Origin of the sequence: Bradyrhizobium sp. in8p8 (genome assembly GCF_000426845.1) — a bacterium.
In the GTDB taxonomy this organism is placed as follows: Bacteria; Pseudomonadota; Alphaproteobacteria; order Rhizobiales; family Xanthobacteraceae; genus Bradyrhizobium; species Bradyrhizobium japonicum_C.
In genome coordinates, this window is record NZ_AUGD01000002.1 from 841,181 (window position 1) to 948,881 (window position 107,701).

Here is a 107,701-nt window from a genome sequence, read left to right on the forward strand (position 1 = left end):
TTCCTCGATCGCCTGGAGAGCTGGGGCGTGCGCGCCGACACGTTGATGCTCACCGGCTATCCGGAGCTCCAGCGCAGTCCCCGCCGCTCGCGCACGGCCGTCAACTAACCGACTTACGCCGCCTCCACCGGGACGCGGGCGCCGATACGCGCGATCGCATCGCGCAGCACCTCGAGACCAGCGCCGGGCTTCACCCCCTGCTCGGCCAGATGACGACGGAAGGCTCGCGCGCCCGGCACGGCATGGAATGCGCCGACGAAATGCCGCGTGATCGCGTGCAGCCGCGTGCCGCGCGCGAGCTGCTGATCGATATAGGGCATCATCGCCTCGAGCGCTTCCTGCATGGACGCGTGGGGCGCCGTCTCGCCGAAGATCTCGCCATCGACTGACAGCAGCCGCCATGGCTCCTGATATGCGGCGCGCCCAAGCATCACGCCATCGACATGGTCGAGATGTCCTTTCGCCTCTTCGAGGCAAGAGATGCCGCCGTTGATGATGACAGGCACATTGGGCATCGCGCGCTTGAGACGATAGACGCGATCGTAGTCGAGCGGGGGAATGTCGCGGTTTTCTTTCGGAGACAATCCGTTGAGCCAGGCCTTGCGGGCATGCACGATCAGCGTGTCGCAGCCGGAGGCGACCACCGCATGTGCGAGTGCATCGAGCGCGGCTTCCGGGTCCTGATCGTCGATTCCGATACGGCACTTCACCGTGACCGGAATGGCGACGGTGCGCTTCATTGCAGCGACGCATCTCGCCACCAGCTCCGGCTCTGCCATCAGGCAGGCACCGAAGCGGCCATCCTTCACGCGATCGGATGGGCAGCCGACATTGAGATTGATCTCGTCGTAGCCGAAGGCCTCGCCGATCCGAGCAGCTTCGGCAAGGTCACGCGGATCCGAGCCGCCGAGCTGAAGCGCCACCGGATGCTCGCACGGATCGAACCCGAGCAGCCGCTTGCCGTCGCCATGAATGACGGCCCCGGTGGTAAGCATCTCCGTATAGAGCAGCGCCCGCCGGCTTAGGTGACGGTGGAACACCCGGCAATGCCGGTCGGTCCAATCCATCATCGGGGCCACAGAAAAGCGATAGTGTTGATATTCCAATTACTTATCCTATTGCCTCAGCGGGCCAGAACAGGAACTAGCGCGGACGTATGCACTCTAACTAGCCAGAATTGCACACGCTTGTACCGCATTTGATCTCCCGGTGCACACGTAGCGCACACGAAATCGGGGTGGAGTGCACACGCAATGCCGGCCTTTACAAAACTCGAATCGGGGAGCTGGCGCGTTCAGGTCAGGAGGAAGAACGAGTATGTCGCAAACGCGTTCGTTTGAGCTGCTGCCGGTTTGATGGACACCGGGTTAAGCTAATCCCACCTTGCGCTCGAACTCAACCGGGCTGAGACAGCTGATGGTCGAGTGCCTGCGGGTGGCGTTGTAGAATCTTTCGATGTAGTCGAACACATCGGCTCGTGCCTCGTCTCTGGTCCTGTAGGTTTTGCTTTCCGTCCGTTCGGTCTTGAGCGAGGAGAAGAAGCTTTCCATCGCCGCGTTGTCCCAGACGTTGCCGGAGCGGCTCATGCTGCAAACGATGCCGTGGTCGGCCATCAGTCGCTGGAACTGATCGCTCGTATACTGACTGCTTGATCGGAATGATGCAGCAGCGCATCCGGCTTGCCGCGGCGCCAGACAGCCATCAACAAGGCGTCCGTCACGAGTTGTGCCGTCATGGCGGCACTCATCGACCAGCCCACCACCTGGCGCGAGAACAGGTCGATCACCGCCGCCACATAGAGCCAGCCCTCGGCCGTCCAGAGATAAGTGAAGTCGGCGATCCACTTCTGGTTCGGCCGCTCGGCGACAAACCGCCGGTCCAGCAGGTTCGCTGGCATGCTCTCGAGTTGCCGATCGCCACTGTCCTTCGGCAAGCGCCGGCGCCGCGGCCGCGCTCGCAAGCCTTGCAAGCGCATCAGCCGCTCGATGCGGTGCAGGCCACAGTCAGCCCCGTCGGCGAGCACGTCACGCCACACCCGGCGCGCGCCATAGGTGCGGTCACTCGCCAGGAAACTGGCCTTGACCTTACCGCCAAGCTCTTTGTCACTGCGGGATCTGGCGCTGGGAGAGCGGTTCAGCCAAGCATGGAAGCCCGACCGCGACACTCCCAGTGCTTCGCATAGCCATGCCACCGGCCAGACCGCCCGGTGCTTCGCGATGAAGACGAACTTCATGTCGCTTCCTTAGCGAAGAAGGCTGCGGCCTTAGGTCTGCACGCTGGGAGACGCCCACCGGCAAGGCCTTCGGGCTGCTCTACCTCGGCTCCAGCGCCAAGCTTGCTTTCGTCGAGACGATCCTTCGAGACCGCGCCGACGGCCGTAACGGCGACTGCGTCATTGAGGAAAGTGAGATCGAAAAGCGCTCCATCGCGACCATCAGTCCCGCCGTACCCCTCACGTTGGTGCATCACACCGGCGACGGCCCTATAAAAATGGGCGTCCCGTCCGACGTGGCCGGCGCACGTGACCAGTCGATGGCTCAGCACTTGTCAGTACGTGCAGTCGCGAGACACCGTGAGGGTAGCTCTGCAGAAGGTGAAGATGAGGCGGCCATAGAGCGCGCCCAAGCTCAGCCCTGAAGTGGCCAAGCGGTACGAATTGCCGAGAGCACGGGCAATTTCGAGCCAGCACGTGACCTCGTTGTGCACGGGCGTCATATGGATTCCGGCCAATGGCAGCATCAGGAGTTGAATGCCGATCTCGCTCATGACAGCATGGCTCCGGCGCGCGGGAGCGGCATGAATTGCGCAAGATAGGCGCTGCGCCATTGATAGGGCGTATCGCCGACGAACCGCTTGAACACAGTCGTGAAGTGTGCCTGGGTCTGGAATCCTACGGTCAATGCGGTGTCGACTAGGGAGACGTCCCCCTGCTTCAGCAGCTCCTGGGCGCGCTCGATCCGGCACTTCAACAGATATTCGTGAGGCCGCATGCCGACCGCTGCCCGGAACTGCGCGGCAAAGTGCATCCGGCTCAGCCCGGCAACGGCTGCGAGGTGCTCAAGCGTGATCTTCGCGCCCAGGTTTTCGTCGACATATTGCATTACGCGCTTGAGGCGCCATTTCTGCAACGATCGCACGGTACGACGCGCACGGCCCTCTCGCTCTTCGACATCGGGCTCGGCCTCCCTGCGTTGGGTCACTGCCTGCGCGCTGGCGCGGTGGGTCAGAATGGCAAGGCGCAATGCGTCGGCCAGGATGGCGGAATGCGGATGGTGCAGTGCCTCCGTCGCTGCAAGCGCATCCGAAAGCTGCCGCAGCACGGGATCGATTAAGTCCCTTGGACGGCTCTCGGACCTCTGTGCATCCGGCGCCTCGATAGCGAGGGCGACATCGAGATGACCCCGAGGCAGCGTCGTTCCCTCGCAGCCGGCCTGATCGCAATATCCCGAAGGCCGACTTCTGCCGCCGAGGCTTGAGATATCGATCGAGCCGATCGCATGATCCTTGGTGGTAAGCGGCCGTGACAGCTGTAGCGACATCGTCGAATCTCCTTTTCCCCATTTCGACTCGGCGAAGCCTGACCGGCTTGTCCGAACGTCATGGCAGCAGAGTAATTCGACGGGCCCCGCGCTCCATTCTACGGGCGGGTGAACCGGTAGGTTCTCGGGTTGATCGCATCATACCTAGGTATGATCACGCCCTCGTCGTTGGGTCGGATGGCGGCGGGATAGTGCCCGCATGACGACTCGACTGGCCGCACTGCTTGATACAAGTGCGGTAAGTTGACGCGCTTCGCTTGGCAGATTCGCGTAGAATCACTTTTTCCTGCGGAATTGCTGCCCCTCATCGGCCGCGCGGCGCTCGGCCGATAAGGCCGGTCTTCCAAGAGAGCACGAAAATCGCGCAGTGGGATGTTGTCGGCGCGATCAAATCGCGGCATCAACGCCGCTGGAATGATGCGAACGAAACTGGCGACGATGACGACTCCTGACCGGGCCACGCATTCGTCCACGAGCCGTGTGGGCCTGCGGTTCTGGTCAGCCTTCCTTGCCCTCGCGGTCTTCCTCGTCGATGTGCTGACGCCGCTCGAGGGCGCGATCGCCGTTCTCTACGTTGTTGCGATCCTGCTCGCAGCGAGAACGAACAGGCGGAACGACATCCTCGTCGCGGCGTGTGGCTGCGCGATGCTGACGATAGCGGCGTATCTCCTCTCGCACGATCTGCACCACATCGCCTCGCCGGCCCTTCGCGCCGTGGTGAGCCTCGCAGCCATCGCCATCACCACACTGCTCGCGCTGCAGAATCATGCCGCGACCAATCGCCTGGCGGCACAGGCGCGCCTGCTCAATCTCTCGCATGACATGATCTTCGTCCGCGATCACGCCGGCGTGATCAGCTTCTGGAATAAGGCCGCGGAGCAGACCTATGGCTGGCCGGCGGAAGATGCGCTCGGGCGGTCCGCCGACGAGTTGCTGCAGACCACCTATCCCGATAGGCGAGAGACCATCGAGCGTGTTCTGCTCGAGACCGGACGCTGGGAAGGCAGAGTGAAGCAGCGCACGAGGGCCGGCGCCACACTCACGGTCGATGCGCGCTGGGCCTTGCAGCACGACCATCTCGGCAAACCGGTCGGCGTGCTCGAAACGCACACCGATGTCACGGATCGCGTGGCGGCGCACAGCGCGCTGGTGCAGAGCGAGCAGCGATACCGCCGGATGTTCAACGCAAGCCGGATCGGCGTCGTGGAGGAGGACTGGACAGACGTACGGGCCACGCTGGGAGCGCTGGACACCGGCGGCGCCGAATTGCGCGACCATCTGGCACGACATCCCGATGTCGTCCGCTCCGCCCGCAGGCTTGCCAGGATCATCGACGTCAATCCGGCCATGCAGAGGATGGCGGGCGCCGACGGCGCTTCGGCCTTCATCGCGAATGTGGACAAGCTCCTCAGCGAGAACGACCGCAGCTTCGTCGGCGCATTGCTGGCCTTCACGGAAGGAGAGCCCTTCTACGAAGGCGAGACCGAGATCGTCAGGCTGGACGGCCGCAAGGTTCCCGTGCTGTTCACGATCAGCTTTCCGGCCGATCCGGATGGAGATCGCAACGTGCTCGCTTTCGTCATCGATATCACCGAGCGCAGACAGGCGCAGGATGCGCTGCTCGCCGCACAGGCCGATCTCGCGCATGCGGCGCGCGTCGCCACCTTGGGCGAGATCAGCGCCTCCATCGCCCACGAGGTGAACCAGCCGCTGGCAGCAATCGTCACCAGCGGCGAAGCCGGCCTGCGGTGGCTCCGACGGGACGTGCCGGACCTGAGGGAAGTCGCCACCACAATGGGCCACGTTGTCGCCCAGGGCCGGCGAGCCAGCGAGATCGTGGCTCGGATCCGCAGTTTCCTGAAGAAGGCACCGCCCCAGCAGGACGAGTTGCAGATTGACGAGATTATCGAGGAGGCAACCGCTCTGGTAGCCCGCGAGTTCGCGAAAGACGACGTCGCCCTCGCCATGGAGATGGAACCCGGCTTGCCGCCGATCCGCGGCGATCGGATCCAGCTTCAGCAGGTTCTCGTCAATCTGCTGATCAATGCCGCCCAGGCCATGTCCAGCCAATCCGGTTCCCGCCTCGTCACGTTGCGCACCGGCACCGTCGATGGCGAGAGCCTCGCAATCACGGTGCAGGACAGCGGCCCCGGCATCAGCCCAAACGACCTGCCGCGCCTGTTCGATCCGTTCTTTACGACGAAGCACGGCGGAATGGGCATGGGGCTTGCGATCTGCCGAACGACGGCGGAAGCTCATGGCGGCCAGTTGTCGGCAGAGAGCATCCCTGGCTCGGGAGCGACTTTCCGCCTGACGTTGCCGTTCAGCAAACACCACGCCTCACCATGACACGACCAAGCCAAGCGCATCCGCCGGCCACCTCCTCCAGTTCAGTCGTCATCATCGTTGATGACGACGCAGGCATTCGCGCCTCGCTCGACAGCCTATTCCGGTCGGTTGGCCTCGAAACACGCCTGTTCGGCTCGCCGGCCGAACTGCTCGGCGGCACGCTGCCTGACGGCCCGGGCTGCATCGTGCTGGACGTCAGGCTTCCTGGCGTGAGCGGGCTAGACCTCCAGGGCCAGTTGACCCGCCAGGGCATCAATTATCCCATCGTCTTCATGACGGGCCATGGCGACATTCCAATGTCGGTGCGTGCGATGAAGGCCGGCGCGGTCGACTTCCTCTCCAAGCCTTTTCGCGATCAGGATATGCTCGACGCCGTGACGACAGCGCTCGAGCGCGACGCGCAGCACCGCGCCGAAGCCGCGGCGAAGGAGGATATCCGAGCTCAATACGAGACCTTGACGGCACGCGAACGCGAAGTGATGGGCCATGTTACCGCCGGGTTGATGAACAAGCAGGTCGCTGGCCTGATCGGGCTCAGCGAGATCACGGTCAAGATCCATCGCGGCAACGTCATGCGCAAGATGGGCGCTAAGTCGCTGGCCGACCTCGTTCGCAAGGCCGAGGCGCTCGGACTTTCCCAGACCCGCAGGACTACGGACCAAACCTGAGTATAGTTTCAACAAGGGCGACCAACGGTGCATAAGGGGCCATCAGCCGCGCAACGGGAGATGTCCTCCTTGCGGAACACCGCGGCCAGGATGTGTGCCAAATGGCCAAGACCCCAGTGATTGCGATCGTGGACGACGACGAAGGCGTTCGCACGTCCCTCGCAAGCCTGGTGCGTTCGCTCGGCTATGAGGCGCACGCCTATGAGTCCGGGGTCGATTTCCTGCGACAACCACCGGGAAACGATCCGGAATGCATGATCGCCGACGTCCAGATGCCGGTCATGACGGGCGACGAGATGCAGGCTAAGCTGGTTGCCTCCGGCCGCCGTTTCCCGATCATCTTCATGACGGCATTTCCGAGCGAGACGGTGCGCCAGCGCGTGATGGCGGCGGGCGCGCACTGCTACATCGGCAAGCCCTCGAGCGGCGACGAAATCATCCGCTGCCTCGAAGAGGCGCTGGCAGGCGCCGGACCACAATAGTTTCCCCGTTCATGAACTCGCCGCCGCATTACTGATCCTGAATCGAGGCCATGCAAACCCCATGACACTTAGGCCATTGATCTTTCTGCTCCAATCAACGGCCATGCGATCTCCGGCCCCACCGCTGCATTCGCAAAATTTAACACGGTTTAAGCAACTCTAACGAGCCTTGTGACCCGTCCAGACGTATCGTTCGAGCATGGACCAACAAGGTTCAGCTGCGGTGACGCCGCAAGTTGGATCAAGGACGGGACGAACGATGTTCACCGATGTGCAAGCGGCGGGCGCCCGGCTGACGTATCAACCCAGCCCTCGCGAACAGGTTTTGCCCCAGGGGCAACGCGCAGTTCCCAACGAGCGAAGATGGCGCCAGCCTGAGCAGCCCACCGGCAATGGGCGTGACGACATCATGATCTCGCGGTGGACCTCCACGCAGGCGGCGGTGGGGCGGGAGGAAGCAACGACGCCAACAGACCGGTACTTCTTCGCCATCGCTCTGAAGACGACCCGTCTCAAGCTGACCAGAGGCGCTCAAACCATATTCGACGGCATCATGCCCGCGGGCACGCTCTATGTCGGCGCACCGTCAAAGTCGCTTTGCGCACATTTCCATGCGTCATGCGATTTTCTGCACTTCCACGTTCCGGCAAAATGTCTGCCGTTATCGCCGACGGGAGAGCACCCGGTCACTCCCGAGGAGTTGAACGACATGGTTCTACTGCGCGACCCGTTCGCCGCGCAACTCGCAAAGGCGCTGACCGAACACGGCCATCCGGTCGACCGCGACTTCGCGCGTTGCATCGCCCAGACTTTGGCAATGCATGTGGCCCGGCGCGAAGCGCCGCGCACGAAGGTCAACGCTCTGCCGAAATGGCGTCTGCGCCGCATCGAGGACTATGTCAGGACGCATTTCGACCAATGCATCAGCCCGTCGGACCTGGCTGGAGTCGCCGGACTATCGCGGATGCACTTCGCCGCGCAGTTTCGGGCCGCGACCGGGTACCGACCGCGTGAATATCTGCTGCATCAGCGCGTCGAGCAGGCGAAATCCCTGCTGCTGAACTCCGAGACCTCCCTGGCCCAGGTGGCGCTGGCGGTCGGCTTCTGCACGCAGGCGCACTTCTCCACCGTCTTCAAGCGCATTACGGGCAACACTCCGGCACGCTGGCGGTGCTCGAGCCGGAACGCCCAGGCCTCATCCGCGCCGGCTGGCGACGATCCAGCTTCGGGGCGCAAGGCCGTACCTCACCTTCTGCCGTATGCGCTTTCGTGAATGATGCGAAATGAGAAACAAACCTTGTTTCGTGAAATACTTCTCCCGCCCGATCGGCGACGCTGGAGATGTTAGTGACTGAGAGCCCAAGTCACGGCTCGCGCCTCTCCTCCCAGGCCTACGAGCATTAGGGCCGTCCTCTCGCACAAGGAGGACGGCCCCTCTTTTTTGGCAGCCCACGCGCCTATTCGAGGCTGGAGGCAATTGAAGGGCATTTCTCATCGGTGAGCCAACGCGCAGCCAGATGCGTACACCCACAACACTCCTGAAATCATCCAGCGCATGCGCCGGCGGATCGGGCCGGATGCCCCTGACCATCGCGCTCAACGCGTGTCCTGGCCCACGCCCCAGAAACGCCGTGGCGCGGGCCGCCAGACAGGCCTGCAGCCAGCTCTCCCATTGCGCGGTTTGTGAGATCTGCGCAGCGAGCTTGTCGAGACCTGTCTCGGCGGAGACGATGGGAGCGCCGTCGATGCCACTCAGCACACGCGCGCCGCCGCCCGGCGGGAATGCCGCGGATGCCGATCGCAGGATATCGCGAAACTCGGCCAACGCTTCGGCGAGCCGTCGCGTGCGGAGGCAACCTCGACAGGCAGATCCTTGGCCGATGCATCTCCATTGCGGCCGCGGTGCCCGCAGCGACTGCGCGAAAAGTCAGGGCACGAAGACCAGCCGTCGCCGACGCGGGTGGACGCATCCATGGCTTCCGCCCGGCGCGCCACGATATCCAGCCGGGCCGCGACCTCGCCGACACTCTAGCCGGCGACATGACGCTATTCGGAATCGCCTCGTCGAGCGCGACTGCAGCATCCAGCGCCTGCAAGGTGCGTATGATTTGGCCGCGCAGTTGCGAACCCCCGAATAACCAAGGTCCAGCTTCTTCGCGGCCTGGGGCCGGTCGTTCCGGTCGGATTCATGGAAATTTCAAATGAGGCAGTCAGGCCGGCGGGAGTGCTGTCTCTCCCGCCGTCCCTCCCTTCGCCGGCCGTGCGTCAGGACCGGCAAAACGCGTCGTGGTCAGCGCGCGGCCTGCTGATCGATGCTGCGCGCAGCGCGGGTGATCACGGCCGCCACTTCCTTCGGATGCGATTCGTAGACCGAGTGGCTGGCGCCCGGGATCACCGTGGTGTGGCTCTTGGCGCGGTCATAGTACCAGCGCTCGAGATCGGGATTGATGATCTGGTCGCTGCCGGCAACGATGCCCCAGCTCGGCGTGGTCTTCCATGCCGCCGCCGTCAGCGGCGTGCTGAACACCTGTGCGGCGGCCGGGACCTGCGAACGTGCGACGAACTCGGCGCGATCACGCGGCAGATCGGGCGCGAACAGCTTCGGGAATTGCACGGGATCGAGATAGGTGAACTCGTCGGGCGTGATCTTGATGACACCCTCGGTCTTTCCGAGCACGCTCGGCGTCTTCTTGCCCAGCGCAGATTCGTCCTCGCCGACGTCGGGGGCGTGCGCGGCGACGTAGACGAGGCCGACGACGCTCGGATGAACACCCGCTTCGGTGATGATCGAGCCGCCATAGCTGTGGCCGACGAGAAGCGTCGGGCCGTTTTGAAGGTCGAGAATCCGCTTCGTCGCCTTGACGTCATCGGCAAACGACGTTTCCGGCTCCTGGACCATGGTGACATGGAAACCTTCCTTGGTGAGGATCTCGTAAACCGGCTTCCAGCCGGACGCGTCCACCCAGGCGCCGTGCACCAGGACGATGTTCTTTAGCGGCTCCGCACGCGCCGTGTCGACGGTCGCGAACAGCGAAAGGGTGACGGCGAAGGCGAGGCTGGCGCGATGAGGTTTCATTCCGGGATCCCTCCGTGTTGGAATGGCGCGAAAGTACGCCGAGACCGCCCCCGCGGTATTTCCGCAATTAACTTTCCTTGCCACTTCGCACGCCCGGACATGCCGTTTGGTCCAATGCTTTCTCGCGATTCCGGAGAAGACGACCTAGCTAATTGCGCATCCAGCATGCACAGGACCGCATCAATGACATCCACCGCAAAACGCCAGCCTGCACTCCTCATTCTGCTGTGCGCGGCGTCGCCAGCCGTCGCGGGTACCTGCGCGAACGAGATCGCTCGCACCCAGGTGCAGCTGGATCGGGTCATCGAAAAGGACGCCGGCTCCTACGGCTGGCAGCCGGAGAGCCTCAGCGCATTGCGCGGCCATCAGCCAACGCCCCGCTCCCTTGCCGAAGCAGAGAGCGGCGACGGCTTCGATTTCACGGCTGCGTTGGATTCGCTTGATCGCGCTCGCGCCGCCGATCACGTCGGTGACATGCGCGCGTGCCGCCGGGAACTGGCACGCGCGCGGTCCATTCTGAGATAACAGAAGTAGAAGTCACGACCGACGCCAGCGCGTGCTGATGCCAATGCAGTGGGCGCCTAGTCGTATGACAGAGGACGCAAGCAAACTCTCGTCGTCTTCGTGCAGGCCGGGAGCGGGACGTGCGTTCTAGAAATACCGGACCTACCACGGCTTTCTAATGTTCGACGGCATTCAGGCCGGAGCGATCGTCCATGCGGAATCAGCATTCACCAACCCATATCGTCACGATAAGTTCGAATTCACACCGGCGCACCTCGATGCATCCGGGCATGACGCTTGCAGCCGGCATGCTTTGGCTGATCTCTACTGCGGCCGTCGCTCAAACGATGGTGCCCGGAATACAACCTTCTCCCGGCATGCTCGCGACATCGCCGCTCAATCCGCAATCCACCCGGCCCGTAGGCATCCCGCTGGGATCGACCGAGATTGCAACGCCCGGCACCTCGCCGCTCAATCCTGCGCAAGGCATGTCGAACTGTCCGACATCGGCAAACTCCGCCTCGCCTGGCGCATTGTTCGATGGCGGCGGACTGTCCGGCAACTCATCGAGCGCATGCGCTGGCAGCGCGGCGGCTCCGCCGCTTTCGTCCTCGCCAATGACCGTCGGACGCGTCGGGATACCGTTGGGGGCCACCGAGCTCGGCGGTGCCGGAATCAGTCCCTCCGTTCCGGTGCCGAACCCCGTCCCTGCCGATGGCGCGATGTCGATCAACGGCACGCCGTTGATCGGCGGCGCGGGCAATCCCTGACCTCATCGAGGATCATTGTCGTGAAACGCTCTTTCACCGTCGCGCTCATCGTTCTCGCCGCAATCGGAGCCGGAGCAGGCTTATGGTTCTTCGCGGACCGCAAGCCGGTCGTCGCAGCCGCGCCTGTGCCGGTGCCCGCTGCCGTGCCCGTGGTCGCCACCACGGTCAGAGGAAAGGACGTGCCGATCTACTTGCGCGGCATCGGCACGGTTATCGCGTACAACACCGACGTCGTGCGCAGCCAGATCCAGGGCCAAATCGTCAAGATCGCTTTCACTGAGGGGCAAGCCGTGAAGGCCGGCGACTTGCTCGCCCAGATTGACCCTCGCCCCTATAAGGCCCAGATCGAGCAGCTGACCGCAAATCGCGATAGGGACCAGGCGCAGCTCGCGAATGCCGAGGCCAATCTCTCCCGCTACAATCAGCTTGGCGACAAGGGCTATGCGACGCCGCAATTGATTGATACCCAGACGGCGCAGGTTGCCCAGCTCAAGGCGGCGGTGAAAGCCGACCAGGCGCAGATCGATCAGGCCAACGTCCAGCTCAGCTACACGCGCCTGACCTCGGCCATCCCCGGCATCACCGGCGTCCGCCAGATTGACGTCGGCAACGTGATTCATCCGACCGATCCCAATGGCCTCGTCGTCGTCGCTCAGATCGAGCCGATCTCGCTGCTCTTCACCTTGCCGCAGACGGACCTGCCTTCGATTCAGGAGCACGCCGCCAAGGGAACGCTGAAGGTCATCGCCTACAGCCAGGACAACAAGATGAAGCTGGACGAAGGCAGGCTGCTGCTGGTCAACAACGAGATCGCGGGAACGACGGGCACCGTCCAGCTCAAGGCGGAATTTCCCAACCACGAGCACCGGTTGTGGCCGGGGCAGCTCGTCAACGCGCGTCTGCTGCTGGAGATGCGGAAAGATGCGTTGACAGTGGCCGGCTCGGCGGTCCAGCAGGGTCCTCACGGCAGCTATGTCTATGTCGTGTCTGCCGACCAGACCGTGACCTTGCGTCCGGTCCACGTTGCGCAGATCAGCGATGGCCAAGCACTGATCGATCAGGGACTAGAATCAGGTGACGTCGTTGTGGTCGACGGTCAATACCGGCTCACGGAAGGAAGTCACGTCCACGAGCTGCACGGCAAGGCCGCGCGAGAGGCCGACCTGCAAAGCGCCGTGCAGGATGCCATCCCATGAATATCTCTGCGCCGTTCATCCTGCGGCCGATTGCAACAGCCCTGCTGATGGCGGGCCTGCTGTTGCTCGGGCTTGCGGCCTATCCCTTGCTGCCGGTCGGCGCGCTCCCCAACGTCAATTACCCCACCATCCAGATCTCCGCGCAATTGCCCGGCGCAGACCCGGGAACCATCGCGTCATCGCTGGCCACGCCGCTCGAACAGCAGCTCAGCCAGATCCCAGGCATCACCCAGCTCACCTCGTCCAGCGCGCTCGGCGTAGCGCAGTTGACGGTGCAGTTCGAACTGTCGCGCACGGTGGACAGCGCCGCCGTCGACGTGCTCGCCGCGATCAACGCCGCCAGTCCCTTCCTCCCGCCGAACATCCCCTACCCCCCTACGATTCGGAAAGTAAATCCCGCGGAAACGCCGATCATGCTGATCGCGCTGACCTCGGACTCGCTGCCGCTGACCACGGTGGACGCCTATGCCGAGAACATCCTGCTGCCCAAGATCTCGCAGGTCCCGGGCGTGGGTCTCGTGGGAATTGGTGGCCAGCAGAAGCCCGCGATCCGCATCCGGGTCAATCCACAGGCCCTTGCCGCCCGCGGCATCGGCCTCGAAGATGTCCGCAACGTCATCGCCGGCGCCAATGTCGATCTGCCTAAGGGTACGCTCAACAGCCCGCGCGTGACTTACACGCTCAACACCAACGATCAGCTGCTGAAGCCTTCGACCTATGAGGATCTCATCATCGCCTATCGCAACGGATCTCCGGTGCGGCTGCGCGACGTTGGCACGGCTATCGAAGCGCCCGAAAACGATCTCCTGGCAGGCTGGTATGGCAAGGACCCCGCCATCATTCTGGCCGTCCAGCGCGTTCCCGGCGCCAACGTCATCGAAACCGTCGACCGCGTCAAGGCGCTGCTGCCGCAACTGCAAGCCTCCGTTCCGCCTGCGATCAAAGTGACGATCGCAGCCGACCGCACCGCCACGATCCGCGCCGCAGTCTCGGACGTGCAGTTCACGCTGATGCTCACCGTCGCCTTGGTGGTGATGGTCATATTCCTCTTCCTTCGGAATTTCTGGGCCACCGTCATCCCGGCTATCACGGTTCCCCTGGCGCTGATCGGAACGTTCGCAGTCCTCTACGTCCTCGGTTATAGCCTCGACAATCTGTCGCTGATGGCGCTGTCGATTGCGGTCGGATTCGTTGTCGATGACGCCGTGGTAGTGATCGAGAACATCGTTCGTCATCTCGAGCAGGGCATGACGCCGATGGACGCGGCCCTCAAGGGCTCCAGCGAGATCGGCTTCACGATCGCCTCGATCACCTTCTCACTCATCGCGGTGTTTATCCCGCTATTCCTGATGGGCGGCTATGTCGGCAAGCTGTTCCAAGAATTCGCCATCACGATCACCGCCTCGCTGTTGCTATCGCTGATCATCTCGCTCACGCTCACGCCGATGATGTGCGCGCGCCTCCTAAAGGACAGTTCGCGCAAGAAGCACGGCCGACTTTACCTCCTTTTCGAACGCGGCTTCGACGCCCTGCTTGCACTCTATACGCGCGGCCTGCGCATCGTGCTACGCCATCGCTTCCTGACGCTGCTCGTGATGCTCTCGACGATTGCGCTGACCGGCTTTCTCTACGTCATCATCCCGAAAGGGTTCTTTCCGCAGCAGGACACCGGACAGATCGTCGGCATCACCGAGGCCGCCCAGGATATCTCATTCCCGGCCATGTCCGAGCGTCAGCAGGCGATCGTCGGCGTCCTCACAAAGGACCCGGCCATCCAATCGGTAGCCAGCTACATCGGCCCCGGCGGCCCGACGGCGACGCTCAATCAAGGACGCATCTTCATCGTCCTGAAGCCGAAGCCCGAACGCAAGGCGAACGCCGACCAGATCATCAACCGGCTGAGACCACGGCTCGCCCACATCCAGGGCATCACGCTCTACATGCAGGCGGCTCAGGACATCACCATCGGCGCGCGCCTGTCGAAGACGCAATACCAGTACACGCTGAGGGACGCCGATTCCAACGAGCTCAGCCACTGGTCGGCGATCTTCCTGAAGAAGCTCCGCGCGCTCGACATCATTACCGACGTCGCGAGCGACCAGGCCAATGCCGGCCCGAGACTGCAGGTCACCGTCAATCGCGAGATTGCTTCCAGCTTCGGCATCCTGCCGACGACGATCGACAATGTCCTCGACGACGCCTTTGGCCAGCGCATCGTCTCCACCATGTTCACCTCGTTGAACCAGTATCACGTCGTGATGGAGGTCGATCCGAAGTTCCAGTATGGGCCTGAGGCGCTCAAGGACATTTACCTCAACTCGGCCAGCGGCCAGCAGGTCCCCCTGAGCACGCTGGTTCACAGCGTCATCGAGCCCGCCCCGATCCTGATCAACCATCAGAGCCTGTTTCCCTCAGTCACGATCTCGTTCAACCTGCGGCCCGGCGCTGCACTTGGCGATGCCGTGGCGGCGGTCCAGAAGATCGAGAAGGAGACCGGCAAGCCGGCTTCGCTCTCGACCTCGTTCCAGGGCAATGCGCAGGCCTTCCAGTCGTCCCTGTCGGGCACGCCGCTGTTGATCGGGGCGGCACTGATTGTGATCTACATCATTCTTGGCGTGCTCTATGAGAGCCTCATCCATCCGATCACAATTCTCTCGACACTGCCGTCCGCCGGCATCGGCGCATTGCTGCTGCTGCTCGCGGTCCACATGGATCTCAGCGTCATCGCCATCATCGGGATCATTCTCCTGATCGGCATTGTCAAGAAGAACGGCATCATGCTGGTCGACTTCGCTCTCGAGGTGGAACGCCGGCAGCGGCTGAGCCCCGAGGAGGCGATCTACCAGGCCTGCACTCTTCGCTTTCGCCCGATCCTGATGACGACGATGGCGGCGCTGCTTGGCGGCGTGCCGCTGATGCTCGGCACCGGTACCGGCGCGGAATTACGCCAGCCGCTCGGCTACACCATCGTCGGCGGCCTGATGCTCTCGCAGATCCTGACACTCTACACGACGCCCGTGGTCTATCTCTATCTGGACAAGCTCGGCAGCTGGCTCACCGGACCCAAGTCTGTTGCAAGTGAAGCACCCGGCACTTCCCCCGCCGGCGGAGCTAAGGGATTGACCCGCGAATCCGTTTGAGGCGTCCGAGACGGCATGTCGACCAAAGCACTGGTGACCGTCACGCCGGAGACGACCATCGCTCACTTGGTGCCCGGCATCCGGCGCTCTACACGCCAACCATGTTCATGCACATGGAGATGGGAGCAGGAGCGACAATCCAGCCGCTTCTGCCGGCCATGGCAACGTCTGGATCACGGTCAACGTCTGTCATCTGGTGACAATGCCTGGCGCCGAAGTGTGTACACAGTGGAGTGGTTCGCTGAGGTGGCGACCAAGAGCGTCCCGTTGGAGGTCGAGGCCCGGGGGGCCGGGCGACCGCAAGATCGGCGGTGGCACCCACCGGCGCGCGTCATCGATGTGCCGCATTCAAGCGGCGATTTGGCGTGATGCGCCCCGTGGCAGCAACAGCTTCGGCCCACGACCGGAGAGTGGCTGCGACCCATGTCGGCGCGTAGCGTCATGCGTTTTGACAAACCGCCTGCGGAAACGCAAAAGACGGCTCTTCCGCACCTCAGTAGACGTTCGTTATGACGTCTGAACGCCCGAATGGCTCCCATCGCGTACAGCTCCGGCGATGGTGGCGCGACGTGCTGCCGACCGAGACCAAGCAGAATCGCGTTCTCCTGTGGGCCTGGGGCAGTGTCGCCTTGGCCCTGTTGTCGCTCGCCTGCTTCTTGCTTGAGTATGATTTCACGGTGATCGCAGTCGCAGCTTTCCTGGCTGCATCGCTGACGCTCGTCGCAGCAGCCATGGACATCGCCGCCCGGAATAGGGCGATCGCCGAACTGGAGCGGAGCGAGCAGCGCTATCGCCAGCTGTTCAGCCGTATGCCGATCGCATTCCGGCAACTCGACGCCAGCCGGTTGGTTGCACTGTTCCGAAAGCTGAGGGCCGAGGGCGTCGAGGATCTCGGTGCCTATTTCGACAGCCACCCCGACTTTCTCAAAACATGCATGGAGGCGCTCTCGTTCCAGGAAGCCAACGAACGGGCCATTCAGATGTTCGGAAGAAGCTCCGATCAGTATATCGGACGGTCCATGGTCGACACCTGGAAGGAGCGCCCGGACACATTCCGACGCGCCATGGAATCCCGCTTTCGCGGAGAGACCCACTTCGAGGAAGAGACCCGGATGGTCACGTGGGACAACCGCATCCTCGACGTCCTATTTACGACGGCGCGGGTCGGTCCTATAGATGATCTCGAGCTGAGCCTCGTCGGCACGATCGATATCTCGCAGCGTGTCCGCGCTGAGGAGAGGCTCCGACAGGTGCAGGCGGAGTTCGCGCATGCCGCGCGAATCTCGGTGCTCGGCGAGCTCACCGCCTCGATAGCCCATGAGGTCAACCAGCCGTTGTCGGCCATCACGACCAATGCCGCAGCCGGCCTGCGATGGCTCGACAGACCCAATCCCGACTTGGCCGAGCTACGCAAGGTGATCGAGAACACGGCCACGGATGCCAGACGCGCCGCGAGCGTCGTGGCGCGCGTTCACGGCATGGCGGCACGCAAGACTCCGGAGCGGATCTTCCTCTCGTTCGACGATGTCGTCCGGGAAGCCCTGTTGTTCCTGCGACATGAAATGGAGTCTCGCGACGTCGCGGTCCAGCACCGCCCCGATCCGGCAGCGCCGCTGGTGCTTGGCGACCGCACCCAGCTCCAGCAGGTGATCGTTAATCTGGCAATCAACGCCGTGCAGGCCATGACCCAGGCCGGCACCGAAAACCGCAGGATCGTCATCACCACCATTTCCCTGGATACGAAAACCCTATGCTGCTCGATGGAAGACAACGGTCCGGGCATCGACCCCGAACATGTCGGTCGGCTGTTCGAAAGCTTCTTCACGACCAAGGATAGCGGCATGGGCATGGGCCTGCCGATCTGCCGCTCCATTGTCGAAGCGCATGGCGGCCGGATCCATGCCGAAGGTAAGGGCGCTCAGGGAGGCGCACGTTTCTGGTTTACGCTGCCGATCTCCGAGCCGGTGGGCTCGACCTGATCCGGGGAGGACGCGGATTCAAAGCCTCTCTGTTGCAGTCGCGACGTCGCTCGAGCGCACCAAGCGGATCGGAACACCCTTGAACGACGGCGTGAAGCTCATGGGATCGCGGGCATAGAGCGGCACCAGCGGATTGGCCTCCGGATAATAGGCTGCACAGCAGCCGGCCGGAAACGAATGACCGACCACGCGGAAGTTACGCACGACCCGCTCGACTCCATCGGTGGATTCCGTGATGAGGTCCACGCGGTCGCCCTCGGCAAAGCCGCGCTTTTTCATCTCGTATTCGCTGAGGAACACCACATCGCGCTGTCCGAAGACGCCGCGATAGCGATCCGACATCGAGTAGAGCGTGGTATTGTACTGGTCATGACTGCGGATCGTGCTGAGCCATAGGAAATCGGGATCGCATTGCTTTGGATCCTCGCCACATCCCTCGAATACCAGGAAATTGGCCTTGCCCGACGAGGTGGCCCAGATTCGTTCCCGCGCCGTCGAGGTCAGATGGAAGCCGCCGGGTACGCGGATCCGCGCATTGTAGTCCTGGAAGATGGGGAAGACCGCCTCGATGGCATCGCGGATGCGATCGTAATCGTCAACAAACCCATCCCATTCAACTACCGTGCGGTCGCCGAGGGTGGCCTTGGCGACGCCGGCAACGATCGCCACTTCGCTGAGCAGATGCTCTGACGCCGGCGTGTTGCGGCCACCCGAAGCGTGGACCATCGACATGGAATCTTCCACCGTGATGGATTGAGGTCCCGTCGCCTGGACATCGATTTCGGTGCGGCCGAGACAGGGCAGGATCAGGGCGGCGCGACCATGGATCAGATGGCTTCGGTTCAGCTTGGTGGAGACGTGGACTGTCAGATCGAGCTTGCGCAGAGCCGCCTGCGTTGCACGCCGGTCGGGAATGGCAGCGGCGAAATTGCCGCCCATGGCGAAGAAGACCTTCACCTCGCCGCGGATCATGGCTTCCAAAGCCGTCACGACATTGTGTCCCGGCTCTGACGGCGGCTTGAAGCCGAAGTGGTGTTCGAGCCGCTCGAGAAAATCCGGCTTGGGGACCTCCGTGATGCCCACGGTGCGATCGCCCTGCACGTTGGAATGGCCGCGAACCGGGCAAACGCCGGCACCCTCGCGTCCCACATTGCCGCGCAGGAGCGCAAGGTTGGCGATCTGCTGCACGTTGTCCACGCCTCGCTGATGCTGGGTGATCCCCATGCCATAAACGAGAATGGCGCGCTCCGACTTCCTATAGGCTTCGGCCGCGCACGCCATGTCCTCGCGCGTCAGGCCGGACTGACGTTCGATGTCTGGCCATTGCGTTCGCTTGAGGTCGTCAATCAGCGCTTCGATCCCCGTGGTGTGCCCCTTGATGAAATTCCAGTCCAGGATCTCCGGCTGCTCGGCGGCGCGGGCCGCGTCATCCAGCTCGACCAAGATCTTCATGATACCCTTGAGGACCGCGACGTCGCCGCCAACACGCACTTGGAAAAGCTTCGAGCTGATCTTCGTCGACGTCAGCGTGATCATCTCGACGGCACTCTGCGGCGCCTGGAAGCGCTCGAGCGCCCGTTCGCGAAACGGGTTGAAGGAGATGATCGACGCCCCGCGGCGCGACGCATTGCGCAGGCTCGTCATCATCCGCGGGCTGTTGGTGCCCGGGTTCTGGCCGAAGATGAAGATGCAGTCGGCCTTGTCGAAATCCTCCAGCAGCACCGTACCCTTGCCGACGCCGAGCGATTGCGGCAGGCCGACGCTGGTCGCCTCATGGCACATGTTCGAACAGTCGGGAAAATTGTTGGTACCATATTCACGGACGAAGAGCTGATAGAGGAATGCTGCCTCGTTCGAGGTCCGTCCGGACGTGTAGAACTCCGCCATGTTCGGATCCGGCAACGCCCTCAGCTCACGGCCGATCATGTCGAAGGCATCGCTCCACTCCACCGGAAGATAGCGGTCGGATGCGGCATCATAGGCCATCGGATGCGTGAGCCGCCCGACCATTTCGAGATCATAGTCGCTCCAGGTTGCCAACTCCGAGACGGTATGTGCAGCGAAGAATTCGCGCGTGCATCGTTTGGACGTTGCTTCCCAAGCGATTGCCTTGCCGCCGTTCTCGCAAAATTCGAATGACGAGGTATGCTTCGGATCAGGCCACGCGCAGCCGGGACAATCGAACCCCTGCGGCTGGTTCATGCGGCTCAGCGTCACTGCGCCCTTAATCGGCACGCGCTGCACCAGCAGGGCCTCACTGAGTGCCTTCAGCGCTCCCCAGCCTCCGGCAGGCTCACGATAGGGACGAACCGATTTTCTTTTCATCGAAGATATCTCTGAATATGGTGATCCCATCGAAGTTAAGGATCGCAGCAGCTGTAGCGTCTTTTCAAATCGGCCCTCGAATTTCGCAATTGCACACCTTCAGTCCCGCTGCGAGCGCGCAGGCCTTGCGGACGTCGATAGTGCATTCCGGAAAAAAGAGCGTCGTTCGCGGAAGCTGGACGGACAGGACGAAACTAGGCTTCAACGCTGGAGTCTCGCTGGAGGCTCGACAATGCGTTGAGGAGCGACCAACATGTTTTCACGACGAGAATTGCTGGCTATGTCAGCGGCGGGCGCCGCAATGGTCGGCTCCGGTGCGCAAGGCGCGACCTTCGGTAACCCGGATGAGCCGCCGCAGGGGGCGATAAATGCCAAGAATGCCAGCAGCCTGAGCGATCACGGGCCACAGAATCCGGCTCTGGGGAAGCAATTTCCCTCCGCGCAGACGCCGCCGGCGACGGATGTCGGCGGCCTGCCGATGAATTGGGCTTCCTTCAACAACGCGCCCAGGCGCATCCAGAACGGCGGCTGGGCCCGCCAGGTCACTGTTGCCGACTTCGCGCTCTCGAAGGAGATCTCCGGTGTCAACATGCGACTGTCCGCCGGCGGCATCCGCGAACTGCATTGGCATCAGGCGGCCGAATGGGCGATCATGACCTACGGTGGCTGTCGCATCACCGTGCTCGACGTCCAGGGCCGCCCTTATGTGGCCGATCTCAAGGCCGGCGACCTCTGGTACTTCCCGTCGGGCGCGCCCCATTCCCTGCAAGGACTTGGTCCCGACGGCTGCGAGTTCGTGATCTGCTTCGACGACGGCCACGCCAACGAGTTCAACACACTGCTGGTGACAGATTGGTTCGCCCATACGCCGCCGGAGGTGCTGAGCAAGAACTTCGGCGTGCCGGCCGAAACCTTTGCCAAGATTCCGTTGCACAATCTCTGGATCTTCCAAGGCACGCTTCCCGGCGATCTCGCCACAGATCGTGCCTTCATCGCCGAACATGCCGAGGCGCCGCCTTATCCCTTCGTCTATCCGCTGGCTAGTTCCGCACCGCTCAAGGAGAGTGCTGCGGGAAGCATCCGAGTCGCCGACAGCAGCAACTTCAAGGTGGCAACCACGGTTGCGGCAGCGCTGGTGACGATGCCGCCGGGCGCCGTCCGCGAGATGCATTGGCACCCGAACGCAGACGAGTGGCAATACTACATCAAGGGCAAGGCGCGAATGACGGTGTTCGATACGGGGCCCAACATACGCACGACGGATTTTTCCGCGGGGGACATCGGCTATATCCCGCGCAATCTCGGACACTACGTCGAGAACGTCGGCGATACCGATGTGCAGTTCATCGGTGTCTTCCGGGCTCCGCGCTACGAGGAGGTATCGCTCTCCAACTGGCTGGCGCACACCCCGCCGAGGCTGGTCGCCCAACACCTCAACATCGACGAGAAGTTGATCGCGCAGTGGCCGGACAACAGTCCAGGCGTCATGCCGAAGACCTGACGGGAACGGCGCCGAAGCCGGCGCCCTTTCTTTATTGCTTGATTGAGCATGGCTGCTATCCAGCGGAAAGCCACCACAACGGGCGGCATTCCGCCTGGTCGCTACTTGCGGCCAGTACGAGGTCGTTCCCAAAGGAACTTGCTCTTGAAGACGCGGAAGCCGATAGCGAAGTAGAGCAGCCCCAGCGGAAAGACGATGAGGGCCTTTCTCCAGGACATCACCCGACACGGTCAGGAGAGACCCGACAAGCAGTGATCGCTCGGGATCATCGACGCCGGCCCGCTCCTAGCCGGCAACGACCAGGGATCTGGCTTGCATCACGGCGCCAATTTCCCGCGAGATCAGGCCTCAGCGCGCTGCGGCCTCGTCGGGCAGCAGAACGCGGCGTGCATGCGTGAAAACGCCGTATCCGTCGTCGCGGGCGATCGCAAGCAGAGTGATGCCCGCCTCCTCCGCGGTCCGGATGGCGAGTGCGGTTGGAGCGGATACGGCCACGACGACCGGTGCGCCGATCCTCGCGGCCTTCTGCACCATCTCGACCGATACGCGGCTGGTCAGCAGCACGGCGCCGTCGACAGCGGGGCGTCCCTCGCGTGCCATCGCACCGATCAGCTTGTCGAGCGCATTGTGCCGGCCGACATCCTCGCGCACCAGACCGATGCCGGTGCGCGGATGCCAGAACGCCGCCGCGTGGACAGACCGCGTCTGCTGGTTCAGGACTTGGAGCGGGGACAGCGCCTGCATGGCGCCAAGCAAGTCCCGCGCATGAAAGACGATGTTTCGGCTCGCGACCTGCGATGGCGGGCGGCATGCCTGTTCGAGGCTCTCGATGCCGCACAGCCCGCATCCGACGGGCCCGCTGATGGCGCGGCGACGCGTCGCCAAGGACGCGGCGCGGTCGCCATCGAGCCACATCCGAACCTCGACACCCAGCTCGTTCGGGAGAATCTCGATGCTTTTGATCTCGCTCGCGCGTTCGACGATGCCTTCGGTGAGGCTGAAGCCGATACCGAAATCCTCGAGATCGCCCGGGGTGCCCATCATTACCGCATGGGTCGATCCGTTATAGGTAAGCGCAAGCGCGGTCTCTTCAGCGACCAGGCGCGAAGTCGACCGTATCTGACCGCCGCGCCAGGCGATCTCCTGATGCCGGGTGAACGTCGAAGCCGTCATCATGGCCTATACCGTCGCCGGCTGGACGTAACGGGATTCACGGCTATCGAGCGCGAAGCTGAATGCGATGCCCGCAGCGAACCCGCGCCGCTGCGGAGCGAACAGCGCGCTGACCCCGTGATCAGCTCGACGACGACCATGCCGGTCGGCACATCTTGAGCTTACGAAGTCGGACCGGTACGGCCGGTCTCGTACAGGAACCAGATTCGTCGCTCGGTCTCGTCGATCCAGTTCTCCAGGAGGCTTGCTGTGGCGACGTCGCCGTATTCATCGCAGAGATCGTGAATTCGGCGCATCTCCCGCGTCAGCTGCTGGTTGTCGCTGCGCAGCTCAGCGAGCATGTCCTGCGGGTCGACATAGTCGGCGTCGTTGTCCAGAATTCGCTGCTCGCGGGCAATGTGGCCGATCGAGCGCAGGGTGGTGCCGCCGATCTTGCGGGCGCGTTCGGCGATATCGTCGGTCATCGAGAAGATCTGCTCGGCCTGCTCGTCGAACAGCAGATGGTAGTCGCGAAAGTGGCGGCCGGATACGTGCCAATGGAAGTTCCTGGTCTTCAAATAAAGGGCGAATACGTCGGCGAGCAGCGCTCTCAACGCGGCTGGCACGTCCCGGTTCACATTGGCACCGAGATCGGTCGGTGTCTGGAGTTCGACTTTGGTCATCATCGTTATCCTTGCTTGGAGATTGGAGAATTCTCGCCGCGGTGAGGTCCGAGGGTCATTCGCCGTCCGTAGTTCTGTCTCGTACGCGCGCCAGCGACATCGTGCCGAACACGCCGTCGCGCCGAACCCATGCGTGGAATAACCCCGCTGCCAGATGCAGCAGCACGAGAGCAAAGAACGCAAAGCCCAGATAAACATGGGCGTTCCAAAACAGCGTGTGCGCATGGTCGCTCTGCGGCAACAATGCTGGAATTTGAATGCCGCCGTAGAGAACGACCGGATAGGACGCTGTCCAGAGCATGCCGAGGCCGAGCAGCGGCATGACGATCATGAAGCCATACAGCAGTAGGTGCGACGATCTTGCTCCGAGCTTCACGGCTCTCGGAAGATCGTCCGGCAATGAAGGGACGCCGTAATACAGCCGAAGTGCCAGCCTGATCAGAACGAGGCCCAGCAAGGTGACGCCGAGCGTCTTGTGGATGAGAATCAGCGGAAGATACTCTGGTGCGACTGTCGAGACCATGCCGGCACCAATGAAGAGCATGGCAAGGATGCAGGCCGCCATCAGCCAGTGCAGGAGCCGCTGGACCAGCGTGAAGCGATGAGAAGCTTTGATCACGGCTTTGCGGCTCCGGTACGCGGATAGTCCTTGGCTTCCGCGGCGCGCAAGTCATAGGACCTGCGATAGACCGATGAGCGCGCGGCCGGGAACGGATCGTCGGACACTCGGATTCCCTCGGGCAGGACGGTGGGATCGAAGTTGATGTCGCGGCACGGTCCATCGCGCTCCGGTTCGATCCGCTGCACGATCAGCGTTCCGACTTCAATCTTGCGACGGGTCTCCGGCCAGGCTTTGCTGGGGTCTGCGGTCGGATCACCGGGATCCGCGACGGTCGTGACCATGGTCCATCGCAGCGGACCGGCTGTCCGGACCCGCTCCGCGATCTCCTGCTCGAGATAATCGGGAGCACGCTTCTCGAGATCGGCTTGCGAGATCGGGACAGGTTGTGCCGCGGGCAGCAGCGACCATCGCACCGCGTGATTGCCGCCCTTGGCATTCGTGAAAATGAAGCTGTTGAGACCATGATAAGACTCCTCCGCATAGCTGGCGGTCCACGGCGCCGCCTTGGCCCAGGCCGAGAAACGACCGAACTCTGGATTTGCCTGAATGAACGCCTTCATCGCGTCCGGATCCTTCTTGCCGGACGCGATCAGCAGGTCGTGAAAGGCTTGGGGGGTCGAGACCGCGAAGAACGGTGGGTTGATCATCGCCATCCGCCAGACCTCGCCATCTGCCGCGATCTGAAGTCCGAGACCGCGCACGCGCACGGTCGCGTCTACCGCGTTCGGATTGGGGGTACCGAGATTGAAGCGGCCGAGAGCCGGATATCTCCCCTGCAGGAAGACTTTGGCTCGGGAGAGTTCTACGCCGTTTCCGTTGGCCTCGAACGTGCCGGTGAAGCAAATTCCCTTGGCGTGGTTTCGCCGGTGTCCGAGTGGTGTAATGCCGGATGGCGTCAGCGCCTCGATCATCCGTTCGGGCGTCAAACGCCCCGGCGAGAGCCATCCTGCGGTGTAGGCGAACGCAGCTGCGCCACCGCCCACGACCGCCGCAATCAAGATGAGCGATCCGAGGCTCGACCACGGTAGTTTGCCTGGTAGATTCATTCAGTCTCCTTCCGAGCCACAAGCCGCCCGGCGAGCGGAGCGAAACGGTCGCATTGTCGGATAACGAGAAGGTTTCCTAGCCGGCCGGCGCGGCTCCGATCTTCTTAGACTCAACGCCAATTTCGCAAAGGCACGCCTCGTTCATGCCTTCCGTGCGGCTGGACACGACTTACTTGCGCCGCGGTTCGGGCGCTCTGAAAATTCTCCGTGCTATATGAAAATTGTACGTAATGCGCGAAAGACCGCCCTCGCACCTCGCCCTAAGTCACATCCTCTTCGCGCATGGGTAACGACCGCCAGACGACGGGTCGCGTCAGCGGCGAGGCCATCCTCGCGGAGACGGAATGCGAGTGGGGATCCAATGAGCAAAGTGATCGTCGTAACGGGAGCTGGAAACAACATCGGGCGAAGCATCTGTGAGGAACTGGCGCAGGCGGGGCACACGGTCTACGTCTCAATGCGGGAAGCGGGCGACCTGAGCGAACCTGGCTCCGGCAGGACGGGGCCACAGGCCGCTGAGCTTCGTACCATCGACTTTGATATCTCCTCGGCAGCCTCCGTGACCGCGGCCATTGCAGGCGTCATCGCCGAACACGAACGCCTCGACGTGATCGTGCACAATGCGCGACAGGTCCTCTATGGGCCAACGGAAGCCTTTACGCCGGAGCAACTCGCCGAACTCTACGAGATCAACGTGCTGAGCGCGCAGCGCCTCAATCGGGCGGCGTTGCCGCAATTACGCAAACAGGGCCAAGGCCTGATGATATGGATCACATCGAGCTGTGCCTCTGGCGTCGCGGTGCCATTTCTTGGCGCCTATGCGTCGTCGAAAGCCGCCATCGACACGCTAGCGCTTGCTTATGCCGGCGAACTCGCACGATGGGGGATCGAGACCAGCATCGTCGTTCCGAGCGCTCTCGGACCCGGCCACTACGTTCGCTCCGGTCGGCCAACGGACACCGCTCGCGCCGAGGAATACGCCGACGGCCCGACCGGCGATGTGACGGAGACCGCGCTCGCGGGACTGGCGCAGTTTTCGCCCAGGGATCGGGCTCCGCAAGACGTCGCGAGAGCCATCGTCGATGTCGTGAATATGCCATTGGGGCGGCGGCCGCTCAGGGTTCATTTCGATCCCGATGACGATGGCGCAGCCGCCATCGACGCCATCGCCGGCCGCGCACGCGCCGAATTGCTGCGCCGTATCGGACTGGAGGACTTCTTCTCGCCGGTGATCATCGGCTAGAGCCGAGCGCCGTTGAGTGACATATCGCCGCATCAAAGGCTGAAAGCGCAAAAGCTCCATATGCGGCCGTGACATGCGGCGCATAGCGACCATCCTTTACGTCGATATGGCCCGATGTTAGTTTTGAGCATGCACAACCTCCACACGTCCTAGCGAGGTCCCGAGTTCTAGAACCCGACAAGTCGTTCGTCGGTTGAACTCCTAGAGGGGCCGCCAGTTGGCAGAGCGATATTGACATGGCCGCTGCTCTCCCATCTGACCAAGAGAGCGCCTCTCGGGAGACTTTCGTCTTCGGCCCGTTTCATCTCGACGCCGGGCAGCGGCGGATTGAAAGGAATGGCGAGCAAATCCAGCTGTCGGCGCGGGCCTTCGACATCCTGCTCACATTGATCCGACAAGCGGGAACCGTCGTCAGCAAGAGCGATCTGATCACCAGAGCGTGGCCCGGCTCCAGTGTCAACGAGAACAGCTTGCGCGTTCACATCGCGGCGCTTCGCAAGGCGCTCGGAGTCGGCAATGCCGGCGTCCGCTATCTGAGCACCGTCTCCGGAAGGGGCTATTGTTTTGTCGGGTCGATCTCCGAGCCCGACGAGGTACAACCGGAGCCGTCCAGTCTTCCTGATGTCCACAACCTGCCGGCGCGTCCCCGGCAGATGGTGGGACGTGAAAGAACCATCCGGGAAATATCCGAACGGTTGCGAGTTCAGCGTTTCGTAACCGTCGTCGGGCCGGGCGGCATCGGTAAGACGACGGCGGTCGTTTCGGTCGGTTACACCCTGCTCGCCGAATTCGCAGGCCAGGTCCGCTTCGTCAGTCTGGGCGAGACTTGCGATGCCGCCCTCATGCCGGCCGTCGCCGCAGCTTCGCTTGGCTTGCCGGCCAGATCGAACGATCCCTCGACGGATCTTGCGACTCTCCTTCGCGGCAAGCGCATGCTGCTCATTCTGGATTGTTGCGAGCATGTCATCGATGCGGCGGCCGCACTGGCAGATCGGCTCTTTCAGGAGGCACCGGAGTTGCACATCCTTGCCACCAGCCGGGAGCTGTTGCGTGTCGAGAGCGAACATGTCTATCGCCTTCTGCCACTGGCAAGCCCGCCGGAGAAGGCCATTCTGACTGCGGCAAGCGCGCTGGCCTATCCCGCCGTCGAGCTCTTCGTCGAGCGTGCGACGTCCACAGGGAGCGAGTTCGCGTTGACGGATGCGAACGCCTCGGACGTCGGAAACGTCTGCCGACGTCTCGACGGCATTCCGCTGGCAATCGAACTCACCGCGGGCCATGTCGGCGCATACGGCGTCGGCGCAATGCTCCGACTCCTCGATAAGCAATTCAATATGCTCTGGGAGGGACGGCGCACTGCTTTGCCACGCCACCGCACGCTACGCGCGACCATCGAATGGAGCTACAATCTCCTGCCCGGAGCAGAGCGCGAGGTTCTCAATCGGCTGTCCGTATTCGTCGGCAGCTTCACCTTAGACGCCGCGCAGGCGATTGCCGCGACTGCAAAGGACGATGGCGCCATTCCGGCGATCATCGACAGTCTCGTCACCAAATCGATACTTGCGTCGAGCGCCGATCGGCAATCGACCCGCTATCGGCTTCCTGACGCCACCCGGGCCTACGCGGAGGAGCGGCTCGCCGCCGACACCGATGCCGATGAGGTGGCGTGGCGTCATGCCAACTACTTTCTCGCCCTGCTCGAGGACACGGATGGCACGGCGAGCGACGGTTTCTCGACCGCCGCCGATCAGTTCGGCAACATACGAAGTGCTCTGGTATGGTGCTTTTCGGACCGGGGAAACCGTGGCATCGGCGTTGCGCTCACGGCCGCAGCGATTCCTCTGTTCTTCAAATTGTCGCTCCTGGCCGAATGCGAGCATTGGGCTGCCCGTGCCCTCGAGGCTCTCGATGAAACCGCCGAAAGCGCGAAACACAGTCTTGTGCTCTACGCCGCACTCGGATCCGCCCGAACACTCACCGGGCAACTTGACGATCTGGCCATGATCTGCCTCAACCGCGCGCTCGCGCTGGCAGAGAAGAACGGCGACCTCTCCGGCCAGGTCCGGCTGATCAATCGGCTGCATCTGCTCCAACTGCTCACCGGAAAATTCGACGACGGCTTGACGACGGCCAGAAGAGGCGAGCGCGTTGCACTCGAGAGCGGCGATCCCGGCGCCCTTTCCCGCATGCGCGTGGCGCTCGGCATCTCCTGCCATTATCTCGGCAACCTTGCCGCCTCCCGCGCGTACATAGAGGCGGCGATGTCGCGTCCCGATGCGAATGCGGATGTCGATGGCGAGCCGACGCTCGACTACCCCGGCCGCGCGCCAATCACCTTGGCCCGCAACCTTTGGCTCCAGGGATATCCTGACCGGGCCATGGAGACAGTGCGAAAGGCCGTTTCCGATGCGCGCACCATGAACCACCCCACCATGCTCTGCCGGGCGCTGCTCTGGGCATTCGACGTCTTCTATTGGAACGAGGAACTGGACAGTTACGAGGATTCTATCGACACGCTTCTGGCCGAGAGTCGCACGCACAAGCTCGCCACGCTCCACATCGCCGCAGAAGCCATGAAAGGAATTGCACTGCTCGCGCGCGGAGCCGATTCGGGTCTCCCGTTGCTGGAGGGCTCGGTCGAGAAGCTGCAGGACCATCGTTTCGGTGCGGTCGCAGGGTTGAGCGTACCGCTTGCTGCGGCGCTGGCGGCGGCAGATCGCGGCGACGCGGCGCTGGAAACGATCAACCGGGCAATTGCCCAGGCGCGACGTTGCAGCTTCCTGCTGGAGATGCCCGACATGCTGCGGGTGAAGGCCGAGGCGCTGATACGGAAGGCCACGCCGGACGTGTTGCTGGCGGAGCAGACCCTCGAGCATTCCCTCGAATTGGCCCGCCAACAGGGTGCGCTCGGTTACGAGCTGCGTACGGCAATCGCTTTTGCGAAGTTGCGGCAGCGGCAAGGCCGCCACCGGGACGCAGAGGAACTTCTTGCGCCTGTGTATGCCCGATTCACCGAGGGATTCGGTGCACGCAGTCTCAAGACAGCATCGGATCTGCTCATCGAGCTGCGTTTCTCCCGGTCGGACAAGCTTGCGGTTCACTAAGCGAGCTCGTGCGCCCGCTCCGAGACATCGGACGCCACGCCGCGACGTGAGCTACCAAGCCGACAGCTGCGCCATCATTGTCCTCGCGCGGCGCAGATCGGAGATCTCGAAGCCCTCGGTAAACTTGCCGTACACGGAATCGAGAATATGCCACGCCTCGGCCGACCGGCCCTGGCCGATCCGCAATCGTGCCAGGCTGATCGTCGTTCGCAGTTCCCAGAACAGAGCTCCTTGGCCCCGCGCCACCACCAAAGCCTGGTCGAAGGCCTGCTCGGCGGCGGCCACGGAATGATGCGCGCCAGAGCGCAGCAGCAATTCGCCCTTGATGCGCCAGAGTTCAGCTACATACCAACCCTCTTCACGCGCTTCGCATAGCGCAAGCGCCTCTTCGGCGGTTGCAAGCCCTTGCGAAACCTCGCCGGCTTCTCCAAGACATGCCGCCAGTTCTCCAAGAGGAAGCAAAAAACGCGGCAGGAATCGCGCCTCGCCCGCCATGCCTAGCGCCTTGCGTAGCAAGGACAGGCCGCCTTCAAGGTCGCCACCGCGCGCCATCACCATCCCCCTGAAGGCGCGCGCCCAGACGTTCCACAGCCGGACCGGGTGCCGTTCGGTCTGCTCGATCAGCATCGCGTAGTAGCGCTCCGCCAGGGTGAGATCACCGGCGAAAAAGGCAACTGGGCAGGCGTCCTCTCCGAGCAAGCTGCAAAACGTCAGGGCATGACCACTCGTGCGACCTTCCTCGAGATTGCGATCGACCACGCTCAGCGCCTGGTCGACGCAGCCGAGCAGCCAGAGGATGCGGGCCTGGACGCAATACGCTGAAGCGCGCAGGTCGAAACGGGAGCGAAACACCTGCGGCTTTGTCGTGAGATCGTAAAGACGGGCCAATGCCCGGTCGATATGACGGCGCGCCAGCCGCTGGTCGCCGAGATAGTGCATCGAAGTAGCGAGGAGCCGTTCTGCCATCATCCGATCCACGGAGTTGCGTGATCCCGCCACGATATCCGCAAAACGGCGCGCGAGACCGAGTGCCTTGCGAAATTCGCCATTGTTGAATCGATCGATGCACAGCCCCCAGAGCGATCGCAGCAGATAATCGTCGTCGCCGAGTTGCTCGGCGAGCCCCAGCGTTTCGGCCCAGGCAAGACCCGCCTCCCCGGCTCTTCCAATACCATGCATCAGCGACCAGCCGCGCGCAGCCAACAATTGCATGCGCAGCTGCGGCGCATTCGCAGCACTCCCCTCGAGACGAGCCAACGCCAGGTCGGTCCGCTCGCGGCACTCGGCAAACAGTGACAATTGCATCCATAGCGGGACCGCCGCAACGGTCAGCGCTGCTCCGATCTGCGCGTCCCCCGCCGGCGAGAGGGCCCAATCGAGGCTGGATCGCACGTTATCGATATGGCGACCATAGAACGTAAGCCACTCGGACTGCGGCTGCTCGCTATCGGCTTCGGTTCGCGCAAAGAAGCCGCGGTAATATTCGGCGAGACGCTGCGCCGCGCCGGCAAGCTCCCCGCGGGAGCGCAGCTTTTCCAATGCGTATGCGCGCGTGGTATCCAGCAGTCTATAGTGAGCATGATCACCGCCAATGTCGACAAGAACGAGCGACTTGGCCACCAGATTCGCCAGCCGACGCGTCACCTCGCTCATGTCCTCGCCAGCCACCGCGATCGCGGCTTCGAGCGAGAACTCTCCGGCGAAAACGCCGAGCGGCCGCAAGATCCGCGCCTCCACCTCCGGCAACAGATCGTAACTCCAGTCGAGCGTCGCACGAAGGGTTTGCTGCCTGGGTAATGCCGTCCGACGGCCGGTCGTCAGGAATTTGAACCTGTCGTCCAGGAGCACAGCAATCTTCGCTGGACTTAGCATCACCGTGCGCGCCGCCGCGAACTCGATCGCAAGCGGAATCCCGTCGAGCCGCCGGCAAATGGAGGCAACCGCTTCGAGATTTTCCTCATCCAGCGCAAAGTTCGAACCGAGCGCCCTCGCCCTGGTCACGAATAATTCCACGGCGGTATAGGCAAATGCGCCGCCGCATCCGAGCCGGGATTCCGGCGGCACGCCTAGAGGAGGAACGCGATAGACGTGCTCGCCGTCGATGCGCAGCGCTTCACGGCTGGTCGCAACGATGGTGGTCCCGGGACAGCGGCTGACGATCGCGTCGGCCAGTTGGGCCACCGCTTCGACGACATGCTCGCAATTGTCGATGATGAGCAAGAGCTGCCGCGCGCCGATCGCACGTGCGACCGCCCCCGGCGAGATGTCCTCTCCTTCGAGCTTGACGCCGAGCACGCCGGCAACGGCCGAGCAAACCATTTTGGGGTTGGACAACGAGGCAAGCTCGACCATCAACCGATCTGCCGCAAAGCCGGGCGGCGGCTTTCTGGCGGCTTCCAATACAAGCGCCGTCTTGCCAATGCCCCCAGGGCCGACAAGGCTAACCACTCGATACGCCGAGAGAAGCTCCCACAGATGCGCGATGGCGGTGGCCCGCCCGATCAGATCGAAGGATGCGCTCGGAATGTTGGTCGAGCGCAATTGTTCGGATGCGACAGATTGCAAGGGCGCATTCATCTGGCGGATCTGCCATGTCCCCTGCAGGCGATAACCGCGTCCGACCTCGGTTGCGAGCATGTCGCGGCCCGAACCAAGGGCTCTTCGGATCGCCGCAATGTGCACCCTGAGTGCGCTCTCCTCGACGAAGACGCCCCGCCAGACGCGCTCGACCAAATCGTTCTTGGTAACCAGATCGCCTTCTGCCTGGACCAACTCCGCGAGTATCTCAAAGGCGCGTCCGCCCAGAGGAACGACGTCTCCCAGCGAGCGCAATTCGCGCCTGGCAAGATCGATCTCCCACTCCGAGCAGGTGTAGACGGGACGCTGGCCTGTCTCAGCCATGATTGGCACGGCCCCGAATGGTTTCATTGTCTTGCGTGCAAGTCTATCACCATCCTGTCAGGAGACACAGCTAGTCCCGCGGAAGACCGCCGGACCCGGCTTCTGGTACCCCTCACCTGTCAACAGCCGCGGCAGATCGCTCCTTCCAGCATTTTCTCGAGCCGGGCATCTTCCTTGTCGATGGCCGCGTCCGTGCCGAGCAGAGGCCGTTTCATCGCATGACCGTCGCCCTCCGACGAGGGAAGTGCAATGCCGAGCGAGTTCGTTCCAGGCGCCGCGGCACTCGTACCGAGAGCACCGCCTCTCGCCGTCGACATATGCGATCCCATGCCTGTGTGGGCAGATGCCGTGCCCGAAAGTTCAAGACAAGCTATCACGCAGAGGAAAGAGAGCAGTTTCATGGTTTGCATTCCGCATGTTCGATGACTGCCCTTTAAACTGGACGCCGCGACTGATACGACCACGCACGATCGCGCGAACGATTATGACAAACGTTACAGAATTCGACGTCGGAGATGGACCATTCCTCCTCAATCGCCCGCGTACATGCCTGCTACCCAACTCGTCTTCGCGCAAGAGTGATGCGTACCGGACAAGTCTTTACGACTGCATTGCCTATATGACTCGGCACAGAAGACGATTCGGAAACGTCACCAGCCGAGCAGCGACAATCGCCAAGCGACACTCCGCGCCTCACGAGTAATGGAGAGTCGATATGAGTGTATTCAAGACCATGATCGCCGCGGCGCTGATCTCTACGGCAACGATATCCTCGGCCTCCGCGACCTGGTCCTTCGCCGACCAGGAACCCGCGGCATTTGCATCAATGTATCCGGATCGCGACGTGCTCAACCGAGGCGCGCTGACGCCGGCAGGACGGATTGGTCTGGAGCGGCCCGGTGGCGCCGCGCCGGTGTTCGGAGCACGCCATCCCACGTCTATCAATGGCATCGTTGATGGAGCGACAGACGGGCAGCCTGCGTACGCAGCTGACCACGCCCATCCGTGAATCCGCACGGGAGTGCGCCCGCGCCAAGCGGCGCACCCCGCCGGGCCCACACTGCGGCAGCCACGTAATTTCGCGGACCAGCAGCTGCGCACCGAGCCGGCCACGACTCCGTGCAAAGGCGAAAGCGATCGTTCGATTGATGCTGCTGATCCGGCATGCGCGTGCCCATGTTTGACGTGCGAGCCGAGGCGTTCCCGGCGTCGCTTTTTCAAGGAGACATGCAATGACTACTCTGAAGCTCTTGTCGGCCGGACTGGCCGTTGCGGCCCTGATTGCCTCCCCCGCGATGGCTCGCGAAGGCAGCAACAACACGCGTCACACGAACGTCGACTCCTATGCGTCGGTTCAGCGCGTGCCGGTCACTGCCAAGCGCAGCTGCGTTCGCGCTCCCGACGTCGGTGCGTACGCGACTGCTCCGTGGCACCGGCCTCCATGCGAGCCTACCTCTGGCTACTGAGCCCGTGGACCGGACAGACCCTTGGCTGCAAGGCAAGCGACAGGCGCTGAGCCGAGGAAGCTCCTCGCAGCGTTGAGGGCCTTTGTCTCGCTGACGGAAGAACGGCAGTCTCATGCAGCGCCGTTCTTCCGATCAGCACGCTGCACTCGGCCGCTATTTCCCGATGGCCAGATCAAGCCGACCGGGCGGCATTGCGCCGTCGACTCGGCGCTGGCTGCTGAGGCATTTATTGCTGGTATCGCGCCAGGCCAGAAGATGCGCGGCCGGCGGAATCCGCGATCGTTGAAGGCCTCCATCGAAACGACCGTAGCAAGACGCGATTTAGTCGCAGGTTAAGGGTGCAAGATCGGGAAATTTCAGACGCCCCCACACCGATTATCGTCACGAATTCCTGTATGGAACAACCAGCATATCGAACACTGGCCCGACGGCGGAGGCCCGAGGGCGGCGAAGGTCTTCTTGACATGCCAACGGCCTCCCCTATACGAGACCAAGGCATAGTCATGCTTCCATATTATTGCCAAGTGACGGTGGTCCTCGGGGGCCATGACTTTGCCGGCATCGCGACTGTGAATCTGATCTACGGATCCCAATGTCGTCTTCGCCGGCCAATCGAACCTTTACTTTCGGAAACTGGCTCATTGATTGCCAGCGCAGGGAGCTGAGACACGACAACGTCGCGGTGCCGATTGGCAGCCGTGCGTTCGAGCTTCTCGAGAAGCTGGCGGACTCTGCCGGCCTGCTGGTGACCAAGGATGAATTGATCGGGACCGTCTGGTCGGGCCAGGTCGTCGAGGACAACACGCTCCAGGTCCATATTTCCGCCATTCGCAAGGCGCTCGGCAAGGATCGCGATCTCCTCAGAACGGTCTCAGGCCGAGGATACACCCTCGCCGGAAGCTGGCGAAGCGGACATCCGGATCACGGGGCGGCCACTACGATATCCGCTCCGTCCAGCTCCTTCTCGAGCAACCTTCCGAATATGCGTGCGCCTCTGATCGGTCGCGAGGATTGCCTGACCGAACTGGTCGACATCCTGTCCGCATATCGGGCGGTGACGCTCGTCGGCCCCGGCGGCATCGGAAAGACGAAGCTGGCCATCGAACTTGCTCGGCACGTCGCGTCATCGTTCGGCGAGTCCGTCGCACTGATCGAGCTCGCGTCCTTGCAGGATCCGGCACTCGCGATCGCTGCAACGGCCCGCGCCCTGAAGCTTGCCTTGAACGACAAGAACGTCTCCTCTGCAAGCATTGCCGAGGCCATCGGCACTCGGCGCCTGCTCCTCGTGCTCGACAATTGCGAGCATGTCATCGACGTGGCCGCACAAATCGCCAGCGCGGTACTTCGCAATTGTCCGAATGTCACCGTCCTTGCGACCAGCCGCGAAGGGCTGCGCATCGACGGCGAATACGTTGCAGCCATCCCGCCGCTGTCAGTCCCCGGACCAGATATCCTGGATCCCGATCTGCTTCTTCGGGAAAGCGCGGTGCAGCTCTTCGTCGCACGCACGCGGGCGCTGCGTGCAAGCTTCGTTCCCGACCCAAGCGATTTGCCCAAGATAGCCGCCGTCTGCCGGCGGCTCGACGGAATTCCGCTCGCGCTGGAGTTCGCCGCAGCCCGGGTCGCGAATCTCGGGGTGGACGCCGTGTTGACACGCCTGGACCGGCGCTTCGAGCTCCTGAGCAGCGGTCGTCGCGACCAGCTGCCCCGGCACCAGACCCTGCGAGCGACGCTGGACTGGAGCTACGATCTGTTGTCGTCCGAGGAGCAGAGGCTGCTTTGCCGGCTCGCGGTGTTTCCGGCCGGCTTCACGCTGGACGCGGCCATTGCAGTGGCAGACGACGACCTTACACGATCGGACGTCATAGAGACGCTGTTCAATTTGGTCGGCAAATCGCTGGTCGCTCTGGATCCCTCCTTCGAGGGGCGGTGGCGCCTGCTCGAGACGACGCGTGCTTACGCCTTGGAGAAGCTGGCGCGAGCGGGCCTCGTCGCGCAAGTGACACGACGGCAAGCGAGCTTCCTGAGGCAGCTCGTGACGCCGCTTGGCGACACTTCCCCAACCTCTGACGATGTTTCCCGCCTCGCCCAGGAGATCGAGAACGTGCATGTCGCGCTCGACTGGGCCTTTGCGCCTGATGGCGATGCCGCGCTCGGAGTCGAGCTGACGGCGGGCTTCGTTCCGGTATGGATGCAGTTACTGTCCTTCGTGGAGTGCTCCAGCCGGATCGAGCACGCCCTCGCCCATCTCGGCCCTGAGCTCACCTCCGATCCAAGGCTCAAGGCGCAGCTCCATGTCGCATTGGGATTCGCCCTTCTCAACACTACCGGCTCTGCCGACCGCATGAAAGCGGCCCTCAACATCGGCCTCGTGCTCGCCGAAGAAATGTCCGATCTCGAGCTGCAGCTCAAGGCTGTATGGACGCTGTGGAGCTACAATCTCAACTCGGGCCAATATGACGCCGCCAAGTCCGTCGGCGAGCGATACCTCGAGATCGCCCTGCGAACGGAGAATCCCGCCAACGAGACCGTAGGTCGACGCCTGATCGGCGCCGCCGCGCATTTCTACGGAGCGCAAGAGGATGCGAGGCGGGAGCTCACCCTGTCCCTGGATCACGAGGCTCACGGATTGGAGGACGGCCCGCACCAGATGTGGTTCCTGCTCAACCAGAGCGTTTTGGCCAAGGCCATGTTGGCCCGCGTCCTGCTGCTACAGGGACAGGTGGTGCAGAGCAGGGCTCTTGCCGCCGAATGCCTCCAGGAGGCGGAGCGGGAGAAGGACAAGCTTGCGATTGCCTACGCGTTGCGGAACGCCGTCTGCCCGATCGCTCTCATGACGCATGATCTCGCCGCGGCCGATCAGGCGATCTCGGCACTTCTCGAGCTCGTGACCCGCGAGGGAATAGCTTTCTGGACGAGCTGGACGTCGTGCCTGAAGGGACAGCTGCTCGTCCTGGAAGGTCAGTACGACAATGGAATAGCGTTGCTGCGGAGCGGACTGAAGGCGCGGGCCGAGAATGGATGGCTGATGCGCAATCCCGAGTTTCTGGGTTCACTCGCCGAAGGCCTGCTTGCGACCGGTGAGACCGCGCCAGCCTTGGCCGCCGTCGAAGAGGCCTTGAACATCGCCAGGCAAGGCCGGCAATTGTGGTGCCTTGCGGATCTCTTGCGCATCAAGGCTGAAATTCTGCTGGTCGATGCTCCGCTCGATCTCTCCCGGCCGGAACTGCTGTGCGCCGAAGGGTTGTCCGTTGCAAGAGAGCAACAATGCCGCTTCTACGAGCTGAAGATCGCTGCGGCTTGGGCAAGGATCATGGCAGGATCGGACCGCAAGCAGACCGCGCTCGATCTCGTCGGCCCGATCACGGCGATGTTCGACCGGGAAGTCGATCTTCCCGCGCTCGCATTCGCGCGCGGTCTGGTTGCAAGCCCGGCGACGGCACGTGGCGGCGGCCGATCCGCTTCCTGCACCTGCCATTAGCCAAAGCGCTTCTTCCCCCAATCCTGCGGACGACGCTGGATCACGATCTCTCGATGACGACTGCTGGACGGCGAATCCATGTTCCCACCAAGGGCCGAGCTGCGCCCGGCCTATGAAGCAAAGAGCCCTCAGCATCCCGGCGGCAGGATCGGCGACACGCCCGGCGTCGGCGCTGCACCTGTAGCATTGGCTGGCAACACAGTCGCAGGCGAAGCCAGGTTCATCGAGACCCCTTCCATGCAGGCAGAGCTGTTCGGGCTGGGCACGATGGAGTTTGGATCAAGGCCGGTGCCGCCAACATCCATTAGATCCACCGAAATGGTGCCCGGTGCCCGGCTGGTCGGCACCTGCGGGATCGACAGCGGCAGTGATGCGGCAGACGTCACCTGGCCGCCCGGCACGGAGCTGCATGCAACCGTCGGACCCGTTCCTATCGACGCAGCTGCGGGAATGGTTCCAGTGGAGCTGCCGCTCAGTCCCATGACCGGCAATGTCGGAGCGGCGCTGCCCGGCGTCGACAAGCCCGGGTTCGTCGCGATCGGCGGCTCCGGCATCGGAGACGGCGATGGCGGAGCGCAGACAACTACGGTCCCCGGCGACGTCGGGTCCGAGGCAAGCGGAACGGGCGCGAGCGTCGTGTCGGGTGCGTTTGGCTCGGTCGTGGCGGAAAAAGGACCGGGACTGTTCAACGGCGAGATCACGATCGCGCCCGGCACCGTCGGCAGGCCCATCGCCGTGCTGCCGGTTATGGCCACCTGCGCGTTGCTCGGAGAGCCAGCGAGCAGCAACGAAGTGAGCAACGTTGCGAAAATGGTTCTTACCATCCCCTCGCCCTAACTCACTACGACCTTGCGAACGGTTACCTTGCTGCCCTCTGCCAGGCTCACCGCCGGATTGAGAACGACCTGATCGCCGGGCTGCACGCCTTCACGGACTTCGACGGTGGTGCCGAAATCCCGCGCGATCGAGACCTGCTGCAAATGAACGGTGCCATTGCGCACGAGCACGACGTGAAGACCGTTTTCATCGAACACCAGTGCGTCGGACGGGATGATCATCGACGGCGTCTTGCGCGGAATCGATAGCTCGACCGTGCAATAGATGCCGGGGTTGAGCAGGCCATCCGGATTTGGCACGTCGATCTCGGTCAGCAGCGTTCGGCTGCCCGGCTGCAACGCGGTCGCGATCCGCGTGACCTTCCCCGGAAACGTCCGGCCCGGAATCTCGGGGACGCGGATATCGGCATCGATGCCGGGGGTGACTCCAAAGGCCTCGTCCTGCGGCACAAAGACCTGGGTCCGGATCACCTTGGAATGCATCAGCGTGAACATGAAGGTCGACCCGGCCTGCACCAGGCTGCCATTGTCCACGTTGCGTTGCGTGATTACGCCGTCGAACGGCGCCACCACGCGCTGGTAGGCCTTCTCCTGCTGGAGGACCCGAATCTGAGCCTCCTGCGCCGCGATGTTCGATTGGGCGACGCCCACAGCAGCCTGCTGCGCACGCAGCGTGAGCCGGTCATTGTCGCCCTGCTGCGCCGTCAGCCAGCCCTGCTTGACGAGATTGCTGTCCCGCGCATTAGTGACGTCGGCAAGTTCCCGGCTTGCTTGCGTCTGCTGCAGCGTCGCCTGGTTCTGAGCGAGCGTCGCCTGTGCCTGTGCAATCTGCTGGTCCAGCTCCGGAGCGGTGATGTCGGCGAGGAGATCGCCCTTCTTCACATGCGCGCCAATATCCACGTAGCGCTTCTCGATATAGCCGCTGGTCCGCGCAAAGATGTTTGCCGCCTCGAACGCCGTCGTCGTCGCTGGCAACGTGATCTTCATGATGTCGCCGCTGGGCCGAACAACCGCGACCCGAACATCCGGAACGGCGGTTCTGACCTGTTCTGCCAACGCCGCGGCTTCACGCGCGGCCTGATAGTGCCGCCAGCCGCCAACGCCGAGACCGCCCGCGAGCATTAGAACGATGCCTCCTCCGAGCAACGCAGCACCGTAACGGCGGCCCAATCGTGGCTCCTTTTCGGGCGGCTCCACCATCCGCCAGCTCTCCGCACCTGGCCGGCCCGTCTTCTCATCATTGGTCCGTACGCGAACGTCACTCATTGCGGTTGCTCCTCGAATACGCCGTGATGAGGCTGGCCATCATTGCGCTTGCGCAGCATGGCGAACAGATAAGGCACGATCAGCAATGTCGTCGGGGTCGCGAACAGCAGCCCGCCGATGACGGCTCGTGCAAGTGCCGCATTCTGCTCCTCGCCCGGACCGCCGATCGCCATTGGGATCATGCCCACGATCATCGCGGCAGCGGTCATCAGGACCGGACGTATCCTGGTACGGCCGGCGCTAAGCGCCGCCTGGAATGCAGAGTGTCCTTTCAGTTGCTCATCGCGCGCGAACGTCACCAGCAGGATGGAATTCGCCGAGGCCACGCCGACCGCCATGATCGCCCCCATCAGAGAGGGCACGTTCAGCGTCGTTCCGGTGATGAAGAGCATCGTCACGATGCCGCAGAAGGTTGCCGGCAACGCAAGGATGACGACGAAAGGATCGCCGAAGTTCTGGTAGTTCACGACCATCAGCAGATACACCAGGATGGCCGCGAACAGCAGTCCAATTCCCAGATCGCGGAACGACTGATGCATGCTCTGGATCTGGCCCAGAACCTGGATCGAATTGCCGGGCTGGAGCTGCTTCTGCAGCGCGGACGTGACCTTGTTGATGTCGGCCGCGACGCTACCGAGATCGCGTCCCTGCACGCTCGCATAAATGTCGAACACCGGCTGGACGTTGGCCTGATTCGAATTGGTGGGAACCGTGCCACGCTTGAAGGTCGCGACATTGCTGAGCAGGCCCGGTACCGTCTGCCCGCTTGCCGCAGGCGAAGCCGACACCGGCGTATTCCCCAGCGCATTCAGCGAATTGGCCCTGTACTCGGGTGTTTGCACGGCAAGGTAATATGGGATACCCGACGCCGGGTCGGTCCAGAAATTCGGCGAGACCTGCGCGGACGAGCTGAGGCTGACATTGATGTTGGTCGCAACCGTGCTGGCATTGAGGCCGAGCTGCGCGGCCCTGGTCCGGTCGATGTCGGCGTAGAACGCTGGAGCATCGACCTCCTGCTGGAGGTGAGCATCGACGACGCCCGGGATCGTGGACAGGCTCTTCTGAAGCTCCTTTGCCACGGCCAGATTGTTGGCGCCATAGCCGACCGTGCGAACGTCAATTTGCGCGGGAAGCCCGAAGTTCAGGATCTGCGTAACGATATCGGCCGCCTGGAAATAGAAGGTGTCCTCGGGGAATGCCGATGGCAGCACCTGGCGCAGCTTGCTGACGTAATCCGCGGTCGGCTGATGTCCATCCTTCAACGACACGAGGATGGTGCCGTCATTGCCCCCTATCGTCGAGCCGTCCGTGAATGCGAGGTTGTAGGCGCGCGCCGGAAGCCCGATATTGTCGACGATCAGCGCACGGTCCCGCTCCGGAATCACCTCGCGAATCTTGTCCTCGACCGCCTGGAAGATCGCTTCGGTCTTCTCGATGCGAGTGCCCGCGGGCGCGCGAACGTGAAGCTGTATCTGGCCGCCGTCGATCAGGGGATAGAAGTCGCGTCCGACATAGACGAACATGATGGCCCCGAGCGCCAGCACCAGGACGGCGACGACAGGCGCGATGGCGCGCCGCTGCAGCAAGGTCAGCAAAAGTTCGGAATAGCCATTGCGCAACCGATCGAAGCCGCGCTCGAACGCAGCCGAGGCGCGCGCGAAAATACCTGACGGGGCTTCACCCTTGCCGTGGCGCCGCTCGCTCTTCAAGAGCAGGCCGATGGTGATCGGCGTCAGCGTCCGCGACAGCCCATAGGACGCCAGCATCGCGAACACAACGGCAAGACCAAGCGGAGTGAACAGGTATTTGGCAGGTCCCTCTAGGAACACGACCGAAGTGAAGACACAGCTGATCGCCAGCGTGGAAACCAGAGTAGGCATCGCGATCTCGGCCGCCCCGTGCAGCGTCGCGTCCGGCAAAGGCATGCCATCCTCGGTCCAGAGCCGGTAAGTGTTCTCGATCGTCACGGTGGAATCGTCGACCAGGATACCGACCGCGAGCGCAAGCCCGCCGAGTGTCATCGTGTTCAGGGTCTCGCCGAGGAAGTACAGGACGACCAACGAGGAGAGCATCGCGAGCGGGATGGAGATCAGAACGACGAGCGTCGATCGCCACGATCCCAGGAACATCAGAATCATCAGCGCCGTAAGTCCGGCCGCGATCGCTCCCTCGCGCAGCACGCCACTAACCGAATGGGTGACGAATACCGACTGATCGAACAGCTCCTTGATCTTGAGCCCCGCAGGCGCCGACTCACGAAGCGATTCCAGAGCCTTCTTCACGCCATTGACCACGGCGAGCGTGGAAGCATTGCCGTTCTTGATCACACTGAGCAGGACGGCGCGGTGGCCGTCCTCGCGCACGATGTTCTGCTGCACCTGAGAGCCATCACGGACCTGGGCCACGTCTTTCAGAAAAATCGTCGCCCCGTTGACGAACTTGACCGGGATCATGTTGAGATCCTCGATCGAAGCCGGCGTCGCATTGGTCCGAACGGTGTATTGGGTGTCGCCGATCTTGGCCGTGCCGGTCGGCAACGTGAGATTCTGGGTATTCACGGCATTGACGATGTCGAGCGGGGTCAGCCCGCGCGATAGGAGCTTGTTCGGGTCGATGTCGACCATGATCTGACGGTACTTGCCGCCGGCGGGCGTCGGCAGTGTCACGCCGGGAACGGGCGCCAGTTGCTGGCGGACCCGATAGATGCCGAAGTCATAGAGCTGCTGCTCGTTCAGGCTGTTGGATTCCAGGCTGAGCTGGAGCACCGGCACGCTAGATGCGTTGAACTGAACGATGATCGGCGGCTGAATGCCGGGCGGCATCAGGGCGCGGATGGCGTTGGTCGCCGACACGATCTGCGAGATCGCCAGATCGAGATTGACGTCGGGCTGGAAGTAGATCTTCTGGATCGACAGGCCGTTGAGCGTCTGCGCCTCGACGTTTTTGATACCGCTGACATTTGCGCTGATCGAGTATTGGCTATAGGTGCTGACACGCTGCTCCATCTCGGGCGTCGAGAGACCGGTATAGCTCCAGATCACCGTGACCACGGGGATCCGGATCTCCGGGAAAACGTCGGTCGGCATCGACCGGATGGCGATGCCGCCGAGGAACAGGATTAGCGCCGCAAGCACATAGAATGTGTGCGGAAATCGCAGCGCGAAACGAACAATACCCATGACGGTGTGCCTGGAACGAGTGAAGCGGGATCGAGGGACAGATGACGGGCGGATATCCGCTCAAATGAAAACGAATTCATGGGGCGGCGAGTTCGCGCAGCCGGGAGCGCCTGATGCCGTCAAGCCGGGCATCGCGCGCCGCGGGCGGCAGCGCTTCTCGGCGCGTCGCATCCCGCGCGGCGAGAATGACGGCGCGCCTGACCTTGGCAAAGGCGCGGATCTCGATCTGCCTGACGCGCTCGCTGGAGATCGACAGTTCGAGGCCGAGCTGATCGAGCGTAACGGGGCGGTCCGCCAGCCGCCTCGATTCCAGGACGTGGCGCTCGCGCGCGGTTAGCGCGCCCAGCGCAGCACGCAGGGCGCTGCTTCGGTTGTCCGTTTGCTCGCGATCGGCCAAGATTGTCTCCGCATCGACCGCGTCATCGACGAGCAGCGTTTCCCACTCGGCACCATTCTCCTCGCCGCCGACGCGCGCATTGAGCGACATGTCGCCGTTAAGGCGCGACTCCATCTCCATCACCTCGCGCGCGGTCACCTCGAGTCTGTCGGCGATGACAGTGGCGACCTCTGGCGTCAGCCGCGCCATCGCGCCGCCCATGGCTTTCCGCATCTCGCCGCGCAGCCGAAAGAACAGCTTCTTCTGCGCCGCCGTCGTACCGATCTTGACCAGGGACCAGGAGCGTAGGATGTAGGCGTGGATGGTCGCCTTGATCCACGGCACCGCATAGGTGGAGAACCGCGCGCCGCGGTCGGGCTCGAAGCGAGAGGCAGCGATGACGAGACCGAGATTGGCTTCGGCGATCAGATCAACCAGCGGCAGGCCGTATCCCTTGTAGCCACGGGCTACCCTGGCCGCGATCCGCAGATGACTTGTAACGAGCGCATTCGCGGCGCGCTCGTCCCGCGTCTCCTGCCAGCGCCGTGCGAGCTGTTGCTCCTGATCACGCTCGAGAAGCTCGTAGCGCTTGATGGACATTGCGTAGGCCCTGAGGAACGGGACCGGTGCGGATAGGCTTGGCGCGGCGACGGAATCATGCCTCTGGATTTCGTGACTGGTCTGCATCTATTGCTCCCACATTCCCAAACGGTTGACTGATCCTAAGAGGCTTGCGGTCGCGCCGGCCACTAAACTGGATGTCACACACCTGAATTCTGTTTCAGACATCCGGCATGTCCCAACATCGAGGCGACCGCGGATCGTCCTATCCACTTCGCGCTTGCGTGACCTGAGATCCGAGATCGGAATGCAGCGTGTCTTGCCTTCCCTTGCGGCGTCGGCCACGATTTCAATTCGCCCGCCGGGAGCCGGACCGATGATCAGTCGAAAACCATGCAGCTTGATGATCGCGGCCACCAGGCTCAACCCGAGCCCGACGCCCGGCGTGTTGCGGATCTTGTCGGAGCGGTAGAAGCGCCGCAGCACCGCTTCGCGCTCCTGCTCGTTGATGCCGGGCCCGGTATCGCTCACGCGCACGAGCGCCCGCCCGTCGTCCAATTTGAGTTCGAGCTCCACCTGTCCGCCAGGTGGTGCGAACTTGACGGCATTGTCTGCGAGGTTGGCGATTGCCTCGAACAACAGGTCCCGATCGCCCCACACCTGCACGCTGCGATCGATGACGACGCCAAGCGCAACACCTTTGTCCTCGGCAATCGGCTCGTAGACGTCGCACACCTCGTGCAGGATCTCGTCCAGCACAACGTTGCCGAAACCGGCGGTACGGCTGCTATTCTCGATCTCGGCCAGGCGCAACAGGGCGGTGACGATCGCAAGCGACTGGTCAATGCCAGCGATCGCCTTGTCCGTGACCTCCTGCAGCTGCTCAAGCGTGACTGCGTGCGTTCGCCCGCGCTCCAGCGCCAGCCTTGCCCGGGTGAGCGGGGTCCTGAGATCGTGGGCGATATCGTTTCCAACGCCGGAGAGCGCGTTGATCATCGTCTCCATCTCGTCGAGCATGCTATTGACGATCCTGGCAAGTCGCGCGAACGGATCGTCCGCATTGCCCTCCGGAAGCCGCTCGCGCAGCTCGCCGGCAACGATTCGTTGCACCCGCTGGTTCACCACTTCGACGCGCTTCTGGGCCCGGGCGCTCAGCCACGCGCCGGCGAGCACGCAGAGACAGAAGGCAGGCAGCACGCCGAGCGCGAGCGCTTGCCCGACCACGCTCGATATCTCGCGTGTCTCGTCAACGTTCCTTGCTACCACCAGAACGTCGCCGTCATCGAGGCGCCTGCCGACGATCCTCACGATGGGGCCTCGGCCCGCCGCCGCCTCCAGCGGATTGAGCCGCGCGCCTTGCACCGTCCCGTCAAGGGCGAGCCCGCTTGGCACGCGATCGATGTTGCCGGCAAGGCGCGTGCCGGCGGCACTGAACAGCCCGACATAGTGCACATGCCGGGAGTCTTGCTGGAGATGATCGGCGACCGCGCGGACGCGGCGACCGTGCGGCAGATCGCTCATGAAGTTGATCTGCGTGGTGATCATGCGGTCGGAGCGCGCGATCAGGTAGTTGTCGAGCTTCTGGTAGACGAACGCGAACAATCCGGCGACGAACAGCGCGAGGGTGGCCGCGACCGCCAGGGCCCAGAGAAACGTGTTCGAGCGGATAAACTGAATATGCCGCATGGCCATCTCGCTATTCACGCGCGCGCAGGATGAAGCCGGAACCACGGACATTGTGGATGAGCTGTACCTCTCCGGGAGCATCGACCTTGTGCCTAAGCCGGCCCATGTGCACGTCGATCAGATTAGTGGTGGCCGGAACGAACTTGTAGTTCCAGACCTCTTCGAGCAGCATCGCGCGCGTCAGCAGTTGATCGCTCCGGCGCATCATGTATTCGAGCAGGCGGAATTCGCGCGGGAGCAGGTCGATTTCGCGTTCACCGCGTCGGGCGGTTCGTTCGATCAGATCGAGCTCCAACGGGCCGGCCAGCAGGATGGTTTCGCGGCTGTCCATCGGACGGCGCAGCAAGGCCTCGATCCGCGCGATCAGCTCGACGATCGCGAACGGCTTCGTAAGATAATCGTCGCCGCCCATGCGCAAGCCACGGACGCGATCGTCAACGGCGCCGAGCGCGCTTAGAACCAACACTGGCGTCTTGATCTGGTCGTTGCGCAGCGCCTCGATGACGGTCAGCCCGTCCATGCCGGGCAGCATGCGATCAACGATCATGGCATCGGGATGCGAGGTACGCGCCCGGTCGAGCCCTTCGACGCCGTTCGGCGCCCAATGCACCTCAAAGCTCCGCTCGGCAAGCTCGGCGACGATCGCCTCCGCGGTTTCAGTGTCGTCCTCGATGAGGAGAATCCGTGTCATGAGCCTCGTCCCACCTTCTGCGCGGCGATTCGGCCTGCGGCGGGTCGGCGTGGGCCCGGCAATCTGCGACGTCATAATCACCGTCACGCTCCGAGCGCACGGTGCCGCGACCGCCTGCGATTGGCCACGCGTTGCATGACCAGATGGTGCTGCGGCGATGCGAGCAGAACTGAATTAATATTCAGGAATGCGGCCGCACCTGCCGACAAAGGCGTCAACAGGACGAGAATGCGCCTTGCCATTGTCATGACCATCTTCGGCCTCCATTCGAGCTGCGCTGCAACGGAGATATGCCCGCAATCCGCTCGCCGTTACTCTCGAAGGCAACGAAGGTTGTCTGTTCGCACGATCGTAGCCACGCTGGCGCAGCGGTTCACATGCCGTTGAATGCCGGTGAGCAATTCGTGCATTTGGATCGGGCTCGGTCGCACGCATCTTCCCGAAGAGCCGACCTGACCGGTCTGCTATCATCAAAGGAGAAGCCGAATGATCACGTCCAAACTCTTGCCGATGGGTCTGATTGCGGCGGCCTTGATCGGAGGCCCCGTCATGGCGCGCGAACACCATGCCGGCATGCGGAAATCCGCGATGGAATCGGACACCGTGGCATCGAGCGCACCGACCTATCAGGGCGGCCACGCGTGCATGCCAGCGCCGCGCATCGGCGCGTTCGCGACGGCGCCGTGGACTGGCAACGACGTGCCGTGCGAGCCTGGCACTGGCGCGTTCTGACTGCCCGACATAAGGCGGCTGGCCCCGGCACCGACACCATCGCTTCACATCTAAAATAGGAGCGGACTGAATGTTCAGCCCGCTCCTTTGCATGGCCGCGGCAATCCGCGCGAAGCACCTTCCCGGCAGATATCCCCTCATTCCTGAAGCCGAATTTAGTGGGATTCCCGTGCACCCTACCTACCTGTGGTGCATCACGAGCGCAGTCATCATGTGTCCATCTCGTCGAGAGCATGGCGAGGCACGACACGAACACGCACTGCAATGATGGTTGACGGCTCGCCACGAAAGGAGTGTCCCATGAAACGAGCAATCATGATTTTGGCAACGGCGGCGCTTGCCTCGACCTTGACCGTCGGTGCGGCCGCAGCGCATGGCGGTGGAGGTGGTCACGGCGGTTTTGGCGGTGGCAGCCACAGCTTCGGTGGCGGTGGCTTTGGTGGCGGCCATATGGGCTTCGGCGGCGGCGCTCATTTCGGCGGCATCGGACATGCCGGCGGCTTTGGCGGGGGACGGCTCGGCGGCACGCATTTTGGGATCGGCCACGTCGCCTCCGGCGGCTTAGGCTTCCGCCAGCATGCGTTCCACCGCTATGGCCACTATCGCCCCGGCTATGGATTCTACGGCTACTATCCGGATTGCTACGATTGGTACGAGTTGCACCCCGGCGTTCCGTTGCCGCTGAGCTGCAGCTGATCTGCATGCTCGATCTTGGGCCCGGACGGCATGTCACGATCCGGGCCCACGCAGCGTCTCGTTCTCGCGTGTACCGGCGGTACGCACGGGGCGGGCAGGCAATCAACAGTCGCGGACTTTTCAGAAGCCGCCAGGGTGAAGAACCCGGCGGCTTCTTCTGTGTTGAGGGACCACCAGGCCGGAGCGCTGCCCTTGCCGCCAAGGCAAACAGCGCGAGCGCCGCGATAAATGCCGCTATGACGTTGTGGCGCCCCCAGTACGGCTTACGTGACACTTCGGGCTTGACCGACGGTGAGCGCTGCTCGCGAAGCTGGGCATCATGGTAGCCCCCTGCGTGGACGCCAGCCAGCGCTGCGCACCCGCTCTCTATCCGCCAACGTTCTGCGGACGTCGCGCAGCTCCAACGAAGGACCCCGACGCATGCTTGCGATGGATATTTCTTGATCTCCCGGTGCACACGTCACGCACACGGCGCTCTATAACCGATTGAAAAATTGAACTCTCGATCCAATCCATCATGGGGGCGACAGAAAAGCGATAAGGCAGCATCGGGACCATATAGACATTCAAGTGCCCGGCGGGAATAGGGGATTCCGCGAAGACGGGGGGCCGACGACCGGAGGCATGAACAATCAGATTGCCGCCAGGACTTTCTGACTTTGTAGGGGCTCCTCGCAACGACTGTGCATCGAGATCCTTCAACATCGACTCGACATTCTCGCGCACGACGCTGCCGCGTCCACTGCAAGCTCAGCTCGCGAACACGACGACAGCTGATCGCTCGTCAGGATGAGCCGGATGGGCCGCACATACACTCTCTCCGACATTCGATAGAGCAGATCGATGAAGACCAATCGAGCTCAAGCCGCAGCCGCCTGATACAAGCACTCGCGAAGCCAGGCGTGACCCTTGTCGTCTTGATTGCGCGGATGCCACAGCGCGACGATGCGAGCGGGCGGCAGATCCAGCGGCGGCGGCCTCAGGTCGAGCTCATGGGCGAAGCGCATCAGAAAGCGCCGAGGAAGCGTGCAGATGCAGTTACTGTGCGCAAGGATGATCGGCGCCAGTGCATAGGTCTGGATTGAGACGGCGACGCGGCGGGAGCGGCCGAGCGCGGCCAGCGCATCGTCGACGAGACCCGAGAAGCCGCCCCCGTCGGCGGAGATCAGAAGATGGTCGAGCGCGCAAAAGCTGTCGAGATCAAGCAGGCCATTGCCGTGGGGATGGCCTTTACGCTGTGCGGACAGGAAGCTGTCCTCGAACAGAGGGCGCTGCATCAGCTCGCCGTGAGCTCTGTCAGCTCCCGTCACCAGAAGGTCGATCTCCCCCCTTTCGAGCTGATCCACGACATCGCGCGTCGGGTGAACGAGAGCGAGCCGCGCTCTCTCGGCCTTCGCGGCAAAACGCGCCACCAGGCCCGGCGCCAGTGTAACGGCTGGATTTTCGTGGATGGCAACGACGAAGGTACGCTGGCTGCGGGCGGGGTCGAACACAGCCGGCCCCTCCAGCATGCGACGCAGCTTGCCGAGCACAGCTGCAAGCTCCGTCTGCAGCTCGACCGCCCTCGCCGTCGGCACCACGCCGCGCCCGGACGTCGCGGGTACGAACAGCGGATCGGCAAAGACCTGCCGCAGCCGATTCAGCCGCGCCGATAGCGCGGGCTGCCCGATATTGAGCCGGGAGGCCGCGCGCGTCACGTTCCGCTCATGCAGGAGAGCCTCCAGTGCCAGCAACAGACCAAGGTCGATCTCGGCCAGATCACTGTCGTCAGCCGGCCGGGGCCGACCGCGTTCCGCATCCAGCATGGGGCACTCCCTTTCAAAGTACATGATCGCGGGCAGGACGAGCCGCGATGACACAGGTAAGCCCGAAACGGTGCCGTGAAAACCCTGGCGACAGTTTCGATATCGACGATGTCGATGGGACCTATCGAGCCCGCGGCCCTCCCGTCGGGCGGCGAGCTGCGTACCTCACGGTCACGGCGGCGCAGGGCATCAGGCTCTATCACGCCGCTGCCTGGAACGGAGGACATCCTGGTGACGCAAGCGACGAGCACCTATCGCCTTGGCGATGCAACCATCACACGGATCGACGAGTTGCGGCTTGCCGCATTCAAGTTCGACGCGCTTTATCCGGACGGCGAGTTGCAGGCGCTGGAGCGCCATCGCGAGCGCCTGGAGGCGGGCTCGTTCGATGCTGCGACCGGCACCTTCATTCAGAGCATTCACAGCTGGCTGGTCAGGACACCCGACCACACGATCCTGATCGACACGGCCACCGGCAATGACAAGAACCGGCCAGAGATCCCACCGCTCCACCGGCTCAATCAGCCGTTTCTGGCGCGGCTGGCTGCAGCGGGCGTCACCCCGGAGCAGGTCAACTACGTTCTGCTCACCCATGTGCATGCCGATCACGTCGGCTGGAACACTCGTCTCGTCGATGGGCGCTGGACTCCGAGCTTCCCAAAGGCGACTTACATTTTCTCCGGGATCGAGCAGGCCTACGGCGAAAGCCTCGCGACAGGTACGGAGCCGACCGGAGCAGCCCGCCCTGATCCGGTCCTTGGTCCGGCGCTGCGCAAGCCGGCCGACCGTGTCTATGACGACAGCGTCCGTCCGGTGATCGATGCCGGACTGGCCAGACTCATCCCGGTGGACGGCGACGAGGTCCTCGAAGGCATCTCGTTCATTCCGACGCCAGGCCATAGCATCGATCACGCATCCATCCGTCTCGTGTCTGGCGGCGAGCAGGCGCTTTTCGCCGGCGATGTGATGCATCACCCCCTACAGGTGTATGAGCCCTCGCTCAATTCCTGCTTCTGCGAGTTTCCGGAAGCAGCCTTGCGCTCGCGCGCCTTCGTGCTGGAGGACGCCGCCGAGCGTGGCGCAACCATCTTCACCACCCATTTTGCGCAGTCATCTGCCGGCCGCATCAGCCGGACCGGCGAACGCTTTATCTGGAAGTTCGTCTAAGAGGGAGACCGATCATGAACAAGCACGCTCGCGCGCACGCAGTCAGGCCAGAGATCATGGTCGAGGACCTCATGATTCCGAGTGACACGGTCGGGATTTCACTCCACCTGCGCAACAAGCGGCCGGCAGCGCTGAAGACCTTCTCTGCCGAGAGAACCATCCTGATAATGCACGGCGCAACCTATTCGTCGGAGAGCCTTTTCGATACGCCACTCTGCGGCCTCTCCTTCCTGGATCATCTCGCCGGGCACGGCTACGACGTGTTTGCGGTGGACGTGCGCGGCTATGGCGGATCGACTCGACCGCCGGAGATGGACGCGCCGCCGGAGGCGTCCGAGCCGCTTGTGCGCACCGAAGTCGGCGTACGCGACCTGGCCAGCGCAGTCGAATACATCCTGAAACACCGCGGCATCACGCGCCTCAATCTGGTTGCCATGTCCTGGGGCGGGTCGGTGGCCGGTGCCTACACCGCGGCCAACAACGATAAGGTCGTCAAGCTCGCGCTGGTCGCACCACTTTGGTTGCTGAAGGGTCCGGCTCCAATCGATGCCGGCGGGCGCCTCGGGGGCTATCGCAACGTCCCGGTTCTGGACTTCAGGGAGCGCTGGCTTTCGGCCGCGCCGGAAGCAGCCCGATCTCGCTTGATTCCGGCTGACGGCTTCGAACGCTGGGCCAACACCTCGCTCGCCACCGACCCGCAGGGCAGTTCGCAAGCGCCCCCGGTCATGCGCGCAGTCAACGGCCCGATCCTCGACATTCGCGAATACTGGGCCGCCGGCAAGGCCCTCTACTCCGCTAGCGACATTCGCGTGCCCGTGCTCCTGGTCCACGCGGAATGGGATCAGGACGTTCCCATCGCCTCGGCGCAGGATTTCTTCCTGTCGCTGAAACACACGCCATATCGGCGATGGGTCGAGATCGGCGAAGGCACGCACATGGTTCTGCTGGAGAGAAACCGTATGCAGGCGTTCGACGCGATCAGTCAATTTCTCGGCGAAGACTATAGCTAGCCGCTGCTCTCGCTCTGGAAAGCACGACAAAAGACATCCCCTTACAACCCGCCGCTAAAGCGCGGCGATATCGTCATAAATCGCCATCGCGCGTTTGGGCCGTTGTTCGCGCATGATCTTTTCGGACAACCGATGCACACTTCGGGGATCAAAAACGAAAGATTCCGAAAACAACCCCATGCACAGTAGAGCCTCCCTGTTTTCAAAGGCAAATTTCTGAGAGCAGACCTCCGCGGCCACGACTTTGACTTGTCGGGCAAAACAGCGGCATGATGCCATCATCCGAGCCGGAGCTGCGGCACCCCGATCAGATCTGCTCGCCCGTGATCCGCATCGGACACGGCCGCAGTGGCGGGCTGAGCCGGCGCGGGACCGGCACCCTCGGTCATTTCTGCGTGTTCCGCTACCGTCGGGGCGGGTCAGCCCTTCCGGCCAATCCTCACAATGAGGTCGCCGGGCATAAGTGCTTTGGCTTCGAGGGGATGCAATCGCCACAGGCTCTCGCCCTCGACCAGCGGCGGCACAGGGAGTTCTCGGTCGGCGAAATTGGCGACAATCTGCAGAACGTCGCCCCGACCTGTCTGCCAGCGTACATCCAGACCTCCCATGCGGGAATCCGATCCCAAGAGTTCTCGCTGCGCCGAAACGACCCCCCGCTTGATGAGGGGCACGATCTTCTCACGCCGTATCATCAACAACTGCGCTGTCAGCGCCCGAAACCTTGCGCCAGCCGGGGATTGATCGATGCTCGTCCAGTCCAGCTTGGAGGCGCGGAAGGTTCTTTCGTCGCAAGGATCCGGGATTTTCGCGCGCGTCTCGGGCGTGGCGAACGCCTTGAAATGTGAGAACTCCTTGCGCCGGCCTTCCCGTGTCAGTTCGGCAGCTTCGCCCGTCCAGTCTGCGAAGAACAGGAAGGGCGTTTCGGCCGCGGCTTCCTCACCCATGAACAGCATTGGGATATGCGGGCTCAGCAGAACCAGCGCGAGGGCCTGCTCCAGCTTCTCCGCGCCGACCAGCCGGGACAGCCGCTCCCCGAAGGCGCGGTTGCCGACCTGGTCGTGATTCTGGGCGAAGAAGATGGTCGCTTCGGGCGGCAAATGCGCACTCGGTTCACCGCGCGGCTCCTCGTGCAGCGGAAAGACTTCGCCCTGATAGGCAAACCCTTCGGTCAGGGATCGCGCCAGATGCTCGAGCGGCTTGTCTGCGAAGGCCCGGTAATAGCCTTCGTCCTCGCCGGTGAGCAGCACATGCAGCGCATTGTGGAAATCATCGCCCCATTGCGCGTCGTAGTACCTGGCTCGTCCGTGTGAACGCTCGAGCAGGTGCGCCTGATTGGCCTCGTTCTCCAGCATGAGATGGACGCGCCGGCCCGCCAGCTGACTGCGAAGAGTTTCGGCGAGCTCGATCAGGAAATGACGCTCGGAATCATCCTTCAATGCGTGGACCGCGTCGAACCGCAATCCGTCGAAGCCGTAGTCGCGCAGCCACATCAGGGCATTCTCGACCAGGAATCCGCGTACGAACGCGCCGTCGTCTCCTTCGAGATTGACGGCCGGCCCCCAGCCGGTGCTGTGGCGCGCGTTAAAGAAGTTCTCCGCATAGAGGTGCAGATAGTTCAGCTGCGGTCCGAAATGGTTATAGACGACGTCGAGATAGACCATGATATCGAGTGCGTGCGCGGCCCGCAGCAGCCGCTTGAGATCCTCCGGCCGGCCATAGCGCGCATTCGGCGCGTTCAGGAGCACGCCGTCGTAGCCCCAATTGTGCCGGCCCGGGACGTCGTTGAGCGGCATCAGCTCGATGGCGGTGATGCCGAGATCGCGAAGATAGGGCAGCTTCTGCTCGACGCCGGCATAGGTCCCCTCTTCGCTGAACGTGCCGACATGCAGCTCGTAGATGACGGCTTCCGCCCAGGGACGACCCGGGTAGAGAACCGGATCGCGCAACGCCGCGGCATCGATCACCTCGCTCGGCGCGCCGACGTCGTCCGGCTGGAACAACGAGGCGGGATCGGGAACGACGAGATCCTCATTGATCCTGAACTGATAGCGCGTGCCGGCGCGCGCGGTCTCGCTGAGCAGCTGATACCAGCCGTGCTCATCGCGCGGCATCCTGCGGGGCGGCTGGCCAATTTCGAGCAGCTCGACCGATCGAGCCGTGGGCGCCCACAAGTTGAACGAGACACCATGATCGATGATCTGAGGACCATGGCGCCGCCCCTGCTCGGCCGTTCCCAGTCTTTGATCCAAGGCCAATCCCCTTTCGCGCCGGCATGTTCGGAATTGGACATGCTTCAGCCAAGCGCGTTGCCAAACGGAGCCAGCTTACGTTCGCTCAATCATGTCTCGGGACGAGAAGCTGCCGTCGGTGCATTCGTTCCTTCCGAGGCATGTCAGCAGGCGACCTCTCCGCCGGGCTGCTGACCGGACTCGAAATGCCGGTGCCGCCCGCATGTACACTTTTGCATTCAGCGTAAAAACAGCGCGCTCATTGGCAACTCTCAGGAACCTTTGCTGCGCCGCAGAATTTAGCTTCGCTGGGGGAGACCGGCTTCCTGTTTGACCGCGCATCGGGCGCCGGGTTTCCTGGAAGCCTCTGCCGAGCGTTCTCGACCTTCGGCATGAAAGACCGGCTCGACCACACGCGCAGGGCTGCCATGGCGCAGGCCTTCAGCTGGACCCAATCAAATCCTACGCTGAACTCTACAAGTCGTCGATCTAGCCAGGCATTTGGGGGACGGCCATGAAGATGGCGCAAATCTCTCCACTGGCGGCGAGCTGGCCCGCGACCTTACGAAGGGACTGAGAGTCCGCTGTTCGCGAGCGGAGACCCGATCATGTCAGCCGAGCTTGCGCCATGCTCGAAGATGGCCCTGCGCCTTGATCCCACCGTCAAGCACATGACACCTCGAAGCCATGGCTTGCGGCACGCCAGTGATCGCCCTGGCCCATGGTTCGGTGCCTGAAGTGATCGGCTACGGCGTCAGCGGTTCGTGGTGAACTCCATGGAGGAGGCCGTCGCGGCGGCGAGTCCGCTCGGCACGTTGGAGCGGCAAGCGATCCGCAAGCGGTTCAAGCAGCGCTTCACGGCCGAGCGGATGGCGCGGGAGTATCTGGCGGCTTATCTCCGGCTGCCAGCGCTGCGGCAAACGCCGCAACTCGACCTGCTCGCGATCGCCAAGAGTGAGAACGAGATCCGGATGCCGATACCCACTGTCGGCTTGACCATGATTGCGGCCGGCGCCGGCTGGCACCGTCTTCAAGGCGCGGAACCGAATGTCCGGGCGACTGTTACGATCACACACAGGAGCTGTCGACATGCGCCGCTCGAAACCACAAGCAGTCCGTAACAAGCTCGACCTGGCCGACCGCGCCCAGGTACGGCTGGTCAAGAAACGGCTTGGGCTCTCGGATATGGAGCTTGCCGCAATCGTCGGGCGCATCGGCAATTCGATTTCGGCCATCAGCAAGGAGGCCGCTCAGAGGCCAAAAGTGCTGAACAAGCCTTCCGAAGCCGTGATCGCCGCGACGGTGGCCGGCGAACAAGCGACCACCGAACTCGCGGCGGCCGCGCCGACATCTTGACGGACTATCGGGGGCGATCATGGACCAAAAACTACATTCGGACGACGCCCTCACCCGGGCCGCCTCGAGGTTGCGCCGCACCCGGATCACCGAGGGCAGGCCATTCCCGCTCGGCGCCACCTGGGACGGCCTCGGCGTCAATTTCGCTCTATTTTCCGCCCACGCCACCACGGTCGAGCTTTGCCTGTTCGATGACGCCGGCGAAACCGAGCTCGAGCGCATCGAGCTGCCCGAATATACCGACGAGGTCTGGCACGGCTATCTGCCTTCCGCCCGCCCCGGCACAGTCTACGGCTATCGCGTCCATGGCCCCTATGAGCCCGACGCGGGCCACCGCTTCAATCCCAACAAGCTCGTGCTCGATCCCTACGCCAAGCAACTGGTCGGCCAGCTCCGATGGGGACCGGAGCTGTTCGGCTACCAACTCGACCATGCCGACAAGGACCTCTCCTACGACGAACGCGACAGCGCGCCCTTGATGCAGAAATGCCGCGTCATCGACCCCGCCTTCACCTGGGGTACAGCGCGCAAGCTGGAGGTGCCGTGGGAGCGCACGATCGTCTACGAAATGCACGTCAAGGGATTCACCCAGCTGCATCCGCTGGTGCCGGAAGCCGAGCGCGGCACGTTCTCGGGGCTGGCACATTCGGAAGTCCCGGCCTACTTGCGCTCGCTCGGCATCACCAGCGCCGAGCTGCTGCCGATCCATGCCTTCGTCGACGACAGCTATCTGGTCGAGAAAGGCCTGCGCAATTACTGGGGATACAACTCCATCGCCTTCTTCGCGCCGGATCCGCGTTACCTCAAGGCGACTTCAGCCAGCGAATTCAAGGCCATGGTCAACCAGTTTCATGCCCATGGCATCGAGGTCATTCTCGACGTCGTCTACAATCACACGGCGGAAGGCAACGAGCTCGGCCCGACCTTGTCGTTCAAGGGCATCGACAATGCCAGCTATTACCGCCTGCTGCCGGACCAGAAGCGCTATTACATCAACGACACCGGCACCGGAAACACCGTCAACCTGTCGCATCAACGCGTACTTCAGCTCGTCGCCGATTCCTTGCGTTATTGGGCGACCGAGATGCGGGTCGACGGCTTCCGCTTCGACCTCGCCACCATCCTGGCGCGCGAACCCTATGGCTTCGATGAAGGCGGCGGGTTCCTCGACGCCTGCCGCCAGGATCCCGTGCTCTCCAGCGTCAAGCTGATCGCCGAGCCCTGGGACATCGGTCCCGGAGGCTACCAGGTCGGCCAGTTTCCCCCCGGCTGGGCCGAGTGGAACGACAAGTTCAGAGACACCGTGCGCGCCTTCTGGAAGGGCGACCCGGGCACGCTGGCCGACTTTGCCAAGCGCGTGTCGGGATCCGGCGACCTCTTCAACAAGCGCGGGCGCCGGCCGTGGGCCAGCGTCAATTTCGTCACAGCCCACGACGGCTTCAATCTGAACGACCTCGTCTCGTACAACGACAAGCACAACGAGGCGAACGGCGAGGACAATCGCGACGGTCACAGCAACAACCATTCGTGGAACTGCGGCGTCGAAGGCCCGACCGACGATCCGGAGATCATCGCGCTCCGCGAGCGCCAGAAGCGAAACCTGCTCGCGACGATGCTGCTCTCCCATGGCACGCCGATGCTGCTCGCCGGTGACGAGTTCGGACACACCCAGAACGGAAACAACAACGCGTACGCCCAGGACAATGAGACAACGTGGCTCAACTGGATGGGCATCACCGCCAACGGGCGCAGCCTCCGCGAGTTCACGCGCAAGCTGATCGCCACCCGCAAGGCGTTTCCGATCCTCTACCGCAGCCGCTTCCTGGTCGGGTCACACAACGAGGAACTCGACGTCAAGGACGTGACCTGGCTGTCGCCATCCGGCGAGGAGATGACGACGGAGCAGTGGCATGATGGCAACGCCAAGTGCTTTGGGATGCTGCTCGACGGCCGCGCGCAGGAGACGGGAGTCAAGCGCCGCGGCTCCGATGCGACCATGCTGCTGGTCTATAACGCGCACCATGACGTCGTGAACTTCACGTTGCCGGAGGTCGCGGACGGACGCAGCTGGCTCGGCCTGATCGACACCAATCGCCCCGACGCACCGATGGCCGAGTTCGAGTTCGGGCACGACTATGCGGTGACGGCGCGTTCGCTCGTGGTGTTTGGCCTGGCGAACGATAGCATCGCAACCCGACGCCTCCGCCAAGGCCTCGGCGCGCTGCTGGACGTCGCCGATACCCCTCTGGCGGATTGAACCGTTCGCCGCTCGCCGAAGCGCAATGAGATCGAATGACTCGTCATCGGACTTCAGGTCTTGCGCAGACCTTCCGGGAAACCGATTCACGTTTCCGGAGCTGATGTGATTAGGTTTGATTGCGCCACCGGCGGTGCGCTCCTTCTCCCGCTTGCGGGAGAGGGTTGGGGAGAGGGTGTTTCCGCAATCGGACAATCGCCAAGAGAAGAAAGCCCTCACCCGGCGCGGTCATCGATTCACTCTAAAGCCGGGCCGGCGATCAGCGGTCGACCTCGCCGAACACGATGTCCAGCGAGCCCAGGATCGCCGAGACGTCGGCGAGCAAGTGCCCCCTACAGAGAAAATCCATCGCTTGCAGATGAGCGAAGCCGGGGGACCTGATCTTGCACTTGTAGGCCCTGTTGGTCCCGTCCGAGACGAGAAACACGCCGAATTCGCCTTTGGGCGCCTCGACGGCAACGTAGATCTCGCCGGCAGGAACGTGGAAGCCTTCGGTGTAGAGCTTGAAATGGTGGATCAGCGCTTCCATCGAACGCTTCATTTCGCCGCGCCTGGGCGGAGCGATCTTGTTGTCCTGCACGAGCACCGGGCCCCCGCCGTCAGGGGACTTCAGCTTCTCGATGCACTGCTTCATGATGCGGACTGACTGCCTCATCTCCTCCATGCGAATGAGATAGCGGTCATAGCAATCGCCGTTCCTGCCGATGGGAACATCGAAGTCCATCTCGGCATAGCAGTCATAGGGCTGCGCCTTGCGCAAATCCCAGGCGGCCCCCGAACCACGCACCATCACGCCCGAGAATCCCCAGGCCCAGGCCTGTTCGAGCGTCACCCTGCCGATATCGACGTTGCGGCCCTTGAAAATCCGGTTGAGCGAGAGCAGCCGGTCGAGATCGTCGACGACCTTCAGAAATGGATCGCACCAGGCCTCGATGTCGTCGATGAGCTTGGGCGGAAGATCCTGATGGACGCCGCCCGGCCGGTAATAGTTGGCATGCATCCGGCTGCCCGAGGCTCGCTCATAGAACACCATGAGCTTCTCACGCTCTTCGAAGCCCCACAGCGGCGGCGTCAAGGCGCCGACATCCATGGCCTGCGTGGTGACGTTCAAGAGGTGCGACAGGATGCGGCTGATCTCGTGATAGAGCACGCGGATGAGCTGGCCGCGCCGCGGCACCTCGATTCCGATCAGCCGTTCGATGGCAAGGCAGAAGGCATGCTCCTGCGTCAGGGGAGCGACATAGTCGAGCCGATCGAAATAGGGAATGGCCTGGAGATAGGTCTTTGCCTCGATCAGCTTTTCGGTGCCGCGGTGCAAAAGGCCGATGTGCGGATCGACCCGCTCCACGACCTCTCCGTCCAGTTCGAGCACGAGCCGCAGCACCCCGTGAGCGGCGGGATGCTGAGGACCGAAATTGATGGTGAAGTTTCTGAGGCTGGGAGATTGTTCCGGCATTCTGCTTCCGATCGAAGACGTCGCGGCGACACCTTAGCCGCGATCCGGAACGACCGGCTTCACACAGGTTAACGGCTCGCCTCAAATGGCGAGCATCAGTGCCCTGCGAGCGTTTTGGAACACCACATCTCGGGCCGCGTTCAATGTCGAAATTGGAGATCAAAGATGAAACATCGCCTGCTTGCCGTCGCTCTGGTGATCGCGGGTGGCTTCGCCTCCTCGAACGCGGCTTTCGCGCAAGATCGCTACTGCCTGCAGGGTCGCATCTGGGGCTATCCAGGCAATTGCCAGTTCGCCAGCTACGCCCAATGCATGGCGACAGCATCGGGAACGAACGCCTATTGCGGCATCAATCCCCGCTATGCCCACGCACGCCGTTACAGGGGATACCGGTGATCAGCCCCGAACTCCGGACTGGCCACCGGCGTCCGTCTTGACCGATCCTGCAGCTGAGCGGAGCGGGGTGGCGGCGGCAGAGCGCCCTCTCACCGCCATTACCTTTTCCGGCGGCCTCGGTCTTGGCGCCTATCACGGCGGTGTGTTCGAGGCGTTCACCTCTCTTACGTTGCCGCTCGATTGGGTCACCGGTTCATCGGCAGGCGCCATCACCGCTGCACTGATCGCGGGCAGCCCGAGCGCCGACCGGCTGCGCAATCTGCGCAGCTATTGGCACGCGCCAAGCAATCCAGCCGCAGCGCCGAACGCAGGCCGCCATACGTTGGCCTGGCTGAGCTCGATCAATACGCGCGTGCTAGGTCATTCGGGCTTCTTCCATCCCCGCCTCCCTCTCCCGGCATCTCACTTCGGCGGTCTCTACGATCTCGGCCCCACCCGCGAACGCCTCCGGCGGTTGATCGATTTCGAACGTTTGAACGGCGGCGATCCGCGCATCACGATCTGCGCCACGGACGTCGAAAGTGGCGATGCGGTCTTGTTCGACTCCGCATTGGAGCGGATCGAAATGGATCACATCCTGGCCAGTTGCGGATTCGTCCCGGAGTTCGCTCCAGTGCGGATCGCCGACCGCTGGCTCGGCGATGGCGGGTTCTCGCTGAACGCGCCATTCGACCCGGTCCTCGAGAATGCGGGCCCGCTCCACCTCTATGTCATCGATTTGTTTCCACGCGACGGCAAGGTCCCTGACGGGCTCGAGGCCGCAGCCGAACGCAAGAGCGACCTGACCTTCAGCAACCAGACCTTCCAGCGCCTTGGATATGCCCTGGAAGCCCGTCAGCTGCGCGCCGAGCTTCAGGACCTCGACTATGACGACAAGGTCTATCTCCTGAGCTACCGCCCCGGCCGCGAGGAAGCAGGTCCTGAAAAATCCTTCGATCTGTCGGAGACAGCCATGGCGCAACGCTGGCGGGCAGGCTTGCTCGATATGCAGCATGCCGGACGCCTTGCTCCGGTCAAGAACGGGATCTGCAGCGTGCGGCGGCCATAGCGGCGTCTCCGACGAAAGCACGCGAGCTGCGGCCTAGATGTCATGGTCGAGATGCCGGCAGATCTCGCCAAGCAGCTGCTTGACGCCCTCGTCTGCAGCGATGCCTTCCGGCGGAGCAATGGTGGTGATGCCCCAGTTCGCGAGCACGGCCTCCTGGACCGGATTGCGCTGCGTGACGAATACGAAGGATTTCGGCCGGTCCTGGTTGTGCCGGGACCCGTCCCAGATCTGCCAGATCCGGTGCAGCAGCAGGCGGATGTTGGGATCGGACATGCTGTATCCGATGAAGAGCAGCGTGCTGCCGAGGGCATCGGCGCGAAACCGGATGTCGAGCGGAGAATTGAAGGAGAGCCGATTGAGAAAATCGGTCTCGGTCAGAACGAGCGAGGCGTCATCGTCGAAGTCGCCGTGGAATTTGATGATGTGGGTGACGCCAGGGTCGGCGCTCGCGATCTCCTTGGCGTTGCTGATTTTCGCGTACGGCTTCCTGAGGACGTCGAAGGCGGTTTCGAGATTGCGATCGTAGTTGGTCGTGTAGATCACCGGAAAGTCGAGCTGGACGATCATCCGGTGAAGCTCCGAGGCCGCAATTCTCTCGGGATCGACGCGCCAGTTTCGGTCCAGCCAGCTGCGGAGCGGCCCGATCGCGCCACGCTTCAGCCGGTAATACTCCGCGAGCATCTGATAGCCGCCGTGCATCCCGTCGATGACATTGCGTTCGAGGCCAAGATCGTCGAGCAGATGGTCGATCAGGGATTGCCAGGACGGCAAGCCGACTGCCATCGAGACACCGGCGCCGACGAACAGGATTGCGCGGCGTCGCTTGATGGCCGCCGCCAGGACTTCATGAGGCGCTTCCTGCTCGGATGCGAGCCCTGTGGTTCGTTGCTCCATCCTGTTTGAATGGTTGGCCGGGAGGCACGTTCCTAAAGCAGCATCGTCGTTCAGCCGTCCAGCGGCGAGGATGCACCCTCCTCCGTCTGTGCTGCGAACCGTGCGATCAGGCGCCGAAGCTCGGCCTTGTGCACCATGCGTGCCGCCCTCTTTGGCGAGACCCAGATCGCCTCCCGCTCTCCTTTCTCGGGCCACCAGCGCTCGCGGCCGTGCACCTGCATCGGAAAGACCGCGACGTTCAAGGTCCGCTTGCGATCGCCCTTTCCCTTGCGATGCTTGAAGCTGCCGACTGCCCGGGTTGCGATGACGCCGATCAGGCCGGCCTCCTCGTAGGCCTCCAGTGCAGCGGTGAGGTGCGGCTCCTTGTTGCGCATCGGCGATCCCTTCGGGACGCTCCACCTGCGCTTGCGTCTGGTCGTGATCAGCAGCACCCGCAGTTCGGACTTGTCCAAACGAAACGGCAACGCGGCAAACTGTTTCTTTCCCATCAAACGCCTCCGACTCGCGTTACCAAGCGAGCGCTGCAGCCATGGTTCCTGTCTGGAAGCTTACGCCTCGGCCCCCCGATCAGAACTTCCGCTCCACCATCTTGAGCCGCAGCGCCGAAATGGCTTCGCCGGGATTGAGGCCCTTTGGACAGGCTTTCGCGCAATTGAGAATGGTGTGGCAACGGTAAATTCTGAAGGGATCCTCGAGCATGTCGAGGCGATCGCCCGTCGCTTCGTCCCGGCTGTCGTTGATCCAGCGTGCCGCTTGAATCAGCGCGGCCGGCCCCAGGAAGCGCTCGGAATTCCACCAATAGCTCGGGCATGACGTCGAGCAGCACGCGCAGAGGATACATTCATACAATCCGTCGAGCTTCGCCCGATCCTCATGGCTCTGCCGCCATTCCTTCTGCGGCGTGGGGGATGCCGTCTGGAGCCATGGCTCGATGAGCGCGAGCTGCGCATAGAAGTTGGTCAGGTCCGGCACCAGGTCCTTCACCACAGGCTGATGCGGCAGGGGCAGCACGCGGAGCGGCTCGCCCTCCTGAATGTCCTCATTCATGGACTTGGTGCAGGCGAGCGTGTTCTGACCGGCGATGTTCATCGAGCAGGAGCCGCAGACGCCCTCGCGGCAGGATCGCCTGAATGTCAGGGTCGAGTCGATGTTGTTCTTGATCCAGATCAGGCCGTCCAGCACCATCGGCCCGCAATCTGTCTGATCCACGAAGTAGGTGTCGAGCCGCGGATTGCGGCCATCATCGGGATTCCAGCGGTAGACGTGAAATTCGCGCAAGCTCGTGCCGCCCGGCTTTGGCCAGAGCCTTCCCTGCTCGATGCGCGAGCTCTTCGGAAGCCTGAACTCCACCATTCTCTCCTCCTCCGTCAGGCCGGCGCAAAGCAGCGCAATTGCAGGAGGTCATCGACGGACAGCCCGAACAAGAAGACGCGAAGCGCCGGCGCTGTGGCGAGGACCAGCAGCAACAGAAAGATCGTGTAAACGAGGACCGGCGGCGTGCTTCTAACGAGCCTGTAGGCTGCCTCCCGCATCCGCTCCCTCCCGCTTGCCCGCTCGCGCCATCGCAGCGCCCATGATGACCATCGCAGCCCCCCACAGCAGGAAGCCGATATCCCAGAAGATGCGTTGCTCGTCCGGCACCGTCTCATTCACCCGATGCAGCTTGAGGATCTGGTGATCGATGACGCCCTCGACCAGATTGAAGATGCCCCACCCGAGCAGGATCGCGCCGAGACACTGCCAACTGGACCAGCGCAGCTCGCTCCCGCGCGCCCGCTGCCACATCAGGTAGAGACCTGCGAGCAGCAACACGTAGGTGGCGCTGTGAAAGATGCCGTCCCATGTCGTGTTGAGTGTGATGTTCTCGATCGAATTGAGCGGATACCAGCCGCTCACCATATGATGCCATTGCAGCAACTGATGAAAGACGATGCCGTCGAAGAACCCACCGAGGCCAAGCCCGAGGAGGACGCCCGCGGAAGTCGGGAAGCTGTCTGATCTCTTGTCATGCATTGAATGGCTCGCGCGGGCGGAGGCACCGTGAAGCGAGTACAAGACGTGCCACACGCAGACGTTCCTATGGATCAGAGTCCGCCAGGCACCGCATGCGGAGAGCACCCACGCGCTTCGTCGGCCGTAACATACGTTAACTGGAGCGAGGGCTCAGCAGCGCTCGGAACGTGGCATCGCGATCTTCTCGGTCGACAGGAACGTTCGACCGCTGCGAGCGTCTGTTGTCGACACCGTGGAGGTGCAGGAGAAGATCACACCATGGCCTATGCGCTATTCAAGGACGCAGAAAGGCTAAGCCGGACATTTCCGACGAAAGAGGAAACGTTGGAGAAGGCCGACCGCGCCGGGCTGGTCGAACACAGCGACGGCCAGCCCGTGCTCGAGGACGATCTGAAGATCAAGCCCTGCTCTCCCGACCCTGGGCCGCGCGACGACGCGGATCTCGACTGGACGCCGGACGAGCCGGCGTCCTGATCGTGCGTCAGCATCCCTTGCAGATGCTCCTGATCTTCCGACCGACATCGGAGTCCCGCGACGTCTCCGAGCGGATCTGGTCGTCCCCGTCCAGCGAGGGACCCGGTGTTACCGTTCCGTCGATACGCCCGATATTGACGCCGCCGGCCGGGTTGCCGGGTCGCCCCACCGTGATCGATCCCCGCGGAGCAGCGCTACCGCCGGACTGGGCGGTACCGGCCGCGTTGGTTCCGGGAGCTGACGCGGTGCCGCCACTGCTTCCAGCCGCAGCACCGGCGGCGCCTCCGCCCGCACTGCCGCCTCCGCCCCCCTGTCCCGATGCCGGTCCGATGGCAGCTGCCGCAAGCACAGAGACCAACACGAGACCCGTCATTCTCTCATGGCATCTGTTTCGGTCGAGCATCATCGATCCTGCTGATAGCCCTGATTGGTCGTGTTCTGCTTGATGTTGCCGTGGCGTCCCTGCGTATCGAAATTCTCGCGGCCCGGAACGCGTTCTTCCACCTCGGTGGCCGGGTCTGCACCGGGTCCCTTGTTGCTTCGCTGTTCTTCGGGAACTGGAGGCATCTTTGACATGTCTTGCTCCATGGCTTCGCACCTTGACGTAGAATAATGAACTGACGCCCGGGGGTGTTCCTGCGCCGATCGCCGCAGCACGCACGGACGGCCGAGGCCATGGAACAACCTGTTCTGGCTCGGGTTGGTCAGCAAGCCGCACCGCCATAGCCAGAGAAAAATACATGCCAAAAGCGACTGAAAACGATCCGCGAGAGACACCACTCGACGATCCACGTCGGCAGACGGACATGCCCACTCACCGGCAGACGCGGGAACCCTGGCAAGGTAATCCCGAAAAAGACCAGATCGATCCGGAACGGCCGCCGGTGGACCTGGAGCGTTGGCAGAAATCGAACACGCACTAGGGAGCAGCCGCAACTGGCGGCGCCTGCCTCGGCGTCAGGTCCTGTCGAGATCGTGGATGACCGGCCGTAGCGGGCCGCTCCGCTCGATGTCGAGCGTCGCCAGCGTGATCGGCAGCGCGAAGCGTCGTTTCCCTGCACTTCCCGGATTCAGGTAGAGCACGTCTTCGGCAGTCTCGATCCGCACGCGGTGGGAGTGGCCCGATACTACGACGTCGATCCCGAGTTCAGCAGGATCGATCGAGAGTTGCTTGAGATCGTGCAGGACGTAGAAGCGGCGGCCGCCCAGGCCCAGCGTCAGCGTCTCGGGAAAAGCTTCAGCCCACGCGTCCCGATCGACATTTCCTCTGATCGCGGTGACCGGCGCTATCCGGCAAAGCCCGTCCATGACAGCCTGGCTGCCGATATCGCCTGCATGAATGATGTGCGAGACACCGGCGAGGCAGTGCACCGCCTCCGGCCTCAGCAGTCCATGCGTGTCGGCAATCACGCCGATCCTGAGCGTCATGTCAGATCACACTTCAATGCAAGACGTCCAATGGCATCCGACCGATTTCCTCACCATCCTCGTTCGTGACGAGGATATAGAAGTGACGCCCCTTGAGCTCGGGCCTCTCCCCGAGCAGGCGCTTTGCAATCTCCTCGGCGACATCCAGGGCGTCGATGTCATCCGGCAACTCGGCACCTCCTTCGTCTACAACGGTTTTTGAATCCACCAGATCAAAATGATAGCGCGGCACGTCCGGTCCTCGGGCTTCCGCAGGGAACGCGCGGTCGCGAAGCTTCGTTCCGGGGCGAGCGCCGTCGGCGATCTTGTCCTTCAGGTCCCCAAGACGTGGCGGTCGACGGCGGCCCCTGACTCGGAGGAATGCTGGGCGATTGCGTCCGGGACACGCATTGCCAATCGACTGAAGTAGCCGAACTGGTCGCCTCACGCGCGGCGGCGCCGCAGCCTCGCGCGAGATGCGGACGCGCGCCCGGCCGTCGATGCCGCGAGGGCCAGACAAGCCGCGACGCCGAGCACGACGAGCCCCGCGCTGACCACGCCGGCGGGCAGCATTTTCTTTCCCGCCAGCCAACCGCCGTCCAGCGACGTGCCCTGCGGGCCGGCTTCGATCAAGGTGCCCTCGCTCACCGGCGCGGGACGCGCACGCGACAGCAGCCAGCGGAAGACAGCCCCCAGGACGTTCTCGGTGATCCCGGGTGCGACCGCATAGGCCAGCTGGCCGGCGCGCGCCGGCCACCCCACCGCCACCTCGTCACGAGGCGCGCGGACAAGGCGCACGAAGGTCTCGGCCACGTCCTCGGATTGATAGAGCAACGGACCGGGATCGAGCCTTCGTCCGGACGTATTGGCGCCGTGCACAAAGCCTGGCGTATCGACGATGGCTGGGAAGACGCCGCAGACATGAATATCGGGATGGGTGCGGAGTTCCTGACGCAAGCTCGCGGTGAAGCCGCGCAAGCCGAACTTGCTGGCGGTATAGGCTGCCGCAAAGGGCGTCGGCGCCCAGCCGCCCAGCGAGATGTTGTTGATCAGCACGCCGCGATTCTGGCGGAGGAAGATGGGAAGCACCGCGTAGGCGCCATGCATGGTGCCGAGCAGATTGACCTCGATCGTGCGGCGATGAAGCGCAATATCCGCATCCTGATAGGCGCCGAACACGCCCGTTCCGGCATTGTTGATCCAGACGTCGATGCCGCCGAACGCGTCTTGGGCCGTTCTGGCCAGACGCTCCACCGCCTGCGCATCGGTAACGTCGGTCGGCACGGCCAATGCCCGGGCTCCGAGCGCTTCACATTCGCCGGCAAGGCGCATCAGGACTTCGCCGCGCCGAGCCGCGAGCACCACGCTTGCACCGTTGCGGGCAAACGCCAGCGCAGCGGCACGGCCGATTCCGCTGGAGGCGCCGGTGATGACGACGCGTGTGCCAATCATCTGCCCCTGCTCGGATCCCAAGACGCCCTCGGGAAGCAACCAGCGCAAGGATCGTCGCAGGCGCGCCGTTCCTTGTGTCTCGAACCAGTCGCCATGTGCAAAAATCACCCGTTCCGGAGCCAGCCTCACGAGCCGCTCGGCTGCAGCCCGCGCCGCGCCACCACCAAGGCGCAGCAGAAGCCGCAGATAGACCGGGGCCCTGCCGTCCGGCTTGGCAATGCCGAGCAGGTTCGCCGCGGCTTCATTTGACGCGCTGAGCCGATGGGCATCGAGGTTCTGCACGAGATCCGTCAGGACCAGCGTCCGGCTTCGTCGGTCGAACAGCTCGACCTCCGAAAACATCGGGGCATTCACCGACACGGTTTCGAGCTCGGCGGTCCATTCCTCCGGCGTCGTGTCTCCCAGCTCCCGATCGATGCGGAGGCCGGCAGCCCGAACCTGCTTGCGCGCCCCAAGGCCGCGCGCTGCGAAAGTCGCGGCCTGCGGCAGCTCCCTTTGCCATCCGGGGACAAACATCCAGTGCGCGATGTTCGGCGCCAGCAGGTACTTGATCGTGCCCAGCCGCTCCAGCTCCTGGCGCAGAGCTGGCGAATGCCTCACGGGCGAATGCAGCACGAGATCGCCGTTCGACAGACGGATGACGGTCATGCGCACGGGCAGTTGCAGACCGGCGGCGCTGATCGGCTTGTCGTCGACGATCCAGATATCGTCTGTCACCCGCGACAGGCTGGGCATCGACGAGGTGGTATCGGAATCTTGCATGAGCGTCTTCCATTGCGAGGACCTTGCTCAAACCGCGGGCGCAACGCTCGTTCCCTCACCAACATCCTCAACTTCACCTCGCTACACGCGCTTGACCCACTTCAAGCCGCGAGCGCAACGCGCAACGCACTTCGGAAGTGACAGTGCCCCAATCGCCCGGCTTCTTCTGATGAAACAACCGCAGGCTCGGGTACCAGAACGAGTGCGCGCCGGATTGAGGCCAGCGCCAGTCGCATTCGGCGTGCAGCAAGACCCAGGTCTCGCAGCCGAGTGCGCCGGCTAGATGGGCAACCATGGTGTCGACACAAACAAGAAGGTCGAGCTGCCGCAAGCGATGGCCGAGGGTCGCGATGTCCGGCGTTCTGATCTCGAGCGCTCCGATCGCGGCGAGCTCTTCGGGGCTCGCGCCACGCTGGACGGAATACAGCGTCACCCCGGGTACGGCGAGACCACTCAACAGTGCGGCCGGGACTTCACGCCGCTTGTCCCACTCTCCGACTTTCCAGACGAGACCAACGGCAAGATTCTGCTCTTCCCGGAGAGGTGGAACGACAGTTGGAGGCAGCGCCAAATAGGAAGCGCCCACCTCGACCTGATCCCGTCGCGCTCTGATGGCATGCGGCACCTCCATGATCTCGATGTCGACCTCGAAATCGACTTCAGGCACCCCATCATGGAGGGGAAACGCGCGGTCGATGCCCGGCGCACTCTCGACCAGCGGAAGAAGTTCGGGCTGACACCACAGCGTGACGCTGCGAGCAATCTGGCGGAGCGGCCTGATGAATCGCAGAAACTGGATCGTGTCGCCGAGGCCGTGATAGCAACGCACCAGTACGTGCTTGTTCTTCAGGTCTTCGCCGCGCCAAATCCGCTGGAGATGACGCGGGCCGGTATGCTTGGGCGGGGGCGTAACTTCCAGCAAATCACGATCGTTGATCGCCCAGGCACGCGCGAAGTCGCCCGCCCTGATCGCCTGAACCCAGTCGCTGGCCATCAAGCGCGTCGCTAGTGTCGCACGAATTTATGGAATCGGCTGAGCTTACCGTCCTTGGTCTTGTCCTGGTGCAGGAACGCAATTCCGGCTTCGTCGAACTTGTCGAAGAACTCGTCCCAGCTGATGCGATCCAGCCCTTCGTCCGGCGGATCGAAATCGATGCGCAGGATTCCGGCGTGGCCATCCTCCTCGGTCGCCTTCACGGTTGCGGGTTTCCCGCCGCGCTCTTCGGCCCATTTACGAATTACACCATGATCGGTGGTCTGGTGAGCTTCGCTATTTTCCGCCTTAGTCATTTCACACCTCGCTTAACCGGCCGGGCCGATGAGCCCGGCACCGCATCGAACCATTGGCCGACAAACGCCGGTCGGAGCGATTTGTTCTTCGGTCGGATGCGGAGCAGCCCGGTGACGCCGGCATCATCATCTTCTTCATCTTCATCGTGAAAGCTCTTCGTTCCCTGCAGACGGCTGGAGAATTTATCCCATGTTAAGTCCCGTGCATTTTGTCGGCCTGAATCGCGGGCAACGCGGCGCTCACATCTCCCTGCCGGGAACGAACATACCTTCCACACGTTCGCCGACGTACTTACACCGACGCCTCGTGCTTTCCCGGAGGGCTCAATTCCATGCATTCTCGTCTTCAAGACAGGCGCCGCGTGCGCGTCGGACTCGTCGGCGTCGGCAATTGCGCGAGTTCCTTCGTCCAGGGCCTCACCTACTACCGGAACGCCAAATCGAACGAGCCGGTCCCGGGACTGATGAACGCGGATCTCGGCGGCTACCACATCAGCGACATCCAGATCGCGTCCGCTTTCGACGTCAACGCCAGCAAGGTCGGCCGCGATGTCGCCGACGCGATCTTTGCACCCCCCAACAATACGCACCGCTTCTCCGACGTCGCGCCAACCGGCGTAATCGTGCAGCGCGGCCCGGTCCTGGACGGCATCGGACATTATCTCGCGGACGACATCCCGATTGCGGATGTGCCGGAGGCCGACGTATCCGAAGTGCTGGCGATGTCCCGCACCGACGTTCTGGTATCCTATCTTCCGGTGGGCTCGCAACGCGCCAGCGAATGGTATGCGGCGCGCGCCATCGAAGCCGGCTGCGGCTATGTCAATTGCATTCCCGTCTTCATCGCCTCAAATCCGGAGTGGCGGCGGCGGTTCGAGGAGGCCGGCCTGCCCATCGTGGGCGACGACATCAAAAGCCAGGTCGGCGCCACCATCCTGCATCGCGTGCTCGCCAATCTCTTCCGCGAGCGCGGCGTGCGGCTCGACCGTACCTACCAGCTTAATGTCGGCGGCAATACCGACTTCAAGAACATGCTGGAACGGGAGCGATTGGCCTCGAAGAAGATCTCCAAGACCCAGGCCGTGACCAGCCAGTTCGACGTTCCCATGGAGCCCGACAACATCCATGTGGGACCGAGCGACCACGTGCCCTGGCTCACCGACCGCAAGCTCGCCTTCATCCGCCTGGAAGGCACGACGTTCGGCGGCGTTCCCCTGAGCGCCGAAGTGAAGCTCGAGGTCTGGGACTCTCCGAATTCGGCAGGCGTCGTGATCGACGCGGTGCGCTGCGCCAAGCTCGCGATGGACCGCGGCCAGGCCGGAGCGCTGACCGGCCCTTCGAGCTATTTCATGAAGTCGCCGCCGCAGCAATTTACCGACGAGGAGGCCGGACGGCGGACGCGCGCCTTCATCGATGACAAGGCGTATGCGTGATGGCCAGACTCATTCACCTGGTCCGGCACGGTCATCATGCCCTGCTCGGCCGATTTCTGTGCGGCCGGATGAAGGGCATCGAGCTCGATGATATCGGCTGTGGCGAAATGGCGCGCTGTGCCGAAGCTGTTGCACCCCGGCCGACGCTCATTCAATCCAGCCCGCAGCGGCGCTGCATGCAGTCCGCCTGCATCCTGGCTGCGCACTTTGGGCTGCCGGTCGAGATCGTCCCCGCTCTCGACGAGCTCGACTATGGGGAATGGACCGGACGATCATTCGACGATCTGGCGCCGGATCCACGATGGTCGCGCTGGAACCGGCGACGCAGCACGAGCCGACCACCCGGCGGCGAGAGCATGCGCTCGCTTCAGAATCGCACGGTCGCTCACCTCGAGCAACTACGTAGCGATGGCAGTCCCGACATTGTCGTCGCCGTCAGTCACGCCGAGCCGATCCGCGCCGCGCTGTTATACTATTCGCGGATGCCACTCGACGATTTTCTCTCGATCGAAATCGATTCTGCCAGCATCAGCACGCTCCGCGCCGACGGCGGCGGCATGAAGATCATCGGGATCAACCAGCGGGTGCCGGCGTGAGGATCGTCATCTTCGGCCTGACAATCTCCTCGTCCTGGGGCAATGGGCACGCCACTTTGTGGCGCGGCCTCTGCAAGCATCTCGCGCGGTCCGGACACAGCGTCGTCTTCTTCGAGCGTGACGTTCCCTACTATGCCGGTGCCCGAGATCTCTACGAGCTGCCCGGGGGCGAGCTCCGCCTATACTCCAGTTGGGACGATGCGTGGCAGAACGCCAGCGCCGATATCCGTGAGGCCGACGTCGCGATTGTGACCTCCTATTGCCCCGATGCGATTGCGGCAACCGATCTGATCCTCACCGAAGGTCGCGCCGTTCCCGTCTTCTACGATCTCGATACTCCGGTTACGCTCGCAAAGCTCAGGGCCGGCGAAGCCGTTCCCTATATCGGACCGCGCGGCCTTTCGGATTTCAACCTGGTGCTCAGTTTCACGGGCGGACCTAGGATCACGGAGGAATTCCGTGACCGGCTCGGCGCGCGCGACACCCGGCCGCTTTACGGGCACGTCGACACCGACGTCCACCGGCCGGTCGCACCCCAGCCGCACTATCGCGCCGATTTGTCCTATCTCGGCACCTATTCTGAAGACCGCCAGCGAACGCTCGAGACGCTTTTCGTCGCGCCTGCGCGGGCGCGACGAGATCTCCGCTTCCTGATCGGCGGGGCGCAGTATCCAAACGATTTTCCCTGGTCGCCCAACATCTATTTCGTGCGGCACCTGCCGCCGTCGGAGCACGCGCCGTTCTTTGCCTCATCGCGGCTGACGCTCAATGTCACGCGCCGCGCCATGGCCGAGATGGGCTGGTGTCCTTCCGGCCGGCTGTTCGAGGCTGCGGCCTGCGGCGCGCCGCTGGTGAGCGACGACTGGCCAGGAATTGCGGATTTCTTCGCGCCCGGAGAGGATATCCTGATCGCAAGCGACGAACAGGACGTGCTCGCCGCGCTCGCGATGACGGATGCCGAGCTCCGGCGGATGTCTCTGCGCGCCTACGAGCGCACCATGGACCAGCATACGTCCGACAAGCGCGCGCGCGAACTGATCGTGCTGCTGGAGCAGATGGCATCGAAGCGCGTGTGCCGGCAACAACCCGAGGAGGCCTGATCATGTGGGGCATCGTTCCGGCCGCGGGCCGCGGCAGCCGTATCCAGCCTCTCGCGTTCTCGAAGGAATTGCTACCGGTCGGCAGCCGCCGTGACGACGGGACGGACCGCCCCTGTGCCGTCTCGGAATATCTGCTGGAGCGCCTCATCCTCGGCGGCGCCGACAAGATCTGCTTCGTGATCTCGCCGGGCAAGTCCGACATTCTCGAGTACTTCGGCGACCATTACGGCACCGCTGAGCTCGCCTACGTCGTGCAGCCCGACGCATCGGGCCTGTGCGACGCCGTCTTCAGGGCACGCACGGTCGTCGGGCAACACGAGGATGTCATGGTCGGCCTGCCTGACACCGTGTGGTTTCCCAAGGCGGCCCTGCAATCCCTCCCCGAGGCCGACCTCTCGTTCCTGCTGTTCCCGGTCGAACACCCCGAATTCTTCGACGCGGTGGTGCTGGATGGCGACCGCGTGTCGGAGATCCAGGTCAAGCAGCCCAATGCAACGTCCCGCTGGATCTGGGGCGCATTCAGAATGTCGGCACGCGGCTTCCGCGAGCTGCAGGCGCTGTGGAACGCGCGCGAACGTCGCGACGAATATTTCGGGACGCTGGTCAACGCTTATCTTTCGGCCGGTGGCCGCGGCATCGGCGTCAAAGCCGGCGAATCCTATGTCGATGTCGGCACCATCGACGGCTATCGCACGGCCATGGCCCTGCTCGCCGAGACCGCCGAGGGCCGTTCGAAGTTGCGGGCCCGCGCGTCGTCCGAAGGCGTCCGCCCGGTCCCAGCGAACAACGGAGCGATTGCATGACCCGAGGCGCCCTCTCCCGCGAGGAAATCCGCCAGCGCGTCGATGCGCTGGGGCCGTGGTTTCACAACCTCGACCTGAAGGGCGTGCCCACCGCGCCCTCGCACTTCCTCGGCGACTATCCCAACGTGAAATGGCAGCGCTTCTCCGGCATCATTCCCGATCGACTCGAAGGCAAGACCGTGCTCGACATCGGCTGCAATGCCGGCTTCTATGCCATGGAGATGAAGCGGCGCGGCGCCGAACGCGTGCTTGGCCTCGATACCGACGAAGAATATCTGGCCCAGGCTCGTTTCGCCGCCGAGGTGAACGGGCTCAGGATCGAGTTTCGCCGGATGTCGGCCTATGATGTCGGGCAGCTCCGCGAGAAGTTCGATCTCGTGATCTTCATGGGCGTGCTCTACCATCTGCGGCACCCGCTGCTCGCACTGGACCTGATCCACGAGCACGTCGCCGGCGATCTCCTGCTGTTCCAGTCGATGCAGCGCGGTGATGGCCGCATCGATACCATCAAGGAGAACTACGACTTCTGGACCACCGACCAGTTCGACTCCTCCGGCTACCCCAAGCTGCACTTCATCGAGCACAAATATGCCGACGACCCCACCAATTGGTGGGTGCCCAATCGCGCCTGTGTCGAGGCCATGTTGCGCAGCGCGGGCTTTGCCATCGCGGCGCATCCGGAAGAGGAGGTCTATCTTTGCAAGCGGACGGCGCGGCCGCAGGCCGATGGTCCGGTCTATCCGTCGCGGGAGGCGAACCGATGATCGAGGCCGCCAAGATCTGGAACGAGCCCAACAACAAGTCGCATTGGGACATCCTGATCGATCCGGACTGGGCGATGTTCGCAGATCTCGCGCTCGCGGCCGGAAAGGCCATCCGCAGCGCGCATCCGACCTTGCCGCGCGTGCTCGGCGGCATTTCGCCGATCGATCCCTCCTTCATGCGCAACATGCAGGCGCGCGGCGTGCTGGATCACGTCGACGCCGTCGCCGTGCACGGCTTTCCGCTCGACTGGAATCTGTGGCAGATCGGGGAATGGCCGGCCAAGATCGACGAGATCAAGGCCGTTACCTCGCTGCCGGTCTGGGTGACCGAGGTCGGCGTCTCCTCCTTCGGTGCCGAGGAGGTGCAGGCCTGGGGATTGTCGCGCACCGCCGAGCTCTTGATCGGCCGGGCGCCGCGCATTCACTGGTACAGCCTGTACGATCTCCCGTCAGCCTGGGAGGCGACCACCCGGCACAAGGAGGCGGAAGGATCGTCCTACTACCGGCATTTCCACATGGGGCTGCTGCGCGAGGATGGAACACCGAAAGCCGCAGCGGAGCTGTTCGGCCAATACGCTGCCGATATGGGCCTGTGCCAGTGGTTTCACTACGAGGACCATCGACTTGAGGACGCCGTCCGCTGGATGCGCCGCCTCGGCGTGAGGCACTTGCGGACTGGTCTGTCATGGGCCGACAGCTTCCGTCCCAATGCGCTCGACTGGTTCGACCGCCAGATGGACGCGCTCGCCGAGTTCGAGGTCACCGTGACCTTCTGCTTCACGCCGGAGCACCGCGGCCTCGAGCCTCATCACACCAGCCCGCCGCACGACGTGAACGAATTCGCCGAGTTCTGCGCGCAGATGGTCGACCGCTATTGTGCGAAAACCGGTCTCTCCTCATCGCTGGCTGCTTCGCTGCTCCGGGAGCCCACATGCGTGCCCTGATCCTGGTGATGGATTCCGTCGGCATCGGTGCGGCGCCCGATGCCGACAATTACGGCGATGAAGGCGCCGATACCGTGGGTCACATTGCGGATGCGTGCATGGCCGGCGATGGCGACAGCACGCAACGGGAGGGGCCGCTTCGCCTGCCCAATCTGGTCGCGCTCGGCCTCGGTCAGGCCTGCCGCCTTGCCACCGGGCGCGTCCCGCCTGGGCTCGACGGTCGGCTCGAACATGCGCGCTATGGATGCGCGAGCGAAATATCCAGAGGCAAGGACACGCCCTCCGGGCATTGGGAGATCGCCGGCGTGCCTGTCACGTTCGAGTGGGGCTATTTTCCAAAAGTTCGACCCTGCTTCCCTCGCGATCTCGTCGAGAACCTTTGCGAGCGGGCCGGATTGCCCGGCATCCTCGGCGATTGCCACGCCTCCGGCACCGACATCATCGCCGAATTCGGCGAGCGTCACATGCGAAGCGGTGAGCCGATCTGCTACACTTCGGCCGACAGCGTGTTCCAGATCGCGGCGCACGAGGAGACCTTTGGGCTCGATCGGCTTTACGAGCTCTGCACGGTTGCGAGGCGACTGGTCGATCCCCTGAACATCGGCCGCGTCATCGCGCGTCCGTTCATCGGATCCAACGCACACAACTTCAAGCGCACCTCGCACCGGCGAGATTTCGCCGTCCCGCCGCCCGAACGAACCATCCTCGATCTTGCCGAAAGCTGCGGCCGCGACATCGTGACGATCGGCAAGATCGACGACATCTTCGCCCATCGCGGCACAGGACGGAACCTGCGCGGGGACGGCAATGCCGAACTGTTCGATGCCATGCTCGACGGGCTGGCAAGCCTTGCAGAGGGCGGGCTGCTGTTCGCAAACTTCGTCGACTTCGACACGCTCTACGGCCACCGTCGCGACGTTGCCGGCTATGCAGCGGCGCTCGAAGCCTTCGACGCCCGCCTTCCCGAGTTGCTCGGCCGACTGCGAGACGACGATCTTCTGATCATCACCGCTGATCACGGCTGCGATCCGACCTGGAGCGGAACCGATCACACGCGCGAGCAGGTCCCGATCCTGGCGTGGACGGCGCAATCCATCGCACCGATCGGCCAGCGAGCTGGCTTCGCCGACATTGGCGCGAGCGTTGCGAGACACCTCGATCTGCCGGCGCCCGCTCACGGAGCACACTTCTAGATTCCGTCGCGAGCGGATTCACCTGGGTTATTGATCCAGGTTAGAGAAATTATCGTTTGTAGGTTTCGCAGGAACGAACATTCCTTGCACCGCTTCTACCTCCCAGACGTGACTGGCGCGCGGGTCGCCCGACCAAGCCAAGGCGCGCTTCAACTCTCATCCTCGGCCGATCCCGAAAGGATCGGACCCATACGGCGCGGAGCGATGAATGACGCGAGTATTGATTACGGGAGGCGCGGGATTCATCGGCTCGCACACGGCCGACGTGCTGCTCGCAGCCGGCTATGACGTGCGCCTTCTCGACAATCTCTCCCCACAGGTTCACGGCGGCAACCGTCAGCGACCCGCCTATCTCGCCGATGACGCTGAGCTCGTCGTCGGCGACGTCACCGATGCTCTCGCCGTCGAACAGGCATTGCGCGGCGCTGACATGGTGCTGCATCTCGCTTCTGCCGTCGGTGTCGGCCAGAGCATGTACGACATCGAGCCCTATGTCAGGACCAACGAGCTTGGCACCGCCGTGTTGCTGCAGGCGCTTGCCAAGCGTCCGGCCGCACGGCTGGTGGTGGCATCCTCGATGAGCATCTACGGCGAGGGCCTCTATCGTGACGGCAGCGGGACAGTCGTCGCCTGCGACGAACGGCCGATCGAGCAGCTGCGCCAAGGAGAGTGGGAACTACGGGATTCCGCAGGCGATCCGCTCGATCCCATACCCACGCCGGAAACGAAGCAGCCGTCCCTGAGCTCGATCTACGCGCTGAACAAGTATGCGCAGGAGCGCATGTGCCTGATCACCGGCAAGGCCTACGGGTTTCCGACCGTGGGCTTGCGCTTCTTCAACGTATTCGGTCCGCGGCAAGCCCTGTCCAATCCCTATACCGGCGTGCTGGCGATCTTCGCCGCTCGGCTGCTGAACGGCCGGCCGCCGCTGGTCTTCGAGGACGGCATGCAACGGCGCGACTTCGTCCACGTCCACGACGTCGCCCGCGCCTGCCGAATGGCGCTCGAAGCCGACCACAGCCAGGACGTCTTCAACGTCGGCTCGGGGCAGAGCCGCACCATTCTCTCGGTCGCCGAGGATCTGGCCCAGGTGATGGGACGGCGTGATATCGCGCCCGAGATCACGCGGAAATATCGCGCCGGCGACATCCGGCACTGCTTCGCCGACATCGGCAAGGCACGCGACCTGCTCGGCTTCGAGCCGCATGTCGCGTTCAAGGACGGCCTTGAAGAGCTCGCCGAGTACCTCGCCGACCAGATCGCGGACGATCAGGCCGAGCGGGCGACCCGTGAGCTGGTGCAACGAGGGCTGGTCGCGTGATGAGTGAACGAGACAACAGACACGTGCTGGTCACGGGCGGCTGCGGCTTCATCGGCTGCAATCTCGCTGACCGCCTCGCCGATCGCGGTGATCGCGTGCTGGTGCTGGATAATCTTGCCCGTGCCGGTGTGCGCGAGAACGCGCAATGGCTGAAATCCCGTCATGGCGACCGTATCACAATCGCCGTTGCCGACATCCGCGACCCGATCCCGGTCATCGACGCCGTGCGCGAGGCGCGCGCCGTGCTGCACCTGGCGGCTCAGGTCGCCGTCACCGACAGCGTCAGCGATCCCGCCGCCGATTTCGAGATCAACGCGCGCGGCACGCTGAACGTGCTTGAAGCCGTTCGCCTGCATAACAGCGCGGCGCCGGTGATCTTCGCCTCGACCAACAAGGTCTATGGGAGGTTGATCGAAGACAGCGAGATTGCGCTCCGGGGCCGCCGCTACACGCCGGTCAGCGATTTGCTCAGCGGCGGCATCTCCGAGAGCGCACCGCTGGATTTCTACAGTCCTTACGGATGCTCCAAGGGCACGGCCGATCAATACGTCCACGACTATTCAAGAGTGTTCGGGCTCCAGACCGCGGTAATGCGCATGAGCTGCATCTACGGACCGCGGCAGTTCGGCACCGAGGACCAGGGCTGGATCGCGCATTTCCTGCTCAGCGCTATCCGCGGCAACCCGCTGACGATCTACGGCGACGGCAAGCAGGTTCGCGACGCGCTGCACGTCTCGGACGCGGTGAACGCCTGGCTCGCGGCGCTCGACCACATCGCGCTGGCCCGCGGGAGGGTCTTCAATCTCGGTGGCGGTCCGGCGAATGCGGTCAGCCTGCTCGAGCTGATCGATCGCATCACCGAACTGACGGGTCGCACCGTCACATATCGCTTCGCCGACTGGCGACCGGGCGATCAGCCCTGGTACGTGACCGATACGCAGGCGCTGACCGCCGCGCTCGGCTGGACGCCGCAAGTGTCGCTCGCCGAAGGCCTGCGCTCGCTCCACACCTGGCTCGACAGCCGCTTCGGATCACAGGATAGAAGCGAGGCCCTGGCATGACGCGGGTGGCCCTCATCAATCCGAACTGGGATTTTACCGGAAGCATCTACTTTGGCTGCCGGTCCCCTCACCTGCCGCTCGAACTCGGCATCTCCGAGCGTCACCTGAAGGCGGCCGGGCACAAGACGCTGCTGCTCGATGCGCATATGTTCGATCTCTCGCTCCACGAGATCGAGGCCGAGCTGCGCGCCTTCCGCCCCGACCAGATCGTCATCACCACCGCGCCGACATATCTGTTCTGGCGCTGCGCGCCGCCGGAGCTCCGAGTGCCGCAGCAGCTCGCATTGGCTGTGCGGGACCTTGCGCCGACGCTGATCGCGGTGGGCCCGCATGGCTCCACGACGCCGAAGGCGGCCTTCAAGAAACTCGGCGTCGACATCGTCGTGATGGGCGAGTGCGAGGGATCGCTGCTGCGTCTCGCCAACGGCGAGCGGGACTTTCCGGGCCTCTGCTTCCTGGACGGTCGCTCGCTCCGGGTCAACGGCGGCCCACAGGCGGTGGCCTTCAGCGATCAGCCCGCACTCCATTGGCCGGACGAGATGATCCGGCGGCACCATCATCACCACCACCGCTTCGAGGCCGAGCCGATTGCGCCGGGCGCTGAGGTGGAGGCCTCGCGCGGCTGCCCTTACAATTGCACGTTCTGCGCCAAGGAAAATTTCCGCAACGCCTACCGCAAGCGGCCGCCAGCCGTCGTTCTCGACGAGATCGATCGTCTGCGCACCCACGGAATCGAGTACGTCTACTTCATCGACGAGATCTTTCTTCCCAACCGGGAGCTGCTGGAAGGGTTGACAGCCCGGGGCCTGAAGTTCGGCGTGCAGACGCGCATCGACCTGTGGAAGCCCGACATGCTCGCGCTGCTCGGCCGCGCCGGCTGCGTCTCGATCGAAGCCGGCATCGAGAGCCTGACCGTGGAAGGGCGCGCAGCACTCGCCAAGAACTGCAAGATGACCACGGATCAGCTCGCCGATCGGCTGGTCGAGGCCCGCCGCCACGTGCCCTTCGTGCAGGCCAATCTGATCGAGGTTCCGGAGGATGACGATCCCATCGTGCAGCGCTGGCGGCGCACGATGCAGGATGCCGGCGTCTGGGCCAACGATCCGGTGCCGCTCTATCCCTATCCCGGCTCGCCTGACTACCGCAAGCTCTGGGGCGAGCCCGACGATTTCGCGTGGGAGCGCGCTCACCGGCACTATCTCGCGATGTTCGATCAGTTCAGCGACGTGCAGAACGATCGCCCCGCCCCGCTCGACAGCCTCGAACTCCAGGTGGCCTCATGAGCCCGGGCGCGGACATCAGGATCATGATGACGACCGACACGGTTGGTGGCGTATGGACTTATTCCTGCGCCCTCGCCGGCAGCCTCGCCGCGGCCGGCGCCGACGTCACGCTCGTCACGCTAGGCCCGCGCGCTCGAATCGATCAACGCCAGATGCTGCGTGGCACGCGAGTAAACCTGGTCGAGACGGACCTCGCGCTCGAATGGCAAGACCCGGAGGGGCAAAACGTTTCCGAAGCACGACGGGTTCTCACTAAACTCGAAGCCAGGCTGAAGCCTGGCATCGTGCATCTGAACAGCTTTCGCGAAGCGACCTTCGCCTGGCATGCTCCGACCGTGCTGGTGGCGCATTCCTGCGTAAATTCCTGGGCGCTCGCCTGCCACGATACGTCCTGGCTCGGCGAGCCGAGATGGCGCCGCTACAGCGAACGCGTCGCTGCAGCGCTCGACGCGGCGCAGGCCTGGGTGTGTCCAAGCCAGGCCTTCCACGAGGACATGACGGCGATCTATAGCCCCCGATCACGCGGCGCGGTGATCTGGAATGGAATTACGCCTCGTGATCCCACCGGGCGTAAGCAGGATTTGATCTTCTCGGCCGGCCGGTTGTGGGACCGCGCCAAGAATGTTGAAGCTCTCGCCGCCGCTGCGCCCGGGCTGGACTGGCCGGTCGAGATCGCCGGCCCCGTTGACGCACGGCTGTCGACGGCTGTCACCTGGCTCGGCGAGCTGCCGCACGAAGCCATGGCTGCGCGCTTGCAGCACGCTGCCATCTTCGTCAGTCCCGCCTTGTATGAGCCGTTTGGCCTCGCCGTGCTGGAAGCGGCGGCCGCGGGTTGCGCGCTGGTCCTCTCCGACATCCCGACGTTCCGCGAATTGTGGCGCGAAGCCGCCCTGTTCTTCGATCCGACCGACCGCGATGCGTTGCATCAAACCCTCGCAGACCTTTGCGCTGACGATGCGGCTCGGGCACGGCTGCAGCGCGCCGCCTATGAACAATCCCTGACCTATTCGCTGATGCGCATGACCAGCGCTTATCTTGGTCTCTACCAGGACCTGATCGCATCCAGCGGGAAGACCGCGCCGAGCCAGATCGAGGTGCGCGCATGAAATGCGTCCTGTTCTATCATGCGTTCACCTCGTGCTGGAACAACGGCAATGCGCATTTCCTGCGTGGCTACGCGAGGGAGCTGCACGCGCTCGGGCACGAGGTCGTCGTGTTCGAGCCCATTGACGGCTGGAGCCGGCTGAACGCCATGCGCGAAGGCGGCAGTCATGCGATGGAGGAGATTCCCACCCTCTTTGCCGGAATAGACATCCGCCGCTACGACGCCAGCCTGGATCTCGAGCGGGCGCTGGACGGGGCCGATCTCGTCATCGTGCATGAATGGAATCCGCCCGATCTCATCGCGCAGATCGGACGCCGACGCGCGCAAGGCGCTCCCTTCACGTTGCTGTTCCACGACACCCATCATCGCGCCGTCAGTGCGCCCGAGGAGCTTGCGCAGTTCGATCTCGACGGATTCGACGGCGTGCTCGCCTTCGGCGAGGTGCTTCGGCAGATCTATCTGAAGCTTGGCTGGGCCGACCGGGCCTTCACCTGGCACGAGGCAGCCGATGTCGCGCTGTATCATCCGCTGCCGCAAGTCGAGCGCGCCGACGATCTGGTCTGGATCGGCAATTGGGGCGATGGGGAGCGCAGCGCCGAACTCAACGAATTCCTGGTGGGGCCCGTGGCGGAACTGAAGCTCCGCGCAAGCCTCCATGGCGTGCGCTATTCAGATGACGCACTCCTCACCATCAGGAGCGCGGGTATCCGTTATGGCGGCTGGCTGCCAGCACACTGGGTCCCGCTCGCCTTCGCCGGCGCACACACCACGATCCATGTGCCGCGCGGGCCTTACGTGCGCCTGCTTCCGGGCATTCCGACCATTCGCGTGTTCGAAGCGCTGGCCTGCGGCATTCCCCTGGTTTCGGCACCCTGGTCGGACGCAGAGGGTCTCTTCCCCGATGGCGCCTATCTCAGTGTTGCCGATGGCGCGCAGATGACGCGTGCGCTTCGTTCCCTGCGCGGGGATCGGGAGATGTCCGCCGCGATGGTGAATACGGGACTTGAGACGATCAGGGAGCGTCACACCTGCCGTCACCGGGCGGAGCAGCTTGTCGACATCGTGGCCGACATCCGGGGCTCGGGCCTCCAGTCACAGTCCCAGCATGATATCGGAGCCGTCGCGTGAATATCTGCTTCTTTGGATCCAGCCTCGTCTCATCCTACTGGAACGGCGCCGCCACCTATTACCGCGGTATGCTGAAGGAGATCGCGGCGCTCGGCCACGACGTCACCTTCTACGAACCCGACGCCTTCGAGCGCCAGGCGCATCGGGATATCGGTGACCCGGAATGGGCCAGGGTCGTCGTCTATCCCGCGACCCCGGACGGCTGGCGCCACTCGCTCGATGCAGCGGCGAAATCGGCGGACATGCTGGTCAAGGCGAGCGGCGTCGGCGTCTTCGATCTGGAGCTGGAGAACGCCGTCGCGGAGCTGCCGACGCGGCTGACGCGGATCTACTGGGACGTCGATGCTCCTGCCACGCTCGAAGCGATGGAAATCGATGCGCAGCATCATCTGCGTCGCGCAATTCCGTCCTACGACATGGTCCTGACTTATGGCGGGGGCGATGGGGTCGTGTCCGCCTACCGATCGATGGGCGCGCGGGATTGCGTACCGATCTACAACGCGCTTGATCCAGCCACGCATTTTCCGGCACCGTCCAATCCGCGCTTCGCCTGCGATCTCAGCCTGCTGGCCAATCGCCTGCCTGATCGCGAGAAGCGCGTGGAGCATTTCTTCCTCGACGTTGCGCGCCGCCTGCCCGAGAGGTCCTTCGTGCTCGGCGGTTCCGGCTGGGACGACAAGGACGCGCCCGGCAATCTGCGCAAAGTCGGTCATGTCGGCACCGCCGATCACAACGCGTTCTTCGGCTCCGGGCTCGCGACCCTCAACGTCAACCGCGACAGCATGGCGCGCTATGGCTTTTCTCCGCCGACGCGCGTGTTCGAAGCGATTGGCGCCGGCGCTTGCCTGATCACCGATCAATGGGCCGGCATCGATCACTTCCTTGAACCCGATCGCGAGGTGCTGGTTGCCGCTGACGGAGCCGCGGTCGCAGAGCACCTCGCCGCGCTCGATCCGGAGCGGGCCCGCTCGATCGCCCGCCGCGCCCGCGCGCGCATCCTGAGTCAGCACACTTACCGGCAACGCGCCCACCAATTCAACGATCTCTTCGTCGCCCGCAGCTCGCGAATCGAGGCAGCAGAATGAACCTCTCCATCGTCGTCATCGGACTTTCGGTCACTTCGTCCTGGGGCAATGGTCACGCCACGACCTACCGCGCCCTGATCGAAGCCCTGGCGCGACGAGGTCACCGCGTCACGTTTCTGGAGCGGGACGTGCCTTGGTACAGGGATCACCGCGACCTGACCAAGCCCTCTGCATGGACGGTCGAGCTGTACCAACCCTTGAAGGACATCCCGCGCCGGTTCGGCAAGCTGATCCGCGATGCCGATCTGGTGATCATCGGCTCCTACGTTCCTGACGGCATCGCGATTGCCGAATGGGTGACGACACACGCGAGGGGCGTCACCGCATTCTACGATATCGACACGCCAGTCACGCTGGCAAGGCTCGAGCAGGGCCTCGACTATCTCTCCCCCGCGATGATTCCGCGCTTCGATCTTTATCTGTCCTTCACCGGTGGTCCGGTGCCCGGCATGATCGAGCAGAGCTACGGCAGTCCGCTCGCGCGTGTCCTTTACTGCAGCGCGGATCCGGAGGTCTACACGCCGAAGCAGGCGCAGCCGGAATGGGCACTCGGCTATCTCGGCACCTACAGCGAGGACCGGCAGCCGGTTCTCGACGAATTGCTGCTTGCGCCGGCGCGCACGCTCGCCTCGGAGCAATTCGTCGTCGCCGGCGCGCAGTATCCCGCGAATATCGCCTGGCCCGCCAACGTCTCCCGGATCGAGCACCTCTCGCCAAAGCAGCATCCGGCGTTCTACGCCGCGCAACGCTTCACGCTGAACGCCACCCGCGCGGACATGAAAGCGCTGGGCTTCTCGCCGAGCGTCCGGCTGTTCGAAGCCGCCGCCTGCGGCACGCCCGTGATCTCGGATCGATGGGCCGGGATCGAGACGATATTCGCGCCGTCGAAGGAGATCCTGCTGGCAGCCAACCCTCGCGACGTCGTCCAGATCTTGCGCGACATGCCCGAGGAGCAACGGCGCACGATCGCTCGCAACGCACGGCGGCGGGTCCTCGCCGACCACACTCCCGATCATCGCGCCCGGCAACTGGAGACCTATTACGCCGAGGCATCCGCGCGGCGGCGCCGCAAGGCAGCACCGCTCCCGGTCGTTCGCCCCATGCAGGTCGCCCAACTCTGAAAGGCAGTATCATGACGCTCCAGACCCGCATCCATGCCTCTCGCCGGTCGCCGACGGCGCTGGTTGCCGGCGGTGCCGGCTTCATCGGATCGCATCTCTGCGATGCACTTCTGCAACGCGGCAACACGGTCATCTGCGTCGACAACCTGTTCACGGGGACCACCGACAACATCCGGCCGCTGCTCAATCACCCGAACTTCCGCTTCATCGAGCATGATGTGCGCGACCCCATCGAGATCGAGGGCGATATCGACCGCATCTACAGCCTGGCCTGCCCGGCCTCACCCCGGCACTATCAGACCGATCCAGTCGGGACGATGAAGACATGCGTGCTCGGCTCGATCAACCTGCTCGAACTCGCGCGGCAGAAGGGCGCCAGGATCCTTCAGGCCTCCACCAGCGAGGTCTACGGCGACCCCGAAGTGCATCCGCAACCGGAATCCTACCTCGGCAACGTCAACCCGATCGGGCCTCGGGCCTGCTACGATGAGGGCAAGCGCGCAGCCGAGACGCTGATGTTCGACTATCATCGCCAGCACGGGACCGAGATCAAGGTCGCGCGCATCTTCAACACCTACGGCCCGCGCATGCTCGAGAACGACGGGCGCGTCGTCTCCAACTTCATCGTGCAGGCCTTGCGCGGAGAGCCGATCACAATCTACGGCCAGGGTACGCAGACCCGCAGCTTCTGCTTCGTCGATGATCTCGTGCGAGGCCTTCAACTCCTGATGGAGAGCCCCGCCTCGGTTACGGGTCCATGCAATCTCGGAAATCCCCACGAGGTCACCATCGAGGCGATCGCTCGCAAAGTGCTGGAATGCACCGAATCGACCTCCCCGCTACGGTTCGAAGCCTTGCCCAAGGACGATCCCAAGCGCCGCAAGCCCGTGATCGATACCGCAGAGAAGATCCTCGGATGGCGCCCGCGGGTGGCTCTGAAGGACGGCCTTCAAGCGACCATTGCCTACTTTGCGCTGCGTATCGCGGCGGAGTCGCCCGCACTTGTGCCAGCCATAGCCCAACGCAAGATCCGTCATGCTGCACGCGACCGCCTGACCATGTCCCAACAATCGTGACGGTCGGCGCGCCTACGCAGCCGGCAAGGCGAAGGAGAATGTTGCGCCGCCCCCCGGCTCATGCCCAGCGAGCAGCTCGCCGCCGTGCTCACGCACGATGCCATAGCTGATCCAGAGGCCAAGCCCTGTCCCCTCGCCCACCCGCTTGGTGGTGAAGAACGGCTCGAAGATGTGGCCGATGTGATCCTGGTCGATTCCCGGACCGTTGTCCGATATCCGGAACAGGATTTCGTCGCCCTGGCGCGCCGCCGAGACGACCAGCCGCGGCGACTCGGTGCCGCGCATCGCGTCGATCGCATTCTCCACGAGATTGACGATCACCTGGTGCAGCTGCCCCTCATTGCCGGAAATCCAGAGCCCCGGTTCGATCTCGATCTGCAGATCGATGCGCACCTGCTTGGTGCGCACGGCCCACAGCACCGCGGTGTTGATCAGCCGCTCGATGTCGACGCGCTCGACTTCGCCAAGCTTGCTGAAGGAGAGTCGGCGTAGGTTCTTGACGATCTCGCTGATGCGGATCGCCCCTTCCATGGTGCCTTCGATCAGCGGGCCGAAATCTTCCAAGATCTCGTCAATGCGCAGGCTTCGCCTTTGAGCCGAAAGATCGCCCTCTCCGGATTTGCCGTGGACCGCATCGAGATAGGTGACGATCGCCGTGCGGTAGCGCATCAAAGTATGGACGTTGCCATAGACGAAGCTGATCGGGTTGTTCAGCTCGTGCGCGACCCCCGCAACGAGGCGACCAAGGCTCGCCATCTTCTCCTGCTCGACCAGCTGCCGCTGGGCCCGCTGCAGTTCATGATGCGCCTTGTGCAGCTCCTCATAGGCGCGGCGAAGCTCGCCGATCGGACGCCCCGTCAACACCACGCCGATGAATCGGCCGCGATGATCATGACGGGGTGATCCGTTGATCGCAAACAGATCGGAGCGGCCGCCTGCGCCAGAAAATCGCAGCTCGCCGTCGACGACGTCGGAGGCGCTACGCGGCTTCAGGAGCGGGACCAGCTTGGCCTTGTCCGGGGCATCGATGACATCAGCGATGTTCTTTCCGACGATGTCCGCGGCGCTGCAGCCGAGCGTGTGCTGAAACGCCGAATTGACCTGCTGCACCAACCCTCTTGCATCGCAGACGATGAGGATGTCCGAGACGGATTCGATGACGTTCGTGACGAACGCCTGCGCCTCCTCGAGTTCCGCATTCTTGTGCTCGAGATCGACTTCATAGCGCAAGAGGTCGGAATAGACCTCGTCCATCTTGCGAATGACCTCGATCCAGGCGCCCTCGCGCTCATGGTCGAGCTCGATCGCACCGCGACCGGCGATCAGCTTGAGCAGTGGTTCGGTTTCGCCGGCGTCAGGAGGATGCGTCGCCTTTGCCATTTTTTCTCAAATCGTACCTGGACAGCTTGTTTCTGAGACCGACGCGCGAGAGCCCAAGCTCGCTCGCGACCCGGCTGATATTGCCTTCGTAACGTTCCAGGCAGCCGATGATAACCGACTTCTCCAGATCCTCCACCTTGTCCTTCAGGGTCGCCGACCCATTCAATCGGCCGTGGATTGCGGCGCCCGGCTGCCGGCCGTTACGCCGACCCAGCAGCGAAGGAGCCTGCAATTCATCCGCATCCGCCAGCACCGCCATACGCTGGATCTCGTTCTGCAGCTCGCGGACGTTGCCAGGCCAGTGGTAACTAGCGAATGCATCGAGCGCCGCGGCCGCAAATCGCAGGCCCGGCCGGTTGAAGGACGTCTTCACCGACGACAGCACCCCCTGCGCGATCAATGGAATATCCATCGGTCGCTCGCGCAAGGCCGGCATGTGCACCGGAAACGCCGCCAGGCGATAATAAAGATCGCGCCGGAAGCGGCCCGCGTCCACCTCGGCCTCGAGATCCCGGTTGGTCGCCGCCACCACGCGGACGTCGACCTTCCGTACCCGCTGTGCGCCGAGCGGGCGGATTTCGCTCTCCTGCAGGACGCGCAGCAGTTTCACCTGGAACGCCGGCGAGGTTTCGCCGATCTCGTCGAGGAAGATGGTCCCGCCGTCGGCGACCTCAAACAGCCCGATCCGGTCCTGATAGGCGCCGGTGAAGGCGCCCTTCTTGCAGCCGAACAATTCGCTTTCGAGGAGTTCGTCAGGCAATGCGCCGCAGTTCTCGACCACGAAGGCCTTGCCAGCGCGGGCGGAGCCGTAGTGAATGGCGCGCGCGAGCAGCTCCTTTCCAGTGCCGGACTCGCCCGTGATCAGCACTGATATGTCGTAGTCCGCGGCGCGTTTTCCCAGCTCGATGACCTTGTGCATGGGACTGTCGGGCGAATGCACGATGCGATCGAAATCATAGAGCTGCTTGGCTACCCCGCGTTTGACCGAGACAACCTTCTTGATGTGCCCGGGTGTCGCCTTGACGTCGACGCCAGCCGTTTCCGTCTCCTTCTGCAGACGATAGAGCTGAACGGCTTCCTTCACGATGTCGACCAGCCGATCCGGCTGCCACGGCTTCGTAATGTATTGATAGATGCCGGCCTCGTTGAGGCCCGCAATGATGTCCTCGGAGTCCGAATAGCCGGAGATGATCATCCGCACCGGATCGGGCCAGAGCTCACGCACGCGCTTCAGGAAGCTCACGCCCGATTCATGAGGCATGCGCTGGTCGCAGAGAATGGCGTGGACGATCTCACCCTCCAGCAGCTTCTCGGCGTCGGCCGCATTGCCGGCGCAAAGCACCTCGAAATCATCCCGGAGGACGCGCCGCAGCGCCTCCTGCGAACGGACCTCATCGTCAACGACGAGAATGGTTCCCTGAATGCTCATGAGGGCACAGCCATGCCTCTGGGCCGTCCGGCTGCGCGCCGCGACCGGTGACCGGCGATGGTCAGCGGCGTGCGCGACTTCGGCACCTTGTGGATGAAATTGTAGCGGGCGACGTGGTAGCTCGGATCAAAGCCGTAGAAATTCAGCCTCATCCGCCGCAACTCATCGTCACGATAGGCCTGCAGCGACTTCTCGGCCTCATCTGCCGCACGGCGCCGCTTCTTGTCGGCCAGACGCGCCGCAAAGCCTCGATCCGAAGCTGCTGCAGCAGCAAGCTCCTCGAGGCTTTCGCGTCCGCACCCGCCGCTCACGAGCACACGATCGACGATGCCGAGGCGCTGCGCCTCGGCGACACCCACCGGCAGCCGGCACTGCGTGATTCGCTCCGAATTCTCTGCGCCCGCGCGACGCGGCAACAGATAGGTCCAGTATTCGGAGCCGAAGAGATTGCCCATGTCCTTGTAGTGCGGATTTAGGACGACCTGATCACTGGCCCAGACCTCGTCGGCAGCCAGGCTCAAGAACACGCCCCCCGCACCCGCATTGCCACGAATGACCGATATGACCAGCCGATCCGTCGTCTCGATGATCGCGCGTGCAAGATCGTCAATGGCATTGATGTTGCGCCAGGATTCATCGGCGGCACTGTCTGCGGCCTCGATCTCGGCCAGATGAATGCCGTTCGACCAATAGTCACAGCCGCCGGTCAGAAGGAGGGCTCTTGTCGGCCGCGCCAACGCGGCCCGGTAGGCGTCCAGCAGTGCCTCGCAGTCGCCGGTCGCCATGGCGCCATTGTAGAAAGAGAACTGCAGTTCGCCGACCTCGCCACGCTCGCGATACTGAATGGGAGCATAGCCGCAACCGGGTCGCCGCGGAAGTTGCGCGGCTTGCTCGGCGAACACCTTTGCCGCAGATCGCTTGAGGCTCTTCGGTGCAAGCTGCCGTACATGGCCGATCCAGATTGCTCCGTCGACCGTCGCGCGGGCTAAAGCACCGTCGCATTGTGCAACGACCGTGCCGGGAACGCCGGAGATCTCTCGCGCTTCATGGGCATCGAAGAGCCGCACGTCCTGGAGGAACAGGCTATCGACGAGGCCCGGCGTGCCGTCGGCGCTGTTGATCTTCCGCAGCACGGTCTCAGTCGTGTCGTGCTGCCAGTCTATCGCTCGGTCCGACCGGCGGCAGGGCCCGCGCACGCGAATGCGCGGATCGCCCACGTGCATCGGCTGCGGCGTCGGCCTTCCCTCTTCGATCGCATCGATGGCCTCCAGCACCGCCTCGACGGCGCCTGTCGTCACCTCCCTGCGATAGATGCTGGACTTGGTCGCGCGGCGCATGGGAAACCCGCGGAAGGTCCAGACCGGGCCGGCGTCAAACTCACGATCCGCCTGGAGCACCGTGACGCCCCATTCGGTCGCGCCTTCGAGAATGGCCCAGTCGAGCGCCGCCGGCCCGCGATCACCGGGCGGCCCAGGGTGCACCACCAGGCAGCGCACGTTGCGCCAGACGTCTTCGGGAATCGCCCGCTTGAGGAACGGCGCGATCACCAGGTCCGGCTGGTAGAGCGCCACGCTCTCGCGCGTGACGTCGGGATGGATGTCGAGCTCGACCGAGATCTCGTGGCCGCGCTCGCGCAACTCGACATGAAGTCGCTGCGTCAGGCTGTTGAACGAATGCGACAGGAGCAGGATGCGCATCGTGAGCCTCAGCAGATCCGCGGCAATTGCTCGCCGGACAGCCAGTCCACGATACGGCCGCCGCCAAAGCTCGTCGCCATCTGCACGAAATGATGATCGTCCGCGACAGCTTCGCCGATGTCGGCGGCATCGCGGCCGAGCCGATGTCCGCGCATGGCCGCGAGCACCGCGCCGGCGACGTCGGGCGCAACGATCGCGACCAGCTTGCCCTCGTTGGCGACATGGAGCGGATCGAGCCCCAGCAGTTCACAGGCTGCCGCCACGCCCGGCTTGACCGGGATCTGTTCCTCGATGAGGTGAAAGCCGAGGCCGGACTGGTGGGCGATCTCATTCAAGGTGGCGGCGAGCCCGCCGCGCGTGGGGTCGCGCATCAGCCGGATACCGCGCCCGCCGGCTTCGACCATTTCGGCGACGAGATCGTTCAGTGGCGCCGAATCCGACACGATCTCGGTCTCGAAGGTCAGATTCTGCCGCTTCGACATGATGGCAACACCGTGGTCGCCCAAGGTGCCCGAGATCAGGACACGATCGCCGACGCGCGCGTTCTCCGCCGAGAGATCGAGCCCATCAGGCACGACGCCGACGCCGGCGGTCGAGATGAACAGACCGTCCGCCTTGCCGCGCTCGACCACCTTGGTGTCGCCAGTGATGATGTGGACGCCGGCGACGCGCGCCGCCTCGCCCATCGATTCCGCGATCGTCTTGAGGTCGCAGAAGCGGAAGCCCTCTTCGATGATGAAGCTCGCCGAGAGATAAAGCGGTCTTGCGCCGGCCATGGCGATGTCGTTGACCGTGCCGTGCACCGCAAGCGAACCGATATCTCCGCCAGGGAAAAACAGGGGCGAGACAACATAGCCATCGGTCGTCATGACCATGCGCCCGTCGCCGACATCGAATGCCGACTGGTCATTACCTCGCGCCAGCCATTCATTGCCAAACGCCTCGTGGAACAGCCCCGAAATCAGCTGCGCCATGGCGCGGCCGCCCGATCCATGGGACAGGTCGACGCACCCGTTCTTGATATCGAGCTTGCGCTGATAGGCCCTCATGATGCCCGCCTCTGCTGATGGTCGCGGAAGCGGCCATAGGTCCAATGCGCGGCGCAAGCGCCTTCCGAGGAGACCATGCAGGATCCCATCGGCGTCTCCGGCGTGCACACGGTGCCGAACAGCTTGCAGTCGACCGGTTTCTTCACCCCGCGCAAAATGGCCCCGCACTCGCACGCCGGATTGTCATCGACGCGAAGCTCGCTCATGCCGAAGCGGACCTCGGCGTCGTATTTCGCGTAAGTGCGCTTCAGCTTCAGCCCGCTATAGGGAACCTGCCCGAGCCCGCGCCACTCGAACTGGTCGCGCAGCTCGAAAATGTCGGAGACCTCCTCCTTGGCGCGCAGATTGCCGTCGCGCGTGACCGCTCGGCTATACTGGTTCTCGACCTCATGCCTGTTCTCATTGACCTGGCGCACCAGCATCAGGATGGCCTGCATCATGTCGAGCGGTTCGAAGCCCGCGATCACCACCGGCTTTCCGAACTCTTCCGCGAAAAACTCGTAAGGCGCGGTGCCGATGATGGTCGAGACATGAGCGGGCCCGACGAAGCCGTCGATCTCGATGCGGCCGATCTTGCGGATGTCGGGACTCTCCAGAATGTTCTGCATCGCCGGCGGCGTCAGCACGTGGTTGCAGAACACGCTGAAGTTCTCGAGCTGCTTCTTCTCGGCCAGCCGGATCATGACCGCGGTGGGCGGCGTCGTGGTCTCGAATCCGATCGCGAAGAACACGATCTCGCGTCCAGCATTCTCCTCCGCGATCCTGACAGCATCAATGGTGGAATAGACCATGCGGATGTCGGCGCCGCGCGCTTTCGCTTTCAGGAGCGAGGCGCCCTGCGAGCCCGGGACGCGCATCAGATCGCCGTAGACGCACAGGATGACCTCCGGACGCTCCGCGAGACGAATCGCCATGTCGATGCGCCCTGCCGGCAGCACGCAGACCGGGCATCCGGGGCCATGGATCATCCGCACGTTCTTCGGCAGCAGGTCTTCCAGACCGTAGCGCGAGATCGCATGCGTATGGCCGCCACAGAACTCCATGAAACGGTACGGCCTTCCCGGATCGGTCTCCGCTTCAATCGTCTTCGCAAGTCCCAATGCGATCGCTTTGTCGCGAAACTCATCCGCATACTTCATGACGCGGCTCCGTGTGCCTCAGCGCTCAGCTCACACAACAATTCGAGGGTGCGCCGCGCTTCGTCCGGATCGATCTTGGTCAAGGCGTAGCCGACGTGGATGATCACGTAGTCGCCGACGGCAAGGTCTTCGATCAACGCGACCGATATTTCCTTGCTCACGCCGTCGATCGAGACGATCGCCATCTCATCGGGCAGGATCTTTGTGACCTCTGCGGGTATCGCAAGACACATCAGACTGTTCCTTCCAGGCCTTGCCGTTCGAGGAATGTTAGCGCGGCAATCCAGGCCTGTCCGAGGCTGAGCCCCCCGTCATTGGGCGGCATCTGGCGTGGCAGGAGCGGCGAGAGGCCGATCGCCTTGCAGCCGCGTTCGATCTCCACCGACAGAACCCTGTTGAGGAAGCAGCCGCCGCTCAAGGCGACCGTCGTGATGCCGGTCGCGCCTGCCGCACGGCTGATCCAATCGACGCAGGCAGCGGCAAGCGTGCCGTGGAACAGCTCGGCCCCTTCGACAGGATCGATCGTCCCGGCAGCCAAGCGCGCGAACAAGGGAGACAGCGACACTACGCCGCTTTCGATGATCCAGCCGTCTTTGGCGATGCGCGGTGTGCGGACATGCGCCTCGAGCTTCATCGCAGCCTCGCCCTCATAGCTCTGAATCTCGCAGAGGCCCAGCAGCCCCGCCGCCGCGTCGAACATGCGGCCGGCGCTGGTCGTCGTCGGCACCCCAGGCTGGTCCAGCATGGCGCTGAGGCGCGCGGCCTGAGGTTGTGCACAGAACCTCGTCGCGATCGCATCGCCTCGCCCCAGACCATGCAGCGCGCTGGCGCCCATGCGCCACGGTTCGCGCGCGGCGCGGTCGCCGCCCGGCATCTTCATCGGCGCCAGATGTCCGAGCCGCCGGACGCGAGCACCGTCGCTGGCAAGGAGCTCGCCGCCCCAACTGCCCCCGTCGCTGCCGCGACCGAAGCCATCGAGCACCAGCGCCAGTGCCGGCCCTGCGACGCCATGTTCCGCCATTACGGAGCCCGCATGAGCGTGGTGGTGCTGGACCGCGATCAGCGGCTTCCCCATGGCCTCGGCGAAACGAGTCGAGGCCATGTTCGGATGCAGGTCGTGGGCGACGACCACCGGCTCGACGTCCAGCGTCGACAGCAGGTGATGCACCGTCTCCTCGAAGAAGCCGATGCCTTCCGCGGTGTCGAGGTCTCCAATGTGCTGGGAAACAAACGCCTCGTTGCCACGGGTGATCGTCACGGTCGATTTCAATGCGCCACCGACCGCGAGGATCGCCGGCACCGAACAGGCGAGGCGAACCGGCTCGGGGACGTAGCCGCGCGCACGGCGAATGAATTGCGTCCGGCCCGCGACCACCGCCGCCACGGAATCGTCGGCCCGGCTCACGATGTCGCGGTCATGGGTGACGATGAGGTCGGCAATGTCGGCAAGGCGCCGTTCGGCCTGGCGATTGTCGATCAGGAGCGGCTCGCCGCCGGGATTGGCGCTGGTGGCGACGATCGCCCACGCCTCGCCGGTCCGCGGATGCGTCGAGTTCAGCGCATCGAGGATCAGGTGATGGAGCGGAGCGACCGGCAGCACAACGCCGAGACGCGACAGGCCCGGCGCGATCGCCGGCGCCAGCCGATGGCGCGAGGTCATCAGCACGATGGGCCGTGGCGACGTCTGCAGTAACGCAAGCTCGGTAATGTCGGCCTCGGCGATCTCCGCAACCGCATCCACCGATCCGACCATGACCGCAAAGGGCTTCCGGTCGCGCTGCTTGCGCTGCCGTAGCCGCCGTACGACGTCCTCGTCGCGGGCATCGCAGAGAAGCTGATAGCCGCCGAGCCCCTTGATCGCGACGATACTGCCGCCAGCGATTGCGTCGGCAATGTCCGCGATCTCATGGCTGAGCCTTGGGCCGCACTGCGCGCAGGCAATCGCCTCGGCATGGAAGCGGCGGCTGTTGGGATCGACGTAGTCATCCGCACAGGCCCTGCACATCGCAAAGCCCTTCATGGCCGTGGTCGGACGGTCATAGGGCAGCCGCTCGGCGATGGTATAGCGCGGGCCGCAATGGGTGCAGTTGATGAACGGATAACGATAGAAGCGGCTGGTCGGGTCGAACAGCTCGCGCAGGCATTCCTTGCAGGTAGCGGCATCGGCGACGATGCGCGTCGACACCCTGCCCTGCTCGCTCGCGCGAATACAGAACTCCGTACTCGCCACCGCCCCAACAGGGTGCACCGAGATTTCGTCGATTCGGGCGAGCGGGGGCTTTTCGAGCGGTAGCGCCGTGACGAAGTCGGCGGCACGCTCGCCTTCAACCTCTATGACGACCCCGTGGGGATCATTGGCGACGAAGCCGCCCAGGCGATAGCGCGCGGCGAGACCGTAGACATAGGGGCGAAATCCGACGCCTTGCACGGCGCCCCGCACATGCAGACGTAGCCGCCGGCCGCCCAGTGCTGTGACCTCGCCACCCATCCGTCACTCCGCCGCCGACATTGCGGCCGGCTTCGTCGCGCGAGCCCGCTTGCGAATCCAGGCATGGAACGTCGCAAAGCCCTCGCCTGTGCGCGCCGATACCGTCATCACCTCGATCCCAGGGTTGACCCGGCGCGCATATTCGACGGTCTTGGCAAGGTCGAAATCAAGCACCGGCGCGAGATCGATCTTGTTGATCAGCATCAATGAGGCCGCGGCGAACATATCGGGGTATTTCAGCGGCTTGTCCTCGCCCTCGGTGGTCGAAAACACGACGATCTTGCAGGCCTCGCCGAGATCGAACGCCGCGGGGCAAACCAGATTGCCGACATTCTCGATGAACAGGATGCCGCCGTTCAGCCACGGCAAACGGTCATAGGCCTGGCCGACCATGGCGGCATCGAGATGACAGCCCTTTCCGGTGTTGACCTGGATCGCCGGCACGCCGGTGGCACGGATACGTTCGGCATCGTTGGAGGTCTGCTGGTCGCCCTCGATCACACCGATCGGGAAGCTTTCCTTCAACTCCGAGACCGCGCGGACCAGAAGCGATGTCTTCCCGGCGCCGGGGCTGGAAACCAGGTTGAACACAAGCACTTCGTCCGCACGGAAGCGCGCGCGGTTCTCGGCGGCGAGCCGGTCGTTCTTGCCGAGAATATCGCGTTCGACCTGGATGATGCGCTCGCTGCTCATGCCCGCGATCTCCTGGCCGGCCGGATTCGCGCCGCAATCGAGCAATCCCACCCCATCGCGGGGCTGATCATGGTGATGATGGTGGACATGATCGTGGCCGCGCCCATAACCATTATGATCATGGTGGTGTCCGCCGTGGCCATGATCATGGTTGTGGCCATGGTCATGCTCATGGCCATGATGATGATCATGCGCGTGTTCGATGGACGCCTTGCCGTCGCTGCAGCCGCAGACCGTACACATCAGTCGACCTCCAGTTCCCTTACCCGCATCTCTTCGCCGCCCGTCACCTGCAATTGATAGCCGCCGCAAGAGGGGCACGGCTCGTAGCGCTGCTTGATCTCGACGCTCTTCGAACAGGCCATGCACCAGGCCCTTCCCGGTGTTTCGACGATCTCCAGCCTTGCGCCTCGTGCGATGGTTTGCGCCGCGACGGCCTCGAAGCAGAATTTCATCGCCTCCGGGGCGACATGGCTGAGCGCGCCGATCTCCAGGCAAACGACATTCACCTTGGCAAAGCAACGCTTGCGCGCCTCCTCCTCGACGATGCCGATGATGCCCTCGCACAGCGCCATCTCATGCATGGCCCGTCTCACGGAAGCTGAGGTTGAAACCGACGCAGGGGTCGAACGACCCGATCAGTGCGCGCACCGTATCCTGCCCCCTCCGGCCAGCCGACAGCATCGCCCCCTTGAGGCTCCGAACCAACGGTCCGCGGGCGTGAAAATTCCACTCGGTCGGCGCCAGGAACTCGAACCTGACGATGCGATCCCCGTCGTCAAGCGAGACGGCGTGATAGAGCCGGCCACGCGCGCATTCGACCGCCGCTGCGCCCTTGCCTGCGCCGAGCCGATAGCTCGCGATGGCACCGTCGCCTGCATCCCGATCAACGCCCTCGAGCCAGGCGCACAGCCGCGATATCTCGGCGATGCGCGCCTTGAGCCGCGCGGCCGTGCCCGCGGCCGGCGGGACGGGTTCGCGCCGCGCCCGGCGCGCCCAGACACCGGTCTCCGGAATTCTGCCGCAGAGTTCCGGCGCGTCGGAATAGGTTGCCCCGTCCGCGAGCAGACGCGTCACGACCTCGAGATCATCCGCCGCTGTGAGAAACGATTGCTCGACCGCCGGCGGCGACAATCCCTCACCCCCGCCTCGTTCGACATAGGCGGCGAGCGCGCTGCCCGGCGCGAGTGCCTGGCCTTCGCCGGTCATCCCCAGAGCAGCGAGCGCAGCCTTGATCTGTGCCAGCACCTCACCCCGCAAAGGATCCGACACGGCTTCGCTCGCGCTGCCGAGGACCGTGCTTGCCTGCAGCACGGCACGAACGGCGGCTGCGCTGGTGCCATTGAGCGCAAACGGTCCAACAAACAGCCCCCGCAGCAATTCGGTCAGCCGTTCGACAACGACCGGAGTGACGCGACGGCGCGCGGTCGCTTCGGTCACCTCCTGCCCCTGCGCCGCTTCGACCGCCGACAGGAACGCCATCTGGTGGGCGACCGAGCACAGCGAGAACAGCCGCGGCAGCACCGGAAGCAGGGACTGGGCCGGCTTTCCCGCAAACAGCCGCGTCAGCGGCGGCCTGCTGCGCGGCTGGATCGCCACGTCGGCGATCTCGGCGCCGGCAAGCCACACCGTGATGTCGATCTCGTTGCGGAAAGCAAGGCTCATCCGCGCCGCTCCGTCAAAGCACCGCGCAGGAAGTTGCGCCGATCGATCGGGGTTGTCGCGGGCTCGCGGCGACGAACCGCCTCCTCGCTGTCCGCCGGCAACATCAGTTCGGCGAGCGCGGCTTTTGCCGTCGCCCGCGCCGCCGCCATGTCCGCGAACTGGAACATCGGCGAGAACAGCGAACAGCTTGCGATCCGGCCAACCTGTCCGACCTCGCTCAGGGTGAATTCGATATCGCCTGCGGGGAAGCGGATGCGCATCGTCGCAGCCGGGCCGTCCCGCACTGCGCTCGGCGGCATCACCACATTCATGAACCACGGCGTGACCATGACGCCGACGATCGTGCCGTTGAAGCGACGAAACCCGACCGCCTCGACGCCGAGCGCTTCGTTGTAGATCGGCAGATCTCGCATCGCGCGCTCGCCGATCTCACGATAGCTTTCGGCCAGAAGCTCGCCCCACGCCACGGCGTCGACGTCAGGTCTTGGCGCGCTCGCCGTCATGACTCGATCGCCATGAACTTTGACTTCGGCGCGTCGCAGTTCGGACAGTGCCACTCATCCGGCAGCGCAGCAAACGGCGTGCCGGGCGCGATCTGCGCGACCTCGTCGCCGTCGGCCGGATCGTAGACAGTCCAGCAGATGCCGCATTCCAGCCGCGTGGCTTCGGCAACGTCCTGACGCACGCCAAAATTCTCGAAAGCGGTCATTTGAAGTAGGCCTCGATGATCTCCTGCAGCCGCTCGGCGGAATCCTCGAAATCCTCGTCCGCTGCAAGTGCGACAGTCGGCACACCGCCGACTTCCAGCGTATCGAGAATGATGGTGTCCATGGCGTTGAAGAACTGCACCGACCAGACATTACGGATGCCGGTCGATAGCACCCGACAGGTGCCGTAGCCGCGCGAGACGAGCTGGATCGGTCCGTTCCGGATCGTATCCTGCAGGAAGCTCATATCGACCGGGCTCATCGGCAACAGCGTGAAATTGATGATCTGCGAGCGAATGCCGGGCCGCCAGGCCAGCGCGCGTTCGCGGATCTCCGCAAGCACCGGCAGCACGTTCATTGCCCCCTCCGGCGCCTGCCCGATCTCGAAATCGGCGGAGGTCAAATCGGCGGCCGCGCGTCTGACGATCTCCGGAATGGCACCGATCTCCAGGTATTCGGAGGTCGCGTCGGTCTCGAGCCGCACGCGCCAGATGCCGGCCAGGACCGATTCCTGGATCTGCGCCAGCGATCCGTCCGGCAGCGCGACGACCCCGCCGACCTCCCCCTCGCCGAGCACGTCCGCCACGAGCTTGCTCTCGAGTTCGTTGAGGTTGGCGAGACGAAACAGCTGGGTTGGCGCATCCGCCTTCTGGGCCGCGACGGCCGCCGCGATTTTCGAGAGCAGCGCGACCGCGTTCGGACAGCTCTTGGCAAGTTCCGCGCTGTCGAGCGTTGCAAGTTTTGCAAGAGCGCCGGCTGCCGTCAGGCTGCCGTGCGACGCGTTGAGACTTTCTTCGCCGATCGGAAACACGCTGACCGGTTGCTCGGCGCCGTCAGGCGCATCCCAGAAGCCGACCTTCATAGCGTGACACCTCGTGCGCGGTGCTGAGGAACGATGGTGACAGCGACGGCGGCGTTTTGCCCGCGCGGGCGGTCTATCAGTTTCGTGATGCGGTCGATGTAGACCGACCAGTCCTGGATCTTGGCGATCAGCCCCAGCGTCTCGCCCTTGGCGACGAAGACCAGCGTAGGCTGCACGCGTATGCCGAAACGCTCGCCGAGCGCTCGCTCGGCATCGCGCGCGATGACCGCGCCACGAAGCCGATCGCCGAACGCGCCGATCAACTCCGGCAGCACCACGGCGACGTCGATCGCCTCCGGGAAACGGTTGGGATCGCCCGCCGACAGCAGCACTGCGATCGCACCGGCTCCGTCGGCTCCACCCAAGAATGGATCGATCGTGGCGGCATCGACCTCAGGCAGGCCGTGCCGCGCCAGATCTTGCTTCCCCACCTGGAATTCCATCACACCCCCCCTGACAAGCTTTTGATTTTGCTCGTCATAGGATTAGCAAGGCACATGCCAGGACGAACCAGCAAATCCGACGATCTAGCTAATTGATTCACATAATATATTTTTATTCGCGCGGAAGCATACATCCATTGATGGCAAGATACTTTCCACCTTGGGTGAAATCAACCTTTGCATCTAGAAAGCCACCTTCCACTGGCGCGCAATGTCGCGAGCCGATCTGGCGCGCGGCACAATGAACCCCGACGCAGAGGCGGGCTTACTCCGACCGAAGGTGTGCAGGCAGTTGCGGCTCGCGACCAATCAGGTCGGCGAAAAAGCGGTCGCAATCCTCGCCATCGAGTGCGGCGCCAAGGCCGTCAATTGCAGCCCCGATCAGGCGGGCCTCTTCCTCATCGAGCAGCCGGATTGCGGTATCGATGTAGACCAGCACGTGGGCCCCGACCGGCGGACTGGAAAGCAGCAGCAGCGAGACGCGGCGCTGCTCGCCACGAAATTCGCACAGCGCCGACATCCCATCGGTCTCGACAATCGTCATCGGCAGGCCGAGGCACATCGCGCTTTCTCCAAAAGGGCCGCGCCGTCAGGCCGGCCGCATCTCATAATTGAGATGATCGATGTCGTTGCCGAGCAGCCGCTCGGATGCCGGCAATGGTTCGCGGCGCGGCCGCACCTCCCCCCCCCACTCGGCCAAGATCTGACAGGCAAGATCGATCGCGGGCGCGATCTGGCCCCGCACGGGCGCCGTCAGCGGCCCACCCCAATCTTCGAGGTCGAGCGGCTGGCAGCCGATCAACACGAGGTGTTTCGGGCATCTGCCGAGCAGATCAGCTGCGCTGATCACCTCCTGGAAGCCGGTTTGGTGCAGGCTCATCTTCTTGGCGCCGGTGAAGCGCGGCACCTCGTCGTCGCGTACCAGCTTCAATTGGCCCGGCGCGAGGCCGTAGTCGATGGCATCGAACACGATCAGGCGGTCGGCCTCTTCCAGATAGTTCACGAGGTAGAGACCCTGCGTGCCGCCGTCGAGAATGGTGACGTTGTCAGGCACGTCGTAGCGACGGTGAAACTCCTCCACCGTACGCACGCCAAAGCCCTCGTCGGCCCACAGGATATTGCCGATGCCGAGCACCAGAATGCGGTTGTCTTGCGAGGATGTCGGCATCGATAGCGTTCCCGTCTCAATCGCGGAATTGCCGTTCGCCCGATATCATCGAGGAGATGATGCTCTGGCGCGACATGATGTCCTCGCGGATCGCCGCGTAGATGTGCACCGTCACGAACACGACCAACGCCCACATGCCGAGGTGATGCCAGGTGTGGACGTCCTGGCTGTTCGGCCAGATCGCAAACACCCAGCCGAACAGCTTGTACTGCCAGCTGTCGATGCCCATCCCTTCCGAATAGAGTGCAAAGCCGGTGACGATCATGAAGGCCACGAACAGCGTGAAACCCGTGAACATCGCGGTCTGCGCCAGCGGGTTGTGACCAACATACATCTTCGGCTCGCGCTCCAGAAACGCGTACCAGCGGATCTCGTGAAGCACTTTCTTCCAAAACTGCTTGCGATGAACCGGAATGTAGAAGATTTGCCGCGAGTGGTGATTGCCGACGAAGGCCCATAGGATACGCGTGAGAAAGAACACCGCGAGCACCTGTCCCGCGGCGAAATGGGCGAAGCGGATGTAGCCCATGACGAAATGATCCGACGCCTCGCCTGCGACCGTCGGCAGCGGCGAGCCGATGAAATAACCGGTCACCATCAGCACCAGAATCGAGAACGCGTTCACCCAGTGGCAGATCCGCACCGGTGCTTCGTAAACATAGACGGTGGGCCGCCCCACCGCACGTTCTCCGGAAGCGTCGGCCGCGATCGCCGCGAGGTCGGGCCTGCCGTCCGAAGCAGGAGCAATTGCATCCATCATGGCGACCTCCTACCTGACCTTGATCTTGGCGAGTTCCTGGCCGTCCGGGCTCATGACGTGCGTCGAACAGGCGAGACACGGATCGAATGAATGGATCGTGCGCAGGATTTCCAAGGGCTGCTCGGGATTGACCATCGGCGTGTTCAGGAGTGATGCTTCGAAAGCACCGATGTTTCCCTTGGGATCGCGCGGCGAGCCGTTCCAGGTGGTCGGCACCACGCACTGGTAGTTGTCGATCTTGGTGTCCTTGATCTTGATCCAGTGCGCGAGCGCGCCACGCGGGGCCTCGGTGAAGCCGACGCCCTTGGCCTCCTTGGGCCAGCTCTCCGGCTTCCACTTGTCGACGTTTGCGGTCGAACTGTCGCCGGCTTTGATGTTGGCGATCAGCTTGTCCTGGAAGTACCGCATCTGGCGCCCGGCCCAGACCGATTCGAGCGCACGCGCCGCAGTGCGGCCGAGCGTCGAGAACAGCGCCGACGTCGGCAGATTAAGATCCTTCAGGAACTTGTCCACTGGGTCCTTGAACTCCGCCTTGTTCTGCGCGTAACCGACGACCCAGCGCGCGAGGGGTCCCACCTCCATGGCGTGTCCCTTCCAGCGCGGCGCCTTGATCCAGGAATACTTTCCGCCCTCGTCGAGCTGCTCGATCGCGGTCTTGGTGCCCTTCGCATTGGCTCCCAGCACGTAGTTCGGCTCGGTGATGCCGTCCCAGGGATGCAGTCCCTTCGTTTCATCGGGATATTTATACCAGGAGTGGACCACGAACTCCTGGATCTCGTTCGGGTTGGCGTGATCGACCGGAAACACCTCGGACAGATTGCCGTTGATGATGGCCCCGCGCGGCAGTTTCAGGCTCTTGTCGGAGTAGTCATTGGCATGCTCGGGCACGTCTCCGTAGGAGAGCACGCTCTGACCCGAAAGGCCGCCGCCATAGAGCCAATCCTTGTAGAACGAGCCGATCGCCGCCACGTCGGGCAGATAGACCTGCTCGTTGAACTGGATCAGTTGATCGATGATCGACGAGATCAGGTTCAACCGCTCCATGTTGATGGCACCCACCGCGCCGGTGCCGTCGACATTGATCGGACAGGGCACGCCGCCGACTAACCAGTTCGGATGCGGGTTTTTGCCGCCGAAGACAGTGTGAATCTTGACGATCTCCTTCTGGAAATCGAGCGCCTCCAGATAGTGCGCCACCGCCATCAGATTGGCCTCGGGCGGCAGCTTGTAGGCCTTGCTGCCCCAATAGCCGTTCTTGAACGGTCCGAGCTGCCCGGACTCGACGAACTTCTTCAGCCGGGTCTGCAGATCCTTGAAGTAGCCCGGCGACGACAGGGGCCAGCTCGAAATCGACTGCGCCAGCGTCGAGGTCGCGCGCGGATCGGCCGAGAGCGCGGAGACCACGTCGACCCAATCCAGCGCATGAAGGTGATAGAAATGAACGACGTGGTCGTGCACCTGCAGCGCCAGCTGCATCAAATTGCGGATCGAATTGGCGTTCTCCGGAATGGTGATCCCGAGCGCGTTCTCGACCGCGCGCACCGATGTCAGCGCGTGGGTGCCGGTGCAGACTCCGCAAATCCGCTCGGTGAACGCCCAGGCGTCGCGCGGGTCGCGGTTCTTCAGGATCACTTCGATGCCGCGCCACATCGTGCCGGTCGAAACCGCATTGCGGATGACGTTATCGGCGTCGACATTGACCTCGACCCGCATGTGACCCTCGATACGCGTCACCGGGTCCACGACGATGCGCTTTCCGGAATTGTCGAGATTGAAGCCGTTGGGAGTCTGGATACCCATGATTGTCCTGCCCTGCTGTGTCTTTTCGATCAGCTGTTGTGGTCGGCGTCTTCGCGCTTGGTCGCGAGCCGCTTGACAGCGGTCACAGCCGCATGCGCCGCCACCGCGGCGCCGACGGCGCCGGCCGCCACCATGCCGATCTGGTCGGCGTTCTTCTCGATGCCGAACTGCTTGATGCTGGTGAGACGGTCGTAGAACGAGCCCTTGTCCCAGAAGCCGTCCTCGGAGCAGCCAATGCATCCATGGCCCGACTGGATCGGGAACGAGACACCGCCGTTCCAGCGCACGGTCGAGCACGCGTTGTAGGTGGTCGGCCCCTTGCAGCCCATCTTGTAGAGGCAGTACCCCTTGCGCGCGGCCTCGTCGTCCCACTCCTCGACGAACTGCCCCGCGTCAAAATGCGGGCGCCGGTAGCACTTGTCATGAATACGCTGCGAGTAGAACATCTTCGGCCGGCCCTGGCGGTCGAGCTCGGGCAGCTTGCCGAAGGTGGTAATGAAGGTGACGACGCCGGTCATCACCTCGGCGATCGGGGGGCATCCCGGCACCTTGATGATCGGCTTGTTGGTGATCACCTTGTCGATCGGCGTCGCCTGCGTCGGATTGGGCTTTGCCGCCTGCACGCAGCCCCAGGAGGCGCAGGCGCCCCAGGCGATGATCGCCATCGCGTCCTCGGCCATCATCTTCAGCTTCTCGACGAACGGCTTGCCGCCGTCGATGCAGAACATCCCGCCTTCGTTCAGCGGCGGATTGCCTTCCACCGCGAGAATGTACTGGCCTTTGTGCTTGGCGCGGGTCTCCTCGAGGATGGCTTCGGCCTGGTGGCCAGCAGCCGCCATGATGGTGTCGTCGTAGTCGAGCGAGATCATCGACAGCACCGCATCCTTGACCAGCGGATGCGCGGAGCGGATGAAGCTCTCCGAACAGCAGGTGCATTCGAGGCCGTGCATCCAGATCACGGGCACGCGCGGCTTGGTCTCAAGCGCGTTGGCGATACGGCTCGCCGCCAGCGGTCCGAGGCCGAGGCTGGTTGCCGTCAGGCTGCAGAATTTGTGAAAGCTCCGACGCGTGATGCCTTGCCGCCTGATCACGCTGTAAAACGTTTCCGTCGCCGCGCCCATGAATCCTCCCGCCTTCGGCTTTGACTTTTCGATGACGCCAAAGACAGCAAGAAGCAGGCCAACGACTTGGAACGATTCAAAAGTGAAGAGATTCCAAAACCTTGCGCATGGAGCCGCGTGGGCGGGCGGTCCAGCGCGAGGCTAAGAACACCAGAAACGGAAACAACTCGATTTGCAGTCGAAAAGGAAGTTTCCGGTCAGTGCGCAGTGCACACCATGCAGGGATCGAACGAACGCACGATATGCTGGATCGCGACCGCGCGCGCGCCGGCATCGCCAACATCAGTGCCGACCAGCGCCTGCTCCAGCGGACCACCAATGTCGAAGGAATCGCGCGGGGAAAAATTCCAGGTCGTCGGTGCGATGATCTGGTAACGCTCGATCTTGCCGTCGCGTACCGCCATCCAATGCCCAAGACTGCCGCGCGCAGCCTCGACGAGGCCGACATAGCTGCCGTTCGGGACTTCCCGCCCACCGTGACAGAACGGCTCAGACAGCCGCAGCGCGCGCGTCCACTGCTCGATCGCGAGCGCAATCCGCGCAGTCTCGATCAGCCGCGCGATCACGCGGTTGCGCACATTGGTGCCGCTGATCGAAACCAGGTCGGTAATCAGCGCCTGCCCCGCCACGGTCTGGCGCGCGATGGCGCCGACCTCGATAGGCTGTCCCGACAGCCGCGGCGCCTTGCACCAGCTGTAGCCCGCCGGCTTGTCCGGGTCCGGGACCGTGCGGCTATGGGCCGGATCGGCGGAAGATTCCCGCATCCACGCGTGAGAGACATCTTCGGTGATCTGCGCCAATGGCAACGGCTCGATCGCAGCACGCGGGCCGAACAGGCCGCGCGGAAACAGCTCGCCGTCGGGACCATGATAGGCGCCATAGCTCATCATCAAGCCGCTGCCCTTGCCGAGCCCGGTGAGTGCGAGACGATCGGCAAGCCGCAGGAAATGGGCAAAATCGCCGCCACGGCCGTCGCGCCAGCGATCGAGCTCGTCCGCGGTCGCAATCGCCAGCACATTCTCCAGCGCATCTGCGAACACGACACGCTCGAGAAAGCTACGGAAGGCCGTCGCGATGGACAGCAGCCGGACGCGCTCGCCGAGATCGATGGCGCGCGTGGTTCCGCCAGGCTGGAACGCGAGGCTATGCGGCCATTTTCCGGCGATGATGCCCATGATCTCAAGCAGTCGCGCCCGAGCCGGCAAAGCGTCGCGCGCCGCGCTGCCGCGGGTGGCGGCGAAGCGCTCGCGCGTCGCCTCGTGCCAATCATGCGCGGCGTAGGCCTCACGGGCAAAGTCCGGCATGAAGAAGATATAGAAATGGGTCAGGTGGTCGGCCGCGTTCTCCGCAGCATGCGCAATATTGGTCGCAAGCAGTCCATTGGGCGCGGCCTCGATAGCCATCGCATCGCGCAGGGCCGCCGCCGCGGCCACCGATTGCGAAACCGAGCAAATGCCGCAGATCCGCGGCGCCAGCGCCAGTGCATCGAGCGGCGGCCGCCCTTCGAGGATCTGCTCGAAACCACGGTAAAGCGGTGCAGTCACCTCGGCACGCACAACGCGCCCGCTCTCGACGTCGAGACGGACTTCGAGGTCGCCTTCGACACGGTTGAATGGGCCGATCGTGATGCGCGTCATGATGATCGTTTGGCCGCGGAGCCGCCGGGTGGCACCACCACGTGATCGGCGGTCGCATTCAACCGTACCCGCCGCGGCGTCGCCGATTTCGACAATGCCGCGAGCGCGACAAACCAAGCCTTTGGCATGTCGGTAGGCAGTCCGACCGGAATGCCCGCGAGCTTGGCGGTCTCAAGGAAGTTCTGTGCACCTTCGAAACCCGGCGATGTGCAGGCAATGCAGGCATAGCCGCCTTTGGTGCAGGAGCCGCCCCCGTTCCAGGAGCGCTGGTTGCAATCGCCCACCGCCTGCGTCGCCTTGCAGCCGAGATGCTCCATCAGGCAGCCGCGCTCCGACATCGTCTCCGCGCTGGCCTTGAACTCGTAGAACTCGTTCCGCGAACAGCCATGATGGGCCAGATGGTTGGCGATGAACTTCGGCCGTCCATATCCGTCGAGGTCAGTTGCGGCAAGATCCTTGGTGGTCAGCGCCAAGATGGTTTCCATCATCCAGCCCGGGTGCGGCGCGCAACCCGCGACGTTGATGACGGGCAGACCAAGCCGCGAGCGGAATGCCGCGCCCAACGCGCCACCACTCTCGGATCCCTCGAACTGCAGGCCGACGGCATCGGTCGGGTTCGAGCCTGCGGCCGGAACCCCGCCATAGGCCGCGCAGCTTCCGACTGCGATCACATAGTCAGCACGCGGCGCAAGGTCGAGCATCCAGCTGTAGACGGAGCGATTGGTGCCCGCGAGCATGTTGAAGCGGCCGGTATCATGCGGCCCGCGGGCGACCGAGCCTTCCAGAAGAAGCAGGTCGAGCCGAACCCTGCCGTCGAGCACGGACTGCAGGACTTCGAGCGCTTCCTCGCCAGTCTCTTCGCTAACGGACGGATGCCATAGCAGATTGACGCCGAACTGCCGGAGTTCGTCGAACCAGCCCGAGGCGCCGCTCTCGAGAATCGACATGGTGCATCCGCCGCAACTGGCGCCCTGCAGCCAGAGCACATTGGTCATTCCGTCGGATGGGCGCATCTCGTTTCTCCCGCTCGCCCCCAGCTTCAACCGCTCACCAACGAAGCGCAAGAGGCTCGTTCAAAGGCTCAGTCGTGGACGCCCGGCATCTCGTCGTGTTTCAAGTGCCGCCTGCGGATATTGCGGGTGACGATCCAGATCACGGCGACAGCCACCGGAACGAAGATGGCGGTCGCGAGCGAGGGTTCGACATGGAGGCCGCCATCATGCGCGCCCTTGGCGACATAACCGAACAGGCTGACGACGTAATATCCGATGGCCGCCACCGACAAGCCTTCAACCGTGCTCTGAAGCCGCAATTGCAGCCGGGTGCGTTCATTCATCGAGCGCAGCAGATCGCGATTCTGCTCCTCGAGCTCGACGTCGACGCGCGTGCGCAACAAATCGGCCGCCCGCGCGAGCTTGATCGACAAGTCGGCCTGCCGATCCTCCATCGTCGCGCAGGTGCGCATCGCCGGTGCCATGCGGCGGGCGAGGAAGGAGGACCAGGTCGGATAGCCCGCAACCTCGCCGCCTTCGATGACGGCGAGACGGGCCTGCACGATATCGTAGTAGGCCCGGCTGGCCCCAAAACGAAACGAGCTGCCGGCCGCTCCCCTCTCCAGCGACGCGGCCAGAGCGGTGAGTTCGCCCAGGAGGTGGTTGTTGAGCTTGAGACCTTCAGCGCGCTGCATCTCCTCGAGCACTTCGACGAGCCGCCTGCCGATATGATCGACGGAGGGTGCAAGCTCGAGCGCAGCGGGCAAGCCCAGCAGCGCAAGCGTGCGATAGGTCTCGATCTCCAGCACGCGCTGCACCAGGGCGCCGAGACGGCCCGGCGACAGACCGTCATTGCACACGAGAATGCGGACGAAGCCCTGCTCGTCCGTACGGAAGTCGGATGCAACGACGGCCGGCCCGCTGCGGACCGCGGCTATGGCGAGGCTGCCTCTCTCGAAAAGCTGCTGGGCACGCTCCAGCGCCACCGAGGTCGGTTCGACCTCGAGCTTGACTGCAACCAGCAACTGACCGGACTGAGGGAGCGATCGGATCAATGCGGCGGCCTCGTCGCCAATCTCGCCGAACCCGCGAGGGGACGCACCAGGGTTGCTCAGGATCCAGGTGAAGGTGCTGAATTCCGAGTGCTGCTCCCAGCGGAGCTGGATCCCGTCGATTGTCACCTGATGGTGTTTGGCCCCGGCATCAGGCGTCGCCTGCCCGTGCGATGTACAGAATAGGACGAACTTCTGCCGATCGGCTGCGGCGCCCTCGCCCTCGTTGAGAAAGGCGAAGCGCAGCACCGTAACCGGGGCCACCAGCCGGGTGAATGGACGAGCATGCACCTCGGCCAGCACCGCACCACGCTGCGGATGCAATTCAAAGCCAGCGAGATCGAGCTCTCGGTTCATCAGCGGTCCTCTGCTACGCCTTCAGGTCGCGATGTATCCAACGACCGCATCATTGCTGGTTATACAAGGATGCGGTGACCGGCCAAGCCGGGGCCTTCCGGTGCGGCGCGACGGAACCGTTTTCTTTTGCCCTCGGCGCTCGCCACGGCTGCTGTGGGTGGGCGGCCGTGCGCGTGAAGGACTGTTGCTCTGCGCGAGGGCGGGGCCTTCGTCGGCGCGCAGCGCCAAGGTCGAGAGTGCGTCAGCGCGCAGCCTCGGTGGCCGGACTCAGGCCGCCTCGGCCGCATCCGCGCATTCCAAGACTTTCGTTCCGGCACGGTGGCGCCCGTCCCCGACAATGCGGCGATGGAGCACGACCGAGACGAGCCAGGCGATCGCGAACAGCGCGATGACCACGAAGCCGACATTGGCAAGCGACTCGTTGAGGCTCTCGACCAGCATCCACATGCCGCCGGAGAGGCCGAGGCGGTCGCTGATCAGCCCAAACGCCTCGACCCCGCCGATGAACAGCGCCACTGCGACGGAGGCCCCGGTGATCGTGAGGTTGTACCAGAGCTTGCGCATCGGATCGACGAAGGCCCAGCGATAGGCGCTGACCATCAACGCGGAATCGGCAGTGTCGACCAGCGCCATGCCTGATGCGAACAGCGCCGGGAAGACGAGGATATCGGCAAGCGAAGCACCGCGCGCAGCTTCGCTGGCGGAGATGCTGAGCAGGCCGATCTCGGTCGCTGTGTCGAAGCCGAGGCCGAACAGGAAGCCGAGCGGATACATGTGCCAAGGCTTGGTCACCAGGCGGAACATCAGGCCGAGCAAGCGCGCGAGAAGGCCGCGATGGGCGAGCAGCCTGTCGAGACCTGCGGCATCGTGAAGGCCCTGCTCGCGCGCCGTGCGAAACGTCCGCCACAGGCCGGCGAAGATGGCGAGATTGATGGCTGCGATTACGAGCAGGAACAGCGCCGACACCGATGTCCCGATCAGGCC

Annotated in this window: 96 protein-coding genes and 1 pseudogene (1 of these 97 only partly in view); 43 read left to right on the top strand and 54 right to left on the bottom strand. The window is 63.6% G+C overall.

Annotated features, from left to right (window positions below; translation table 11 throughout):
* Positions 1-108, top strand: the 3' end of a protein-coding gene (locus K408_RS0109555) for a TIGR02281 family clan AA aspartic protease (RefSeq protein ID WP_024338376.1). 447 nt of this gene lie to the left of the window's left edge; only the last 108 of its 555 coding nucleotides appear in the window; its start codon lies off the left edge, out of view; its stop codon occupies positions 106-108.
* Between the two features lie 5 nt (positions 109-113).
* On the opposite strand, the gene dusA is transcribed toward K408_RS0109555, so the two are convergent.
* From dusA to K408_RS40245, 4 genes and pseudogenes are all read right to left on the bottom strand, one after another.
* Complete coding sequence (dusA, locus tag K408_RS0109560; RefSeq protein ID WP_080654847.1) at positions 114-1,106, bottom strand: tRNA dihydrouridine(20/20a) synthase DusA; 993 nt, start codon at positions 1,104-1,106, stop codon at positions 114-116.
* Between the two features lie 261 nt (positions 1,107-1,367).
* Positions 1,368-2,242 (bottom strand): annotated as a pseudogene (locus K408_RS37830) (IS3 family transposase); the annotation flags it as partial.
* Between the two features lie 305 nt (positions 2,243-2,547).
* Entirely contained in the window at positions 2,548-2,766 is a 219-nt protein-coding gene (locus tag K408_RS0109575) for a hypothetical protein (protein ID WP_024338379.1), read from the bottom strand.
* Positions 2,763-3,539, bottom strand: a complete 777-nt coding sequence (locus tag K408_RS40245; protein WP_024338380.1) for a helix-turn-helix domain-containing protein — start codon at positions 3,537-3,539, stop codon at positions 2,763-2,765. Before K408_RS40245 ends, K408_RS0109575 begins: the two co-directional genes overlap by 4 nt.
* Positions 3,540-3,977: 438 nt before the next feature.
* On the opposite strand from K408_RS40245, the gene K408_RS0109585 reads away from it, so the two are divergent.
* The 4 genes from K408_RS0109585 to K408_RS37840 all read left to right on the top strand — a co-directional run bounded on the left by K408_RS0109585 (position 3,978) and on the right by K408_RS37840 (position 8,311).
* The gene (locus K408_RS0109585) at positions 3,978-5,888 is read left to right on the top strand and encodes an ATP-binding protein (protein ID WP_024338381.1); all 1,911 of its coding nucleotides are present in this window, start codon (positions 3,978-3,980) and stop codon (positions 5,886-5,888) included.
* Complete coding sequence (locus K408_RS0109590; protein ID WP_024338382.1) at positions 5,885-6,556, top strand: response regulator transcription factor; 672 nt, start codon at positions 5,885-5,887, stop codon at positions 6,554-6,556. The genes K408_RS0109585 and K408_RS0109590 overlap by 4 nt, the downstream gene beginning before the upstream one ends.
* Positions 6,557-6,657: 101 nt before the next feature.
* Complete coding sequence (locus tag K408_RS0109595; protein ID WP_024338383.1) at positions 6,658-7,038, top strand: response regulator transcription factor; 381 nt, start codon at positions 6,658-6,660, stop codon at positions 7,036-7,038.
* A gap of 259 nt (positions 7,039-7,297) precedes the next feature.
* A complete protein-coding gene (locus K408_RS37840) occupies positions 7,298-8,311 on the top strand; it encodes a helix-turn-helix domain-containing protein (RefSeq protein ID WP_024338384.1) in 1,014 nt (337 codons plus the stop codon).
* A gap of 1,017 nt (positions 8,312-9,328) precedes the next feature.
* Here the strand turns inward: K408_RS37840 and K408_RS0109605 are convergent.
* Entirely contained in the window at positions 9,329-10,114 is a 786-nt protein-coding gene (locus tag K408_RS0109605) for an alpha/beta hydrolase (protein ID WP_024338385.1), read from the bottom strand.
* A gap of 183 nt (positions 10,115-10,297) precedes the next feature.
* On the opposite strand from K408_RS0109605, the gene K408_RS0109610 reads away from it, so the two are divergent.
* The 5 genes from K408_RS0109610 to K408_RS0109630 all read left to right on the top strand — a co-directional run bounded on the left by K408_RS0109610 (position 10,298) and on the right by K408_RS0109630 (position 17,703).
* On the top strand, positions 10,298-10,639 hold the full coding sequence (locus K408_RS0109610) for a hypothetical protein (protein ID WP_024338386.1): 342 nt from the start codon (positions 10,298-10,300) through the stop codon (positions 10,637-10,639).
* Positions 10,640-10,908: 269 nt separating this feature from the next.
* Positions 10,909-11,388 carry a hypothetical protein gene (locus K408_RS43315; RefSeq protein ID WP_155248340.1) on the top strand — a complete coding sequence of 160 codons (480 nt, stop codon included), beginning with the start codon at positions 10,909-10,911 and terminating at the stop codon, positions 11,386-11,388.
* 20 nt (positions 11,389-11,408) lie between these two features.
* A complete protein-coding gene (locus tag K408_RS0109620) occupies positions 11,409-12,584 on the top strand; it encodes an efflux RND transporter periplasmic adaptor subunit (protein WP_024338388.1) in 1,176 nt (391 codons plus the stop codon).
* Positions 12,581-15,724, top strand: coding sequence for an efflux RND transporter permease subunit (locus tag K408_RS0109625; RefSeq protein ID WP_024338389.1), 3,144 nt, complete (start codon positions 12,581-12,583; stop codon positions 15,722-15,724). Before K408_RS0109620 ends, K408_RS0109625 begins: the two co-directional genes overlap by 4 nt.
* A gap of 509 nt (positions 15,725-16,233) precedes the next feature.
* Positions 16,234-17,703, top strand: coding sequence for a sensor histidine kinase (locus K408_RS0109630; RefSeq protein WP_024338390.1), 1,470 nt, complete (start codon positions 16,234-16,236; stop codon positions 17,701-17,703).
* An 18-nt stretch (positions 17,704-17,721) separates the two neighbouring features.
* Here K408_RS0109630 and K408_RS0109635 read toward each other — a convergent pair whose 3' ends face one another.
* The gene (locus K408_RS0109635) at positions 17,722-20,028 is read right to left on the bottom strand and encodes an FdhF/YdeP family oxidoreductase (protein ID WP_024338391.1); all 2,307 of its coding nucleotides are present in this window, start codon (positions 20,026-20,028) and stop codon (positions 17,722-17,724) included.
* A gap of 253 nt (positions 20,029-20,281) precedes the next feature.
* Between K408_RS0109635 and K408_RS0109640 the strand changes: the two genes are divergently transcribed.
* Positions 20,282-21,529: an oxalate decarboxylase family bicupin gene (locus tag K408_RS0109640; RefSeq protein WP_024338392.1), complete on the top strand. Its 1,248-nt coding sequence runs from the start codon at positions 20,282-20,284 to the stop codon at positions 21,527-21,529.
* Positions 21,530-21,877: 348 nt separating this feature from the next.
* Here K408_RS0109640 and fdhD read toward each other — a convergent pair whose 3' ends face one another.
* From fdhD to K408_RS0109660, 4 genes are all read right to left on the bottom strand, one after another.
* Entirely contained in the window at positions 21,878-22,705 is an 828-nt protein-coding gene (gene fdhD / locus K408_RS0109645; RefSeq protein WP_024338393.1) for a formate dehydrogenase accessory sulfurtransferase FdhD, read from the bottom strand.
* Between the two features lie 158 nt (positions 22,706-22,863).
* Positions 22,864-23,364, bottom strand: coding sequence for a Dps family protein (locus tag K408_RS0109650; protein WP_024338394.1), 501 nt, complete (start codon positions 23,362-23,364; stop codon positions 22,864-22,866).
* A 55-nt stretch (positions 23,365-23,419) separates the two neighbouring features.
* Positions 23,420-23,983, bottom strand: a complete 564-nt coding sequence (locus K408_RS0109655; RefSeq protein ID WP_024338395.1) for a cytochrome b — start codon at positions 23,981-23,983, stop codon at positions 23,420-23,422.
* Positions 23,980-25,032 (bottom strand): catalase family peroxidase, encoded by a 1,053-nt coding sequence (locus K408_RS0109660; protein WP_024338396.1) that lies wholly within the window; start codon positions 25,030-25,032, stop codon positions 23,980-23,982. The genes K408_RS0109655 and K408_RS0109660 overlap by 4 nt, the downstream gene beginning before the upstream one ends.
* Before the next feature lie 361 nt (positions 25,033-25,393).
* Here K408_RS0109660 and K408_RS0109665 point away from each other — a divergent pair, with 361 nt between their 5' ends.
* Entirely contained in the window at positions 25,394-26,275 is an 882-nt protein-coding gene (locus tag K408_RS0109665; protein WP_024338397.1) for an SDR family NAD(P)-dependent oxidoreductase, read from the top strand.
* A gap of 236 nt (positions 26,276-26,511) precedes the next feature.
* Positions 26,512-29,379: an ATP-binding protein gene (locus K408_RS0109670; protein ID WP_024338398.1), complete on the top strand. Its 2,868-nt coding sequence runs from the start codon at positions 26,512-26,514 to the stop codon at positions 29,377-29,379.
* Positions 29,380-29,430: 51 nt separating this feature from the next.
* Here the strand turns inward: K408_RS0109670 and K408_RS0109675 are convergent, their stop codons facing one another.
* Positions 29,431-32,307 carry an ATP-binding protein gene (locus K408_RS0109675; protein WP_029673996.1) on the bottom strand — a complete coding sequence of 959 codons (2,877 nt, stop codon included), beginning with the start codon at positions 32,305-32,307 and terminating at the stop codon, positions 29,431-29,433.
* A 92-nt stretch (positions 32,308-32,399) separates the two neighbouring features.
* Positions 32,400-32,597, bottom strand: coding sequence for a hypothetical protein (locus tag K408_RS0109680; protein ID WP_230646679.1), 198 nt, complete (start codon positions 32,595-32,597; stop codon positions 32,400-32,402).
* Between the two features lie 398 nt (positions 32,598-32,995).
* On the opposite strand from K408_RS0109680, the gene K408_RS37850 reads away from it, so the two are divergent.
* The 3 genes from K408_RS37850 (at position 32,996) to K408_RS37855 (ending at position 38,064) form a co-directional block, all read left to right on the top strand.
* Positions 32,996-33,289 (top strand): hypothetical protein, encoded by a 294-nt coding sequence (locus K408_RS37850; RefSeq protein WP_024338401.1) that lies wholly within the window; start codon positions 32,996-32,998, stop codon positions 33,287-33,289.
* A 1,139-nt stretch (positions 33,290-34,428) separates the two neighbouring features.
* Positions 34,429-37,227 carry an ATP-binding protein gene (locus K408_RS0109690; protein ID WP_230646680.1) on the top strand — a complete coding sequence of 933 codons (2,799 nt, stop codon included), beginning with the start codon at positions 34,429-34,431 and terminating at the stop codon, positions 37,225-37,227.
* 78 nt (positions 37,228-37,305) lie between these two features.
* The gene (locus K408_RS37855) at positions 37,306-38,064 is read left to right on the top strand and encodes a hypothetical protein (protein ID WP_196232362.1); all 759 of its coding nucleotides are present in this window, start codon (positions 37,306-37,308) and stop codon (positions 38,062-38,064) included.
* Here the strand turns inward: K408_RS37855 and K408_RS0109700 are convergent.
* From K408_RS0109700 to K408_RS0109720, 5 genes are all read right to left on the bottom strand, one after another.
* A complete protein-coding gene (locus K408_RS0109700; RefSeq protein WP_024338404.1) occupies positions 38,061-39,329 on the bottom strand; it encodes an efflux RND transporter periplasmic adaptor subunit in 1,269 nt (422 codons plus the stop codon). The genes K408_RS37855 and K408_RS0109700 overlap by 4 nt on opposite strands.
* Positions 39,326-42,508, bottom strand: a complete 3,183-nt coding sequence (locus K408_RS0109705) for an efflux RND transporter permease subunit (RefSeq protein ID WP_024338405.1) — start codon at positions 42,506-42,508, stop codon at positions 39,326-39,328. The genes K408_RS0109700 and K408_RS0109705 overlap by 4 nt, the downstream gene beginning before the upstream one ends.
* A gap of 76 nt (positions 42,509-42,584) precedes the next feature.
* Positions 42,585-43,571 carry an RNA polymerase sigma factor RpoH gene (rpoH, locus tag K408_RS0109710; protein WP_024338406.1) on the bottom strand — a complete coding sequence of 329 codons (987 nt, stop codon included), beginning with the start codon at positions 43,569-43,571 and terminating at the stop codon, positions 42,585-42,587.
* Entirely contained in the window at positions 43,572-45,131 is a 1,560-nt protein-coding gene (locus K408_RS37860; protein ID WP_024338407.1) for a HAMP domain-containing histidine kinase, read from the bottom strand.
* Between the two features lie 10 nt (positions 45,132-45,141).
* Entirely contained in the window at positions 45,142-45,822 is a 681-nt protein-coding gene (locus tag K408_RS0109720; protein WP_024338408.1) for a response regulator transcription factor, read from the bottom strand.
* A gap of 486 nt (positions 45,823-46,308) precedes the next feature.
* Between K408_RS0109720 and K408_RS0109725 the strand changes: the two genes are divergently transcribed.
* Entirely contained in the window at positions 46,309-46,554 is a 246-nt protein-coding gene (locus K408_RS0109725) for a hypothetical protein (RefSeq protein WP_024338409.1), read from the top strand.
* A gap of 300 nt (positions 46,555-46,854) precedes the next feature.
* Positions 46,855-47,250, top strand: coding sequence for a hypothetical protein (locus K408_RS42010; RefSeq protein WP_024338410.1), 396 nt, complete (start codon positions 46,855-46,857; stop codon positions 47,248-47,250).
* A gap of 860 nt (positions 47,251-48,110) precedes the next feature.
* On the opposite strand, the gene K408_RS0109735 is transcribed toward K408_RS42010, so the two are convergent.
* Complete coding sequence (locus tag K408_RS0109735; protein ID WP_024338411.1) at positions 48,111-49,055, bottom strand: LysR family transcriptional regulator; 945 nt, start codon at positions 49,053-49,055, stop codon at positions 48,111-48,113.
* 231 nt (positions 49,056-49,286) lie between these two features.
* On the opposite strand from K408_RS0109735, the gene K408_RS0109740 reads away from it, so the two are divergent.
* Together K408_RS0109740 and K408_RS0109745 are read left to right on the top strand one after the other, a co-directional pair.
* The gene (locus tag K408_RS0109740; RefSeq protein ID WP_024338412.1) at positions 49,287-50,222 is read left to right on the top strand and encodes an MBL fold metallo-hydrolase; all 936 of its coding nucleotides are present in this window, start codon (positions 49,287-49,289) and stop codon (positions 50,220-50,222) included.
* Between the two features lie 14 nt (positions 50,223-50,236).
* Entirely contained in the window at positions 50,237-51,232 is a 996-nt protein-coding gene (locus K408_RS0109745; protein WP_024338413.1) for an alpha/beta hydrolase, read from the top strand.
* Positions 51,233-51,651: 419 nt separating this feature from the next.
* On the opposite strand, the gene treZ is transcribed toward K408_RS0109745, so the two are convergent.
* On the bottom strand, positions 51,652-53,481 hold the full coding sequence (gene treZ / locus K408_RS0109755; RefSeq protein ID WP_024338415.1) for a malto-oligosyltrehalose trehalohydrolase: 1,830 nt from the start codon (positions 53,479-53,481) through the stop codon (positions 51,652-51,654).
* Positions 53,482-54,147: 666 nt separating this feature from the next.
* Between treZ and K408_RS43325 the strand changes: the two genes are divergently transcribed.
* From K408_RS43325 to glgX, 4 genes are read left to right on the top strand one after another with little or no spacing between them, the layout of a single operon-like run.
* Positions 54,148-54,231 carry a hypothetical protein gene (locus K408_RS43325; RefSeq protein WP_230646682.1) on the top strand — a complete coding sequence of 28 codons (84 nt, stop codon included), beginning with the start codon at positions 54,148-54,150 and terminating at the stop codon, positions 54,229-54,231.
* 5 nt (positions 54,232-54,236) lie between these two features.
* On the top strand, positions 54,237-54,581 hold the full coding sequence (locus K408_RS0109760; RefSeq protein ID WP_024338416.1) for a hypothetical protein: 345 nt from the start codon (positions 54,237-54,239) through the stop codon (positions 54,579-54,581).
* Positions 54,550-54,816, top strand: coding sequence for a DUF3606 domain-containing protein (locus tag K408_RS0109765; RefSeq protein WP_024338417.1), 267 nt, complete (start codon positions 54,550-54,552; stop codon positions 54,814-54,816). Before K408_RS0109760 ends, K408_RS0109765 begins: the two co-directional genes overlap by 32 nt.
* Positions 54,817-54,835: 19 nt before the next feature.
* The gene (glgX, locus tag K408_RS0109770) at positions 54,836-57,073 is read left to right on the top strand and encodes a glycogen debranching protein GlgX (RefSeq protein WP_024338418.1); all 2,238 of its coding nucleotides are present in this window, start codon (positions 54,836-54,838) and stop codon (positions 57,071-57,073) included.
* 259 nt (positions 57,074-57,332) lie between these two features.
* Here glgX and K408_RS0109775 read toward each other — a convergent pair whose 3' ends face one another.
* Positions 57,333-58,529 (bottom strand): NADH-quinone oxidoreductase subunit D, encoded by a 1,197-nt coding sequence (locus K408_RS0109775; protein ID WP_024338419.1) that lies wholly within the window; start codon positions 58,527-58,529, stop codon positions 57,333-57,335.
* A 165-nt stretch (positions 58,530-58,694) separates the two neighbouring features.
* Between K408_RS0109775 and K408_RS0109780 the strand changes: the two genes are divergently transcribed.
* Positions 58,695-58,925 carry a DUF3551 domain-containing protein gene (locus K408_RS0109780; RefSeq protein WP_024338420.1) on the top strand — a complete coding sequence of 77 codons (231 nt, stop codon included), beginning with the start codon at positions 58,695-58,697 and terminating at the stop codon, positions 58,923-58,925.
* A 37-nt stretch (positions 58,926-58,962) separates the two neighbouring features.
* Positions 58,963-59,973: a patatin-like phospholipase family protein gene (locus K408_RS0109785; protein WP_230646681.1), complete on the top strand. Its 1,011-nt coding sequence runs from the start codon at positions 58,963-58,965 to the stop codon at positions 59,971-59,973.
* Between the two features lie 33 nt (positions 59,974-60,006).
* Here the strand turns inward: K408_RS0109785 and K408_RS0109790 are convergent, their stop codons facing one another.
* The 5 genes from K408_RS0109790 to K408_RS0109810 form a co-directional block, all read right to left on the bottom strand.
* Positions 60,007-60,867 (bottom strand): SIR2 family NAD-dependent protein deacylase, encoded by an 861-nt coding sequence (locus K408_RS0109790; RefSeq protein ID WP_024338422.1) that lies wholly within the window; start codon positions 60,865-60,867, stop codon positions 60,007-60,009.
* Positions 60,868-60,917: 50 nt separating this feature from the next.
* Entirely contained in the window at positions 60,918-61,355 is a 438-nt protein-coding gene (locus K408_RS37865; protein WP_024338423.1) for an NUDIX hydrolase, read from the bottom strand.
* 79 nt (positions 61,356-61,434) lie between these two features.
* Positions 61,435-62,220: a succinate dehydrogenase iron-sulfur subunit gene (locus tag K408_RS0109800; protein ID WP_024338424.1), complete on the bottom strand. Its 786-nt coding sequence runs from the start codon at positions 62,218-62,220 to the stop codon at positions 61,435-61,437.
* Positions 62,221-62,234: 14 nt separating this feature from the next.
* Positions 62,235-62,399: a hypothetical protein gene (locus K408_RS42015; protein ID WP_155248341.1), complete on the bottom strand. Its 165-nt coding sequence runs from the start codon at positions 62,397-62,399 to the stop codon at positions 62,235-62,237.
* Positions 62,371-62,880 carry a DUF2243 domain-containing protein gene (locus K408_RS0109810; protein ID WP_024338425.1) on the bottom strand — a complete coding sequence of 170 codons (510 nt, stop codon included), beginning with the start codon at positions 62,878-62,880 and terminating at the stop codon, positions 62,371-62,373. Before K408_RS0109810 ends, K408_RS42015 begins: the two co-directional genes overlap by 29 nt.
* Before the next feature lie 258 nt (positions 62,881-63,138).
* Here K408_RS0109810 and K408_RS0109815 point away from each other — a divergent pair, with 258 nt between their 5' ends.
* The gene (locus tag K408_RS0109815; RefSeq protein ID WP_024338426.1) at positions 63,139-63,354 is read left to right on the top strand and encodes a hypothetical protein; all 216 of its coding nucleotides are present in this window, start codon (positions 63,139-63,141) and stop codon (positions 63,352-63,354) included.
* 402 nt (positions 63,355-63,756) lie between these two features.
* Here K408_RS0109815 and K408_RS42700 read toward each other — a convergent pair whose 3' ends face one another.
* Positions 63,757-63,930: a hypothetical protein gene (locus K408_RS42700; RefSeq protein WP_192859581.1), complete on the bottom strand. Its 174-nt coding sequence runs from the start codon at positions 63,928-63,930 to the stop codon at positions 63,757-63,759.
* Positions 63,931-64,094: 164 nt separating this feature from the next.
* On the opposite strand from K408_RS42700, the gene K408_RS40990 reads away from it, so the two are divergent.
* On the top strand, positions 64,095-64,277 hold the full coding sequence (locus K408_RS40990; protein ID WP_080654851.1) for a hypothetical protein: 183 nt from the start codon (positions 64,095-64,097) through the stop codon (positions 64,275-64,277).
* 34 nt (positions 64,278-64,311) lie between these two features.
* Here K408_RS40990 and K408_RS0109825 read toward each other — a convergent pair whose 3' ends face one another.
* The 5 genes from K408_RS0109825 to K408_RS0109845 form a co-directional block, all read right to left on the bottom strand.
* The gene (locus K408_RS0109825) at positions 64,312-64,782 is read right to left on the bottom strand and encodes a metallophosphoesterase family protein (RefSeq protein WP_024338427.1); all 471 of its coding nucleotides are present in this window, start codon (positions 64,780-64,782) and stop codon (positions 64,312-64,314) included.
* A gap of 13 nt (positions 64,783-64,795) precedes the next feature.
* Complete coding sequence (locus tag K408_RS40995) at positions 64,796-65,014, bottom strand: DUF6894 family protein (RefSeq protein ID WP_080654852.1); 219 nt, start codon at positions 65,012-65,014, stop codon at positions 64,796-64,798.
* Between the two features lie 191 nt (positions 65,015-65,205).
* Positions 65,206-66,975, bottom strand: coding sequence for an SDR family oxidoreductase (locus tag K408_RS0109835; RefSeq protein WP_024338429.1), 1,770 nt, complete (start codon positions 66,973-66,975; stop codon positions 65,206-65,208).
* A 73-nt stretch (positions 66,976-67,048) separates the two neighbouring features.
* Positions 67,049-67,969 (bottom strand): glycosyltransferase family 9 protein, encoded by a 921-nt coding sequence (locus K408_RS0109840; protein WP_024338430.1) that lies wholly within the window; start codon positions 67,967-67,969, stop codon positions 67,049-67,051.
* 11 nt (positions 67,970-67,980) lie between these two features.
* Positions 67,981-68,265 (bottom strand): hypothetical protein, encoded by a 285-nt coding sequence (locus K408_RS0109845; protein ID WP_028145852.1) that lies wholly within the window; start codon positions 68,263-68,265, stop codon positions 67,981-67,983.
* A 332-nt stretch (positions 68,266-68,597) separates the two neighbouring features.
* Here K408_RS0109845 and K408_RS0109855 point away from each other — a divergent pair, with 332 nt between their 5' ends.
* The 15 genes from K408_RS0109855 (at position 68,598) to K408_RS0109925 (ending at position 84,278) form a co-directional block, all read left to right on the top strand.
* The gene (locus K408_RS0109855) at positions 68,598-69,698 is read left to right on the top strand and encodes an inositol-3-phosphate synthase (RefSeq protein WP_024338431.1); all 1,101 of its coding nucleotides are present in this window, start codon (positions 68,598-68,600) and stop codon (positions 69,696-69,698) included.
* Positions 69,698-70,294, top strand: coding sequence for a histidine phosphatase family protein (locus tag K408_RS0109860; protein WP_024338432.1), 597 nt, complete (start codon positions 69,698-69,700; stop codon positions 70,292-70,294). The genes K408_RS0109855 and K408_RS0109860 overlap by 1 nt, the downstream gene beginning before the upstream one ends.
* Positions 70,291-71,394, top strand: coding sequence for a CgeB family protein (locus tag K408_RS0109865; protein ID WP_024338433.1), 1,104 nt, complete (start codon positions 70,291-70,293; stop codon positions 71,392-71,394). The genes K408_RS0109860 and K408_RS0109865 overlap by 4 nt, the downstream gene beginning before the upstream one ends.
* A 2-nt stretch (positions 71,395-71,396) precedes the next feature.
* Positions 71,397-72,197 carry a nucleotidyltransferase family protein gene (locus K408_RS0109870; protein ID WP_024338434.1) on the top strand — a complete coding sequence of 267 codons (801 nt, stop codon included), beginning with the start codon at positions 71,397-71,399 and terminating at the stop codon, positions 72,195-72,197.
* A complete protein-coding gene (locus tag K408_RS0109875) occupies positions 72,194-72,961 on the top strand; it encodes a TIGR04290 family methyltransferase (RefSeq protein ID WP_024338435.1) in 768 nt (255 codons plus the stop codon). Before K408_RS0109870 ends, K408_RS0109875 begins: the two co-directional genes overlap by 4 nt.
* On the top strand, positions 72,958-73,905 hold the full coding sequence (locus K408_RS0109880; protein ID WP_024338436.1) for a glycoside hydrolase 5 family protein: 948 nt from the start codon (positions 72,958-72,960) through the stop codon (positions 73,903-73,905). Before K408_RS0109875 ends, K408_RS0109880 begins: the two co-directional genes overlap by 4 nt.
* Entirely contained in the window at positions 73,893-75,098 is a 1,206-nt protein-coding gene (locus tag K408_RS0109885) for a phosphopentomutase (protein ID WP_024338437.1), read from the top strand. Before K408_RS0109880 ends, K408_RS0109885 begins: the two co-directional genes overlap by 13 nt.
* Before the next feature lie 208 nt (positions 75,099-75,306).
* Positions 75,307-76,419 carry an NAD-dependent epimerase/dehydratase family protein gene (locus K408_RS0109890; protein ID WP_024338438.1) on the top strand — a complete coding sequence of 371 codons (1,113 nt, stop codon included), beginning with the start codon at positions 75,307-75,309 and terminating at the stop codon, positions 76,417-76,419.
* A complete protein-coding gene (locus tag K408_RS0109895; RefSeq protein ID WP_024338439.1) occupies positions 76,419-77,480 on the top strand; it encodes an SDR family NAD(P)-dependent oxidoreductase in 1,062 nt (353 codons plus the stop codon). The genes K408_RS0109890 and K408_RS0109895 overlap by 1 nt, the downstream gene beginning before the upstream one ends.
* On the top strand, positions 77,477-78,763 hold the full coding sequence (locus K408_RS0109900; protein ID WP_024338440.1) for a TIGR04295 family B12-binding domain-containing radical SAM protein: 1,287 nt from the start codon (positions 77,477-77,479) through the stop codon (positions 78,761-78,763). The genes K408_RS0109895 and K408_RS0109900 overlap by 4 nt, the downstream gene beginning before the upstream one ends.
* Positions 78,760-79,869: a glycosyltransferase family 4 protein gene (locus K408_RS0109905; RefSeq protein WP_024338441.1), complete on the top strand. Its 1,110-nt coding sequence runs from the start codon at positions 78,760-78,762 to the stop codon at positions 79,867-79,869. Before K408_RS0109900 ends, K408_RS0109905 begins: the two co-directional genes overlap by 4 nt.
* Positions 79,866-80,996, top strand: a complete 1,131-nt coding sequence (locus K408_RS0109910; protein WP_024338442.1) for a CgeB family protein — start codon at positions 79,866-79,868, stop codon at positions 80,994-80,996. Before K408_RS0109905 ends, K408_RS0109910 begins: the two co-directional genes overlap by 4 nt.
* Positions 80,993-82,081, top strand: coding sequence for a CgeB family protein (locus K408_RS0109915; protein ID WP_024338443.1), 1,089 nt, complete (start codon positions 80,993-80,995; stop codon positions 82,079-82,081). The genes K408_RS0109910 and K408_RS0109915 overlap by 4 nt, the downstream gene beginning before the upstream one ends.
* On the top strand, positions 82,078-83,202 hold the full coding sequence (locus tag K408_RS0109920; protein ID WP_024338444.1) for a CgeB family protein: 1,125 nt from the start codon (positions 82,078-82,080) through the stop codon (positions 83,200-83,202). Before K408_RS0109915 ends, K408_RS0109920 begins: the two co-directional genes overlap by 4 nt.
* 11 nt (positions 83,203-83,213) lie before the next feature.
* On the top strand, positions 83,214-84,278 hold the full coding sequence (locus tag K408_RS0109925; RefSeq protein ID WP_024338445.1) for a UDP-glucuronic acid decarboxylase family protein: 1,065 nt from the start codon (positions 83,214-83,216) through the stop codon (positions 84,276-84,278).
* A gap of 12 nt (positions 84,279-84,290) precedes the next feature.
* Here K408_RS0109925 and K408_RS0109930 read toward each other — a convergent pair whose 3' ends face one another.
* From K408_RS0109930 to K408_RS37875, 23 genes are all read right to left on the bottom strand, one after another.
* Positions 84,291-85,658, bottom strand: a complete 1,368-nt coding sequence (locus tag K408_RS0109930) for a sensor histidine kinase (protein WP_024338446.1) — start codon at positions 85,656-85,658, stop codon at positions 84,291-84,293.
* Positions 85,633-87,087 carry a sigma-54-dependent transcriptional regulator gene (locus tag K408_RS0109935; protein ID WP_024338447.1) on the bottom strand — a complete coding sequence of 485 codons (1,455 nt, stop codon included), beginning with the start codon at positions 87,085-87,087 and terminating at the stop codon, positions 85,633-85,635. The genes K408_RS0109930 and K408_RS0109935 overlap by 26 nt, the downstream gene beginning before the upstream one ends.
* Entirely contained in the window at positions 87,084-88,784 is a 1,701-nt protein-coding gene (locus K408_RS0109940) for a hydrogenase maturation protein (RefSeq protein WP_024338448.1), read from the bottom strand. Before K408_RS0109940 ends, K408_RS0109935 begins: the two co-directional genes overlap by 4 nt.
* A gap of 8 nt (positions 88,785-88,792) precedes the next feature.
* Positions 88,793-89,833 carry a hydrogenase expression/formation protein HypE gene (gene hypE, locus K408_RS0109945; protein WP_024338449.1) on the bottom strand — a complete coding sequence of 347 codons (1,041 nt, stop codon included), beginning with the start codon at positions 89,831-89,833 and terminating at the stop codon, positions 88,793-88,795.
* Positions 89,830-90,972: a hydrogenase formation protein HypD gene (gene hypD, locus K408_RS0109950; RefSeq protein ID WP_024338450.1), complete on the bottom strand. Its 1,143-nt coding sequence runs from the start codon at positions 90,970-90,972 to the stop codon at positions 89,830-89,832. The genes hypE and hypD overlap by 4 nt, the downstream gene beginning before the upstream one ends.
* A complete protein-coding gene (locus tag K408_RS0109955; RefSeq protein ID WP_024338451.1) occupies positions 90,969-91,205 on the bottom strand; it encodes a HypC/HybG/HupF family hydrogenase formation chaperone in 237 nt (78 codons plus the stop codon). The genes hypD and K408_RS0109955 overlap by 4 nt, the downstream gene beginning before the upstream one ends.
* The gene (gene hypF, locus K408_RS0109960; protein WP_024338452.1) at positions 91,205-93,460 is read right to left on the bottom strand and encodes a carbamoyltransferase HypF; all 2,256 of its coding nucleotides are present in this window, start codon (positions 93,458-93,460) and stop codon (positions 91,205-91,207) included. The genes K408_RS0109955 and hypF overlap by 1 nt, the downstream gene beginning before the upstream one ends.
* A gap of 3 nt (positions 93,461-93,463) precedes the next feature.
* The gene (hypB, locus tag K408_RS0109965) at positions 93,464-94,396 is read right to left on the bottom strand and encodes a hydrogenase nickel incorporation protein HypB (RefSeq protein WP_024338453.1); all 933 of its coding nucleotides are present in this window, start codon (positions 94,394-94,396) and stop codon (positions 93,464-93,466) included.
* Entirely contained in the window at positions 94,396-94,737 is a 342-nt protein-coding gene (gene hypA / locus K408_RS0109970) for a hydrogenase maturation nickel metallochaperone HypA (protein WP_024338454.1), read from the bottom strand. The genes hypB and hypA overlap by 1 nt, the downstream gene beginning before the upstream one ends.
* Entirely contained in the window at positions 94,730-95,818 is a 1,089-nt protein-coding gene (locus K408_RS0109975; protein WP_024338455.1) for a nickel-dependent hydrogenase large subunit, read from the bottom strand. Before K408_RS0109975 ends, hypA begins: the two co-directional genes overlap by 8 nt.
* Entirely contained in the window at positions 95,815-96,321 is a 507-nt protein-coding gene (gene hybE, locus K408_RS0109980; protein WP_024338456.1) for a [NiFe]-hydrogenase assembly chaperone HybE, read from the bottom strand. Before hybE ends, K408_RS0109975 begins: the two co-directional genes overlap by 4 nt.
* Positions 96,318-96,527 carry a rubredoxin gene (locus K408_RS0109985; RefSeq protein ID WP_024338457.1) on the bottom strand — a complete coding sequence of 70 codons (210 nt, stop codon included), beginning with the start codon at positions 96,525-96,527 and terminating at the stop codon, positions 96,318-96,320. The genes hybE and K408_RS0109985 overlap by 4 nt, the downstream gene beginning before the upstream one ends.
* Positions 96,524-97,387, bottom strand: a complete 864-nt coding sequence (locus tag K408_RS0109990; RefSeq protein WP_024338458.1) for a hydrogenase expression/formation protein — start codon at positions 97,385-97,387, stop codon at positions 96,524-96,526. Before K408_RS0109990 ends, K408_RS0109985 begins: the two co-directional genes overlap by 4 nt.
* Positions 97,384-97,830, bottom strand: a complete 447-nt coding sequence (locus tag K408_RS0109995; protein WP_024338459.1) for a thioredoxin domain-containing protein — start codon at positions 97,828-97,830, stop codon at positions 97,384-97,386. The genes K408_RS0109990 and K408_RS0109995 overlap by 4 nt, the downstream gene beginning before the upstream one ends.
* A gap of 265 nt (positions 97,831-98,095) precedes the next feature.
* Entirely contained in the window at positions 98,096-98,392 is a 297-nt protein-coding gene (locus K408_RS0110000; RefSeq protein WP_024338460.1) for a HypC/HybG/HupF family hydrogenase formation chaperone, read from the bottom strand.
* A gap of 27 nt (positions 98,393-98,419) precedes the next feature.
* Positions 98,420-98,998, bottom strand: a complete 579-nt coding sequence (locus K408_RS0110005; RefSeq protein WP_024338461.1) for a HyaD/HybD family hydrogenase maturation endopeptidase — start codon at positions 98,996-98,998, stop codon at positions 98,420-98,422.
* 16 nt (positions 98,999-99,014) lie between these two features.
* Positions 99,015-99,758 (bottom strand): Ni/Fe-hydrogenase, b-type cytochrome subunit, encoded by a 744-nt coding sequence (gene cybH, locus K408_RS0110010; RefSeq protein ID WP_024338462.1) that lies wholly within the window; start codon positions 99,756-99,758, stop codon positions 99,015-99,017.
* A gap of 9 nt (positions 99,759-99,767) precedes the next feature.
* Complete coding sequence (locus K408_RS0110015; RefSeq protein ID WP_024338463.1) at positions 99,768-101,558, bottom strand: nickel-dependent hydrogenase large subunit; 1,791 nt, start codon at positions 101,556-101,558, stop codon at positions 99,768-99,770.
* 29 nt (positions 101,559-101,587) lie between these two features.
* The gene (locus tag K408_RS0110020) at positions 101,588-102,679 is read right to left on the bottom strand and encodes a hydrogenase small subunit (RefSeq protein WP_024338464.1); all 1,092 of its coding nucleotides are present in this window, start codon (positions 102,677-102,679) and stop codon (positions 101,588-101,590) included.
* Positions 102,680-102,876: 197 nt separating this feature from the next.
* Positions 102,877-104,316, bottom strand: a complete 1,440-nt coding sequence (locus tag K408_RS0110025; protein WP_024338465.1) for a nickel-dependent hydrogenase large subunit — start codon at positions 104,314-104,316, stop codon at positions 102,877-102,879.
* Positions 104,313-105,329: an NADH-quinone oxidoreductase subunit B family protein gene (locus K408_RS0110030; protein WP_024338466.1), complete on the bottom strand. Its 1,017-nt coding sequence runs from the start codon at positions 105,327-105,329 to the stop codon at positions 104,313-104,315. The genes K408_RS0110025 and K408_RS0110030 overlap by 4 nt, the downstream gene beginning before the upstream one ends.
* Before the next feature lie 68 nt (positions 105,330-105,397).
* Complete coding sequence (locus K408_RS0110035) at positions 105,398-106,717, bottom strand: DUF3422 domain-containing protein (RefSeq protein ID WP_024338467.1); 1,320 nt, start codon at positions 106,715-106,717, stop codon at positions 105,398-105,400.
* Between the two features lie 267 nt (positions 106,718-106,984).
* Positions 106,985-107,701 (bottom strand): HoxN/HupN/NixA family nickel/cobalt transporter (locus tag K408_RS37875; RefSeq protein ID WP_035697968.1); only part of this gene is annotated, 717 nt, incomplete at its 5' end.

Bases quoted from the DNA above. Each gene is read 5' to 3' on its own strand.
- K408_RS0109575 (WP_024338379.1), bottom strand. From the start codon at position 2,766: ATGAGCGAGATCGGCATTCAACTCCTGATGCTGCCATTGGCCGGAATC.
- K408_RS40245 (WP_024338380.1), bottom strand. From the start codon at position 3,539: ATGTCGCTACAGCTGTCACGGCCGCTTACCACCAAGGATCATGCGATC.
- K408_RS0109585 (WP_024338381.1), top strand. From the start codon at position 3,978: ATGACGACTCCTGACCGGGCCACGCATTCGTCCACGAGCCGTGTGGGC.
- K408_RS0109590 (WP_024338382.1), top strand. From the start codon at position 5,885: ATGACACGACCAAGCCAAGCGCATCCGCCGGCCACCTCCTCCAGTTCA.
- K408_RS0109595 (WP_024338383.1), top strand. From the start codon at position 6,658: ATGGCCAAGACCCCAGTGATTGCGATCGTGGACGACGACGAAGGCGTT.
- K408_RS37840 (WP_024338384.1), top strand. From the start codon at position 7,298: ATGTTCACCGATGTGCAAGCGGCGGGCGCCCGGCTGACGTATCAACCC.
- K408_RS0109605 (WP_024338385.1), bottom strand. From the start codon at position 10,114: ATGAAACCTCATCGCGCCAGCCTCGCCTTCGCCGTCACCCTTTCGCTG.
- K408_RS0109610 (WP_024338386.1), top strand. From the start codon at position 10,298: ATGACATCCACCGCAAAACGCCAGCCTGCACTCCTCATTCTGCTGTGC.
- K408_RS43315 (WP_155248340.1), top strand. From the start codon at position 10,909: ATGACGCTTGCAGCCGGCATGCTTTGGCTGATCTCTACTGCGGCCGTC.
- K408_RS0109625 (WP_024338389.1), top strand. From the start codon at position 12,581: ATGAATATCTCTGCGCCGTTCATCCTGCGGCCGATTGCAACAGCCCTG.
- K408_RS0109630 (WP_024338390.1), top strand. From the start codon at position 16,234: ATGACGTCTGAACGCCCGAATGGCTCCCATCGCGTACAGCTCCGGCGA.
- K408_RS0109635 (WP_024338391.1), bottom strand. From the start codon at position 20,028: ATGAAAAGAAAATCGGTTCGTCCCTATCGTGAGCCTGCCGGAGGCTGG.
- K408_RS0109640 (WP_024338392.1), top strand. From the start codon at position 20,282: ATGTTTTCACGACGAGAATTGCTGGCTATGTCAGCGGCGGGCGCCGCA.
- fdhD (WP_024338393.1), bottom strand. From the start codon at position 22,705: ATGATGACGGCTTCGACGTTCACCCGGCATCAGGAGATCGCCTGGCGC.
- K408_RS0109650 (WP_024338394.1), bottom strand. From the start codon at position 23,364: ATGACCAAAGTCGAACTCCAGACACCGACCGATCTCGGTGCCAATGTG.
- K408_RS0109660 (WP_024338396.1), bottom strand. From the start codon at position 25,032: ATGAATCTACCAGGCAAACTACCGTGGTCGAGCCTCGGATCGCTCATC.
- K408_RS0109665 (WP_024338397.1), top strand. From the start codon at position 25,394: ATGAGCAAAGTGATCGTCGTAACGGGAGCTGGAAACAACATCGGGCGA.
- K408_RS0109670 (WP_024338398.1), top strand. From the start codon at position 26,512: ATGGCCGCTGCTCTCCCATCTGACCAAGAGAGCGCCTCTCGGGAGACT.
- K408_RS0109675 (WP_029673996.1), bottom strand. From the start codon at position 32,307: ATGAAACCATTCGGGGCCGTGCCAATCATGGCTGAGACAGGCCAGCGT.
- K408_RS0109680 (WP_230646679.1), bottom strand. From the start codon at position 32,597: ATGTCGACGGCGAGAGGCGGTGCTCTCGGTACGAGTGCCGCGGCGCCT.
- K408_RS37850 (WP_024338401.1), top strand. From the start codon at position 32,996: ATGAGTGTATTCAAGACCATGATCGCCGCGGCGCTGATCTCTACGGCA.
- K408_RS37855 (WP_196232362.1), top strand. From the start codon at position 37,306: ATGTTCCCACCAAGGGCCGAGCTGCGCCCGGCCTATGAAGCAAAGAGC.
- K408_RS0109700 (WP_024338404.1), bottom strand. From the start codon at position 39,329: ATGAGTGACGTTCGCGTACGGACCAATGATGAGAAGACGGGCCGGCCA.
- K408_RS0109705 (WP_024338405.1), bottom strand. From the start codon at position 42,508: ATGGGTATTGTTCGTTTCGCGCTGCGATTTCCGCACACATTCTATGTG.
- rpoH (WP_024338406.1), bottom strand. From the start codon at position 43,571: ATGCAGACCAGTCACGAAATCCAGAGGCATGATTCCGTCGCCGCGCCA.
- K408_RS37860 (WP_024338407.1), bottom strand. From the start codon at position 45,131: ATGCGGCATATTCAGTTTATCCGCTCGAACACGTTTCTCTGGGCCCTG.
- K408_RS0109720 (WP_024338408.1), bottom strand. From the start codon at position 45,822: ATGACACGGATTCTCCTCATCGAGGACGACACTGAAACCGCGGAGGCG.
- K408_RS0109725 (WP_024338409.1), top strand. From the start codon at position 46,309: ATGATCACGTCCAAACTCTTGCCGATGGGTCTGATTGCGGCGGCCTTG.
- K408_RS42010 (WP_024338410.1), top strand. From the start codon at position 46,855: ATGAAACGAGCAATCATGATTTTGGCAACGGCGGCGCTTGCCTCGACC.
- K408_RS0109735 (WP_024338411.1), bottom strand. From the start codon at position 49,055: ATGCTGGATGCGGAACGCGGTCGGCCCCGGCCGGCTGACGACAGTGAT.
- K408_RS0109745 (WP_024338413.1), top strand. From the start codon at position 50,237: ATGAACAAGCACGCTCGCGCGCACGCAGTCAGGCCAGAGATCATGGTC.
- K408_RS43325 (WP_230646682.1), top strand. From the start codon at position 54,148: ATGGCTTGCGGCACGCCAGTGATCGCCCTGGCCCATGGTTCGGTGCCT.
- K408_RS0109760 (WP_024338416.1), top strand. From the start codon at position 54,237: ATGGAGGAGGCCGTCGCGGCGGCGAGTCCGCTCGGCACGTTGGAGCGG.
- K408_RS0109765 (WP_024338417.1), top strand. From the start codon at position 54,550: ATGCGCCGCTCGAAACCACAAGCAGTCCGTAACAAGCTCGACCTGGCC.
- glgX (WP_024338418.1), top strand. From the start codon at position 54,836: ATGGACCAAAAACTACATTCGGACGACGCCCTCACCCGGGCCGCCTCG.
- K408_RS0109775 (WP_024338419.1), bottom strand. From the start codon at position 58,529: ATGCCGGAACAATCTCCCAGCCTCAGAAACTTCACCATCAATTTCGGT.
- K408_RS0109780 (WP_024338420.1), top strand. From the start codon at position 58,695: ATGAAACATCGCCTGCTTGCCGTCGCTCTGGTGATCGCGGGTGGCTTC.
- K408_RS0109790 (WP_024338422.1), bottom strand. From the start codon at position 60,867: ATGGAGCAACGAACCACAGGGCTCGCATCCGAGCAGGAAGCGCCTCAT.
- K408_RS37865 (WP_024338423.1), bottom strand. From the start codon at position 61,355: ATGGGAAAGAAACAGTTTGCCGCGTTGCCGTTTCGTTTGGACAAGTCC.
- K408_RS0109800 (WP_024338424.1), bottom strand. From the start codon at position 62,220: ATGGTGGAGTTCAGGCTTCCGAAGAGCTCGCGCATCGAGCAGGGAAGG.
- K408_RS42015 (WP_155248341.1), bottom strand. From the start codon at position 62,399: ATGCGGGAGGCAGCCTACAGGCTCGTTAGAAGCACGCCGCCGGTCCTC.
- K408_RS0109810 (WP_024338425.1), bottom strand. From the start codon at position 62,880: ATGCATGACAAGAGATCAGACAGCTTCCCGACTTCCGCGGGCGTCCTC.
- K408_RS0109815 (WP_024338426.1), top strand. From the start codon at position 63,139: ATGGCCTATGCGCTATTCAAGGACGCAGAAAGGCTAAGCCGGACATTT.
- K408_RS42700 (WP_192859581.1), bottom strand. From the start codon at position 63,930: ATGTCAAAGATGCCTCCAGTTCCCGAAGAACAGCGAAGCAACAAGGGA.
- K408_RS40990 (WP_080654851.1), top strand. From the start codon at position 64,095: ATGCCAAAAGCGACTGAAAACGATCCGCGAGAGACACCACTCGACGAT.
- K408_RS0109825 (WP_024338427.1), bottom strand. From the start codon at position 64,782: ATGACGCTCAGGATCGGCGTGATTGCCGACACGCATGGACTGCTGAGG.
- K408_RS0109835 (WP_024338429.1), bottom strand. From the start codon at position 66,975: ATGCAAGATTCCGATACCACCTCGTCGATGCCCAGCCTGTCGCGGGTG.
- K408_RS0109840 (WP_024338430.1), bottom strand. From the start codon at position 67,969: ATGGCCAGCGACTGGGTTCAGGCGATCAGGGCGGGCGACTTCGCGCGT.
- K408_RS0109845 (WP_028145852.1), bottom strand. From the start codon at position 68,265: ATGACTAAGGCGGAAAATAGCGAAGCTCACCAGACCACCGATCATGGT.
- K408_RS0109855 (WP_024338431.1), top strand. From the start codon at position 68,598: ATGCATTCTCGTCTTCAAGACAGGCGCCGCGTGCGCGTCGGACTCGTC.
- K408_RS0109860 (WP_024338432.1), top strand. From the start codon at position 69,698: ATGGCCAGACTCATTCACCTGGTCCGGCACGGTCATCATGCCCTGCTC.
- K408_RS0109870 (WP_024338434.1), top strand. From the start codon at position 71,397: ATGTGGGGCATCGTTCCGGCCGCGGGCCGCGGCAGCCGTATCCAGCCT.
- K408_RS0109875 (WP_024338435.1), top strand. From the start codon at position 72,194: ATGACCCGAGGCGCCCTCTCCCGCGAGGAAATCCGCCAGCGCGTCGAT.
- K408_RS0109880 (WP_024338436.1), top strand. From the start codon at position 72,958: ATGATCGAGGCCGCCAAGATCTGGAACGAGCCCAACAACAAGTCGCAT.
- K408_RS0109885 (WP_024338437.1), top strand. From the start codon at position 73,893: ATGCGTGCCCTGATCCTGGTGATGGATTCCGTCGGCATCGGTGCGGCG.
- K408_RS0109890 (WP_024338438.1), top strand. From the start codon at position 75,307: ATGACGCGAGTATTGATTACGGGAGGCGCGGGATTCATCGGCTCGCAC.
- K408_RS0109895 (WP_024338439.1), top strand. From the start codon at position 76,419: ATGAGTGAACGAGACAACAGACACGTGCTGGTCACGGGCGGCTGCGGC.
- K408_RS0109900 (WP_024338440.1), top strand. From the start codon at position 77,477: ATGACGCGGGTGGCCCTCATCAATCCGAACTGGGATTTTACCGGAAGC.
- K408_RS0109905 (WP_024338441.1), top strand. From the start codon at position 78,760: ATGAGCCCGGGCGCGGACATCAGGATCATGATGACGACCGACACGGTT.
- K408_RS0109910 (WP_024338442.1), top strand. From the start codon at position 79,866: ATGAAATGCGTCCTGTTCTATCATGCGTTCACCTCGTGCTGGAACAAC.
- K408_RS0109920 (WP_024338444.1), top strand. From the start codon at position 82,078: ATGAACCTCTCCATCGTCGTCATCGGACTTTCGGTCACTTCGTCCTGG.
- K408_RS0109925 (WP_024338445.1), top strand. From the start codon at position 83,214: ATGACGCTCCAGACCCGCATCCATGCCTCTCGCCGGTCGCCGACGGCG.
- K408_RS0109930 (WP_024338446.1), bottom strand. From the start codon at position 85,658: ATGGCAAAGGCGACGCATCCTCCTGACGCCGGCGAAACCGAACCACTG.
- K408_RS0109935 (WP_024338447.1), bottom strand. From the start codon at position 87,087: ATGAGCATTCAGGGAACCATTCTCGTCGTTGACGATGAGGTCCGTTCG.
- K408_RS0109940 (WP_024338448.1), bottom strand. From the start codon at position 88,784: ATGCGCATCCTGCTCCTGTCGCATTCGTTCAACAGCCTGACGCAGCGA.
- hypE (WP_024338449.1), bottom strand. From the start codon at position 89,833: ATGAGGGCCTATCAGCGCAAGCTCGATATCAAGAACGGGTGCGTCGAC.
- hypD (WP_024338450.1), bottom strand. From the start codon at position 90,972: ATGAAGTATGCGGATGAGTTTCGCGACAAAGCGATCGCATTGGGACTT.
- K408_RS0109955 (WP_024338451.1), bottom strand. From the start codon at position 91,205: ATGTGTCTTGCGATACCCGCAGAGGTCACAAAGATCCTGCCCGATGAG.
- hypF (WP_024338452.1), bottom strand. From the start codon at position 93,460: ATGGGTGGCGAGGTCACAGCACTGGGCGGCCGGCGGCTACGTCTGCAT.
- hypB (WP_024338453.1), bottom strand. From the start codon at position 94,396: ATGTGTACGGTCTGCGGCTGCAGCGACGGCAAGGCGTCCATCGAACAC.
- hypA (WP_024338454.1), bottom strand. From the start codon at position 94,737: ATGCATGAGATGGCGCTGTGCGAGGGCATCATCGGCATCGTCGAGGAG.
- K408_RS0109975 (WP_024338455.1), bottom strand. From the start codon at position 95,818: ATGAGCCTTGCTTTCCGCAACGAGATCGACATCACGGTGTGGCTTGCC.
- hybE (WP_024338456.1), bottom strand. From the start codon at position 96,321: ATGACGGCGAGCGCGCCAAGACCTGACGTCGACGCCGTGGCGTGGGGC.
- K408_RS0109985 (WP_024338457.1), bottom strand. From the start codon at position 96,527: ATGACCGCTTTCGAGAATTTTGGCGTGCGTCAGGACGTTGCCGAAGCC.
- K408_RS0109990 (WP_024338458.1), bottom strand. From the start codon at position 97,387: ATGAAGGTCGGCTTCTGGGATGCGCCTGACGGCGCCGAGCAACCGGTC.
- K408_RS0109995 (WP_024338459.1), bottom strand. From the start codon at position 97,830: ATGGAATTCCAGGTGGGGAAGCAAGATCTGGCGCGGCACGGCCTGCCT.
- K408_RS0110000 (WP_024338460.1), bottom strand. From the start codon at position 98,392: ATGTGCCTCGGCCTGCCGATGACGATTGTCGAGACCGATGGGATGTCG.
- K408_RS0110005 (WP_024338461.1), bottom strand. From the start codon at position 98,998: ATGCCGACATCCTCGCAAGACAACCGCATTCTGGTGCTCGGCATCGGC.
- cybH (WP_024338462.1), bottom strand. From the start codon at position 99,758: ATGATGGATGCAATTGCTCCTGCTTCGGACGGCAGGCCCGACCTCGCG.
- K408_RS0110015 (WP_024338463.1), bottom strand. From the start codon at position 101,558: ATGGGTATCCAGACTCCCAACGGCTTCAATCTCGACAATTCCGGAAAG.
- K408_RS0110020 (WP_024338464.1), bottom strand. From the start codon at position 102,679: ATGGGCGCGGCGACGGAAACGTTTTACAGCGTGATCAGGCGGCAAGGC.
- K408_RS0110025 (WP_024338465.1), bottom strand. From the start codon at position 104,316: ATGACGCGCATCACGATCGGCCCATTCAACCGTGTCGAAGGCGACCTC.
- K408_RS0110030 (WP_024338466.1), bottom strand. From the start codon at position 105,329: ATGCGCCCATCCGACGGAATGACCAATGTGCTCTGGCTGCAGGGCGCC.
- K408_RS0110035 (WP_024338467.1), bottom strand. From the start codon at position 106,717: ATGAACCGAGAGCTCGATCTCGCTGGCTTTGAATTGCATCCGCAGCGT.